The 114033-nt window shown below is 66.8% G+C and carries 118 protein-coding genes, 2 pseudogenes and 1 riboswitch (1 of these 121 only partly in view); of the genes and pseudogenes, 54 read left to right on the top strand and 66 right to left on the bottom strand.

Annotated features, from left to right (window positions below; translation table 11 throughout):
* Positions 1–947, bottom strand: the 5' portion of a protein-coding gene (locus ON40_RS46035; protein WP_040832361.1) for an MFS transporter. The gene continues 187 nt to the left of window position 1, outside the view; only the first 947 of its 1134 coding nucleotides appear in the window; its start codon is at positions 945–947; the stop codon falls past the left edge of the window.
* 539 nt (positions 948–1486) lie between these two features.
* Here ON40_RS46035 and ON40_RS46030 point away from each other — a divergent pair.
* On the top strand, positions 1487–1987 hold the full coding sequence (locus tag ON40_RS46030; protein ID WP_040832259.1) for a cupin domain-containing protein: 501 nt from the start codon (positions 1487–1489) through the stop codon (positions 1985–1987).
* A gap of 97 nt (positions 1988–2084) precedes the next feature.
* Here the strand turns inward: ON40_RS46030 and ON40_RS46025 are convergent, their stop codons facing one another.
* The 8 genes from ON40_RS46025 to ON40_RS45990 form a co-directional block, all read right to left on the bottom strand.
* On the bottom strand, positions 2085–3566 hold the full coding sequence (locus ON40_RS46025; protein ID WP_040832257.1) for an ABC transporter ATP-binding protein: 1482 nt from the start codon (positions 3564–3566) through the stop codon (positions 2085–2087).
* Positions 3559–4386 carry an ABC transporter permease gene (locus tag ON40_RS46020; protein ID WP_040832255.1) on the bottom strand — a complete coding sequence of 276 codons (828 nt, stop codon included), beginning with the start codon at positions 4384–4386 and terminating at the stop codon, positions 3559–3561. Before ON40_RS46020 ends, ON40_RS46025 begins: the two co-directional genes overlap by 8 nt.
* The gene (locus tag ON40_RS46015; protein WP_040832253.1) at positions 4383–5339 is read right to left on the bottom strand and encodes an ABC transporter permease; all 957 of its coding nucleotides are present in this window, start codon (positions 5337–5339) and stop codon (positions 4383–4385) included. Before ON40_RS46015 ends, ON40_RS46020 begins: the two co-directional genes overlap by 4 nt.
* Positions 5336–6100, bottom strand: a complete 765-nt coding sequence (locus ON40_RS46010) for a class I SAM-dependent methyltransferase (RefSeq protein WP_040832251.1) — start codon at positions 6098–6100, stop codon at positions 5336–5338. The genes ON40_RS46015 and ON40_RS46010 overlap by 4 nt, the downstream gene beginning before the upstream one ends.
* Positions 6100–7617, bottom strand: coding sequence for an ABC transporter substrate-binding protein (locus ON40_RS46005; protein ID WP_040832250.1), 1518 nt, complete (start codon positions 7615–7617; stop codon positions 6100–6102). The genes ON40_RS46010 and ON40_RS46005 overlap by 1 nt, the downstream gene beginning before the upstream one ends.
* Positions 7618–7724: 107 nt before the next feature.
* A riboswitch (cobalamin riboswitch) is annotated at positions 7725–7833 on the bottom strand.
* A gap of 97 nt (positions 7834–7930) precedes the next feature.
* Entirely contained in the window at positions 7931–9133 is a 1203-nt protein-coding gene (locus ON40_RS46000) for a lipid-transfer protein (RefSeq protein WP_040832248.1), read from the bottom strand.
* The gene (locus tag ON40_RS45995) at positions 9126–9572 is read right to left on the bottom strand and encodes a Zn-ribbon domain-containing OB-fold protein (RefSeq protein ID WP_444543732.1); all 447 of its coding nucleotides are present in this window, start codon (positions 9570–9572) and stop codon (positions 9126–9128) included. The genes ON40_RS46000 and ON40_RS45995 overlap by 8 nt, the downstream gene beginning before the upstream one ends.
* A gap of 63 nt (positions 9573–9635) precedes the next feature.
* Positions 9636–10037, bottom strand: a complete 402-nt coding sequence (locus ON40_RS45990; protein ID WP_040832244.1) for a Dabb family protein — start codon at positions 10035–10037, stop codon at positions 9636–9638.
* Between the two features lie 109 nt (positions 10038–10146).
* Between ON40_RS45990 and ON40_RS45985 the strand changes: the two genes are divergently transcribed.
* Positions 10147–10782 (top strand): TetR/AcrR family transcriptional regulator, encoded by a 636-nt coding sequence (locus ON40_RS45985; RefSeq protein WP_083896441.1) that lies wholly within the window; start codon positions 10147–10149, stop codon positions 10780–10782.
* A 360-nt stretch (positions 10783–11142) separates the two neighbouring features.
* Positions 11143–12369 (top strand): PucR family transcriptional regulator, encoded by a 1227-nt coding sequence (locus ON40_RS45980; RefSeq protein WP_040832360.1) that lies wholly within the window; start codon positions 11143–11145, stop codon positions 12367–12369.
* A 7-nt stretch (positions 12370–12376) separates the two neighbouring features.
* Here ON40_RS45980 and ON40_RS45975 read toward each other — a convergent pair whose 3' ends face one another.
* From ON40_RS45975 to ON40_RS45895, 17 genes are all read right to left on the bottom strand, one after another.
* Entirely contained in the window at positions 12377–13369 is a 993-nt protein-coding gene (locus ON40_RS45975; RefSeq protein WP_040832240.1) for an RNA polymerase subunit sigma-70, read from the bottom strand.
* A gap of 17 nt (positions 13370–13386) precedes the next feature.
* A complete protein-coding gene (locus tag ON40_RS45970; RefSeq protein WP_040832238.1) occupies positions 13387–14379 on the bottom strand; it encodes an NADPH:quinone oxidoreductase family protein in 993 nt (330 codons plus the stop codon).
* Positions 14380–14604: 225 nt separating this feature from the next.
* Complete coding sequence (locus ON40_RS45965) at positions 14605–14844, bottom strand: hypothetical protein (RefSeq protein WP_040832236.1); 240 nt, start codon at positions 14842–14844, stop codon at positions 14605–14607.
* A 70-nt stretch (positions 14845–14914) separates the two neighbouring features.
* Positions 14915–15529, bottom strand: a complete 615-nt coding sequence (locus ON40_RS45960) for a class I SAM-dependent methyltransferase (protein ID WP_040832359.1) — start codon at positions 15527–15529, stop codon at positions 14915–14917.
* A 90-nt stretch (positions 15530–15619) separates the two neighbouring features.
* Entirely contained in the window at positions 15620–16474 is an 855-nt protein-coding gene (locus ON40_RS45955) for an ABC transporter permease (protein WP_040832234.1), read from the bottom strand.
* Between the two features lie 2 nt (positions 16475–16476).
* Positions 16477–17307: an MlaE family ABC transporter permease gene (locus ON40_RS45950; protein ID WP_040832232.1), complete on the bottom strand. Its 831-nt coding sequence runs from the start codon at positions 17305–17307 to the stop codon at positions 16477–16479.
* Positions 17307–17990, bottom strand: a complete 684-nt coding sequence (locus ON40_RS45945; protein ID WP_063713241.1) for an Rv1363c family protein — start codon at positions 17988–17990, stop codon at positions 17307–17309. Before ON40_RS45945 ends, ON40_RS45950 begins: the two co-directional genes overlap by 1 nt.
* A 32-nt stretch (positions 17991–18022) precedes the next feature.
* Positions 18023–19300, bottom strand: coding sequence for an MlaD family protein (locus ON40_RS45940; protein ID WP_051194600.1), 1278 nt, complete (start codon positions 19298–19300; stop codon positions 18023–18025).
* The gene (locus tag ON40_RS45935; protein WP_063713240.1) at positions 19297–20412 is read right to left on the bottom strand and encodes an MlaD family protein; all 1116 of its coding nucleotides are present in this window, start codon (positions 20410–20412) and stop codon (positions 19297–19299) included. The genes ON40_RS45940 and ON40_RS45935 overlap by 4 nt, the downstream gene beginning before the upstream one ends.
* A complete protein-coding gene (locus ON40_RS45930) occupies positions 20409–21521 on the bottom strand; it encodes an MCE family protein (protein ID WP_040832228.1) in 1113 nt (370 codons plus the stop codon). The genes ON40_RS45935 and ON40_RS45930 overlap by 4 nt, the downstream gene beginning before the upstream one ends.
* Complete coding sequence (locus ON40_RS45925; protein ID WP_051194615.1) at positions 21518–22585, bottom strand: MCE family protein; 1068 nt, start codon at positions 22583–22585, stop codon at positions 21518–21520. The genes ON40_RS45930 and ON40_RS45925 overlap by 4 nt, the downstream gene beginning before the upstream one ends.
* Positions 22586–22590: 5 nt before the next feature.
* Positions 22591–23628 (bottom strand): MCE family protein, encoded by a 1038-nt coding sequence (locus tag ON40_RS45920; protein WP_040832225.1) that lies wholly within the window; start codon positions 23626–23628, stop codon positions 22591–22593.
* A complete protein-coding gene (locus ON40_RS45915) occupies positions 23625–24932 on the bottom strand; it encodes an MlaD family protein (protein ID WP_040832223.1) in 1308 nt (435 codons plus the stop codon). The genes ON40_RS45920 and ON40_RS45915 overlap by 4 nt, the downstream gene beginning before the upstream one ends.
* 32 nt (positions 24933–24964) lie before the next feature.
* Positions 24965–25165 carry a ferredoxin gene (locus tag ON40_RS45910; protein ID WP_040832221.1) on the bottom strand — a complete coding sequence of 67 codons (201 nt, stop codon included), beginning with the start codon at positions 25163–25165 and terminating at the stop codon, positions 24965–24967.
* A gap of 39 nt (positions 25166–25204) precedes the next feature.
* Positions 25205–25975, bottom strand: a complete 771-nt coding sequence (locus ON40_RS45905) for an SDR family NAD(P)-dependent oxidoreductase (protein ID WP_040832219.1) — start codon at positions 25973–25975, stop codon at positions 25205–25207.
* A 29-nt stretch (positions 25976–26004) separates the two neighbouring features.
* Complete coding sequence (locus ON40_RS45900; RefSeq protein WP_040832354.1) at positions 26005–27273, bottom strand: cytochrome P450; 1269 nt, start codon at positions 27271–27273, stop codon at positions 26005–26007.
* A 151-nt stretch (positions 27274–27424) separates the two neighbouring features.
* The gene (locus ON40_RS45895) at positions 27425–28036 is read right to left on the bottom strand and encodes a TetR/AcrR family transcriptional regulator (protein WP_306305419.1); all 612 of its coding nucleotides are present in this window, start codon (positions 28034–28036) and stop codon (positions 27425–27427) included.
* A gap of 273 nt (positions 28037–28309) precedes the next feature.
* Between ON40_RS45895 and ON40_RS45890 the strand changes: the two genes are divergently transcribed.
* On the top strand, positions 28310–28990 hold the full coding sequence (locus tag ON40_RS45890; protein WP_051194598.1) for a class I SAM-dependent DNA methyltransferase: 681 nt from the start codon (positions 28310–28312) through the stop codon (positions 28988–28990).
* On the opposite strand, the gene ON40_RS45885 is transcribed toward ON40_RS45890, so the two are convergent.
* A complete protein-coding gene (locus ON40_RS45885) occupies positions 28912–30483 on the bottom strand; it encodes an FAD-dependent oxidoreductase (RefSeq protein WP_083896440.1) in 1572 nt (523 codons plus the stop codon). The two genes, ON40_RS45890 and ON40_RS45885, sit on opposite strands and share 79 nt — an antisense overlap.
* Before the next feature lie 85 nt (positions 30484–30568).
* On the opposite strand from ON40_RS45885, the gene ON40_RS55360 reads away from it, so the two are divergent.
* Positions 30569–31750 (top strand): TetR/AcrR family transcriptional regulator C-terminal ligand-binding domain-containing protein, encoded by a 1182-nt coding sequence (locus ON40_RS55360; RefSeq protein ID WP_245568285.1) that lies wholly within the window; start codon positions 30569–30571, stop codon positions 31748–31750.
* A gap of 86 nt (positions 31751–31836) precedes the next feature.
* Here the strand turns inward: ON40_RS55360 and ON40_RS45870 are convergent, their stop codons facing one another.
* A complete protein-coding gene (locus ON40_RS45870) occupies positions 31837–32349 on the bottom strand; it encodes a hypothetical protein (protein WP_040832216.1) in 513 nt (170 codons plus the stop codon).
* A 417-nt stretch (positions 32350–32766) separates the two neighbouring features.
* On the opposite strand from ON40_RS45870, the gene ON40_RS45865 reads away from it, so the two are divergent.
* Together ON40_RS45865 and ON40_RS45860 are read left to right on the top strand one after the other, a co-directional pair.
* Entirely contained in the window at positions 32767–33249 is a 483-nt protein-coding gene (locus ON40_RS45865) for a nucleoside deaminase (RefSeq protein WP_051194596.1), read from the top strand.
* 43 nt (positions 33250–33292) lie between these two features.
* Complete coding sequence (locus ON40_RS45860; RefSeq protein ID WP_040832212.1) at positions 33293–34150, top strand: SCO6745 family protein; 858 nt, start codon at positions 33293–33295, stop codon at positions 34148–34150.
* 35 nt (positions 34151–34185) lie between these two features.
* Here the strand turns inward: ON40_RS45860 and ON40_RS45855 are convergent, their stop codons facing one another.
* Positions 34186–35415, bottom strand: coding sequence for an MFS transporter (locus tag ON40_RS45855; RefSeq protein WP_051194614.1), 1230 nt, complete (start codon positions 35413–35415; stop codon positions 34186–34188).
* 89 nt (positions 35416–35504) lie between these two features.
* On the opposite strand from ON40_RS45855, the gene ON40_RS45850 reads away from it, so the two are divergent.
* The 3 genes from ON40_RS45850 to ON40_RS45845 all read left to right on the top strand — a co-directional run bounded on the left by ON40_RS45850 (position 35505) and on the right by ON40_RS45845 (position 36822).
* A complete protein-coding gene (locus ON40_RS45850; RefSeq protein ID WP_040832210.1) occupies positions 35505–35984 on the top strand; it encodes a winged helix-turn-helix transcriptional regulator in 480 nt (159 codons plus the stop codon).
* 135 nt (positions 35985–36119) lie between these two features.
* A complete protein-coding gene (locus ON40_RS52990) occupies positions 36120–36266 on the top strand; it encodes a hypothetical protein (protein ID WP_157186834.1) in 147 nt (48 codons plus the stop codon).
* Positions 36267–36318: 52 nt separating this feature from the next.
* Positions 36319–36822, top strand: coding sequence for a thioesterase family protein (locus ON40_RS45845; RefSeq protein ID WP_040832208.1), 504 nt, complete (start codon positions 36319–36321; stop codon positions 36820–36822).
* Between the two features lie 125 nt (positions 36823–36947).
* Here the strand turns inward: ON40_RS45845 and ON40_RS45840 are convergent, their stop codons facing one another.
* The 4 genes from ON40_RS45840 to ON40_RS54215 form a co-directional block, all read right to left on the bottom strand.
* Positions 36948–37799 (bottom strand): sulfurtransferase, encoded by an 852-nt coding sequence (locus ON40_RS45840; protein WP_040832206.1) that lies wholly within the window; start codon positions 37797–37799, stop codon positions 36948–36950.
* Between the two features lie 48 nt (positions 37800–37847).
* Positions 37848–38183 carry a 4Fe-4S dicluster domain-containing protein gene (locus ON40_RS45835; RefSeq protein WP_040832347.1) on the bottom strand — a complete coding sequence of 112 codons (336 nt, stop codon included), beginning with the start codon at positions 38181–38183 and terminating at the stop codon, positions 37848–37850.
* Complete coding sequence (locus tag ON40_RS45830; RefSeq protein WP_040832346.1) at positions 38183–39775, bottom strand: FAD-dependent oxidoreductase; 1593 nt, start codon at positions 39773–39775, stop codon at positions 38183–38185. The genes ON40_RS45835 and ON40_RS45830 overlap by 1 nt, the downstream gene beginning before the upstream one ends.
* Before the next feature lie 374 nt (positions 39776–40149).
* Positions 40150–40341, bottom strand: coding sequence for an ArsR/SmtB family transcription factor (locus ON40_RS54215; protein ID WP_245568284.1), 192 nt, complete (start codon positions 40339–40341; stop codon positions 40150–40152).
* Between ON40_RS54215 and ON40_RS54210 the strand changes: the two genes are divergently transcribed.
* Positions 40291–40881 (top strand): alpha/beta fold hydrolase, encoded by a 591-nt coding sequence (locus ON40_RS54210; RefSeq protein WP_157186833.1) that lies wholly within the window; start codon positions 40291–40293, stop codon positions 40879–40881. The genes ON40_RS54215 and ON40_RS54210 overlap by 51 nt on opposite strands.
* A 219-nt stretch (positions 40882–41100) precedes the next feature.
* Entirely contained in the window at positions 41101–42159 is a 1059-nt protein-coding gene (locus ON40_RS45815; protein WP_040832203.1) for an LLM class flavin-dependent oxidoreductase, read from the top strand.
* A gap of 81 nt (positions 42160–42240) precedes the next feature.
* Here the strand turns inward: ON40_RS45815 and ON40_RS45810 are convergent, their stop codons facing one another.
* Positions 42241–44205, bottom strand: coding sequence for a heavy metal translocating P-type ATPase (locus ON40_RS45810; RefSeq protein ID WP_040832201.1), 1965 nt, complete (start codon positions 44203–44205; stop codon positions 42241–42243).
* A 97-nt stretch (positions 44206–44302) separates the two neighbouring features.
* Between ON40_RS45810 and ON40_RS45805 the strand changes: the two genes are divergently transcribed.
* The 5 genes and pseudogenes from ON40_RS45805 to ON40_RS55355 all read left to right on the top strand — a co-directional run.
* The gene (locus ON40_RS45805) at positions 44303–44665 is read left to right on the top strand and encodes an ArsR/SmtB family transcription factor (RefSeq protein ID WP_040832199.1); all 363 of its coding nucleotides are present in this window, start codon (positions 44303–44305) and stop codon (positions 44663–44665) included.
* Between the two features lie 214 nt (positions 44666–44879).
* Positions 44880–46385, top strand: a complete 1506-nt coding sequence (gene prpD / locus ON40_RS45800) for a 2-methylcitrate dehydratase PrpD (protein WP_040832197.1) — start codon at positions 44880–44882, stop codon at positions 46383–46385.
* Positions 46382–47296: a methylisocitrate lyase gene (gene prpB / locus ON40_RS45795; RefSeq protein ID WP_040832195.1), complete on the top strand. Its 915-nt coding sequence runs from the start codon at positions 46382–46384 to the stop codon at positions 47294–47296. The genes prpD and prpB overlap by 4 nt, the downstream gene beginning before the upstream one ends.
* Entirely contained in the window at positions 47296–47448 is a 153-nt protein-coding gene (locus tag ON40_RS52980; RefSeq protein WP_157186832.1) for a hypothetical protein, read from the top strand. The genes prpB and ON40_RS52980 overlap by 1 nt, the downstream gene beginning before the upstream one ends.
* A pseudogene (locus tag ON40_RS55355) lies at positions 47442–47561 on the top strand (citrate/2-methylcitrate synthase); the annotation flags it as partial. The gene ON40_RS52980 and the pseudogene ON40_RS55355, both read left to right, overlap by 7 nt.
* A gap of 61 nt (positions 47562–47622) precedes the next feature.
* Here ON40_RS55355 and ON40_RS45790 read toward each other — a convergent pair.
* The 4 genes and pseudogenes from ON40_RS45790 to ON40_RS45775 all read right to left on the bottom strand — a co-directional run.
* Positions 47623–48402: pseudogene (locus ON40_RS45790) on the bottom strand (metal ABC transporter permease); the annotation flags it as partial.
* A gap of 5 nt (positions 48403–48407) precedes the next feature.
* Positions 48408–49313: a metal ABC transporter permease gene (locus ON40_RS45785; protein ID WP_040832193.1), complete on the bottom strand. Its 906-nt coding sequence runs from the start codon at positions 49311–49313 to the stop codon at positions 48408–48410.
* On the bottom strand, positions 49310–50200 hold the full coding sequence (locus ON40_RS45780) for a metal ABC transporter ATP-binding protein (RefSeq protein ID WP_051194613.1): 891 nt from the start codon (positions 50198–50200) through the stop codon (positions 49310–49312). The genes ON40_RS45785 and ON40_RS45780 overlap by 4 nt, the downstream gene beginning before the upstream one ends.
* A gap of 3 nt (positions 50201–50203) precedes the next feature.
* Positions 50204–51136, bottom strand: a complete 933-nt coding sequence (locus ON40_RS45775) for a metal ABC transporter solute-binding protein, Zn/Mn family (protein ID WP_040832189.1) — start codon at positions 51134–51136, stop codon at positions 50204–50206.
* A gap of 174 nt (positions 51137–51310) precedes the next feature.
* Here ON40_RS45775 and ON40_RS45770 point away from each other — a divergent pair, with 174 nt between their 5' ends.
* Together ON40_RS45770 and ON40_RS45765 are read left to right on the top strand one after the other, a co-directional pair.
* Positions 51311–51610, top strand: a complete 300-nt coding sequence (locus ON40_RS45770) for a hypothetical protein (RefSeq protein WP_040832188.1) — start codon at positions 51311–51313, stop codon at positions 51608–51610.
* A gap of 201 nt (positions 51611–51811) precedes the next feature.
* A complete protein-coding gene (locus ON40_RS45765) occupies positions 51812–52258 on the top strand; it encodes a peroxiredoxin (RefSeq protein ID WP_040832343.1) in 447 nt (148 codons plus the stop codon).
* A gap of 71 nt (positions 52259–52329) precedes the next feature.
* Here the strand turns inward: ON40_RS45765 and ON40_RS45760 are convergent, their stop codons facing one another.
* From ON40_RS45760 to ON40_RS45745, 4 genes are all read right to left on the bottom strand, one after another.
* Positions 52330–52890 (bottom strand): DUF2165 domain-containing protein, encoded by a 561-nt coding sequence (locus ON40_RS45760; protein ID WP_051194593.1) that lies wholly within the window; start codon positions 52888–52890, stop codon positions 52330–52332.
* A 113-nt stretch (positions 52891–53003) separates the two neighbouring features.
* Positions 53004–54302 carry a cytochrome P450 family protein gene (locus ON40_RS45755; RefSeq protein WP_373282092.1) on the bottom strand — a complete coding sequence of 433 codons (1299 nt, stop codon included), beginning with the start codon at positions 54300–54302 and terminating at the stop codon, positions 53004–53006.
* A gap of 347 nt (positions 54303–54649) precedes the next feature.
* Positions 54650–55822, bottom strand: coding sequence for an aminoglycoside phosphotransferase family protein (locus ON40_RS45750; RefSeq protein ID WP_040832187.1), 1173 nt, complete (start codon positions 55820–55822; stop codon positions 54650–54652).
* A 252-nt stretch (positions 55823–56074) separates the two neighbouring features.
* A complete protein-coding gene (locus tag ON40_RS45745) occupies positions 56075–56788 on the bottom strand; it encodes a GntR family transcriptional regulator (RefSeq protein WP_051194591.1) in 714 nt (237 codons plus the stop codon).
* Positions 56789–56960: 172 nt separating this feature from the next.
* Between ON40_RS45745 and ON40_RS45740 the strand changes: the two genes are divergently transcribed.
* The 6 genes from ON40_RS45740 (at position 56961) to ON40_RS45715 (ending at position 62575) form a co-directional block, all read left to right on the top strand.
* On the top strand, positions 56961–57902 hold the full coding sequence (locus ON40_RS45740; protein ID WP_040832186.1) for a polysaccharide deacetylase family protein: 942 nt from the start codon (positions 56961–56963) through the stop codon (positions 57900–57902).
* Positions 57899–59218: an MFS transporter gene (locus ON40_RS45735; RefSeq protein WP_051194590.1), complete on the top strand. Its 1320-nt coding sequence runs from the start codon at positions 57899–57901 to the stop codon at positions 59216–59218. The genes ON40_RS45740 and ON40_RS45735 overlap by 4 nt, the downstream gene beginning before the upstream one ends.
* Entirely contained in the window at positions 59218–59646 is a 429-nt protein-coding gene (locus ON40_RS45730) for a GAF domain-containing protein (protein WP_040832185.1), read from the top strand. Before ON40_RS45735 ends, ON40_RS45730 begins: the two co-directional genes overlap by 1 nt.
* Before the next feature lie 15 nt (positions 59647–59661).
* Positions 59662–61104 carry an NCS1 family nucleobase:cation symporter-1 gene (locus tag ON40_RS45725; protein WP_040832184.1) on the top strand — a complete coding sequence of 481 codons (1443 nt, stop codon included), beginning with the start codon at positions 59662–59664 and terminating at the stop codon, positions 61102–61104.
* Positions 61097–62038, top strand: coding sequence for a polysaccharide deacetylase family protein (locus ON40_RS45720; RefSeq protein WP_051194589.1), 942 nt, complete (start codon positions 61097–61099; stop codon positions 62036–62038). Before ON40_RS45725 ends, ON40_RS45720 begins: the two co-directional genes overlap by 8 nt.
* Before the next feature lie 135 nt (positions 62039–62173).
* A complete protein-coding gene (locus tag ON40_RS45715) occupies positions 62174–62575 on the top strand; it encodes a cupin domain-containing protein (RefSeq protein ID WP_245568283.1) in 402 nt (133 codons plus the stop codon).
* A gap of 52 nt (positions 62576–62627) precedes the next feature.
* Here ON40_RS45715 and ON40_RS45710 read toward each other — a convergent pair whose 3' ends face one another.
* From ON40_RS45710 to ON40_RS52975, 4 genes are read right to left on the bottom strand one after another with little or no spacing between them, the layout of a single operon-like run.
* Positions 62628–63128, bottom strand: coding sequence for a hypothetical protein (locus tag ON40_RS45710; RefSeq protein ID WP_040832183.1), 501 nt, complete (start codon positions 63126–63128; stop codon positions 62628–62630).
* A gap of 12 nt (positions 63129–63140) precedes the next feature.
* Positions 63141–64517 (bottom strand): hypothetical protein, encoded by a 1377-nt coding sequence (locus tag ON40_RS45705; RefSeq protein WP_040832182.1) that lies wholly within the window; start codon positions 64515–64517, stop codon positions 63141–63143.
* Between the two features lie 5 nt (positions 64518–64522).
* On the bottom strand, positions 64523–64822 hold the full coding sequence (locus tag ON40_RS45700; RefSeq protein ID WP_040832180.1) for a WXG100 family type VII secretion target: 300 nt from the start codon (positions 64820–64822) through the stop codon (positions 64523–64525).
* Entirely contained in the window at positions 64819–65148 is a 330-nt protein-coding gene (locus tag ON40_RS52975; protein ID WP_040832178.1) for a WXG100 family type VII secretion target, read from the bottom strand. Before ON40_RS52975 ends, ON40_RS45700 begins: the two co-directional genes overlap by 4 nt.
* 208 nt (positions 65149–65356) lie before the next feature.
* On the opposite strand from ON40_RS52975, the gene ON40_RS45690 reads away from it, so the two are divergent.
* Positions 65357–66199, top strand: a complete 843-nt coding sequence (locus ON40_RS45690) for an SDR family NAD(P)-dependent oxidoreductase (RefSeq protein WP_040832177.1) — start codon at positions 65357–65359, stop codon at positions 66197–66199.
* Positions 66192–66659: a nuclear transport factor 2 family protein gene (locus ON40_RS45685; protein ID WP_040832175.1), complete on the top strand. Its 468-nt coding sequence runs from the start codon at positions 66192–66194 to the stop codon at positions 66657–66659. Before ON40_RS45690 ends, ON40_RS45685 begins: the two co-directional genes overlap by 8 nt.
* Before the next feature lie 192 nt (positions 66660–66851).
* On the opposite strand, the gene ON40_RS45680 is transcribed toward ON40_RS45685, so the two are convergent.
* The 3 genes from ON40_RS45680 to ON40_RS45670 all read right to left on the bottom strand — a co-directional run bounded on the left by ON40_RS45680 (position 66852) and on the right by ON40_RS45670 (position 69618).
* Positions 66852–67730 (bottom strand): TIGR03619 family F420-dependent LLM class oxidoreductase, encoded by an 879-nt coding sequence (locus ON40_RS45680; protein ID WP_245568288.1) that lies wholly within the window; start codon positions 67728–67730, stop codon positions 66852–66854.
* Positions 67731–68032: 302 nt separating this feature from the next.
* Positions 68033–68725: an SDR family NAD(P)-dependent oxidoreductase gene (locus tag ON40_RS45675; RefSeq protein ID WP_040832334.1), complete on the bottom strand. Its 693-nt coding sequence runs from the start codon at positions 68723–68725 to the stop codon at positions 68033–68035.
* A complete protein-coding gene (locus ON40_RS45670) occupies positions 68722–69618 on the bottom strand; it encodes an NAD(P)H-binding protein (RefSeq protein WP_040832173.1) in 897 nt (298 codons plus the stop codon). The genes ON40_RS45675 and ON40_RS45670 overlap by 4 nt, the downstream gene beginning before the upstream one ends.
* Positions 69619–69685: 67 nt before the next feature.
* Between ON40_RS45670 and ON40_RS45665 the strand changes: the two genes are divergently transcribed.
* Complete coding sequence (locus tag ON40_RS45665) at positions 69686–70495, top strand: LysR family transcriptional regulator (protein WP_040832172.1); 810 nt, start codon at positions 69686–69688, stop codon at positions 70493–70495.
* Positions 70496–70782: 287 nt separating this feature from the next.
* On the opposite strand, the gene ON40_RS45660 is transcribed toward ON40_RS45665, so the two are convergent.
* From ON40_RS45660 to ON40_RS45640, 5 genes are all read right to left on the bottom strand, one after another.
* Entirely contained in the window at positions 70783–71676 is an 894-nt protein-coding gene (locus ON40_RS45660) for a TIGR03621 family F420-dependent LLM class oxidoreductase (protein ID WP_051194588.1), read from the bottom strand.
* Between the two features lie 54 nt (positions 71677–71730).
* The gene (locus ON40_RS45655) at positions 71731–73635 is read right to left on the bottom strand and encodes an FUSC family protein (protein ID WP_040832171.1); all 1905 of its coding nucleotides are present in this window, start codon (positions 73633–73635) and stop codon (positions 71731–71733) included.
* Between the two features lie 58 nt (positions 73636–73693).
* The gene (locus ON40_RS53805) at positions 73694–74011 is read right to left on the bottom strand and encodes a hypothetical protein (RefSeq protein ID WP_040832170.1); all 318 of its coding nucleotides are present in this window, start codon (positions 74009–74011) and stop codon (positions 73694–73696) included.
* Between the two features lie 14 nt (positions 74012–74025).
* Positions 74026–74457 (bottom strand): GlcG/HbpS family heme-binding protein, encoded by a 432-nt coding sequence (locus ON40_RS45645; RefSeq protein WP_218008999.1) that lies wholly within the window; start codon positions 74455–74457, stop codon positions 74026–74028.
* Between the two features lie 171 nt (positions 74458–74628).
* Positions 74629–75285, bottom strand: coding sequence for a helix-turn-helix transcriptional regulator (locus ON40_RS45640; RefSeq protein WP_218008998.1), 657 nt, complete (start codon positions 75283–75285; stop codon positions 74629–74631).
* Positions 75286–75462: 177 nt separating this feature from the next.
* On the opposite strand from ON40_RS45640, the gene ON40_RS45635 reads away from it, so the two are divergent.
* The 5 genes from ON40_RS45635 to ON40_RS45615 all read left to right on the top strand — a co-directional run bounded on the left by ON40_RS45635 (position 75463) and on the right by ON40_RS45615 (position 81259).
* Entirely contained in the window at positions 75463–76569 is a 1107-nt protein-coding gene (locus tag ON40_RS45635) for a zinc-binding dehydrogenase (RefSeq protein WP_083896435.1), read from the top strand.
* 160 nt (positions 76570–76729) lie between these two features.
* The gene (locus ON40_RS45630) at positions 76730–77017 is read left to right on the top strand and encodes a hypothetical protein (RefSeq protein ID WP_040832168.1); all 288 of its coding nucleotides are present in this window, start codon (positions 76730–76732) and stop codon (positions 77015–77017) included.
* Between the two features lie 182 nt (positions 77018–77199).
* Positions 77200–78447, top strand: coding sequence for an MFS transporter (locus ON40_RS45625; RefSeq protein ID WP_040832327.1), 1248 nt, complete (start codon positions 77200–77202; stop codon positions 78445–78447).
* Positions 78444–79829: an LLM class flavin-dependent oxidoreductase gene (locus ON40_RS45620; RefSeq protein ID WP_040832167.1), complete on the top strand. Its 1386-nt coding sequence runs from the start codon at positions 78444–78446 to the stop codon at positions 79827–79829. The genes ON40_RS45625 and ON40_RS45620 overlap by 4 nt, the downstream gene beginning before the upstream one ends.
* 107 nt (positions 79830–79936) lie before the next feature.
* Positions 79937–81259 (top strand): DUF1003 domain-containing protein, encoded by a 1323-nt coding sequence (locus ON40_RS45615; RefSeq protein WP_157186830.1) that lies wholly within the window; start codon positions 79937–79939, stop codon positions 81257–81259.
* A gap of 10 nt (positions 81260–81269) precedes the next feature.
* Here ON40_RS45615 and ON40_RS45610 read toward each other — a convergent pair whose 3' ends face one another.
* Positions 81270–82244, bottom strand: coding sequence for a helix-turn-helix transcriptional regulator (locus tag ON40_RS45610; protein ID WP_040832165.1), 975 nt, complete (start codon positions 82242–82244; stop codon positions 81270–81272).
* Positions 82245–82305: 61 nt separating this feature from the next.
* Here ON40_RS45610 and ON40_RS45605 point away from each other — a divergent pair, with 61 nt between their 5' ends.
* Together ON40_RS45605 and ON40_RS45600 are read left to right on the top strand one after the other, a co-directional pair.
* A complete protein-coding gene (locus ON40_RS45605) occupies positions 82306–82881 on the top strand; it encodes a DinB family protein (RefSeq protein WP_040832164.1) in 576 nt (191 codons plus the stop codon).
* A complete protein-coding gene (locus ON40_RS45600; protein ID WP_040832163.1) occupies positions 82878–83339 on the top strand; it encodes a VOC family protein in 462 nt (153 codons plus the stop codon). Before ON40_RS45605 ends, ON40_RS45600 begins: the two co-directional genes overlap by 4 nt.
* A gap of 14 nt (positions 83340–83353) precedes the next feature.
* Here ON40_RS45600 and ON40_RS45595 read toward each other — a convergent pair whose 3' ends face one another.
* From ON40_RS45595 to ON40_RS45580, 4 genes are read right to left on the bottom strand one after another with little or no spacing between them, the layout of a single operon-like run.
* Positions 83354–84319, bottom strand: coding sequence for an ABC transporter substrate-binding protein (locus ON40_RS45595; protein ID WP_040832162.1), 966 nt, complete (start codon positions 84317–84319; stop codon positions 83354–83356).
* Between the two features lie 17 nt (positions 84320–84336).
* Entirely contained in the window at positions 84337–85128 is a 792-nt protein-coding gene (locus ON40_RS45590) for an ABC transporter ATP-binding protein (RefSeq protein ID WP_040832161.1), read from the bottom strand.
* Between the two features lies 1 nt (position 85129).
* A complete protein-coding gene (locus ON40_RS45585) occupies positions 85130–85993 on the bottom strand; it encodes an ABC transporter permease (protein WP_040832160.1) in 864 nt (287 codons plus the stop codon).
* Positions 85994–86012: 19 nt separating this feature from the next.
* Positions 86013–87344 (bottom strand): arylsulfotransferase family protein, encoded by a 1332-nt coding sequence (locus ON40_RS45580; protein WP_040832159.1) that lies wholly within the window; start codon positions 87342–87344, stop codon positions 86013–86015.
* A gap of 155 nt (positions 87345–87499) precedes the next feature.
* Between ON40_RS45580 and ON40_RS45575 the strand changes: the two genes are divergently transcribed.
* Complete coding sequence (locus tag ON40_RS45575; protein WP_245568282.1) at positions 87500–88543, top strand: LacI family DNA-binding transcriptional regulator; 1044 nt, start codon at positions 87500–87502, stop codon at positions 88541–88543.
* Positions 88544–88556: 13 nt separating this feature from the next.
* Here the strand turns inward: ON40_RS45575 and ON40_RS45570 are convergent, their stop codons facing one another.
* Together ON40_RS45570 and ON40_RS45565 are read right to left on the bottom strand one after the other, a co-directional pair.
* Positions 88557–89069, bottom strand: coding sequence for a DMT family transporter (locus ON40_RS45570; RefSeq protein WP_040832158.1), 513 nt, complete (start codon positions 89067–89069; stop codon positions 88557–88559).
* The gene (locus ON40_RS45565) at positions 89066–89578 is read right to left on the bottom strand and encodes a DMT family transporter (protein WP_169542022.1); all 513 of its coding nucleotides are present in this window, start codon (positions 89576–89578) and stop codon (positions 89066–89068) included. The genes ON40_RS45570 and ON40_RS45565 overlap by 4 nt, the downstream gene beginning before the upstream one ends.
* A gap of 397 nt (positions 89579–89975) precedes the next feature.
* Here ON40_RS45565 and ON40_RS52965 point away from each other — a divergent pair, with 397 nt between their 5' ends.
* A complete protein-coding gene (locus ON40_RS52965) occupies positions 89976–90302 on the top strand; it encodes a hypothetical protein (protein WP_157186829.1) in 327 nt (108 codons plus the stop codon).
* Positions 90303–91112: 810 nt separating this feature from the next.
* On the opposite strand, the gene ON40_RS45555 is transcribed toward ON40_RS52965, so the two are convergent.
* Positions 91113–91655, bottom strand: coding sequence for a 6-phosphogluconolactonase (locus ON40_RS45555; RefSeq protein ID WP_040832155.1), 543 nt, complete (start codon positions 91653–91655; stop codon positions 91113–91115).
* A gap of 218 nt (positions 91656–91873) precedes the next feature.
* Entirely contained in the window at positions 91874–92233 is a 360-nt protein-coding gene (locus tag ON40_RS45550) for a hypothetical protein (RefSeq protein WP_169542021.1), read from the bottom strand.
* 707 nt (positions 92234–92940) lie between these two features.
* Between ON40_RS45550 and ON40_RS45545 the strand changes: the two genes are divergently transcribed.
* The 5 genes from ON40_RS45545 to ON40_RS45525 all read left to right on the top strand — a co-directional run bounded on the left by ON40_RS45545 (position 92941) and on the right by ON40_RS45525 (position 98198).
* Complete coding sequence (locus tag ON40_RS45545) at positions 92941–93672, top strand: GAF and ANTAR domain-containing protein (RefSeq protein ID WP_040832153.1); 732 nt, start codon at positions 92941–92943, stop codon at positions 93670–93672.
* A 95-nt stretch (positions 93673–93767) separates the two neighbouring features.
* Complete coding sequence (locus ON40_RS45540) at positions 93768–94541, top strand: GAF and ANTAR domain-containing protein (protein ID WP_218008997.1); 774 nt, start codon at positions 93768–93770, stop codon at positions 94539–94541.
* A gap of 382 nt (positions 94542–94923) precedes the next feature.
* Positions 94924–95178, top strand: coding sequence for a hypothetical protein (locus ON40_RS53800; RefSeq protein ID WP_174435126.1), 255 nt, complete (start codon positions 94924–94926; stop codon positions 95176–95178).
* A 492-nt stretch (positions 95179–95670) separates the two neighbouring features.
* The gene (locus tag ON40_RS45530) at positions 95671–96936 is read left to right on the top strand and encodes a cytochrome P450 family protein (protein WP_051194586.1); all 1266 of its coding nucleotides are present in this window, start codon (positions 95671–95673) and stop codon (positions 96934–96936) included.
* A gap of 272 nt (positions 96937–97208) precedes the next feature.
* Complete coding sequence (locus ON40_RS45525; protein WP_083896432.1) at positions 97209–98198, top strand: helix-turn-helix domain-containing protein; 990 nt, start codon at positions 97209–97211, stop codon at positions 98196–98198.
* A gap of 415 nt (positions 98199–98613) precedes the next feature.
* Here the strand turns inward: ON40_RS45525 and ON40_RS45520 are convergent, their stop codons facing one another.
* Complete coding sequence (locus ON40_RS45520) at positions 98614–99096, bottom strand: SRPBCC family protein (RefSeq protein ID WP_040832150.1); 483 nt, start codon at positions 99094–99096, stop codon at positions 98614–98616.
* Between the two features lie 673 nt (positions 99097–99769).
* On the opposite strand from ON40_RS45520, the gene ON40_RS45515 reads away from it, so the two are divergent.
* The 8 genes from ON40_RS45515 (at position 99770) to ON40_RS45485 (ending at position 109433) form a co-directional block, all read left to right on the top strand.
* Positions 99770–101080, top strand: coding sequence for an ABC transporter substrate-binding protein (locus tag ON40_RS45515; protein WP_040832149.1), 1311 nt, complete (start codon positions 99770–99772; stop codon positions 101078–101080).
* 2 nt (positions 101081–101082) lie between these two features.
* Positions 101083–101928, top strand: coding sequence for a carbohydrate ABC transporter permease (locus tag ON40_RS45510; protein WP_040832148.1), 846 nt, complete (start codon positions 101083–101085; stop codon positions 101926–101928).
* Entirely contained in the window at positions 101925–102809 is an 885-nt protein-coding gene (locus ON40_RS45505; protein WP_051194585.1) for a carbohydrate ABC transporter permease, read from the top strand. Before ON40_RS45510 ends, ON40_RS45505 begins: the two co-directional genes overlap by 4 nt.
* Positions 102810–102836: 27 nt before the next feature.
* A complete protein-coding gene (locus tag ON40_RS45500; protein WP_040832147.1) occupies positions 102837–103931 on the top strand; it encodes an ABC transporter ATP-binding protein in 1095 nt (364 codons plus the stop codon).
* Between the two features lie 148 nt (positions 103932–104079).
* Positions 104080–104505: a hypothetical protein gene (locus ON40_RS53795; RefSeq protein WP_157186827.1), complete on the top strand. Its 426-nt coding sequence runs from the start codon at positions 104080–104082 to the stop codon at positions 104503–104505.
* A 339-nt stretch (positions 104506–104844) separates the two neighbouring features.
* Complete coding sequence (locus ON40_RS45495; RefSeq protein WP_157186826.1) at positions 104845–106350, top strand: WS/DGAT/MGAT family O-acyltransferase; 1506 nt, start codon at positions 104845–104847, stop codon at positions 106348–106350.
* 417 nt (positions 106351–106767) lie between these two features.
* On the top strand, positions 106768–107730 hold the full coding sequence (locus ON40_RS45490; protein ID WP_040832146.1) for a hypothetical protein: 963 nt from the start codon (positions 106768–106770) through the stop codon (positions 107728–107730).
* Positions 107731–108329: 599 nt separating this feature from the next.
* On the top strand, positions 108330–109433 hold the full coding sequence (locus tag ON40_RS45485; RefSeq protein ID WP_040832145.1) for a glutamate--cysteine ligase 2: 1104 nt from the start codon (positions 108330–108332) through the stop codon (positions 109431–109433).
* A 187-nt stretch (positions 109434–109620) separates the two neighbouring features.
* Here the strand turns inward: ON40_RS45485 and ON40_RS45480 are convergent, their stop codons facing one another.
* Entirely contained in the window at positions 109621–110211 is a 591-nt protein-coding gene (locus ON40_RS45480) for a TetR/AcrR family transcriptional regulator (RefSeq protein WP_040832144.1), read from the bottom strand.
* Between the two features lie 93 nt (positions 110212–110304).
* Here ON40_RS45480 and ON40_RS45475 point away from each other — a divergent pair, with 93 nt between their 5' ends.
* From ON40_RS45475 to ON40_RS45460, 4 genes are all read left to right on the top strand, one after another.
* On the top strand, positions 110305–110889 hold the full coding sequence (locus ON40_RS45475) for a carboxymuconolactone decarboxylase family protein (protein ID WP_051194584.1): 585 nt from the start codon (positions 110305–110307) through the stop codon (positions 110887–110889).
* A 35-nt stretch (positions 110890–110924) separates the two neighbouring features.
* Positions 110925–111512, top strand: coding sequence for a carboxymuconolactone decarboxylase family protein (locus tag ON40_RS45470; protein ID WP_040832316.1), 588 nt, complete (start codon positions 110925–110927; stop codon positions 111510–111512).
* Positions 111513–111515: 3 nt separating this feature from the next.
* Positions 111516–112418: an MBL fold metallo-hydrolase gene (locus ON40_RS45465; RefSeq protein WP_040832143.1), complete on the top strand. Its 903-nt coding sequence runs from the start codon at positions 111516–111518 to the stop codon at positions 112416–112418.
* 445 nt (positions 112419–112863) lie between these two features.
* Complete coding sequence (locus ON40_RS45460) at positions 112864–113157, top strand: hypothetical protein (protein WP_040832314.1); 294 nt, start codon at positions 112864–112866, stop codon at positions 113155–113157.
* A gap of 193 nt (positions 113158–113350) precedes the next feature.
* Here the strand turns inward: ON40_RS45460 and ON40_RS45455 are convergent.
* On the bottom strand, positions 113351–114033 hold a 683-nt coding region (locus tag ON40_RS45455; RefSeq protein WP_218008996.1), incomplete at its 5' end, for a hypothetical protein.

Genomic DNA, 114033 nt, shown 5'->3' with positions numbered 1-114033 from the left:
GCGGTGCCGGGACGGCTGGGCAGATAGTCCTGGCCTAGTTTGATGAGCACGGCGAACGGGATGTTCGAGATCAGGCCCACAACCAGAGCCAGCGGCAACGCGGCGTATTTGTCGTGGCAGGCCAGCATGAGCCACAGTGCCGGGAGCATGGCGGCATTGCCGAGTTGCACGGTGCGCACCATCCCGATCCGATCGGCGAGCCTGCCGCCCAGCAGTGTGCCCAGCACGCCGCCGCCGAGTTCCAGCGTCAGCGCTAGTCCGCCCAGCGCGCTGCTCGCGCCCAGATGCCGGATCCAGTACAGCGAGATGAAAGTGTTCAGTCCCGTCGAGATCGTCGATCGCACGACCTCGACGGCGGTCAGCCCCGCGAACAGCCCGATTCGATCCCGGCCCGCACGTTCGACCGGTCCGGTCACGGTAGCGGCATGGCGGCCGTGCTGCCGGAAGAGGATGAACCCCATCAGCACCGCGGGCGGAATGAACAACGCGGTCGCGCCGATCCCGAACGTGTCCAGGGCCGGTGTCACCAGCGCCGGTCCGACGAAGAATCCGACACTGCCCCCGGCCGCGAAATAACTCATCGCGGTGGCGCTGCCACCCGCCGCGCGCCGGGCATCGCGTCCGGCGGGCGGATGGAACATCGCGATCCCGAACCCGGCCAGCAACAGCAGGCCGAACACCAGCGGATAACTGGGCACCAGCCCCGACAGACCGGCTCCGATACCCGCCAGGCTCACCCCCACCGGCGCCATCCACCGCAGCCGCCGACGGTCCGCCAGCAATCCGATCCCCACCTGCGGCAGCGCACTGCCCAACGTCGCGGCCAGCGCCAGTCCCGATGCCTCGACATAACCGAAATGCCGCTCCAACACGAAATACGGCACGGCAGCGGGCACGAGGCCCTGATAGAAGTCGTCGACAGCATGCGCTGTCGCCCAGACTCGCATCCGCCGCCAATGCCCCACCCCGTCGCCGACATCCCGCGGCCGGATCAATTCCCGAATCGAACTCACATATCAACGATCGACAATCTGGTGCTGGCGCGCTTCCCGTAATCGGCCGATCGATATCCGAAATCCGCCATTTCACCTGGTATGACCGGAATCGTGCCCGAACTCTTTCGGCCACAAGCAATTACATTTCTACCTGCACAATCGACCCACACCGGCCCGGACAACGGCAGTGCATCCCCGGCGTCCGCGCATACAGGCCGGTACGCCTGATTATCTCCCGCATCGCAGGTCCCGAAGGCACATATCTGCGCAATAACCTCTACCGCCCTCGACACCAGCCAATCCCCTTGCACCCCAGCCTGTCTGCTGTCGTGGTCGCCGCGGACAGGCCGGTGTGCCGACGACTCGCGCACGCATTACGTCACCGGCAGCGTCATACGACCGATGCCGCCGCCACCTCACTCGATTCAGACTTCGAGTAGCGGAAACCAGCACGACGATCCGGCAACGATACTCACTGAACGGAACACTCCATGACCACCTTTCCCGCTCCGCCCGCCCCCGCACAGGACCGCCGGTTCGTTCTCGGCACGCATCTGCGCCTGACCGTGCTCACCGCGCCCGAGGAGACCGATGGCCGCCACGATCTGGCCGATGTCACCCTGCCGCCGGGCTCGAATACCCCGCTGCACAAGCACACTCGCTACGAGGAGCGGATCTGGGTCGTCCAGGGCGCGGTGACCGTGTGGGCCGGTGCCGACACCTACACGCTGGGACCGGGCGACTTCTACACCATCACGATGAACACCCCGCACGCGCTCGAAGCCGGTGCCGCGGGCGCACGGGTTCTGACCATGAGTTCCCCCGCATATTTCGTCGACCTCATCCGACGAGCCGGCACACCGCAGGCCGAGGCTACCCCGGACACCGAGTGGGACCTCGCGTTGTTCGACAGGATCACCGCCGAACAGGGGGATGTCATCCTGGGCCCGCCGGGAATGACACCCGCCGATCTGCCCGATGACGCAGCGTAGGCCGGAAATCTCGCAGGATGTTCGGGTGGCTGGGCTCTCGAACCCACCACCGCCATTTCCAGCTCGACCCCGCGACCAGGCTGATATCAGCGGTTACCTACGCCGGAGCTTCCGCGGCGAGCAGGTGGCCGAGCACCGGAGATTGCGGGTCGGCGAGCAATTCCTGCGGGGTGCCGGTCGTGACGATTCGGCCGTCGTCGACCATCGCCAGGCGGTCGGCGCGGTTCAGTTGACCGACCAGGTCGTGACCGATGAGCAGTACGGTGGTGCCGGTGTCGCGGCGGCGCTGCTCGAGGTGGTCCAGAATGCGTTGTGCCAGTGGGTGATCCAGAGCGGTGGTGATCTCGTCGCAGATCAGTACCCGGGGCCGGGCCAGCAGGGCGCGGGCGAGGGCGCCGCGTTGGAGTTGACCACCCGATAGTCCGGACGGGTAGCGGGCGGCTTGGTCCGCGGTGATCTCCAAGTCGCTCAGGGCTTCGACAGCCTCGCCGCGCGCACTGGTCCGGTCGAGTCCGCGCAGGCGTACGGCGGTGGCCGCGACCTGGTCCAGAACAGTGCGTCGAGGATCGAACGAGGCCGCGGACTCCTGCCACACGTATTGCACAGCGGCGACCTGCGCGCGAGAACGCTTGCGCAGCACCGGGATCGGCTCGCCGTCCAAGCAGATCTCACCAGTGCTCGGGCGCACCAGACCGGCGATGCAGCGCGCGATCGTCGTCTTACCCGCACCCGAGGCGCCGATGACGCCCACCAACTCCCCGCGCCGCAGCTCCAGATCAACTTCGTGGAGGGCGGCCGAATTTCGCAGTGTCACAGACACATTGCGCATCCGGAGGATCGTCTCACCGGCCGGTGGCCGCGCAGGCTGTGACGGCGCGGCCGGTGCGGCGGGCTCGTCGGTGGCCAGTCGACCGTCTCGCACGAACTCCGTCCGGTCACCGATCTGCTGTGCGGCGACCCGGTCGTGGGTGATCAGCACCACCGCCTTCCCGGACCGTCGCAGCGCCGCCAGTCCGCTCAGGAGTGCGGCCCGTGCGATCGGGTCCAGTCCCACGGTCGGCTCGTCGACCACCACGACGTCGGGTTCGCAGGCCAGCACCTGGGCCAGTGCGAGCCGGGCGCGTTCCCCGCCGGAGAACTCGTGCGGGAACCGGCGCATGATGCGTTCCGCCGTATCGGCGTGGAAGCCCGCGGCCGAGAGTGCTTGTGCGACACGCTTTCTGCGCACCTCCCGGCGATCCCGCCACCGCCCCGGCCGAACGTGATGCAGCTGCGCCAGCTCGCCCAGCGCGGCGCCGATGCGGCGGGCCGGGTTCAGGGTCGCCGCGGCATGCTGTGGCAGCAACCCGATCCGCGGCTCGGCGTCGCCGTGCCGAACCTCCCCGGACACCGTGATCCCGGGCCGCTCGATACCGGCCAGCACACAGGCGATGGTCGTCTTCCCGGCTCCCGACGGCCCGAACAGGGTGAGGATCTCCCCCGCGCGCACCTCGAGATCGATATCGTCGACAAGCACGGCGTCCCCGGCGCACACCCGCACGCCACGAAGCGAAACAAGCACCCCGCCAACCTCATCCATCTCGGCTCACCCGCCGCCGCGCATCGCGCACCGCGACCGTGCGCGGATCGGCGAGCAGATCATCACACAGCAGATTGACGCCGATCAGCAACAGCACGATCAACCCGGCGGGCAGCGCGATCGACCACGGCGCGATGGTCAGCGCGTCCTTGTTCGCCGCGACCGAGACCGCCCAGTCGGTCGAGGTGGTGTCGAATCCGAGCCCCAGGAAGTTCGCCGACGCCAGGAAGTAGACCGCCGCGGTGAACCGCACCCCGAGATCGGCGGCGATCGGCCGGATCATCTCGCGCGCAGCATAATTCGCGTACCGGTAGCGACGACTCTCGCCCTGCATCCGTAGCGCGTCCATCACCGGACCGTGCACGACCGGACGCGCGGCCATGCGCACGAAACGGGCGATCGGCGCGACCAGCGCGATGCCGATCGCCACGGCGATCGCCACGGCCGACCCACGGGTGCGCAGCGCGGCCACCATGATGATCAGCAGCGAGGGCAGGCACAGCAGGACGTCCATCGGCCGCATCAGCAACTCGTCGAGCCAGGCGCGCGGAGCCGCCGCGGCAGCCACGCCGAGCACGAATCCCACAGTGTAGGAACCGATTACGGTCAACGCTGCGACTAGCAGAAAGGTGTGCCCACCGACCAGAGCCGTGGCGAGCACGTCGCGGCCGAGCCGGTCGGTGCCCAGTGGCGACCACGACGACGGACCGAACGGCGCCTGCCGCTCACGCGGTGCGGATCCGGCGAGCGCGGGCCCGGCCACGGCGATCACCAGCGGAACAGCCACCAGCGTCAGCGCGAACCACCGCCGCGCGGTCATGCCCCGACGCCTTCGCGCGAGCGCGGAACCATCCGGCCACCCAGCAGATCGATCCCCAGGTTGACCACTATCGCGAGCACACCCGTGATCAGCACGATCGCCAGAATCACCGGATCGTCCCGATTGCCGATCGCCCCGATCAACTGTGAGGCGACCCCGGGCATGACGAACACGGCCTCCACGATCAGCACACCCGAGAGCAGTCCGTCACCGGTGCGGCCCAACTCCTGCAATGCCGGTCCGAGCGCATTCGGTGCGACGTGCCGGACCAGCAGCGATCCGCGCCCGACCCCGAGCCGCCGCGCCTGCTGCACATACGGCTGGTCCATCACGTCCACGACACCGGATCGCACCAGCCGCACCAGCGGTGCGGCCACCCGGGCGACCATCACGATCAACGGCAGCACCAGATATTCCGGCCGCGCCAGCACCGTCTGCGGATCGGCGCCCAGAAAGGTCGCGGGCAGCAGCCGCAGATCCACCGCCACAGAGGTCACCAGCAGCACCGCCAGCACGAAATCCGGTATCGAATCCAGGGCGATGCTGACCGAGGTGATCACCCGGTCGCGCACCGAACCCGGTCGCAGCCCCGCGGCGAAACCGGCCGTCACCGCGACGGGCACCAGCAGCGCCAACGCCAGCACGGCCACCAGACCGGTCATCAGGAACGGCTCCGCGATCAGACTCCCGACCTCCTGTCCGCTGGCGTAGGACACGCCGAAATCACCGGTCACCGCATGTCCGAGCCAGTGTGCAAAGCGTTGCGCCGGTGCGACATCCAGCCCCAGCAGATGCCGGGCCTCGGCGCGCTGATCCGCGCCGAGGATGTCGTTGCTGCGCACGTCCGCGGCATCACCGGGCAGTAGCAGCGACAGCACGAACACCGACACCAGCAGTACGACCACCTGCCCAACCCCGATCGCAGCGCGCCGCAGTACGAAGCGAGCGGTCACCGGATCGCGACCACGATGCGGTCGTCGCCGTACTGCCACACGGTTCCCGCCTCGGCGAATCCGGCGGCCGCGGCGAAGGCGAGATAGTCGTGCACGCTCGGCCGATCGTGCACCTTGTGCTCGAATCCACCCGCCCGCAATCGAACCAGCTCGGCGAGTTCGGGCGCCCGGTCCACCGCATCCCACCACGCGGCCCAGTCCTCGTTCGCGGCCGTCGCCGTGCGGCGCGCACGATGCGCGGTCAGCGCCTTGCCCAGTCCGTCGAGGCGGGGCGCGTGCGCACCCTCGTAGAGATGATCACCATCGAGGAACAGCCCGCCCGCCGGGAGCGCCACCGCGCAGGTTTCGATCAGCGCGCGCAGCGGCTCCCGGTTCATCCAGTGCAGTGCGGTGGTGCTCACGAACGCGTCCGGAGCCCGGTCCAGTTTCCGGGTGTCGAACCAATTCGGTTCGCGCAGATCGGCTTTCACCGTCCGGAAGCGGTCGCCACCGAGCGTGGCATCAGCCAGTCCCAGCAACAGCGGGTCCGCGTCGACGCCGACGATGCGCGCATGCGGGAACCGGTTCAGCAGCCGCGCGGACAGCGTGCCCGGTCCCACGCCGAGATCCACGATCAACGGATCGACGCGGCCGAGCAGTTCGGCGAGGACGTCACCGATCACCTCGAAACGCTGCTCACGATCGGGCATGTAGAACTCCTGCTGCCGATCCCAGCGATCGACCCAGTACTGCGCCCGCGCCGCGTCCAACTCCCCGGCCATCACGCCGTCACCTCGTCGAAGCGGGCCCACTCGTGCGAATTGGGCACCGCGGCAGGAGTATCGCGGAAACCCTCGCGGGCGGCGGTGTTCCAGTGGGTGCTGCCGAAGAAGACGAATCCGCCTCGGTCGTGGAGGATTTCGTGCATCGTGCGGTAGATCGCCGCACGCGCCGCCGCGGTCGGCGTCGCCTGGGCCTTGGCGTACAGCGCGTCGAATTCGGGATCGGACCATTTCGTGCGATTCTGCGGGGCCGCGGTCAGCAGCCGCGAGGCGAAATGGTTCGGAATCGCCAACGGGCCCGACTGGCCCATCGTGAGCTGACCGGTCTTCAACGCGTCGGCGTAATAACTGTCCTTGGACCCGATGACCACGTTCGCCCGGACACCGCATTTCGCGGCCTGATCAGCGAAAAGTCTTGCCGCTTCGACGAATCCGAAATCCACCGGCGCGGTGAACAGATCGAAGGACAGATCACGCGCACCCGCCCGGCTCAGCAGACGGCCCGCCTCGTCGGGGTCGTAGGTGTGCTGAGGCAGTTCGGCATAGTACTGATACCCCTCGCCGAAGACGTCGTTGGTGACCTCACCGTCCCCTTCGAGCGCGACCTTCACCAGTTCGTCGCGATCGACCATGCGCATCACGGCGCGGCGCACGTCCGGGTTGTCGAAGGGCGGGCGATCGGTCTTCATGGCGAAGAAATAGATGCCGCTGTTCGGCGTCGACCGAACCGAGATTCCCGCCCGGCCCCGCAGTACCCGCGCCGCGGACGGGGTCAGATTGTCGGCGTAGTCGATCTGACCGCTCTGCACCGCCGACAGACGCGCGTCCGCATCCGCGCTGACCAGCCGCAGATGGTGGATGGCGGGCGCACCGTCCCAGTACTTCTCGTTGACCCGAGCGGTGAACTGCCTACCCGCCTCGAAGGATTCGAAGACGAACGGGCCGGTACCCACCGGTTTCGAGAAGTCGGTCGCCCCGTCCTGGACGATCTTGGTGCCGTACGCCGACAACGCCAGCGGAAATTCGAACGACGATGTGCGCAGCGCGATTTCGACGGTCCGGTCGTCCACGGCCCGGCACTGCGACAGATCCACCTGCGCAAGGGTGGCCGCGGCGATGAACGGCGATTTCTGCGGCGGACCGAGCACTCGCGCCAAGGTGTACAGCACATCTCGGGAGGTGAACTTCTTCCCGTCGTGCCAGTGCGTATCGCGCAAGGCGATCCGCCATCGGGTGCCGTCGGCATTCGGCTCACTCGACGCGGCCAGACGCGGTATCGGGGCCATCGTGTGGTCGATCTCGAACAGTCCGTCGTAGACCGTCTTCATCCGCGCTTCGTCGATGAACAGCGAGGCCACACCCGGATCGATGCTCTCGGCCGCGCCGGAGCCCTGGAAGGCGGCGGTGAACGTGTCGGTGCTCGCGGCGCCGGACCTGGTCCCGCAGCCCGCAGCCAACGCTCCCGCGGCAATCGCACTGCCCAGCAGGAGATCTCGCCGACTCAATCTCGACCGCATGTCCGACTCCCATCGCGTCTGGCACTTCACGCGAGGAAAACATGCACAAGACGAACCACCTGCGGTGATTCTCTCGGCGCATCGACCATATCCACGTGATCGTGACCGTCCCGGTACTGCCGTCCGCAGGTATCTGGCTCGGCTCGGAGAGCCTCACAGTTGCGGGACAGCGCCGGATTCGCACCGGACTTCCCCACGGACATGCGACATATTACGCATACCTCCCCCGTATCCGGCCGCGACGGTGCCGTTCTCGCCGCGGACACACCGAAAACCCGGGCAGGGCCCGGGTTTTCGGTGTGTCCGCTGCGGATCAGCGCGTGGCGATGATCGCCGAACCGTGGCCGAACAGCCCCTGGTTAACCGCGATGCCCGCCCGAGCGTTCTCCACCTGACGCCCGTCGGCCTGACCACGCAACTGCCAGGTGAGCTCGCAGATCTGCGCGATCGCCTGCGCGGGAATCGCCTCGCCGAAGCTGGCCAGTCCACCACTGGGGTTCACCGGCACGCGACCGCCCAAAGTCGTTGCCCCACTGCGCAACAACTCTTCGGCGCCGCCGACCTCACACAGCCCGATGTCCTCGTACCAGTCGAGTTCCAGTGCGGTGGACAGGTCGTAGACCTCCGCGAAGGACAACTCGTCGGGCCCGAGACCGGCCTCCTCGTACGCGGCGTCCGCGATCGCCGCGCGGAATGCGCGCGGCGGCGCGTCGAACGCCACGGCGGAGTCGGTCGCGAAATCCGGCAGGTCGAGAACGGTTTTCGGGAATGTCGGCGTCACCGTCGACAAGCCTCGGATACGGACCGGATCGGTGATGCCGTGGCGACGCGCGAACTCCATCGAGGTCAGCACCAGGGCCGCGCCGCCGTCGCTGGTCGCGCAGATGTCCAGCAGCCGAAGCGGATCCGATACGACCGCCGAGGCCGCGACCTCCTCGGCCGCGACCTCCTTGCGGTAGCGGGCGTACGGGTTGTTCAGGCCGTGGCGGGCGTTCTTCACCTTGACCGCGGCGAAGTCGTCGAGCGTGGCGCCGTGCAGCGCCATCCGGCGACGGGCGTACAGCGCGAAATAGATCGGGTTGGTGGCCCCGAGCAGGTGGAAGCGCAACCAGTCCGGATCGTCGCGGCGTTCCCCGCCGACCGGCTGGAAGAAGCCCTTCGGGGCGGCATCCGCACCGACCACCAGCGCGACGTCGGTCAGTCCGGCCAGAATCTGGGCGCGTGCGTTGGCGATGGCCTGTGCACCGGAGGCGCAGGCGGCGTAGCTGCTGGAGATCCGCGCACCCGACCAGCCCAGCGCCTGCGCGAAGGTCGCGCCGGACACGAAACCCGGATAGCCGTTGCGGATGGTGTCCGCGCCCGCGATATACCCGACGTCGCGGTGGTCCACCCCGGCGTCCGCCAAGGCCGCACGCGCCGCGACCAGCCCGTACTCGACGAAATTGCGGCCCCATTTGCCCCACTGGTGCATACCCGCACCGAGGACGGCGATGTCGCGATTGTTCGTATCAGGCATCGACCGGCCTCCACATCCACACCGTGTGCTCCGCTTCCTCGTCCTCGTACAGCACGCCGAGGGTCAACTCGACCGGCATGCCGACGGCCAGGTCGTCCACGGTCAGCCCGCGCACCACCTGTCCGAGGATCACCATCTGCTCGACCTCGAGTTCCACCGCCGCGACGACGTAGGGCTCGAACGGATCGGGCGAGACGTACGGCGCGGGCGGCTTGTACCGCGCATCGGCGTACGACCAGATCCGGCCGCGCGTGGAGAACAGGTATTCGGCCAGCTCGGAGCCGTCCTTCGGACTTGCACACTGCGGATTCCGGCAGGCCAGCGTGTTCCGCGGGAAGTACGGCGTGCCACACACCCCGCACCGACTTCCCACGAGACGCACCACACCGTCGTCCGCAGTGAACCAATCTGCCACTGCAGGGCGTTGTTCTTTCTGCACACCCCGACGTTATAGGAACACGTTCTACTTTGGCGAGACCTCCCGCCCAGTGGCCACTCGAAATCAGGCGATTCGGAAGTCCGGGATGGTTTTCATCAGTTCGGCCCATTCGGGGTAGTCGGCGAGTTTGCGGTCGTGCACGGCCATGATCTTCGCGGCCAGGTCGGGGTCGAGGTCGTCGGAGACGTCGGGGCCGATGGCCAGGCGGGACAGGTGCGGGATGATGTCCGGATCGCCGGCGAGGTGGACCGGGTCGTACATGTATCGCTCGAGGGCCGCGATGTCGGCGATGCCGACGCAGTAGCCGTGGGTGTAGCCCTCCGTGGGATCGCCGAGGTGTTGGCCGACGGCCGAGAACGATACGGATGCGACGGTCGAGGTGCGCCGCATCAGGGCCAGAACCTGGGCCTTCTGCTCCTCGCTGGTCTCGTCGCGGAATCCGAAGCGCAGCATGTGAACGATCATGACGATCTCCTGTATTGAACTTGCCGGTTCACTTTTGTGAACCGATTGAGAACATAGCTGGGCTGCACCAGTCAGTTCAAGGCTTTGCACCGGCCGATAATCTGTGGGAGTGACGAAAGCTGCGGGCGCACACGGCCGGATCGATAAGCGGCAGGCCATCCTCGACGGGGCCTTCGCGGTCTTCGCGCGCCGCGGCTACAGCCAGGCGTGCGTACAGGAGATCGCCGATGAGGCGGGAGTCGCCAAACCGACGGTCTACAACCATCTCACCGACAAGGAGACCCTGTTCCGGCACGCCATCGAAACCGTTGCCGACGCGGTCGGCGCGCAATGCGTCGACGCCATCGCGCCGTTGCGCGATCCGGTTCCGGATCTGCTTGCGGCACTGAATGATTCGGCACTTCGGCTGCTGAAGATCTGTGCGGGAGACCGGTCCCGGTCCCTTCGCTCGTTGACCAGCGCGCAGATGCCGGTCTTTCCGGATCTGCTCGAGATCGTGCAGGATCGAACGTCCGGCAGGGTCACCGAGGCGATCGGTGATCGAATGGCTCATCTGATGCTCGCCGGTCGCCTGCGATCGGCCGATCCGGCCACGGCGGCCGAACAGTTCCTCGCCCTGCTCACCGGGCCGCTGCAGATCCGCTCCCGGGCGGGTACCCGCAAACTCGCTCTCGCCGAGCTGCGCACACTCGCCGACGCCGCGGTCGACACCTTCCTGCGCGCCTACGAGAATCCGCCGACCTGACCCGAGCCGATCCTGCCCCCCGAAACCGTGATGGCCGAGCCCCTCGGATAGAGGGCCCGGCCATCACCGATTCCGCCAGTACCGTGGAACGCGAACACGTTTCGAGGGCACGAACCACATAATCCATTGCCTGCGGAGACCGGCCGGGCGGCTCAATGCTCTACCGATCTCCGCGTGCGAGTTCAATTCTCGCGGACCGCGCCGCCGAACCCCATATCGACGCCGACAAACTCGATCCGCCGTATTTTGTCGGTGCCGACAAGCCCGCCTCGACGGCCCGCACACGAGAACGCTCGCCGATTGCTCAGCGCCGTCGGCAGGATCCGGGTCTCCGGTGAACGGCCCGGTAACATCGCGTGGGTGCGTCGCCGTGAACCGCATCCGGACCTTCGGGATCTGCTGGAATCAGAACGACGGCGACTCGACGAAGTCGCCACCGAACTCGTCGTGATGATCCGGGACAGCATCGAGATGTACCGGGACGAAGCGGCTGTTCCCACAGCCCTGCTGCGACGATCCGCGCGCAGCAACCTCGAGGGCATCCTGAATTTCCTCGAGTTCGGCCAGGAGGCCGATATCAGCGCCGCTCGACGCACCGGTCAGGAGCGCGCGGCGCAGGACATCGCGCTGCCGGAGGTGCTGCGGGCCTTCCGGCTCGGATTCGTCTGCTTCTGGAACTGGATGCTCACCGCCGCCCGGGAACGCGACGAGCGCGCCGTCACCGCGCTGACCGATATGGTCTCCGAACTCTGGGTGCTCAGCGACGAATTCTCCACCGCCGTGACCGAGAGCTACCGCAGGGAGAAGACCAAACAGGCAGTGGCCCTGGACCGACGCCGTTCGGCACTGGTCGCCGGGCTCATCGATGGCACCCTCGGCGACCACCAGACCCCGTGGGAGATCGCGCAACTGCTGGATATGCCCTTCGAAGGCGCGTTCCTGGTGGTCGTGGCCGAAACCCCGCCGACCGATGGCCACGCCCTGCCGCATCTGGAGGACCACCTGTCGCTGCGCGACATCCGATCCGCGTGGCGCTCGCAACCGGATCGCGAGATCGGCATCGTGCACCGCAACCGCCGCCACACCACCGAGGGCCTGCTCGAACTGATCTCCACCACCGCCACCTCCCGAGTCGGCGTGAGTCCGGAGTACACCTGCCTGGACCGGACCTCCCGAGGCGCGAGATTCGCCAGCATCGCGCTGGAGACGATGCCCGCCGGATCCACCGGGATGAAACAACTACCCGACACCCCACTGGGCGAACTCGTACTCAGCCATCCGGATACGACCCGCCGCTTCGTCCGACGCGTCCTCGGCGAGATCCTGGCATTGCCCGACGAGGACCGCAGCACCCTGCTGTCCACCGCACAAGCCTGGATCGGCGCCCACGGTTCGGCCGCTGAGGCCGGACGCATCCTCTACTGCCACGAGAACACCGTCCGCTACCGCATGCGCCGCGTGGAGGAACGCCTCGGCATCGCCCTGGACGACCCGATCAAACACGCCGAATTCGCCGCCGCCCTCGAAGCCATCCAGGTCTTCCCGGACCTGTCCACCGTCCGCCTCGAGCCCGATCAGCGAATCTGAGACCGAATCACCCGCCCCGAATCGCCGCCGGGAAGCCGAATGTCGTGACCAGGGCCGGGTCGTGGAATTTGAGCACGCGGGAAACGCCTGTGGGAGTGGCGATCAGGACGACGACGCCGTCGGGCCGGAGGGAACCGTCGGTGCAGCGGCGGTAGACGACCGCGGCGGGGTGGCCGTTGGCGGTGGTGGGGAGCATGCGCCAGTCGCCGGGGGCGCCCAGGACGTAGGTGGCGAGCATGTGGATGCAGCTGCGGCGGCCGGATTGCCAGTCGGCGAACGGGGTCGCCTCGAGGGTGGCGTCGGCACGGAGGACCTGTTCGAGCATGCGGGCATCGGAGTGTTCGAAGGCGGCGATGTAACCGTCGAGCAGGGCGCGGGCTCGTGGATCGGTTGGTTCGAGCAGAGTTTCGCGGTTCGGGTCCAGGTCGTTCAGGCGGCTGCGGGCGCGTTGGAGGCCGCTTTTCACCGCGGCGGTGGTGGTGTCGAGGATTTCGGCGGTTTCGGCGGCGGAGAACGCCAGTACCTCACGCAGGACGAGAATCGCGCGCTGTCGCGCGGGCAGGTGTTGCAAGCCCGCGATGAGCGCCAACCGGAGCGACTCGCGCGCGATCACCACCGCGGCCGGATCGTCGGCGGTGGGGGTCAGCCAAGCCTCCGGAATCGGTTCCAGCCACGAAACCTCGCCCGGCCCAAGGAGGTTCGGGGGTCGATCGACCGCGTCACACGGACCGGACAGGCCGGAGGGCAGGACATGGATCGAGCGTGGTTCCAAGGCCGTCAGGCAGACGTTGGTGGCGATCTTGTAGAGCCAGGACCGCACCGAGGAACGCCGCTCGAAACCCGCATAGGCGCGCCACGCGCGAAGGTACGTCTCCTGCACCAGATCCTCGGCGTCCTGCGCCGAACCCGCCATCCGGTAGCAGTGCGCCAACAGCTCACGCCGAAACTGCCGGGTTTCGGCGGTGAACCGGTCTCGATCCGCCTGCGGATGCGATGTCACCGGCGAAAGCCTAGTACTCAGGGCACGAGGGCGAGTTTGCCGACCGTCGCCCTGGATTCCAGTTCCGCGAGTGCCTTCGGTCCATCGGCCAGGTCGTACACCGCGGGCTCGACGGGGGTCAGCACACCGGCCGCGATCAGCGCGGACAGCTCACCCATCACCTCCCCGAAGATCGCCGGTGCGGCCTGCATCAGCACACCGATATCGAGCCCGACGACGTGGACCTGATGCCGATATACCAACTCCCGGTTGGTGATCGGGACTTCGCCGCCTGCCAGCCCGTAGACGACGACACGTCCGGTGACCAGCTCGGCCGCCGCGAGACTTTCGGCGAACATGGCCCCGCCCGCCGATTCGAGCACCAGATCGACGCCGCAACCACCGTTCAGCATTCGCACTTCGGCAGCGAGATCACCACCACGAGAGTCCAATACGTGGTCGGCCCCCAGCGCCAGAACGGACTCGTGTTTGTCCGGTGAGGCGGTCGCGATGACCGTCGCACCGTAATGCTTGGCCATCCGCACCGCGGCCTGTCCGGTGCCGCCCGCCGCCGCGTGGATCAGCACGGTCTGTCCCGCGGTGATCCTGCCGAGCGGCACGAGCGCGGCCAGCGCGGTAGGCCAGTTCACGACCAGCCCCAGCGCTTGGCGATCCGTCCAGCCGGACGGCACCGGCATCACCGCGACCGCGGGCAGAACCATGTACTCGGCGAATGCGCCCGCACCGACACCGGCGACATGGTCACCCGATCGCAGACCGCTCACTTCCTCCCCGACCGCGACGATCTCACCCGCGGCCTCGAACCCTGCGACATACGACGGCTCCGGTCCGCCGGGCGACGTCCCGTGGGCCTGCATCACATCTCGAAAGTTGACCCCCGCCGCAGCAACCCGGATCAACACCTCACCCCGACCGGGACTCGGCACCTGCGCATCGTTGATCAGCCGCATATCCTGCGGTCCGTCCGAGGAGGTCTGCTGCAGCGCACGCATGGTCGTGGGAATACTCATCGGCGATCGGCCCTTTCGTTCGACACGTGTGAGAGGGCGATCCGGCACGGGCCGTTTCCCTCTCACCATGTAGACCACCGCCATCGTCGAAAGGAATCGGCCGCGAAGACGAATCCGTTCCGAGAGCCGTCGGCAATCGCACGTCGACATCCGCAAAACAGCGACCGAGCAGCTCCGACCCGCCGCGTAGACCAGGCGAGAACGAGGTTGTCACCGAGATCGGTGCTACGACGATCCGCCGGGGATCGCGCCGACCGCTGGTAGCACCAGACTGCACGTCACGGGTGCCGCGTGGGCCGGGTCGAGTGTGTTGAGCACGTCGCGGGCCGCGACGGGGTCCGAGGCGAGGGCCAGGTGGTCGGCCAGATCCTGAGGGCACTGGTCCTGCACCGTGATGTTCGTGGAATTCGGTTCCGCCACAATGCCGCTGGTGTAGGGGATCACCAATTCGTCCAGCCTGGTCACGATCTGGGTGTAGGCGACGCCCGGGACTTTTGTGGCTCGCCACAGAATGTGCGAGCCGGTGTTCGCGCGCTCAGGCGGTCCGGGAGAACACCGCCACCAGGAAATCGGATCGCGGGGTGAACGGGCGCAGGTCCCAGGTGGACAGGAGTACGTCGGCGTGCAGGCCCACCGATTCGGCGTCGGCGAGGAATTCGTCGAAGTCGTATCCGCGGCCGCTGCCGAATCCGACGACCACTCGACCGTCCGGGGCGGTGTGGCGGGCGAATCCGGCCAGCACATCACGTCGCGTGGAAACGGCGACGAAGCCCATCACGTTGCCCGCGCACAGCACCACGTCGAATTTCGTGGCGATCCCCTGTTCGGGCAGGTCGAGCTGGGCCAGATCACCGACCAGCCAGCGCGGGCCCGGGAAGTCGAGTTCGGCGGCTTCGATCAGTACGGGGTCGACGTCGACGCCCACCACCTCGTGTCCGGCCCGATGCAGATAGCCACCCAACCGTCCGGCCCCGCAGCCGGCATCGAGCACCCGCGAACCGCGCTCCAGCATCGCATCGACCATGCGTGCCTCGCCGAAGATGTCCTGCCCCTCGGCCGCCAGATTCCGGAACCGCTCCGCGTACCGCACCGAATGCGTCGGATCGGCGGCGGTGATCTCCTCCCACTGACTCAATACGCGCGAACTCATCGGCTGCTCCTTCCACACTCTCGGCCCGTCCCGAATCGTGCGGGCACAGACGATTCTGCGCGATAGCCCCGAGGTAACTTTCACCGCTCCCTAGCCGCTGAGCCGCGCGCCCGAATCGAATCCCCAGAGTGCCAGCGTCAGAAGGAGATTCACGCAGATCATGACCGTGATACTCGCGCGCATCGCCCGACCGGCAGCCACCCCGACACCTTCCGGCCCACCGCTGGAGTAATACCCGTAATAACACTGGATGGTCGTCGTGATCACCACGAACACAACGGCTTTCACCAGCGAGTACGCGATATCGGAGCCACTGAGCACCATCCGGAAATAGTGCTCGTAGGTGCCCGGCGTCCGGCTGCCCGCGACGCCGATGGCGATCTGGACGGCGAGGAAGTTCATCGCCAGACACACCAGATACAGCGGGACGATGGCCGCCACCGCCGCCATCAGCCGGGTGGTGACCAGATACGGGATGGATCGGATGGCCAGCGTTTCCATCGCGTCGATCTCCTCGGAGATGCGCATCGCGCCGAGTTGCGCGGTGAAGCGGCATCCGGCCTGTGAGGCGAAGGCGATCGAGGCCATGATCGGGGCCAGTTCCCGGGTCGAGGCCGTCGCGGAGATCAGCCCGGTCGCCGGGCCCAGACCCAGCAGTTTCAACGCGCTGTATCCCTCGATGCCGACCAGCGCGCCCGCGCTGGCGCCGAGCACGATGATGATTCCGGCGGTCCCGCCGCCCACGATGAACGACCCGTTCCCCCAGGCCACGACCGAGACCAGGCGCAGGAATTCATTGCGATAGTGCCGCAGCACCACAGGTATCGAAAAGATGGCGCGAACGAAGAAACGCCCCATATGCCCGAAACGCATGACCAGCCGCAACGGTGCGGCACTGATCCGCACGAGACCACCGAGGCCGATCGGATAATACGGTGCCGCCATCGCTACAGCGCCTCTCGCGGAAACAGCAGAGTGTAGATCTCGGTGAAGCCCACATTCACCACCATGAGCAGCACGATCGAGGCCACGACGGCAGCGTTGACCGAATCCGCCACACCACTCGGACCGCCCTTGGTACTGAGCCCCTTCTGACACGCGACCACCGTCACGATGAGCCCGAAGACGACCGATTTCACCACCGCCAGATACATGTCCCCGATCGTGGCGAAGGAGGAGAAGGTGGCCACGAAACTGCCCGGCGTCCCGCCCTGCACGTAGACGTCGAACAGATATCCGGCGATGAATCCGACGAAGGCGCTCAATCCGGTCAGCCCCACCGCGACCACCACACCGGCCGCCACCCGCGGCACCACGAGCCGATGGATGACCTCCACGCCCATCACGGTCATGGCGTCGATCTCCTCGCGAATCGTGCGAGACCCGAGATCCGCGCAGATGGCCGACCCCACCGCCGCGGCCAGCAGCATCGCCGTCACGACCGGTGCGGCCTGCCGGATGACGGCCAGCCCGCTCGCCGCACCCGCGAGCGAACTCGCGCCGACCTGTCCGGCGATCAGCCCGAACTGGATGGACAGCGTCGCGCTGATCGGCAATGCGACCGCGATGGTCGGCACATACGAGGTTTTCACCATGAATGCGGCCTGCTGCACGAACTCCCGGAATACGAACCGCCCGGTTGCGATATCCGAGATCAGGTATTGCACCGCACGAACACCCAGAACGAATTGAGAGCCGACGGTATCGAGCGAGGCGATGGGGTGACGACGCAGATAGCCGCGTCCCCAGCCTCTGATATCCGTTGCCGTGATCGTCATCAGGCCATCTCCACCTTCGCGGCCAGCCACCGGCCTGCGACCGATCGCATCGTCATGATGATCCGGCTCCGATCCATCCGCGGATCGGGACTCACCGCGTTGGTGATCTCCTGATCGACGAACAGCATGACCACGACCTGATCTCCGGACGCGCTCTGCACGCTCGCGTCCACGACCTTGCCGACACTGCGGGCCTTGTTATCGATCAGCATCTTCTTCAGCTGGCTGCTCGACTGCGCGTACATATTCTTGAAATCCCCGGTGGCCCCGTCCAGGACGTGGGTGTAGTCGTCATCGATGTGCTGGGAATCGATACTGGTGAGCGTCACGGCATAGGTCTGCGCGGTGGACAGTGCTTGCTGGGCCGCCGAATCGACCTCGTCGCGTTGCCGTAGTTTCCAGCCGAAAATTCCGGCGAACACCGAGGACACGATCGCGATGACGATGATCAGTGCGGCGGCGGCACGCACGAACCACCTTCTCGCGCTGCGCTTTCCGAGGTCGGATACGGTCTCGTCCGATCCGGCTTCGCCGTCCTTCCGGTCGTCGTCCCCGAGTCTGTCGCCCTGTGATCGGGCGTCATCGGATCGAACGCTCTCCGGCTCGTCGTTCTCGGACTTCTCGGTGACCGTCGAATCGGGATCGGTCCCCGGGACCTCCGACTCCAACTGTGCTGTCGACATCGGTCTACTCCTGAAATACGTTGCCGAGCTGATCATTTGGGCGGTATGTACGGCTCGGGCACGCCGCCGTACGGCGTGGGAATCGACCATCTGCCCTGCGGTGTCGGGTCGGTGGTCGCGAGCGGATTCACCCCGGGCGGCGGATGAGCCGTATCGTCACCGGGCGGCTGCGGCGCATTGCGCGCGCCACGCACTACCACACTCGGATCCGGATCCGTGCAATAGGTGTACAGATACGGCTCCGGATAATTCGGCACGGTGATGGGCTTGCGGGGCAGGTTGTAATCGCACTGTTTGCGGGGGTACAGATTCACCAGCGCCCACACCGCGTTGTCGTGAAACGCCCCGGCCAGCGCGTCCACCGCCGAACCCGGACGTTGCTTCGGGAAGAAGAACTCCCGCATCGCCGGTACGTGCAGATACGACATCTGCGCGACAGTGCCGAGATTCCCGAGCAACTGCACCATCGTCGGCGAATTGTCGGCGATGATCTGATCCATCGCATGAAGAGCCCGCGGGCTTTCGGTGACCAGAGTTCGGTATCCGCCGGTCATCTTGTCCACGCCCGCGGCGGTCCGATCCAGATCGGCAGCCGTCGCGGCCAGGCCCGGAGACAGATCACGAACCGTCGACAGCACGATTTCGCTGTTACGCAACAGGCTGACCGTCTGCGGCAGAACCGAACCCAGCGTCGTGATCAGGAAGGTGCCACCCTGGATGATCGCGGCCAGCTTCTCCGGGGCCTGCGGACTGCCGCCCAGCTCCTGCACGATCGAGGCGAGTTTCGCCGGATCCAGTTGCACGACAGCGCCGTTCATATCGCCGAGCAGCTTCGCCAGCGTCACCGGCGCAGAGGTCCGGTCCACGCCGACGGTCGCGCCATCGGCCAGATACGGTCCGGTCGAGGTCCGTGGCACGAAGTCCAGATACTGCTCACCGGCGGGCGAGAGCGCGGCCACCCGGGCCGTGCTGTCGGCGGGTATCTTCGCCGAAGCGTCGATCGCGGCCACCGCCACGACGACGCCGTCGGCGATATCCACCGATTTCACCACCCCGACCCGCACCCCGCGCACGGTGACATCCCGATTCGGTTGCAGCCCACCCGATTCGGCGAACCGGACGCGAACCAGATACGTCGACCGGAACGGATCTGCCTGCAGCGACCCGAAAATCAGATAACTCGCCCCCAGCACCGTCGTCAGCACCAGTGCGATCCACGAGACGGTCAGCCGATGGCCGGAAAGGTACGACACGACCGCACCGAGCACGTCCGTCGCCCGCTGCCCTCGGATAGCCGGCGCGGCGTTCATCGTCCGGGTCCGATCACCCGATCGTGCAAGCGCTGCAACGTATATGCCAACGAGCCGACGAAGTTCGCCCAATCGGTCCCGTCCGGAATCCGGGCGTCCGGATTTCCGGGGAAGTTGGGATCGGGCACCACACCGGCCGCGATCTTCGTGACGTCGGCATCCGCGCCCGCGCCGGTGGAGGAGGCCACCTTGCCGCCGACGATCCCGATCGACGCGTTCAGGACGTTGAGATCCAGTCCCGGCTGCTCGGCCGCGGCGTTCAAACCGGCCGACAGATTGTTCATATCCGTGATGAGACTGCGTTTTCCGGTTCCGTTCACCGACGGGAATCTCTGGAGCTCCCCGGCGATGCGACTCAATCGGGCCGCGAGATCGACGATGTTCTGCGTATTGCTGCCCACGGCCTGCACCGCGGGCCCCGCGGCGGCCACCGCCGCATTCACCGTGGACTGCTGTGCGGCGATCGTATCGGTCAGCGTTCCGGTGTCGCGGATCGCCGCCTGGATCTGATCGGATCGCTGTGACAACGTCCGAACCAGCGTCGAGGTCTGGGCAATCAAGTCCGCCAGGCGATTTCCGCGACCGTCGAGATCCGCACCGAGCCCGTTGACGACCTTCGCCAGATCGCGGACCGCGCCGCCATTCACCAGCAGGGCTGCCCGGCTCAGCACGGCCTCGATCGTCGCCGCATCCGACGTGGCGGGTTCCGGGATGACCGAACCGTCGTGCAGCAGTGCCGATCCCGCCGCGGCGGGCGTGGTCAATGCCACGAATACATCGCCCATCGGTGTGGCCGAACGCAATTCAGCGGTGGTGCCGACGGGAAGTTCTACGCCCGAGCGGATTCGCAGGGAGACCACGGCGGTGAAATCGTGCGCATTCATCGCCTCCACCTCGCCGATATCCGCGCCCTGCAACTTCACCTTCGCCTTGGTCGGGAGGTTCAGCGCATTGGCGAACTCGGCGGTGATCGTGTACGTGTGTGCTCCGACCGACGGCGCCGGCAGCGGCAGCGAATCCAGTCCGGCCGAACATGCCGTCGTCGTGAGCGCACCGACCACTGCGGCCGCTGTCACGCCGCGACGCACTGTCCGCATAACCTTCGCCGTCATTTCCGCACACCCGCAATTCCGGCCAGCATCGCCGTCACTCCGAAATCCGGGCCCATATCGGACGCCTTCCCGGTGGCGCACCCCAACTGTTTCAGCTGGAGCAGATTGCACACCTGTTTCACCATCTGGCCGTCCAGAGCGATCTTGTCGACGTTCACGTGCACGCGCCCGGCGCCGGCCTGCTGATCGATCGCGTTGTACGCGTTGTCGGTGACGAGCGGGAACAGATCCAGGAACTGCCCGATATTGCGCTGATAGTCCGCCAGACTCCGCACCAGCACATTCGCACCGGTCGCGGTCCCGGACACCGTAGCGCGTTCACGCTGCATGAGATCCGCTGTCTGCGTGATGATCTGGTCGAGTTTCGCGCCCGTGTCCCCCGATCCCAGGTTCAGATCCGCGAGCATCTCGCTCATCCGGTGCACGGCGGCGGCGAATGCGCGGACCTTCCCGTCATTGTCGGCGGCGGTGGTGGTCAGTGCATTCAGATCGTTCACGATCTCGGTGATGGCGTTCCTGGTCGCCGCACCGCCGTCGTCGCCCATGCGCAACGCCCGGGACAGCTCGTCCAGGGCGGCCTTGATATCCCCGCCGTTGTGTGTGGTCACCGATGCGCCGAGATCGACCATATTCGCCAGGGGCCCATTACCTTTGCCGTCTCCCCCGAGCGAGCGGGACAGGCTGTCCGCCGTGGACAGCAGGCTGTCGAATTCGACCGGCGTGCGCGTCCGATCGAGGGACAGCACCGCTCCATCGCCCAGCACCGGGCCGGTGCGATAGGCGGGCGTGAATTCGATGTGCCGATCGGTCAGCACCGAATCCGAGACCGTCACCGCTTTCGCATCCGCAGGAATCCGGATCGCCCGATCCAGGCTCATCCTGACCTCGACGAAATCGCCTCGCTGCGTGATGCTCTCGATCTTTCCGATCCGGATGCCGAGCACCTCCACCGGATTTCCGGTGTACAGACCCGCGGCATCGGCGAATTGTGCAGCCACCGTGATGGTTCCACTGCCCAACTGGGTCAACGGCACGCTCGCCACACCGAGGATCGCGGCGACCGCGACGAGGACGGCGATCTTCACCCACCGGGGCATACCCGCGCTCATCGGCACTCCTGCGAGTACGGGGAGATGTGCACCTGCGGTGCGCGGCCCACCAGCGCGCACATGAACGAGTCGAGGAATGCGCCGGAGGAGGCGGTCGCATCCAGTTCCGGTCCGGTGCCGGTCAGATTCGCCCAGGACTGCCAGGGCACCGGCAGGACCTGCAGGATATTGCGCAGCAGATCGTCGTGCCGGCTCAGCATGGCGGTGATCTCCCGCAAATTCCCCAGCAGCGCAACGATTTCGGGCTTGTCCCGGACCGCGAGCGGGGCGAGCCGGTCCACCAGCGTGGTGGTGGCGGCGACCATGGATTCGATCGCCTGTTTGCGGGTCAGCAGTTCGCGCAGCAGATCGCCGCCCTGATCGAACAGGGCTCCCAGATCCGTTCGCTGACTGTTGATCACGCCGGTCAACTTGCTCGTGGAGGCCAGCAGCGCACCGATCTGCCCGCGTCGTTCGGCGATGACGGTCGACAGCGTTCGGACATTCTGCATCACCGACGGAATCAGTTCGGGCAGGCCGTTCAACCGGCCGGACAGATCGGTCAGCGCCTTGGCCACCTGGTCGGCGTCCACCTGACCGAAGGTCGTGGTTGCGTCAGCGAGCGCGGATTCCAGATCATACGGAACACTACTGTGCTGCATAGGAATTCGGTCAGAGTTGCCCGAACCTGCCGGGTCGAGTTCGACATATCGGTTGCCCAGCAGGGTCGTGAGTTTGATCGCGGCCGTGGTATCCGGGCCGAGGCGCACCGAGTGATGGACGCTCAACCGCACCGCCACATGACCGTCGGTCAATCGGATCGTCGTGACATGCCCGACCGGCACACCGGCGATGGTCACCCGATCCCCCGCCCCCAACTGCGCCGCCTGCGCGAAATCGACTTCCACATCCTTGTCCCCGAAATTCATCGAATTGACCGTCAGCGCGATCACGATCGCGACGATCAGCCCACCGAGCGCGAGCAGGCCGAGCGATACCCGGTTGTACTCCTCGAGCGGCTTCCCGCGCCAACGGATTGCGCAGTGCGGCAGTCTCTTCCGCAACTCGCCGAACAGTCGTGGCATCCGGCTCACCTGCACTTGGCCGTGTGCTGGACGACTCCACCCGGAGTCAGTGCGGCGAGGATCCCCGGAATCAACGGTGACATGCCCGGAGCCAGCGAGAAGGTCACATCGCAGATGTCCGCATCCGCATAACCACCCTCCTGAGTGATGCGCGCCAGCCCTTTGAGAATGAACGGAAGGTTGAACCCCATGACACCGAACTTGTATTTGTTGTCCAGAAGATGTTGCGCGAACCCGGGATTCCGCTTCAGGAAAGCATCGAGTGCGGGCTGATCGGCGTCGGCGATCCGCGCCACGCGCTCGACCGTCCCCGAGAGATGATCCACCGACCCGAGCAGTGCATCCTTGTTCCGTTGCAGCCCTTCGAATATCGCGCGGGTCTGATCGATGACGGTGCCGAGATCGCCGCTGCGAGCGGCCAGGCCGTTCACGATCGTGGTGAGGTTCGTGATCACCTGTCCCAGGACCTGATCCGGACCGGCGAAGGACTGCGCGAGTTCGGTGGTCTCGGCGACCAGCGCGGTGAGCGCTCCGTTGTCGCCCTGCAATGCGGTGATCAGAGCCTGGGTGATGTTGTCGATCGCGCTGCGGTCCAATGTCCCGAACAGCGGCTCGAATCCCTTCAGCAGCTTGGAGATGTCGAAGGACGGCTCGGTGTTCCGCACCGGGATGACCGCTCCCGCACGCAGTGCCGCCGGGGAGCCGTGCGTGCCCCGGGACAGACCGAGATACCGCTGACCGATGAGATTCTGATACGTCACCGAGACCACCGTGGTGCCGAAAAGTGTTTGATCACGCTGGATTTCGAATCCGACCCGGGCCAGATCGCCGTCCAGTTCGATCGAACCCACTCGGCCGACCCGTACACCGGCCATTCGGACGTCGTCCCCGGTACTCAACCCCGAGACATCGGTGAACATGGCCGAGTACTTCGTCGTGGCACCGCTCACCCCACGTTCGAGCGTGACGATGACGGTCCAGGACAACAGCACCGACACCACGACGAATACGACCAGCACCAGCAGAGATCGTCGGTAGCTCACCGCGCGCCTCCGCTCGGATCCGCGGCCACCGCCACAGTCGCCCCACGCGCCAACGGTCCGAACAGAATGTCGGCGGCGGCATTGGGCGTCCCGCCCAGTATGTCGGCGATCTGCTGCTGTTCCGCCGCACTGCCGACCGGACCGATATCGGTCACCGACAGATCCACGGGCCGAAATTCACCGGGTCGCAGCAGATTCGGCATCGGCCCCGGCGCAGCGGCGATCTCCGGCGCGGTCGAACAGCTGGTCCCGGCCAGAGTGCCGTAGCGGGGGCAGTCGGCCCGCGTGTACTGCCGGTTCGGGGTCAGCTGCACGATCACCTTCGCGGTCACCCGCTGGACGCGCGGATCGAAGGTCTGGTTGAATTTGCCGCTCATCCGGATGACCGAACTGCTGATCTGCGGAAAGTGGCTCGCCCCGTCGCCCAGCACATCCAGCGCGGGCGACAAGTGGGTGGTGATGGAGATCAGGCGATCGGTATTGTGCCCCAGAGTATTTCCGATCGTATCGAAGGTGTGTACCCCGCCGGTGAGCAGATCGGTCAGCTGCTCGCGCTCTCGGGCGACGGTCAGCATCGGCCCGATGGTGTGGTGCAGCGTATCGAGCAGCTCCGGCGCGGTCGCCTGCACCTCGCGCAACGACGTCGAGAGCGCGTCCAGTGTGGACGGCGCGGCCTGGACCGATACCACCTTGTTCAGCTCGACGACGATCCGGCGCAGCTGCGCACCCGCATCCGCGAGCGACGCGCCTCGCCCAGAGGTGGCCTCGGCCAGGGTCGCCAGCATTCCGACGGCGGTATCGGTCCGGTCCCGACCCACCGCGTCCAGGATCCGGCGCAGCTGATCCAGCGAGGTCTGCAACCGCACGGTCTCCTGGCTGTGATCCTGCCGAATCAGCGCGTTGCCGGTCACCGCGGGGGCGGATCCGTTGTAGAGCAACTGGATCGAGGGCACCGCGAAGACATTGCTCGGCACCACGCGAGCGGTCACCGAGCGCGGGATCTGCCCGGAGTATCGCGGATCGAGCCGGATGTGCACGTAGTTCATCCCCGGTTCGGGCGCCGGCGAGACCCCGGTCACCAGCCCGACCCGAACACCCAGGTACTTCACATCCGATTTGGCGGGCAGCCCGTCGCCGACGTCGGCCAGCACGGCGGTGATCGGCACCGTCCGGCGGAACGCACCGCGCGAGACCGCGACCATCGCCGTGGCGATCCCGGCGACGACGAGGAGAAAACAGACGCCGCTGAGCAGCAGGCGCAGCGCCGAGGGGCCCCGCCCGTCGGGCTCGAACAGGATGGACACTGCTCACTCGCTCCCGCGCCCGGAACACACTCTCATGATCGCGACCCTCCGAGCGAAATCGCCAGTGTCGGACAGGCATCCACCGCCATGCGAACCTTCGGCTCGATGTCATCGGGTGGATTCGGATCCACGACGGTGGACAGATCGTCCGCACCGACCTCGAATACGGTCGGCGCGATACTCGCGCACAGTGCGTGACCCTCGCACCGGTGCTGATCGATGTGTATCTCCATGACTTCCTCCGAATACCGGTCCGCCAATGCTCCGACCGTTCAGATGTACAGACCGCCGTTGACACCGATCAGCTGACCGGTGACGAAACCCGCACTGTCGGAACACAAGTAGGCGCATGCGGCCGCCACATCCTCGGGCGTGCCCACCCGCCGTACCGGTGTCATCGGCGCGATGACCTCCACACCGGGAAAGAATCCCGCCTGGGTGGCCTGCTGCGCCATCGGCGTATCGATGATCGAGGGCGGAATGCTGTTGACCGTAATGCCTTTCGGCGACAGCTCGGCCGCAAGCGCCTTCGTCAGGCCGATCACGCCGCCCTTGGAAGCGACGTAGTGCGCCATATTCTTGGCCCCGGATTGCGCACTGGACGAGGAGATCGTCACGATACGGCCCCAGCCTGCCGAGACCATGTCGGGAACCGCAGCCTGAATACAGGAGAACGTCCCGTTCAGATTCACCGCCAGAATGCGATTCCACTGCTCCCGGGTGATCTCCTCGAATGCCGTGTACTCCTCCACTCCGGCACTGGTGACCACGATCTGCACCGGCCCGAAATCCTTGCGCACCAAGCGAACCGCCGCCTCGACGGAGTCGGCGTCCGCGACGTCCACCTGGTAGGCGACCGCCTGCAGACCATCCGCGACCAGTTCGGCCGCCGCCTTCTGTGCGGCCTCCGCGCTCAGATCGAACAGTGCTACCCGGTGCGATTCCTGTGCAAGCCTTCGCGCAATCGCCAGACCGATGCCCGAAGCAGCACCGGTAACAATTGCCACGCGTGACGGACTTTCGCTGCCGTTCGTCTCGACCATCGGTATTCCTCGCTTGTCATCTCGCGACTTCAGTCCGCCGGCGTGAATTCGATGTGCAACGAGCTCAGGCCGCGCAGGACGTAGGTCGGCTCGTACTGGAAATTGCGCGCATCCGCCGGGCCGTGTTCGGCCTCCGAGATCCGGATGTCGCGCATCCGGTGCAGGATCCGTTCGAAGCTGACCCGAGATTCCATGCGCGCCAACGGACCTCCCGGACAGGTGTGGATGCCGCGGGCGAACGAGATGTGCTCGCGCGCATTGGGACGATCGAGCACGAATTCACCCGGATCGTCGAATCGCGACGGATCCCGGTTCGCGGCACCGGGCAGGACCATCACCATGCTGCCCGCCGGAACCTCGACACCGCCCAGCGTGGTGGCCTGGCAGGCCAGCCGGAAATCGGTCTTGACCGGCGCTTCGAGCCGCAGACACTCCTCCACGAAACTGCCGATGCGGTCGGTGTCCTCGCGCAACTCCTGCTGGATCCGCGGGTTCTCCGCGAGCACCCGCAGCCCGGCGGTCATCAGCTTGGCGGTGGTCTCCTGTCCGGCGGCGAACAGGAACGAGGCAAGATGGACCAGGTCGGCGATCTCCGGCAGCGAACCGTCCGGGAATCGCGCGGAAGCCAAGGCGGACAACACATCTGCGCCCGGATCGCGCCGACGCTCCGCGAGATAGCCGGTGAAACGTTCGGCCAGGAATTCCAGCGGATTGCCGACCATCACCTCGTCGTCGATCGCGCCCGGCGGCGTGGTGTCGGACAGCGCGCGCCGGAAATCGGTGTAGTCCTCCTCCGGTACGCCCAGCAGATTGGCGATCACCAGCATCGCGAAGGGCTGCGCGTAGTTGCGCAGGAATTCGGTCCGGCCCTGCTCGACGAACTCGTCGAGCATGCGATCGGCCTGCACCCACATGAACTCCTCGTTCTCCCGCAGCCGGCGCGGCGTGAACAAGGCTTTGAGCAGGTCACGGTGCATGGTGTGCTTCGGCTGGTCGAAGGTGACCATGTGCTCGTGCAGCGGGAACGCCTCGCGATGTTTCTCGATCAACGCGCCGATGTCACCGTCGGCGGGATCGAACGGCAGGCCCGGGAACGGCCCGGTCGGTGCGATACAGCTGGAGAAGGTCCCGTGGTTGCGATACACCTCCACGGCGGCGTCGTACCCGGTCACCGCCAGTACGCCGTGGTGCGGCTCGCGCGCCACCGGACACCGGGACCGCAGCGACTCGAAATAGGGATAGGGGTTTTCGACAATCGATTTGTCGGTGAAGAAGTCGATCTCATCGAACATGCTCACGACGGACTCCTGGTGAAGAGGCAGCATCGGCGCTCTCCGCGCCCGAATGCTAATCATGTGCTCAGCAATGCTGAGCACATGCTTAGCACACCCGGGCGAAGGCGGTCAAGGTTTCCGGCCCTGACCAGGACCGACGTGAGAGGCGCGAAAGTTACTCGTCCACAACCGTTTCCGCAGGCGGGTCACCCAGACGCGCCAGATGTTCCCGCACGAAGGACAGGGTTTCCTCGTGCGCGGTCGTCATGCCGAGCGCACCTTCCAGCGCCATCGTCCGGGACACTCCGGCCATCACGAAGGCCACCACCTCCGGGGGCCACACCTCCGGATCGATGCGGTATCGCCGCAGCACGGTCCGCACGATATCGATCTCGGCCTCGCGGAAGCGGCGCGAATAGTCGACCAGCGCTTCACGAATCACCTTGCGGTGGTTGGCCAGTGCGACGAACTCCATCGTCAGCGCCCCGCTCGAGGCCGCCTCGAGGTCGAACGCCCACAACGCGCGCAACGGATTCTCCGCCGCCAGAATCGTCGCCTGACGTTTCAGGCCCTCCTCGGCGCGCCGCTGGAACACCGCGAGGAACAGATCGTCCATGGTCCGGAAGTAGTAATAGACCAGCTGATACTTCAATCCCGCCTTACGGGCGACATTGCGCGAGCTGACCGCGGCATAGCCCTCCTCGAGCATGAGTTGCTCCGCCGCATCCAGCAGCACCGTCCGGTTCTTCGCGTCCGGCGAACCGATCCGCCGTGTCGATGCCATCATCCGACCTCCGAAATCCACGTCACCGAAATACATGATCGCGGCGCACACCCGCCGAGTTTCGGCCGGGCACCCGACAACCGCCTGTGCGGCATCGTCTCGTATCCGTCGTAGCATGCTCGGACGTGCCCGTCGGACACGCCGTCCCGGATCAGCCGCGAAACGATCGACCGGCCGCTGACGTGTGCGGTACGCACTGGCATCAACGCTGCCTCCGCAACTCCCGTGGCAGGTATCGTCTCGATGTCGGCACAGGCGAGGGTTGGGGTGCGAACCATGGAACAGCCGGATTCACCGCAGGACATCGCGGCCTTGGAGCATCGGTTGCGGCGCCGGGCCGAGCAGGCTGCCGCATTCGATCATCTTGTGCAACAGTATGATTCGGCCTTCGCACACCGGCCCGAGCAGGATCGCGCGGTGGCCCGGCTGATCGAGCGGCTCCGCCCCGGGGCGCGCGTGCTGGATGTCGGCTGCGGGACCGGGGTGCCGACCGCGCGCCAACTGGCCGATGCCGGACTCGAGGTGGTCGGGATCGATATCTCACCTGCCATGGTCGCGGCCGCCACCGTGGCGGTTCCCGAGGCGAGCATCCGCTGCTGCGATATCGTGGATCTCATCGAAACCGGCTTCGACGCCGCCGTCGCCTTCTTCTCGCTGCTGATGCTTCCCCGCTCGGAAATCCCACTGGCACTGTCGATTCTGCACGATGCCGTCGAGCCGGGCGGCTATGTTCTGCTCAGTATGGTCCAGGCCGATCTGGATGACACGCCGATCGAATTCCTCACCACCGACGTGCGCGTCAGTGGTTATCCGCGTGCGGAACTGCGCTCGGTCGTGGAACAGGCGGGCTTCACGATCGAGCAGTTCGAGGTCGTCTCCTACACCCCCGCCACACCGGAGGCGGTTCCCGAAGTCGAGCTGTACGTCTCCGCGCGTCCGTCGATCGCGGCCAGGTAGTCCGAGACCGCTTGTGCGTCACCGGAATCGGAGATCAGCCCGATATAACCATCGGGACGGATCAGCACGAGGGTACGGCCACCCGCACCGTAGGCATCCACGAGGTGGCCTTCGGTATCGGCGATCTCGCCGGGGCCGGTCGGTTCTTCGACGACGTGGAAAGTCCTGAGATCGAGCCTCGTCTCGACCTCGGACGTGCCCCCGAAGCTCAGCAACGTGAAGCGCCCGCCGCGCGTCAAGTCGAACAGCCGGTGCGGACCGTTCGCCGTGTACAGTCCGGTCGCATCGGGGGCGCGGTCACCGGCGCGGAGCGGGGCGGTCCAGTCGCGGTCGTCGCGTGCCAGAGCGGAGTCGCGATAGCCGATGGTCAGCTGCATCGTGTTCGCATCGCCGCGGGTGACCAGGCCCCTCTGCGCGATCGTCTGCTCGAGCCGCGCGTTCGACAGGGCCAGGACACCGGCGGCGACCGGTCGCCGCTCGGTCTCGTAGGAGTCCAGCAGCGCCGCCGATCCACCTCGTACGACGGCCGCGAGTTTCCAGCCGAGGTTGTGCGCGTCCTGGATACCGGTGTTCATCCCCTGACCGCCGGCGGGCGAATGGATGTGCGCCGCATCGCCTGCGAGGAACACCCGCCCCTGGCGAAATCGGTCGACGAGTCGAATATTGGCCCGCCACAATGATTTCCAGGTCGGTTCTTGCAGACGAACATCGGTACGGCCGCTGCGCCGGTTCAGGATCGCCTGCATGTTCGCCAGGTCGAGTTCGGCATCCTGGCCGGGCTCGATCATCGCCTGATACTGGAAGACGTCGGTCGAAGGCAGCGGGCAGAGGCTGACCAGCCCCTCGTCATGCCGCCACATGTGCCAAGCGTCGCGATCGAGGCCCTCGACGGCGAGATCGGCGACGATCATCCGCACCTCTTCGCGGGTCTCCCCGGCGAAGGCGATACCCGCCTGTTTGCGCACGACGCTGTGGCCACCATCACAGCCGACCAACCAGCGCGCGGTGGTCGTCTCGAGCTTTCCGTCTTGTCTGATCACCGCCGACACGGCCTCGTCCGATTGTTCGAAACCCTCCAGCGTCGTACCGAATTCGACCTCGCCGCCGAGTCCGGCCAAGCGCAGTCGCAACGCTTCCTCGATCCGCCATTCGGGCGTGAGCAGACTCGCGGGATACGGGATGTCGGGTCGATTCTCGAACGTCGTGGCATTGCTGAGCGTCACCCGGCCGTCGGGTGCGGTCGAACGAATCGGCATCGCCATCCGGCCGTTGGCCACCACGCGATCGACGATTCCGAGATCATCGAACACCTCGAGGGTGCGCGGCTGGATCCCCTTGCCACGCGAGCCCGGCCGCGGACCCGGCTCGGCCTCGATCAGGCGCAGGGAGATACCGCGACGAGCCAGCTCGCAGGCCAACGTCAGCCCGGTCGGCCCGGCCCCGACGATCAGCACCGTCGGCATATTCGGCGACTGCTTCGCTGTCTCGGTCATCGCCCGTCTCCTGATAAGAAAGGAAATACTTCTCTTACAGAGTAGGGCTCTTGTCTGGAAATGCAATCCTTTCTACTGTGGGATGATGGCCACAGAGGCGTCCGAACCGGTCCGTCGCCGCCGATACGGCGCACAGCTCGAATCCGCACTGCTCGAGGCCGGATGGGCCGAGCTGGTCGAGGTCGGGTACGCCCGTCTGACGATGGAGTCGATCGCCCTTCGCGCGCAGACCAGCGAGGCCGTGCTCTACCGGCGCTGGGCCAACAAGGACCAGCTCGTGGTCGCCGCGATCGACCATCACCGCGACGCGAACCCGATCCGGACCCCCGACACGGGCAGCGTGCGCGGCGATCTGCTCGCCGAGCTCACGACCGAAAGCGAAGCTCTCGCAGGATTTTTCGCGATTGCCGCGGCGGCCGCATTCTCCGGCCTGCTCGCCGATACCGGCCGGACTCCCGCGCAGGTCCGGGACGAGATCCTGGCCGGCCGGTCACTCCCGCCCGTTCGGACCATCTACCGCCGCGCCCACGACCGCGGCGAGGTCGATCTGGAGCGCATCCCCGCCGCGGTTCTCGCGATGCCCTTCGACCTGGTTCGACACGACATGCTCATGGAACTCGAACCGCTTCGACCCGAACGCATCCGCGCGATCGTCGACGAACTCTTCCTGCCTTTGGTGCAGAACTTCGAGGCAGGCCGGAACACGCACGTCGACCGAACGGGCCCGGAGGGTGACAGCCGACGACCCGAGACCGCCCATCGACGAACAGTTCAGCCTCAGACAGTTAACTCCTTAACTTTTAGCGAATCAGCCGCAGCAGATCCGGTGCCCACGACCGAACGCAGCCTCGAACTCTTCCGCTCGATCCTGTCGGCACAACGCAAGGCCGCCGAGACATGGATCCGCACCCGCGACCTCACCTTCGAGCAGGCCATGGTGCTCGGATATCTACAGCAGCGACCGGGCGCGATCCAGCGCGAGATCGCCCGGATGAGCCACACGACACCGGCGAACGTCTCCCTCCTGCTCAGAGGGCTCGAGCGCCGCGGACTCGTCGAGCGCCGCACCGAAGGCGGCAACGAACGCAGCAAGTGCGTCTACGCCACGTCAGCGGGTATCGAACTCATCGCCGGGCTCGACGCCGCGATGGCCGAAGTGGACGAGGCGATCTTCGCTCCACTCGACGATGCCGAGCGAATCGGCCTGCAACGCCACCTCGACAAAATCAACGCGCAACTTCCGGGGACACCCGAACCCAGAGAGTGAAGCTGGTCCGATCAGAAGCCAGCCGCCCGATCGCGCATCATGGCGGGACCGGAATCCCACGCCGCCCGGCTGCTGCCGAGGTGCGCTCAGATGAGATCCGCCGACTGCACAGGTAGATCGGTTCGAGTGCGTTCACCGTCGACGCCCGTCCCCGGCCACAGCCCGCCACACGGCAGCGGCGGTAGGTCGGGGTTCAGATCGTGATCGATGGTGACGGACGCGTCCGGATGGTCTCGCATGCGCTCGGCGAATTCCTCGGCCACCGCCTGCGGGCATTGATAGTCCAGATGGATTCCCACCGAGCCGAAGACGATGTGCACGTGCCGCCGCGAGGTGCTCAGCACGTAGCGGCCCGAATCGACCAGTATCTGCAACGCTGCCCGCCGTGCCGAACATTCGGTACCCGCGCAGGTCCGGTGTCGCTGCATGATCAGGTGGGCTTCGGCGATGGTCAGATCTTCCCGCCCGTTCGTGCAGCTGATACTCGACCCGGGAAGCGATTCGAGTGGTTCGCCGTCGGACTCGTCCTGCGCGCGTGTCGGTGCCGGTGTGGTCGCGACGTCTGTGTGATCGATCGTCGCGGTGGTCGCCCGCGGCATCACCGGGCTCCCGGAACTCTCATGGCACATATCGTTCTCTGGCAGGTGACCGGCTCTGCTGCACTCCTCGGAGTGCGGCTCCGGCAGGTATAGCGATGGACGCTACACCTGACTCCATAGAACTGTCCAGACAGGAGTCCATCGCACTCTCGGTTCATGAGCGGACCGTTTGGTTTTTCGAACCCGCTCCACAATACCTACTCGATCCCGATTCCTGACAGTTGGATCCCACACGGTGGAACACACCGGGCTCGCCGTCCCGAGCACGGCGATGCTGCTCGGTTGCCGCGCGGAGATTTCCGGCCCGCACACGCGGTCCGATGCGTAGTAGGTTCGGTCCGGATGCACGACCTGGACGGGATGTCGCCAGGAGCACGACGGCCGGCATGCCGCATGACCATCGGAAATGGAGGCACGATGAACGAACGTGAGGAACTGCTTCTGCGACAGGCGATTTCGCTTGCCGACGAGGCTTCCGATCGAGGTAATCGTCCATTCGGTGCGGTGATCGCGTCCTCCGAGGGGGCGGTGATCGGCGAGGGTCGTAACGAGGTTGCCGAGAGCGGGGTCGTCACCGCGCACGCCGAACTCGTGGCGATCGATGCCGCGACCGGGGCCGGGCGGACCGGCGGGATGGTCGGCGCGACGATCTACGCCAGCGGTGAACCGTGCCCGATGTGCAGTGCGGCGGCGGTCTGGGCCGGAATCGGCAGGATCGTATTCGCGGCGGCCGAACCGGAGTTCGCCGCCGTCATCGGCGGGTATCCGCGCTTCGGGTTGCGCTGCGCCGAGGTGGTCGGCTCCAGTGACGCGGACGTGGTCGTCTCGGGCCCGCATCTCGGCGGCGAGGCGCTCGCGCCGTTCCGGCGATACCGCGAGAGTTCCGCGGGCCGCGCATGATCCGCGACGCCCGCACGAACCCGGCGGTCGTTATGGTGGATCGATGAGCGAAACCTCGCGGCGCATGTGGGAACTGATGGAGCCGTACCACGCGGTCACCTACTTCGCGCCGGAATCCCAGCAGCTATGCGAGGCGCTGGGTGCCAAGGGTTTCTGGATGAGCTACTTCGCACTGCGGGCCGCGCCGCTGGGCCCGGTGCCGGCCGAGGTGGTCGTCGCGACGTTCTACAACTTCCATCCGCGCAAGGTCGGGCACGCCGTCCCCGCCGCCTGGGAGGCCGCCTCCCCCGCGGACTATCTGCGGGCACGTCGGGAGAGCGTCTCGCAGGTCCTGCATCGGCTTCTCGGCGACGAGATCCACGCGCCAGGCCTGGTCGAGGCCGCTGAGCTGGCTCGCACGGCCGCACTCGCCGCGCCGATCGCGGGCCGCCCGCTCGGCGCCGCGAACGCCGCACTGCACTGGCCGAGCGAGCCGCACCTGATCCTGTGGCACGCCCAGACGATTCTGCGCGAATCGCGCGGCGACGCCCACGTCGCCGCACTGCTGTCAGGCGGTTTGGATCCGTGCGAGGCCCTGGTCGTCTTCGCCGCCGACGGCAAGGTCACCGCCGAGCGTGTCCGCACCTCACGCAGTTGGACCGAAGCCGAATGGGATTCGGCCACCACCCGTCTGCGCGACCGCGGCCTGCTCGACGGCTCCGACACTCTCACCCCCGACGGCCGCGCCCTGCGCGCCTGGGTCGAGGACCGCACCGATCAAGCCTCCCAGCAGCCGTGGAACGTCCTGGGCCCCAACGGAACCGAACGTCTGGCAGAGCTGATCCACCCCCTCACCCGCACCATCGCCAACAGCAACGCCTTCGCCGAAGACAATCCGATGGGCCTACCGAAACCGGCCTGAACCGCAACGCGCCCAGGCGATTTCGGTCGATCGGCTCAGGATTCCAGATCCATCGCGTCCTCACAACCCGGACGCCGACAGGGTGGACTCGCAGCACCACGGCGAAACTTGCCGACGACCTGAACCAGCCCCCACAGAATCAGCGCGGACACGGAATAGGCTGCGCCGCACCAACAGCAGCCCACCCAGCCCCAGATTCCGTATGCCCGGGTCGTGGTGATCGCGCCGAGAGCGGACCCGAGGGAGTAGAAGGTCATATAGGCGCCGATGACGCTCCCGGCGCGAGTCGAGTGCGCACCGGTCAACAGGTGCTGGCTGCTGACATGTACGGCCTGAACGGCGAAATCGAGCAGGACGATACCGACGACGAGTAGCCACAAGTTCACCTCGGCCCGCGCGATGAGAGCCCACGAGAGGGTGAGCACCACCAGCGCCGAACCGGTGATCGCCTGTGCCCGACCGGAATCGGCCCATCGCCCCGCACGGGCGGCCCCGAGGGCTCCGGCGAGCCCGGCGAGCCCGAACAAGCCGATATCCGCGGTACCGAGGTGCCACGGCGGCGCACCGAGCGGGAGCGCGAGCCCGCTCCAGAGTGTCCCGAAGGATGCGAACAGCAGCAAGGCGATCAGCCCTCGGCTCAGCAACAGGCGATCGGTGCGCACCAGACGACCCATCGACACCATCGCGTCGACATAACGCAGGCCGCGATCTCGCCGGTCCGAACCGAACATCACGCGCACGATCACGGCCAGCGCCACACACAGCGCCGCCAGCAGCGCGTACACGACCCGCCACCCGAGCACCTCGCCCAGGAATCCCGCCAGCACGCGCGCACCGAGAATGCCGGTCACCACCCCCGAGGTGACCGCACCGATCGCCCTCCCCCGCTCACCGGGCCCGGCGATCGCGGCGACGTAGGCGACCGTCACCTGCACCACGACCGCGAAGAGTCCTGCGATCAGCAATCCCGTCATCGCGACCGCACCGTTCGGCGCGACGGACACCACCGATGCCCCGAGGGCCGTGAGCGCCAGATGCACGGTGATCAACCGTCGACGATCCGCTACGTCACCGAGCGGAACCAATACCGCCAGACCGGCGAAATACCCGAGCTGACCGGCGGCGATCAGCCAACCCGACGACCCGCGGGCCAACCCCAGACCGGTACTCGCGACCTCGAGCACCGGCTGAATCGCATAGATCGTCGAGACGGCCACCGCGCACACCAGCGCCAGGATGAATCGCTGCGGTCTCGTGATCTCCACCGCCGCCACACCTCTCAATCAGTAGCAAAATGCAACTCTTCGACGGTAGGGCATAATGGTTTCGAATTGCAACCGATCGGGAGACAGTCATGACCGCAGCGCTCGGCTCCGACCGCGAATGGACCGATCCCACCTGCCCTGTCGCGCGCACCGTGGACCTGGTGGGCGACCGGTGGAGTCTGATGATCGTGCGGGAGGCCATGGACGGGGCCGCGTCCTTCACCGAATTCCACCAGCGCCTGGGCATCGCCCGGAACATCCTCACCGACCGGCTGCGGCGGCTCGTCGAACACGGGATCCTCACCACGAGCGCAACTTCCGGCGGCAAGCGGCACACGTACGCACTCACCGAGGCCGGACAGGATCTGTTCACCGTCGTCGTGGCATTGCGTCAGTGGGGAGAACGGCATGCCTTCACCGACGACGAACCCCGCTCGACACTAGTCGACGACGAAGGTGGCCCGCTCGCCGACCTGCGACCCGAAAATGTTGCGGGCAAGGCCGTTACGGCTCTGACCAGCCAGGTCCGTAAGGTACGTGCGGACTCGACCGCGCGAGAGGACGTGTAATCGGCTGCACGACAGTCGATCCGTGCGGAACTGCCGCTGTCCTGCCGTCGCCCCTACGCCGCCACTGGCTTATTCCCCTGTGGCACAATCGAAGCCGAGCTTCCTAGGCTGAGGAAGAGTTCCAGGGAGTCGACGGTGAAGCAGCGGTTTCTCTTTCTTGTGATGGCGATCATCGTCTGCGCCTCGGTGTTCGACTACGGGAAAAGCGCGGGACACTACGGGCTCGTGGTCGTAGGGGGGTTGTTCGTCTTGTTCTTGTTGGTGGACAAGGTCATCAGCTGATCAGCGTCCCCCGGTGTCGGCCCGGTCGACACCCCTCGGCGAACATGGAGTCATGGCAACTGTGTTCCCGACCTTCGAACAGGTCCTGTCGATACCGGATCCGACCGAGGCGACCGTGACCTCGGACCTGATCGACATGAACGGTCACATGAACGTCGTGCACTACCTGTACCAGGGGTCGGTCGGCGCGGACGCGGTGATGAAACGGATCGGGGTCGATACGTCCTACCGATCGCGACGGCAGATGACCATGTTCACCGCCGAACACCATCTGGTCTACCTCAGTGAACTGCGCGAAGGCGACAAGTTCTCGGTGCACACGCGCATCCTCGGGCGCACGGACAAGGCCGTGCACCTGATGACGTTCCTGGTCGACCGCGGCCGGGAGCGTCTGTCGAACACCCTCGAGATCATGCTGCTGCACGTCGACCTCACCGCACGCCGGGCCGTCGCGATTCCCGAGGACATCGCCGCGGGACTGGACGACTACATCGCACGATCCGCCGCCCTGGACTGGCCCGCGCCCACCTGCGGGGCCATCGCCCTGCGCCGGTGAACATCGGCCTGCGCGACCCATAGGCGCGGTCAACAGGTATCTGCGCCGCGTGCTGGTCGGGTGCGGCGGCGATCGCGGCCGCGCCGACAACCGACCCGCGGCGCCCCTCGCAACCTCCGCCCGAATCAGGGTGTCGGAGCGGCGATTCGATCGGCCGCGGCCGCGGCATGTGACCAGGAGCCGGGGATCAGGGCCGCGTTGACGCCCAGGACGGTCAATGCCGCGATGCCGACGGCCGCCATCACACCGGATCCGCAGCAGACTCCGACGACAGGAGCCTGGTAGACATCGGCTCTCGCGAAGAGTTCTTCGAGTTCGCTCACCGGACGCAGGAATCCGTGCGCATCCAGCAGCGCGCGGCCCGGGATGTGCCGGGCTCCCGGGATCGGGTGCCGGATCGGTTCGAAGGGGCGGTCGTACCTGCCGCGGGCGTCGATCACGACACCGGCGGCGGGGACGGCGGCGATCTCGGTGAGGGTGGGCAGTTCGCCTCGGTGGAGGTCGTCGTGGGTCAGGTCGATATCGCCCGGGTCCGGATGTTCGGGACCGGTGACTATCCCGTGTCCCGCGGCGGTCCAGGCCGTCAGGCCGCCGTCCAGGATGCGCACCTCGGTCGCGCCCGCCGCACGCAGAATCCACCATGCCCGTGCCGACCCGGCACGATTCCAGTTGTCGTACACGATGATCGGCACACCGTTGCGTACGCCCCATCCTCGCGCGGCCGTCTGTACCGAGCGCCCGGACGGCAGCGGATACGGCCCCTGCCCGCGCACCGAACGATCGGCCAGTTGGTTCTCCAGATCGACGTACACCGCGCCCTCGATATGACCGAACGCATGGTCCACACGCCCGTCGGGCCGATCGGGCCGCCACCGGACATCCAGGATCGTCAGCGGCTGCCCGAGCTCCATCCGGCTGTGCAACTCCTCGGCCGAGATCAGGGTGTCCGACCGGAAAATATCTGCACGATAAGTCATTTCACATTCCCTCCGACCCTCGTACACCGAGATCCGGCCGCTGGGCCGTCATCGGTTCAGCCGTGGCGGCGGGCTCGCGGGCAGTGCCGGTCCGATCGCGGTCAGGCTGCCGGGGCGACGCCCTCGGCCCCAGCCGATCTCGCGACGGTAGTGCCCGAGATGCTCGGCCGGGATCGCTCGATCGGGCGGCAGCGGAGTCGATTCGGGATCCACGTACAGCGCGTCCGCGGGGCAGTACGCCTCGCACATGAAGCAGGTCTGGCAGTCGGATTGCCTTGCGATGACGGGGATTCCGCCGGGGCCCGGATCGAAGACATCGGTGGGGCAGACCTGGATGCAGACATCGCAGGAGATGCAGGCGTCGGCCTGGACGAGTTCGATCATCATGCCACCGCCGCGACAGCGGGATGCGGCCGATCACTTCCGGTCCACACCGTGTCGAGTCCGCCGCTGACGATGTGATGGTGTTGCGTCGGATCCTGATTCGGGAAATCCGAGCGTCTGCTCATACCGCGAGATTCGGTGCGTGCCAGAGCCGATCGGTACATCAGTCGTCCCACCGCGGTGATCGCGGCCGCGCGCCGGGCACGAACCCGCTCGGGTCCGTCCGTGCCGACCAGCGCCTCGGCGGCATGCCGCCACACCTCGTCCAGCGCGTGAGCCGCGTGCTCGATCCGTGCACCCTCCCGCAGATAGTTCTTCTCCAGCGGCAGCAGTTCGGCCTGGGCGGCCGCCAGGATGTCCGCCGCGCTGACCTTGCCGGATCCGCTGGGCCGCAACCCTGTTCGTCCCGCGCCGCGCAGATTGCCGGGCCCGAGCGAACGGCTGCGCAACGCATGTCCGGCCGCACCACGACCCGCCCAGGTGCCCGAGGACATCGCCCACGCCGCATTGTGACTGCCGCCGCCGGTGAAACCACCGCAGATCCGCTCCCGGGTGGCCGCATCACCGGCGGCATAGAGGCCGGGAACGGTTGTGGCGCAGGCATCGTCGATCACATCGATACCGCCGGTGCCGCGGACGGTGCCTTCCGCGAGCAGGTCCACCTCGAACCGCTGGGTGAACGGATCGATGCCGCGGCGGTCGAACTGGAGGAAGAAATTGGGCTGCCCCAGGCGCATCCGGGCACGCACTGTCTCGTCGGCGCGATCAAGTTGCGCGAAAACCCGTTCGTGCAAAAGGGTTTGCGCGATCACCGACCGCCCGCGAGCCGATCCCGCACCGTCGAGCACTCGCCCGTCCTCGTGAAAGAATGTGGCGTACCCGTAGTAGGCAGTCTTGGTGATCGTTGATCCCTTCACCGCGATCCCGTACGCGTTGGAGAACTCCATCCCCGAGAAACGCGCCCCGACCTCGGCCGCCATCAGCGCACCGTCACCGGTGTCCACGTTGGTGCCCAACGCCCGGGACAGGAAGGCGCATCCACCGGTCGCGAGAACGACCGCGCCGGCGTGGATCCGATAGTCCCGATCCGCCCGCAGCAGATGTCCGGCCGCACCGCGCACCACACCGGCATCGTCCACGAGCAATTCCAATGCCGGGGCGTGATCGATGATCCGAATCCCTCTCCGTCGCACCCATATTCGCATGCGCCGCATGTACTCCGGACCTTGCAGCCCGGTGCGGATCTCCCGTCCGGTCGCCGGATCCACCGGGAACGGATAGCGCCCCTCACGCGCCAGCCGATCCATGTTCTCGTAGGTCTGGTCGAGCACCCGATCCATCCAATGGTGTTCGGCCAGATATCCGCCCAGCTCCTCGCGGCTCGCCTTCGCCGCCGCACGCGCCGCCGGATCCGGTGCGACGTACCACACGCCGGTACCGGCCGGTGCGGTCGCGCCGCTGGTTCCGCAGTAGCCCTTGTCCACCAGCACCACTTCCGCACCGGTCTCCCGGGCCGACAACGCCGCCCAGCACGCCGCCGGTCCCCCGCCGATCACCAGGACGTCGGTGTGGATTCTCTCCGGGTCGCTCATCTCGTTCACTCCTTCGATGTGCCTCGGCCGGGGCCGATTCAGAAATGTCCGGCCGGGCCGAGATCCGCCGCAACCAGGACTATTCGGGGCCCGACGGGGTGAGCCGTCACCGAATGAGGCCCACGACGGGCCGAACCGTCCGGTCCGGCGCCCTGGATGCCGGTTCGACCGTGACGCACCGCGAGACCGTCTCTCGGCGTCGTACTCGGCCCGCACTTCGACTGCGGGACAACCGAGATTCATGATCGACGCCGACCGGCATCCAGGAAATCCTTACGATCACAGCGATTCTGTGTGATCACCGGCTCCCGGTAGTCACCCCACAACCAACGGGTCAGCTGTGGTGCGAGAGAGCTTCGGCCCGGTCCGTACTCCTATGCGCTGCGACTCGCGGCGATGATGCTGCTCAAGACGCCGGGATACCGGCTCTCCAACTCCTCGTCACGGAGTTCGTGGCGGCGGCGACTGCCCTCCGGGCTGACCCGCACGAGTCCCGCCTCGCGCAGCACCTTCAGATGGTGCGACAGCGCGGATATCGCGTCCTCGCACCCGATCTCGGCGGGCACGGGCTCAGTCCGCGGGACGGGTACAGCCGTGAGCAGTGGGCCGACGACCTGCTCGAAGCCGCTCCGGAAAACGTCGATCTCGCGATCGGACACTCGCTGGGCGGTGTCCTGCTGGCCATGATCGTCGAATATCTGCGGCCCCGTCGGGCGATCTACGAGGACCCCGCCTGGTACCCGGCCGATGCCGGATTCGGCGCAGCCCAACCGGCGATCAGGGCGATGAAGGACTGGGATGCCGATCACCTCCGGACCCTGTCCCCGCACTGGAGCGAGGCGAACGTGCAGGCCGAACTCGACGCACTCGCCGCGTGGGATCCCGACACCACGCGCATGCGATATCTCGAAACCGCCTACCTGCCAACCTTTCCCGTGGTTCCCTCGCTCATTCTGCTGGCCGATCCGAGTGCACTGATTACGCCCCCGCTCGCCGAGCGGTATCGCGCGGCGGGTTTCGATACCCGCACCGTGCCCGGCACCGGGCACAGCATCCACACCGACGACTTCGAGGGCTTCCTGGCCGCGCTCGAAGGTTGGGTCTGATTCCGGCGAGACTCTCGAATCGACCGGAATTTATCTCTGTCGCAGTCGAATCCGAGCAGTTCACAGCATATTTCGGAGGATCGGTGCGCGGAACGGATCCGGATCGGCCGCTCGTGTGCGGGTCATACTTTCGGTGTTCGCCCCGCCGAACAGATCCGCACCGATCGTGGTCTGCGGCGTGACCCGCCGCAGAGTACGACCACCGAACAGGACCGCCCGATGAGCGCCGAATTCCTCTGGTACATCCCCAATCAGTCGGCGCCGGGTCACCGTGGGGAACCCGTCACCGCCGACCACAACAGCCTCGACATCCTCGCCGCCCAGGCACAGGCGCTGGAACAGTACGGCTGGCAGGGCGCGTTGGTCGGCACCGGCTGGGGGCGGCCGGACACGCTCACCGTCGCGACCGCCCTGACCGCGCGCACCCGGACGTTCGAACCGCTCGTCGCGGCCCGGCCCGGTTACTGGCGGCCCGCGCATTTCGCCTCTGCCACAGCGACTCTCGATCAGCTCTCCGGCGGCCGGGTCCGGATCAACATCGTCTCCGGATCCGACGACGCGGCGGCCTACGGGGAGACCGAACCGGAGCAGGCCGACCGCTACGCTCGCACCGAGGAGTTCATCCGGCTGGTCCGCCGATTGTGGACCGAGCAGAACGTCACCCATCACGGAAAGCATTACCGCGTCGAGGATTCCACCGTGCTGCCCCGAGTTCCCACGCGGGAAGGCAGACCACATCCCACTCTCTATTTCGGTGGCGCGTCACCCGCCGCCGAACGAGTCGCCGCGAGCGTCGCGGACGTGCAGCTGTTCTGGGGCGAACCCCTCGCCGACATCCGCGACCGCATCGAACGCCTCCAGCAGTTGAGCGACCGTCAAGGCCGCGAACTACCGCCGTTGCAATTCGGCCTGCGGGTCACCACTGTCGTGCGCGATACCACCGAGCAAGCCTGGGCCGATGCCCGCGCCCGGGTGGCGGACATGGCGAAACACTCTGCCGCGGAGTTGGATTCGCAACGCAAGACCGCCGTCGGCCAACAGCGCCTCTACGACCTCGCGACGCGCGGCGAGGTGCTCGACGACAATCTCTACACCGCACCCGGCCGGGTCGGCGGCGGTGGCGCGGGAACCACCTGGCTGGTCGGCTCCCCCGACGACGTCGCCAAATCCCTTCGCCGATACCAGGATCTGGGCATCACCCACTTCGTCCTGTCCGACACCCCGTACCTGCGCGAGCTCCAGCGTCAGGGTGAGCAACTACTCCCCCTGTTGCGCTGAACCATTCACGAGACCAGTGGCTGCGCGATCGAGCGCAACACCGCACCGACCGGCAGCAGAGCCCGATCACCGCGCCTGCCGTCACGGCCGGCCGGTGCGGACCGCCCGTCTCCAGGCGGCATCCCGCAGTAGCCGCAGACCGTTCAGACCGACGATGACGGTGGAGCCTTCGTGTCCCGCCACACCGAGCGGCAGGGGCAGTGTGCCGAGGAGGTCCCACAGAACCAGAATGCTGATGAAGGTGGCGGCGATGATCAGGTTCGCGACCACGACGCGACGCGCTCGCCGGGACAGGGCGATGACGGCGGGGACGGTGGTGAGGTCGTCGCGGACCACGACGGCGTCCGCGGTCTGCAAGGTGAGATCCGATCCCGCACCGCCCATGGCGATGCCGGAGTGCGCTGCGGCGAGCGCGGGGGCGTCGTTGATTCCGTCGCCGACCATGGCGACCTTCGCCCCGTCGGCCTGCAGTGCGCGTATAGCCTCGACCTTGCCTTCGGGAAGCAGGTCCGCGCGAACGTCGGGGATGCCGACCTGTTCTGCGAGGCGTGCAGCGGTGGCGGCGTTGTCACCGGTCAACAGTACCGGGGCGCCCCCGGTCACCCGCGCGGCCGCATCGACCGCGATCTCGGCCTCGGCGCGTAGCCGATCACTGAGGGCGAGTACGCCGATCGGACGGGTATCGGAGGTCACCACCACTGCGGTGTAGCCGCGGGCCTGGATATCGGACACCGTCGTGGCGAGATCGTCTCGCCCATGGGTGAGTGCGGCGATCGATCCGACGCCGACACGTTGTCCGCTCACCCCCGCCGAAACGCCCTTACCGGGGTGGGCGGTGAATTCGTCCACTACGGGCAGGTCGAGTCCTCGGGTGCGGGCGGCACGGACGACGGCGGCGGCGAGCGGGTGTTCGCTGGGATGCTCGACCGCGGCGGCCAGGCGCAGAATCTCGTCATCGGTGAAAGCCGTGTCCACACTGTGGATTTCGGCCAATTCGGGGGTTCCCCGGGTGAGGGTGCCGGTCTTGTCGAACACCACCCGGTCGACGCTGCCGAGTTGTTCCATGACCACCGCGGATTTGGCCAGCACGCCGTGGCGACCCGCGTTGGCGATCGCCGCCAGCAGCGGCGGCATGGTCGCCAGCACCACCGCGCACGGGGAGGCGACGATCATGAACGTCATCGCCCGCAACAGGGCCCGTTGCACGGAATCCCCTGCCAGCAGCGGGATCACGAATACCGCGATCGTCACCGCCACCATGCCGAGCGAATACCGCTGCTCGACTTTTTCGATGAACAACTGGGTGTGCGCCTTGGTCGCGGCGGCCTGCTCGACCAGGGTGGCGATCCGCGCGACCACCGAATCCTGTGCGCGCCGGTCCACCCGGATGCGCAATGTGCCTGTGCCGTTGAGGGTTCCGGCGAACACTTCGTCACCGGTGGTCTTGTCCACCGGCAGCGGCTCGCCGGTGATGGTGGCCTGATCGACCTCGCTACCACCGCCGATCACGGTGGCATCCGCGGCGATGCGTTCACCCGGGCGCACCAGCACCACATCGCTCACCTCCAGGTCGGCCACCGCCACCGTCTCGTCCGCACCGTCGGCGCCGACGCGGGTTGCGGTCTCCGGCGCCAGATCCAGCAGTCCTCGCACCGAATCCTCGGTGCGCGCGGTCGCCAGGGCTTCCAGGGCGCCGGAGGTGGCGAAGATGACGATCAGCAGCGCACCGTCGGCGATCTGCCCGATTCCGGCCGCGCCGATCGCGGCGACCACCATCAGCAGATCCACATCCAGGGTTTTCTCGCGCAGGGCTTGCAGCCCCGCCAGACCCGGTTCCCACCCGCCCGCGACGTAGCAGATCAGGTAGAGCCCCCACCACGACCAGGAAGGCGCACCGGCCAGCTGCGCTGCCAGTCCCAGCAGAAACAGGACCAATGCCGCTGCGGCCCAACGCATCTCCGGCAACGCGAACAGTCTCGTGCGGTGCCCCGGCACCCGCACGGCCGCCGGGGCCGCGGGATGTGGGGCAAGGATCGGGACTGCCACGGATCACCTCCAGGAACGGGTACTGCCGACCGAGCCCACAATAACAGAAAGTATGAAGATGTCTTCATGTCTCACCCTCAGGGTAAACTGCCTCGGCATGGGACACGGAGTCGAGGGACGCGACCGGCCCGTGACGCGTCTGGACCCCGATGCCGCCGCCCACGTGGCCAATACGCTGCAAGCTCTCGCCACACCGAGCAGGCTGCTGATCCTCACTCAGCTACGCCAGGGCCCCCTGGCGGTCACCGAACTCGCCGATGCGGTCGGCATGGAGCAGTCCGCGGTCTCCCACCAGCTCCGCCTGCTGCGCAACCTCGGTCTGGTCGTGGGCACCCGCGCCGGACGCAGCATCATCTACAGCCTCTACGACAACCACGTCGCCCAGCTTCTCGACGAAGCGGTCTACCACAGCGAACATCTCCGTCTCGGGCTCAGTGACCGGCCCGAGACGGCCGGCTGAACACCTCACCTCGTCCGCACTTCCCACTCGGCGTCGAGCGCGCCGGGCTCCGGCGACGCACTGCTCGTGTCCGGGCGGTCCGATCTCCGCAACATTGGCGGATTCGCAGAACGGATTCCGCAAAAATAAGCATTTGCGTGGTACTTCGGGGCGGTGATCTTGCTGTGTAGCGTGCGAAACGCACCGGTTGTACAGACCCTGGGAGGCCCCGACCGTGAAGAATCATCTCGTTCGCACTCATCGTTCGGCGGAGAATTTCCCGCGTACGGAGCATCTCGCGTGGCGGATCGCCGAGGTTGCCGCGGATCCGGTGGAGGTCGGTCCGGAGACCGAGGAGATGATCGTCAACCGGATCATCGACAACGCGGCCGTCGCCGCGGCCTCGCTGACCCGGCGTCCGGTCGCCAACGCGCGTGCTCAGGCGCTGGCGCATCCGTACCGGCCGGGTTCGACGGTGTTCGGCGTCGAGGGTCGGTATTCGCCGGAGTGGGCGGCGTGGGCCAACGGAGTCGCGGTGCGCGAGTTGGACTTTCACGATACGTTCCTGGCCGCGGAGTACTCGCATCCCGGCGACAACATCCCGCCGATCCTGGCCGTGGCCCAGCATGCCGGACGCTCGGGACGCGACCTGATTCGCGGTCTGGCAACGGGTTACGAGATCCAGGTGGACCTGGTGCGTGCGATCTGCTTGCACGAGCACAAGATCGACCATGTCGCGCATCTGGGCCCCTCGGCCGCGGCGGGTATCGGCACGCTACTGGGTCTGGACACCGAGACGATCTATCAGGCCATCGGCCAAGCGCTGCACACCACGACCGCTACCCGCCAGTCCCGTAAGGGTGAGATCTCCAGTTGGAAGGCGTACGCACCGGCGTTCGCGGGGAAGATGGCCATGGAAGCGGTCGACCGCGCGATGCGCGGTGAGGGTGCGCCCGCCCCGATCTGGGAGGGCGAGGACGGCGTGATCGCCTGGCTGCTGGACGGCCCGACCGCGGAGTATTCGGTGCCACTGCCGGGTCCCGGCGAGCCCAAGCGCGGCATCCTGGACACCTACACCAAGGAGCATTCGGCCGAATACCAGAGCCAGGCCCCGATCGACCTGGCCCGGCGCATGCGTCACCGGATCGGCGACCTGGACCAGATCGCCACGATCGTGCTGCACACCAGCCATCACACCCACTACGTGATCGGCACCGGCTCGGGCGATCCGCAGAAGTTCGACCCGAAAGCCTCGCGCGAGACCCTGGATCACTCGGTGATGTACATCTTCGCGGTCGCGCTGCAGGACGGGACCTGGCATCACGAACGCTCGTACGCACCCGAGCGCGCGCAGCGCCCGGACACGATTGCGTTGTGGCGCAAGATCTCCACCGCCGAGGATCCGGAGTGGACCCGCCGCTACCACTCGACCGACCCGAACGAGAAGGCGTTCGGCGCCCGCGCCGAGATCACGCTGAAAAGCGGTGAGGTGATCGTGGACGAGTTGGCTGTCGCCGACGCCCACCCGCTCGGTGCGCGACCGTTCGCGCGCGAGCAATACATGGCCAAGTTCCGCACCCTGGCCGAGGGCGTCATCACGCCCGCCGAGCAGGACCGCTTCCTCGAGGTCGTCCAACGCGCGGGCGAGCTGTCCGCCGCCGAGCTGCCACAGCTCACCTGCACCGCCTCGGCCGATGCGCTCGCCCGCGCACCCCACGCACCGAAAGGACTGTTCCGATGACCGGACTCCTCGCCGCCGACACCTCCGCCGCCGACAAGCGCGCCGCCTTCCGCGCGGGTCTGTCCTCGGGGCGGATCCAGCGGCTACCCGGCGCGTTCAATCCGTTGGTGGCCAAGCTGATTCAGGAAATCGGCTTCGAAGGCGTATATGTCTCGGGTGCGGTGGTCTCGGCCGATCTGGCGCTGCCCGACATCGGGTTGACCACCCTGACCGAAGTGGCCGGGCCCGGTCAGCAGATCGCACGCGTCACCGATCTGCCCGTCCTGATCGACGCCGACACCGGATTCGGTGAACCGATGAGCGCCGCGCGCACCGTGACCGTCCTGGAGGACGCCGGAATCGCGGGCTGCCACCTCGAGGACCAGGTCAACCCCAAACGCTGCGGCCATCTCGACGGTAAGGCGGTGGTGCCCACCGAGGACATGGTGCGCCGGTTACGAGCCGCGATCTCCGCGCGACGCGACCCCAACTTCGTGATCTGCGCACGCACCGACGCCGCCGGAATCGAGGGCATCGATGCGGCGATCGAGCGCGCGAAGGCATACGCCGAGGCCGGTGCCGACCTCATCTTCACCGAAGCGCTCACCACCCCAGCCGATTTCGAGAAATTCCGGGCCGCGGTCTCGACGCCGCTGCTGGCCAATATGACCGAATTCGGTAAGTCCGAGCTGATCCCGGCGCAGACCCTGGACAGGATCGGCTACAACGCCGTCATCTACCCCGTGTCCACGCTGCGACTCGCCATGCACGCCGCCGAGGCAGGATTGCGCGAAATCTACGAGCAGGGAACACAATCCGGCCTCCTGGACCGCATGCAGCACCGCAGCAGGCTCTACGAACTCCTGCAATACGAGCGCTACAACGAATTCGACTCCGACATCTTCAATTTCGCTCTCGGAAGGAATCAGTGATGAGCCCAGCATCACTCGGTGAGGCGGCCAGGGGCGATGGCCGGGCGACGAGCGCGCCGATACCGACCATCGCCAAGAGACTCGCCGGCGTCGTCGTCGACACCACCGCCATCTCCAAGGTGGTGCCGGAAACCAATTCACTGACTTCGTGATGAGTCGCATCACCGGCTGGACCGCGCACATCATCGAGCAGGGCGAATCCAATGCCCTGATCCGGCCGTTGAGCGAATACGTCGGCGTGCCACAACGTTCCGTCGTCGCGTGACGAATCGGCTTCGAGCCACACGGCTCGGTGGACGCTGGTGCGGCCGACCGAGTACAGCGGCGAGATAGCAGCCGGTGGCCACCGCCATGATGGTGAAGCTGGCCGGGGCGGCGGGCAGCAGGTACGAGGCGGTGATACCCGCCCAGACGGCGAACACCGCCAGACCCGCCGACAGGTAGAACGCCCGCCACGGCCGGTTGGTGAGCCGGACCGCCGCGGCCGCCGGGGCCGCCAACAACCCCAGGACCACGACCGCGCCGACCAGCGGGGTGGCCTCGGCGACGCCCAGACCGATCAGCGCGAGGAATACCGCACCGAGCAGGCGCACCGGCACGCCTGCGGCCCGCGCGACGGCCGGATCGATCGTGGCGAACAGCAGAGGTCGCGAAATCCCCAGCAGCAGAACGATACCCGCGACGGCGATGAGCACGGCCGTGCGTGCGGCGGCGGAGTCGATGCCGAAAATGCTGCCGAACAGGACATTCACATTCGCATTGCCGTTGCTGCCACCGCTGCGGTGCGTGGTGTAGAAGGTCAGGAACAGCACGCCCAGCCCGAGTATCCAGGAGAAGAACGAGCCGATCGCCACGTCGTCCGAGCCGCCGCGCGCGCCACCGATCCCCAGAGCGAACCCGGCAATCACGCTGGCGACGAAAAGCCCTGCGTGCAAGTTGATTCCGACGGCGAGCGCCGCCATCGCACCGGTGTAGGCGACGTGCCCCAGCGCATCTCCGGCGAAGACCTCGCCGCGTTGCATCAGGAAATATCCGGCCGCACCGCACAGCAGCGCCACCGCGGTGCCCGCAATCAGGGCGTGCACGATGAACGGGTGCGCGAACATGCTCGTCATGCCATCACCTCGACAGCGTTGCGGTCGGGCCGGGCAACGCGACGTCCGCGCCGGTCCAGCAACGTACGAGTCGCAAGGCCCACCAGGTAGACCCCGAAAGCGAAACTGGCGACCCAGAATCCGATCGGATACGGCGAGAAGTACGCGAAACCCATACCGACCCAGGTGACAGCCATCGCGATCGCGATCGAGGCCGCGACGCCCAGCCCCGGATGACTGGTCAGCTGATGCGCCGCAGCGGCGGGGGCCACGAGTAGCGCGAACACCAGCAGACTGCCGGTGACCTGACTCGTGCCCGCCGCCGCGACACCGAGCAGCAGCATGAACAGCACCGTCACCGATCGCACCGGAACTCCGTGCGCGGCAGCGCTTCCGGGATCGATCGAGGCCCACAGCAGGGGCCGACCGAGGACGACGAGCAACACGAGGCAGGGAACAGCCGCAGCCAGCAGGACATTCACCTGATCCGCGCTCACTCCGGCGATGGTCCCGAACAGCAGATTCGTCAGCCCCGACAGAAAACCCTTGTAGAGACTGACGAACAGCATGCCGGCGGCAAGGGCGAACGCCTGCACGATGCCGATCACCGCCGACTGCTCCGTCGAGCCGCGGCCGCGGACCGCCGCGGGCAGCGCCCCGATGATCAGAGCCGCACCGATACAGGCGACGAAATACCCACTGCCCGACGATATTCCGAGCCATGTGGCTGCCGCGGCACCGGGGAAGCCGACCACCGCGAGGGTGTGTCCGGCGAAGCTCTCCCGTCGCAGCACCATCACCCAGCCCACCGCACCCGCCACCACCGCGACGATCGTGCCCGCCCGTAAAGCGTTGACCATGAACGGATATGCGGTCATCTGACGCAGATCATCCACCAGATTCCAGGTCGCGACCGGATTCACACCGCACCCCGCCCCGCACTCGGCCTATGGTGCATCGCCGGCGCGTCGGGCTGGCCGACCACGACCAGGCGCCCGGCGCTGTCACGCAACACCTCGATCGGGATGCCGTACAACGCCGAGAGCCGCTCCCCCGTGATCACCTCCTCGGGACTTCCGCTCACCACCGTCCCCCGCGCGAGGTACACGAGTCGATCCAGGTACGGCAGAATGGGATTCACGTCGTGCGCGACCATCAGCACCGCGATGTTCTCCCGTCGACAGATGTCCCGGATCAGCGCACTGATCCCGGCCTGACTCGGCACGTCGAGGCTGTCCAGCGGCTCGTCGAGCAGCAGCAGGCTCGGACGACGCACCAGCGCCTGCGCGATCAGCAGCCGCTGCTGCTCGCCGCCGGAGCACTGCCCGATCGGGCGGTGCGCGTAGGGGCTCGCCCCGACCATCTCGACGACCTGTCGCAGCCGTTCTCGTTCGTCCCGGAAACGTTGTGGCGCGAACGCTCTGGACAACCACGGAATCGGCGTACCCCAGCGGGCCCCGTCCAGCCCCAGCCGCACGACATCGATGCCGCGCACGCGCACACCGGCATCGAAGGCGCGTCGCTGGGGCAGATAACCGATTCCGGCATTGCGGCGTCCCGGCGAACCGCCGAGCACCTCCACGGCTCCCTCGACCGGCGTCAGTCCCAGAATCGCGTTGAGCAGCGTGGACTTCCCCGCACCGTTCGGGCCGAGCACGGCGACGAACTGTCCCGCCCGCACATCCAGCGAGACCTGCGACCAGATCCGCTTGCCGCCCACCACCGCCGCAGTCCCCCTCATACGGACCACGGCGGTGGCGGGCGCCGCCGCATCGTCCTGCGATGCGGCCTTCGCCTCGGAACGAGTCATCACTTATTTGCCGGTGGCGGTGTGCAGCGCATCGGCCAGCGACTGCAACTGACCGGACTGCCAGTCCTGGAACGTCGCACCGGCCGGGGCGAGCGTCTCGGTGACGGTGGTGACCGGAATGCCCTGCCGCTTGGCGGCATCGACCTGCGCCTGCACATCGGGTGTGCTGTTCTGGCTGTTGAAGACGTAGACCTTCAGCGCCTTCGTGGCGATCTGCTGATCAATGGTCGCCTTGTCCGCCGGGGCGGGATCGGCGCCCTCGCTGATGGCCTTCAGGAACTCCTGCGGGGTGATCAGGTTCAGCCCCAGCGCATCGGACAGCGGCGAGAAGATCGATTCACTCGCGCCGACCGGTGTTCCGGCGTACTTGGTCTTGATCTCGGAGACCAGGCCCTTGTACTTCGCCAGCGTCGTGTTCTCGAAGGTCTTCTTGCGATCCTCGAAATACGCCGCGTCGGCGGGATCGGCTTTCGCGTAGTCGGCGGTGATGACGTCCACGATCCTGCTCACCGCGTCGGGCGAATACCACTGGTGCGGATTGCCGTCGTCGGGCACGCCGAGCTGCTTGCCGACGTTCAGCTCCGTACGCCCCGCACCCGGATTCGCGGCCAGCAGTTTCTCGGCCCAGGCGTCGTAGCCGACACCGTTCTCGATGAACACCTTGGCTTCCGCGACGGTCCGCGCATCCGCCGGGGAGGGCTCGTAATCGTGCGGATCGGTATCAGGACTGGTGATGATGCTGGTCAGATGGACCTTCTCGCCACCGAGCTGCGCGGCGATGCTGCCCCACGCATTGATCGTCGCGACCACCTCGAGCTTGCCGGACGACGTACCGGATTCGGACGTGTTCGATGTGCCGCAGGCCGTGGCGACCGCGACCAGCGCGGTACCGCACACCGCTGCCGCCACACGTTTGCTGTAACTCAGACCAACCATCGCGCAACCCTCATCAGAATATGAAACTGAAAACCATTGTCATCAAGTTAGCAGTCCGTCCGCCGGTTATCCAGCCGGACAGCACAGCTACTCCACCCCGGAAACGCATGAATGCGCACATGATGATGTGATGATCGAACAGAGAGCACGGTAAGCACACGAAGGAGGACGACAATGACCAGCACGACGCATGCTCCGCACACCGACCACGAGCACACGCACGGTGAAGGTTGCGGACATGTAGCTGTCCCGCACGGCGACCATATCGACTACGTCCACGACGGCCACCTGCACCGCGCGCACGGCGACCACTACGACGAATGCGAACCGTCCGGCCACAACCCGCACGACGAGCACGCCCACAAGCATGGCGAGGGCTGCGGCCACGTCGCGGTCCCGCACGGTGACCACGTCGACTACATTCACGACGGCCACCGCCACGCCGCCCACGACGGCCACTACGACGAGCACTGAGCCGCACCAGCGGACCGGCCCGAACACCCGCCTTCTCCGGAATCGCCCGAGCCGTCGTCCGACGCCGGAGATTTCGGCCGGGGCGGGCTCGCGAAGATCACCCGCGCCACCGTGGTGCATGATTCAAGTGCACGCCCCGCCCGGCCGGTCGGCGCCGGCCGCACCGCGGACCGACAACTGAACTGCTCAGGAGAACCGATGTTGCAAGTAGGCGACACCGCGCCCGATTTCGAACTTTCCGATCAGCACGGTGAGACCGTGCGCCTGGCCACGGTCCTGGAGAAGGGGCCGGTCGTGTTGTTCTTCTATCCGGCCGCGCTCAGCCCGGGATGCACACGCGAGGCATGCCATTTCCGCGATATCGTCAGCGAATTCGCCGATCGCGGTGCGACGATCCTGGGCATCAGCGCCGACGACGTGGCCAAGCAGAAGCGCTTCGACGACGCACACAAACTGGGCTATCCACTCCTGGCGGACAACGGCGGGGCCGTCGCCCGCGAGTTCGGGATCAAGCGCCTGATTCCCGGATTGCCCGCCAAGCGCGCAACCTTCGTCATCGGCCCCGACAAGAAGATCCTGGCCGCGGTGCACAGTGAGATCAATATGAATGTGCACGCCGACAAAGCCCTTGCCGCCCTGGCGAAGTAGCTCGCACACCCGATGAACGCGCGGATCGCCGTGCCGCCGGTGCGGCACGGCGATCCGCGCGCCGGATTCCGCTAGTCGCCGGATTCCATTGAGCTGGAAAATATTTCGCGACGCTCGGGCAGATGCACCAGAATCAGGCCGACAGCGGCGATGAGAAAGTTCTGCAGGGCGGCCGAGGACGCGTCGACCTGCTTGTTCGCCCACATCCGGAACCACTCGCCCGCGATGGTCAGGAATCCGCCGACGAACAGCAGCGTCACCATGATCCACCCCAGGCTCGCCAGCTTCGCCGAGATCACCACAGCGCCCCGCCGTCCGCGGCCCAGTCCCCACCACCCGTTCGCCGCGGCGGCCAGCAGCACGAAGGCGATCAGGTACTCCCACACCACGATCAGGATGTAGGCGATCAGCGCGACGGTGCCGTTGGTCATCGACCGCCAGTCGGTTCCCGGATTGTGGATGGTGCGGCGCATGGCGAACACCTCGGCCACCCCACGCCGATTGGTATCGGTATCGGTGCAGTTGGTCACCGCGACGATGAGGTAGTACACCCCGGTGATCGTCGCCAGCACCACCACTGCCATCTCACGACTACTCGTCACATCCAGAAATCGCTTGCCGGGCAGGCTCATTCGTTCACCCTCGAATCGCTAGCAGAACTTGCGGACGCGACATCGTAGCCGTGCGGCGGCAGTGTCACCGTTGCTGACAACACGCCCGTCCCCGCGCCGGGACGACCGGCGGATCAGGGCTGCAGGATGTGCTCGTTGCGCACGTTCAAGGGAGCGGTGGCCGGGAACGTGACCGGGAGCGCGGTGAGAGCGCGATGGAAGGGGCCGGGGCGCCAGCTGGGCTCGCCCTGGGTGGTGTCGAAGCGGATCTCGGGCAGGGCGTCCAGGAGTTGGTCGATCGCGTCCTGGGCGATCAGGTAGGCCAGGGACTGTGCCGGGCAGGCATGCGGGCCGATGCCCCAGGCCAGATGGGAGCGGTTCCCGGTGAGATCGGTGGAGCGGATGGCCGGATCGTTGTTGCAAGCGGCCATGCTGATCACGACCGGTTGATGCGCCGGTAGCCAGACGTCCTCGATCAGGATCGGCTGACGGGGATAGGTGACCAGCAGATTCGCCAGCGGCGGGTCGTTGAACAGCACCTCGTCCAGCGCATCGCGCGAGGACAGATTCCCGCCCAGCACACTGCCGCCGAAACGGTCGTCGGCCAGCACCAGCAGCAGGCTGTTGACGATGAAGTTCAGCTCGAACTCGATCCCCGTCCCGTACACCTGCGAAACATGGTGTGAGACTTCCACATCGTCCAGACCCGACGGGTGCTGCTGCAACATCGAGGTGATGTCGTTACCCGGGGTGGATCGCTTGAGCGTCACCAGACTCATCAGCGCCTGGCCGAGCATCTGACTGCCCTTCTCCGCGTCCACGCCCTCGAGCATGGCCGCGGTACCGGCGGCGACCTGCTGGCCGATCTCCGGCGGGCAGCCCAGCATCGCGTTGACCACCTCGAACACCAGGGGGTACACGTACTGGCTGATCAACTCCGCGTGGCCGTCCTGGCAGAAGCCGTTGATCAGCGGGATCGCGATCTCCTCGACGATGTCGTGCATCGCGTACAGGTCCACCGCCTGCACACTGGCGGTGATGGCGCGCCGGTACCGCTCGAATTCCGCTCCGGCGCAACGACTCGCCATCGGACGCCACTCCAGCAGCGGCAGGATCGGGCAGTCCTGCGGCACCGTCTGCTGCCAGGTGCGCGGATCGGCGGGAAAGTGCTCGGGATCGTTCAGGATCCGCACCGCGGCGCGATAACCGATCACCAGCGTCGCCGGAACGCCCGGGGCCAGTTCGACCGGGGCCAGTGAACCGTACTGCCGGCGCATCTCGGCGTAGGCGGTGTGCGGGTCGTCGGCGAATTCCGGGATGTGCAGCGGCACTCGGGGACCGTCGGTGTCGATCGGCGAACTGTGGGTGAGCGAATCGTGGGCGACAGGGCACGATCCGGCGCGCACCTGGGACTGCGGCGTACTCAAGGACAACTCCAGACTGTTCGGATTACACATTTGCTGCAGTACTGCACCGTGTCGAATCGCTGCTGCGGCGATCAACGTCGAACGTTCCTCGGCAACGACCGGTCGATGGTACAACCGGGTCCGCAACTGCGCGCAAAAGCATGAAAACCGGCCTGCCGGAATCTTTTTGCGGGTTGTCGTGTCATATCGGCAAGTGCGCAGGTACCGACGCTGCGCGGCGTGCTCGCCCCACCCGCGCCACTGTCTCCAATGTGACTTATGGCCGATATGTGCAGGGACACAGGAGCTTTACGACGACGGCATCGGCGGCACCCCGGGTCGAGGATGCCGCCGATGCCGTCGCGGAAGACGAATCAGACGCCGAGCGCGTCCAGGGAATCGTGGTCGTCGATCGCGGTGGTGATGCGTTTCAGCAACGTCAGGCAGGTCTCGTTCGACTGCATCCTCGGCTGATACGCCGCCCGCCCGATCGTGAAAGCCCAAGCGGCATAAGCGAACATCGACTGCTGCCGGTACAGCAGCCAGGCATCCTCGAACGAGGGCGCGACGCCTCCGGCACTGGCCAGTTCCTCCAGATACGCCTGCAGCAGTTCACGATCCCATGCCCGGCGATCCTCGGGCTCGCAGCCGGAGTTGACGGTGTAGGCGAAATCGTGCGCCCAGCCGCCGCGCATCACCACCTGCCAGTCCACGTATCCCATCCGGCCCTCCCGGGTCAGGTATGTCTGCCCGATGTGCGGATCGCCGTGCAGCAGGGTCGCGGGCACATCCTCCGTCGCGATCGCGATGGCGCGCTCGACACCGGCCCACAGCCGATCCGCCTGTCCGTGCAGGGTTTCGGGGACGACCTCCTGCGCCCGGCCCAGGCCGACCTCGCAGCGCTTGCGCATATCGATCGCGGCCAGGTAGGCGTCGAGCATGTAGGCCGGGGTGTTGAGCACCTCGATCGCCGGACTCTCCCAGAACGTCCCGTGCAGGCGAGCGAGATTGCGCACCAGATCCTCGATCTGATCGCGGGCGATCGGCGCGGTCGGCTCGCTGAACACCGCACCGCGGGTGGCGGCGATATCCTCCATCAGCGCGATCGAGCGCCAGGACGCCGGATCCGACGCACCCCAGTAGCCGATCGGCGCCTCCATGTCCACGCGCGGCCGGAAGTCCTTGAAGAATCGGGTCTCACCGTCGATCATCTTGCCGCCGCCGAGCAGAATGCGCTGGCTGAACGCCGTCGTGGTCTTCGCGAACAGCTCCCGCGGCAGCCCAGCTTCGATTCCGGCATCGTTGTACTCCACCCGGATCGCCACGCGGGTGGAGGTTCCGCGACTGCCGTTCGAGGTGCCGAAGGACAGCACCTGCGCGCCGGGGACGTCGCGGCACAGCACCGCGGTCAGCCATTCGGCGGTGACGGTCTCACCCGAGACCGGAACATCCTGGAGCGCGCGAGCTTTCGGCCGCGTGATCGCCTCGCTCGCCATGTGTGCACCGACCGTGGCCGATCGCCCGAGCAACCAGAGTTTGTGGTTCATGCGCTTGCCTCGATTCCGAACTACGACAACACTGACGCACGCCGCCGACCCGCCGGCCGGCGCTCGCAGACAGTACCCCATGAGTCCGGAATACATTGCCCGACAATGATCTTGCTGCGCAATTTCCGCAGATTCGAGGAAGCTTCCCACTGACGGCAACGTTCGCAGGGTGAATTCGACGGTCGAGCAGGACGCGAATCATTCTGCCGTACAGGAAAACTCGCGCCGCAAGCTCCGCGGACGCCCCCCCGCTCAGCCGGGCAGGTGTGCGAGGATCTCCTGTCCGGTGGCACGCATATGACTCGCGGCGAGTTCGCCCGCACGCACGCTGTCGCCGGTCGCGACGGCTTCGGTGATGGCGACGTGCTCGTCGAAGATCCGATGACCGTCGTCGCTGTGCCGCAACAGGCATTGCACCCGCCCGCGCAGCGGGCCCAGCGCGCCGTCCAGGACCTCGTTGCCCGCCAGCCGTGAAATCTCCTCGTGCAGCGACATGTTCACCCCGTCCGCGACCGGACGACCGCCACCGGTCAGCCCGGCGCGACCGATCTCGAGCAGTTCCCGCAACCGCCGTGCGCCCGCCGGGGTGATCGACTGCGCCGCCTGGCGCGCGGCCAGCGCCTCGAGCGTTTCGCAGACGTCGAACAGATGCGCCACCGACACCGAGTCCAGGGTGCGCACCCGGACCTGCCGGCCGTGCACCGTCACATACCCCTCCGACTCCAGCATGCGCACGGCCTCCCGGATCGGCACCCGCGAGATCCCCAGCGCCACAGCGACGTCCTGTTCGTACAGCCGCATTCCGGGCGAGAGCAGGCCCTCCATGATCCATTCCCGCAGCACGTCACGCACCCGGGCGCGCAGCGGCGGCGCACCCGGACCGCATCGGTGCAGTGCGCTGCGCAGACCGGGCGGCACCTCCGGAAGCGGCGCGTGGCCGGGAACGACTGCCGCGGAAAACTCCATAGGCCATTGTTAACACCGGAATGCTAATTGTTCGCGCCATTCATGTTTCGGTCGTGTTTCCGGCTTCGTATACGTGCCGAAGTATACGTCGCAATTCATTGACTTCGACTGTTCGCAATTCCCAGAATATCGGCATCGAACTACGCGGAACCGATAGCGGAGGAACAGTTTCATGAGTCCCGACTCACCCGCCGGATCCGGTCCAGACCGCGATTTCACCGGCTACGGACGGCAGGGAGCGCCGGTGCGCTGGCCCGGCGACGCCCGGGTCGCGATATGCCTGATCGTCAATTACGAATCCGGTGCGGAACGCTCGTACTGGGCCGGCGACGCCCGTAACGAACCGCCCCAGGAATTCGGCTATCCCCCGCCGCCGATACGCGATCTGGGCAATGAATCCATCTTCGAATACGGCAGCCGGACCGGCGTGTGGCGGTTGCAGCGCATTCTCGATCGATATCGGCTGCCGGTCACCTTCCACGGCTGCGCCCGCGCCTTCGAACTGGTTCCCGAGGTCGGGGCCTATATCGCCGAGGCCGGACACGAGGTGTGCGCGCACGGGTGGCGCTGGGAGGAGGTGAGCCGACTGCCGCGCGAGGTCGAACGCGAGCACATCGCCCTGGCGGTGGCCTCGATCCAGCAGACCTGCGGGCAGCGCCCGGTCGGCTGGTACAGCAAATGCCCGCCCTCGCTGAGCACCCGAGAATTACTCGTCGAGGAGGGCGGATTCCTTTACGACAGCGATTCTTTCGCTGACGACGTACCGTATTTCACCCGCGTCGGCGACAAGCGTCATCTGGTGATTCCGTACACTTTCGTCACCAATGATTCGCTGTTCCATCCCGGACAGGCGTATTCGTCCCCGGCGGATTTCCTGGACAGTTGTCGACGCACGTTCGACATGCTCCGGGACGAGGGCGAACACCGCCCGCAGATGATGTCGGTCGGGCTGCATCCGCGCCTGGCCGGGCAGCCGGGGCGAGCGCACGCCCTGCGGACCTTCCTGGAGCACTGCCTGGAGCGCGGCGAAGTCTGGTTCGCCCGCAAGGCCGATATCGCGCACTGGTGGTACGAGCACGCCGCCGAATTCGAACGAGCCGGGGAGGCAGCGTGATTCGCACATCCACACGAAACGACGAGGCGCTGTTCGCGCCGCTGAGCAGCCGCCGGGTGGCCTACACGACCGTGGTGGCATTCCTGGCCTGGACGCTGGCGGTCTACGACCAGATCACCTTCGGCAATCTGCTGCCGGTGATCGGTGACGACTTCTCCTGGTCGTCGAGTACGAGATCCTATGTGGCCACGGCGGTTTCGGCGGGCTCGGTCCTGATCGCGCTCACCGTGGGACCGGTGATCGACCGGCTCGGCCGCCGCCCCGCACTGTTGATCACGACCTCCGGGGCGGCGATCAGCTCGGGCCTGGCCGCGCTGGCGATCGGGCCGATCAGCCTGGTGCTCACACGCGCGCTGTCCGGCTTCGGCGCGGCCGAGCAGTCGGTCAACGCCGCATACCTCAACGAGATCTACGGATCCCGGCGCAAGGGCCTGATGTACGCCATGGTGCAGGCGGGCTGGCCGGTCGGGGTGATGCTGTCCGCCGGGCTGGCCGCGGTGCTCGAACCGGTCGTAGGCTGGCGCGGCGTATTCGCGGTGGCGACGTTCCCGCTGCTGGTGATTCTGTTGCTGCGCACCGGATTACGCGAGTCGCCGCACTTCCTGAAGGTCCGGCGGCTGCGCGAATTACAGTCCGCCGGAGCGAGTTCCGAGGCCGGGACGCTCGCGCGTGGTTGGGGAATCGAACAGCCCGGCGCGGGGCGGGTCACCTATGCCCAACTGCTGCGGGGTCGGCTGCTGCGGCCGACGCTCGTGCTGTGCCTGGCGTTCTTCGTCAAGCTGATCGCCGACTCACAGCTGACCGTGCTGGCCACGACGGTGCTGCGGGATGTCAAAGGCGTGTCGATCACCAACGCGCTGTGGATGGTGGTCGTCGCGAATCTCGTTGCGATCGCGGGATATCTGGCGCTCGGACACCTCGGCGACCGGATCGGACGGCGGGAGACGATCATCCTCGCGCAGTGCGCCGCCGCCGCGTGCACCGCCTGGCTGATCTTCGCGGCACACGGTGCGGCGAGTGTGGTGATCGGCTACTCCGCCACGCTGTTCTTCGCTCAGGGCGCGGCCGCACCGCTGTTCACCTATCTCGGCGAGGTGTTTCCCACGCGGGTGCGCGGCAGTGGCGCGGCCCTGGTCGGCGCGGTCGGACCGCTCGGCGGGATCGTCGGGCCACTGCTGTACGGCGGATTGCAGGACGTCGGATGGACCGCCACGGCCGCGGCCGGATCCGGGGTCGTGGCCTGCGCCGTCGCTGCCGCGCTGATGTTCGGTTCGCCGCGGGTGCGTCCCGGCGCGAACCTCGAGGCGGGTGCGTGATGGCCCCGGACCATGCGGCCGACTGCCGCCGACTGCTCTCGGACGTCGATGCCTCCCGCGTCACCGTCCGGCTGGTCGACGCGACCGGATTTCCCGAACTCGTCACCGAGGAATGCGCAGCGGGCGTGCCGTCGATGCGCACCTCGACCCGGATCAATCCCGCGGACTTCCCCACCTATCGCCATCTGGTCGAGACCGGTGAACTGCTGATCCAGTCCGACACCCGAACACATCCGATCCGCCCGCCGCAATCGCTCATCGACGAATTGCGGGTCTACGCACAGATATTGGCGCCGATCAGGCACGGCGGACGGATCGTCGGCACCCTCTCGGTCCACTTCCAGGACCGGCCCCGGCAATTCTCCGCATCCGACATCGCGACCGTGTGCAGCTGCCGCGAGCGCATCGAAGCCACTCTGGCCGACTGATTTCCAGGAGTTCTCATGTCCACCTCACCACCGGTCAGTTCCCGGTTGCACAATCCGGATCTGGCGCCCGCGACCACCCGGGATTGGAACGGGTACAGCGTGTTCGCGCTCTGGATGTCGGTGCTGCACAACGTCGGCGCATACACCTTCGCCATCGGCTTCTTCTTCCGCGGCCTGAACACCTGGACGGTCCTGGCCGCGATGGCGGTGGCCCTGGTCATCGTCTACGTGCTGATGAATCTCAGCGGCACGATCGGGCAGCGCACCGGCGTACCGTATCCGGTCGTGGCGCGCATCTCGTTCGGCGTCTTCGGCGCGAATCTGCCCGCGCTGATCCGCGGGGTGCTGGCCGTGTTCTGGTACGGGGTGCAGACCTATCTGGGCTCGGTGGCGGTCTCGGCGCTGGCACTGCGGCTGCTGCCGGGGCTGGCGTCCTGGCAGACGCACCGGCTGCTGGGTCTGTCGGCGCTGGGCTGGTGCTGCTTCCTGGGGCTGTGGGTGGTGCAGCTACTGGTCGTGCGACACGGTATGGAAGCCGTTCGCCGATACCAGAATTGGGCCGGACCGGCGGTGTATCTGGTGATGTTCGTGCTGCTGGCCTGGGTGCTGATCCGCACCGGCGGTGCACCGGGTGTCGAGGTCTCCCCCGATCGGGTGCACGGCGGATCGGCGGTCCTGCAGTTCGCGTCGATCGTCGGGCTGATCGTGGCGTTCTTCGGCACCTTCCTGCTCAACATCAGCGATTTCACCCGCTCCAGTCCGTCACAACGGTCCATGCGCCGGGCGAATCTGTGGGGGCTGCCGGTGAACTTCCTGGTGTTCGCGGTGACGGTCGCCGTGGTCACCACCGGCAGCGCGAAACTGTTCGGGCATCCGGTGACCGATCCCATCGAACTGGTGCAGCGCATCGACAACACTCCCGTCCTGATCTTCGCCACGATCGTGTTCACCATCGCCACGATCGGGGTCAACGTCGCCGCCAACGTCGTCTCCCCGGCCTTCGACTTCTCCAATATCGCGCCCCGGTACATCACCTTCGAACGCGGCGGCATGCTCGCGGCGATCGGCTCGATCCTGGTGTGCCCGTGGGCGTTGTACTCGAGTCCGGTGGTCGTGGACTATTTCATCGGCGGGCTGGGCGCGTTGCTCGGACCGCTGTTCGGGGTGATCCTCACCGACTTCCATCTGGTGCGCCGGGGCCGCGTCGACGTGCCCGCCCTGTATGTCGAGGGCAGCGGGCCCTACTGGTATCGGCGCGGGGTGAATCCGCGGGCGATGCTGTCGGCCGCAGCCGGGTCCGTGATCGCGATACCGGTCGCACTGATCCCGGCTTGGCATGCGGCAGCGCCGTTCTCGTGGGCGTTGGGCGCGGCCGTCGCCGCGGTGAGCTATCTCGCCCTGCGGCGCGGCGACATCGCCGACCCGATCGACTCCGGACAGGAGCCCGCCCATGTCTGAACCGAAAGATCTGGTCCCCGCTGCCGGGCCGCGGCGTGACTTCGTCGGCTACGGTCCGGTGCCACCCCGGGTGGTGTGGCCCGACGGCGCGCGGGTGGCGGTGAGCCTGGTGATCAACTACGAGGCCGGGGCCGAGTACAGCTTCGCCGCGGGCGACGGACGCCGGGAGGCGGTGGGCGAGTTCGGTGTGGCGATCAACCCGACGCGTCCGGGCATCCGGGATCTGTGTGTGGAATCGGCCTTCGAATACGAAAGCCGTTCCGGCAGCTGGCGATTGGCCAGGATATTGGACGAGTACGGCCTGCCCGCCACCGTCAACTGCTGTGGTCGCGCACTGACGAAGAATCCCGCGTTCGGCGAGTACATCCGGGCGCGCGGGCACGAGCCGATGGCGCACGGCTGGCGGTGGGAGGAGCCGTGGCGGCTGTCCGAACAGCAGGAACGCGAGGATATCGCCCGCGCGGTCGCCACCATCGAAACACTGTGCGGGACAAGGCCGGTCGGCTGGCATTCCCGCTGCACCCCGTCGGTCCACACGCGCGAACTGGTCGCGGCCGAGGGCGGATTCCTCTACGACTCCGACGCCTACAACGACGATCTGCCCTATTTCACCGATACGGCCGCGGGGCGGCATCTGGTCGTGCCGTATTCGCTGACGTTCAACGACATGCGCTTCGCCTTCCCCGGCTATGCCGACCCGACCTCCTTCACGCGCTACCTCACCATGGGTTTCGACGATCTGTGGGAGGAGGGCGCGACGCATCCCCGGATGATGACGATCGGCCTGCACGGCCGCTGGGCCGGAATGCCCGGACGAGCCCGCGCGGTGCGCGATTTCCTCGATCACGTACTCGGGCGCGGGGAGGTGTGGTTCGCGCGACGTGCCGATATCGCCCGGTGGTGGCTGGCTCACCACACCGAGTTCGAACGATGAGCCGACCCGGGTGATCGCTCACCTCGCAGTTCGAGAATTCTGCTCCCATAAACGGAAATAATATTATACTTTCAGTGAGAGTTCTGTTCTACCCATGATCGGGAGACGGACCGCACCCACGGAAGGGAGCCGACCATGCCGCATGCACGTCCCGAGGAGCTGCCGCCCGGCGGGGGCGGGCGCTGGCCGCGCAGCGCCCAGGGATTCCGCTCGGAACGCTGGGGCGATATGGAGGTCGGATTCACCCGTTCGGCCGGAGCGCGCGACTGCACCGAGCTCTACCGCGCCGGCGGCATGCCCGGCGGCGTCTGCCCCTGCCCGCACTACGGCTACATCTTCTCCGGAACCATCCGCGCCACCTATCCGGGCACCGGCAACCCCGACGAGACCGCCACCGCGGGCGAGGCGTACTTCTTCCCCGCAGGCCACGTCCTGATCTACGAGGAGGCCACCGAAGCGCTCGAGATCAACCCGGCCTTCGCCCTGGGCCAGTGCATGGACGCCATCGAACGAGCCGCCGCCCGCGGCGCGAAGTAACTCCCGAGCGCCGGCCGGGCTCGGCCCCGGATGCCCTGTCCGGCAGGCCGATTCAGCTGTCGTACCGATCCGCCAGTAGCGGCAGGTGCCGCGAGGCGTTGGCGGTACTCGCCGCGTAGGCGCGGAAAGCGGCCCTGGCCGCGGGAATCGACTCCCCGAGCGCCGACTCCACGAAGTCGGGGCTGCCGCCGATCAGCACGAATTCGTCGACGGACAGCAGCGCCGCGACCGACCGGTCCGCGGTGGTGAGCAGCACGTCGAACGGGGCCAGGTCCCACCGCCAGTCGGCGACCTCGCCCAGGTCCGCGAGTACCGCCTGCTGCGGCTCGTCCGCACCGAGATCCTCGGTGCTCAGGCAGACCAGTTCACTGTGACCGGCGGCCCGGAACGCGTCCAGCAACCGGACCCCGGCTTCGTTGTCCGACAGATCGGGGATCTCGGCCGCGGGCACGACGACGCGCCCCGCGTCGATCCAAGCCGGGCTGAAAGCCTGACCCGACTGCAGCAGCGCCGCCCGGATATCAACGGCCGCATCGGCATTGAGATATTTCATCGGCGTCCTCGGTCACGGGTTGAAACGATATTTGGCGTCGGGCTGACCCTTCTGCTGGATCGAGATGGTGTCTCGACCGTCGGAGGAGCCGCGCAATGATACATCGCTGCCGTCCGGCAACCGGACGACCTTGGTGCCGTTCGGATACGTCTTGACCTCGTGTCCCTCGGCGATCTCATCGAACTCCCGCTGCGCCTCGGTGCGCCCGCCCGCCTTGGATCGGATCACCGAATCCTTGTCCTTCTCGAGCGTCGCGTCCTTGTTCAGGATGTCCTGCGCGCCCGTGCGGTCGTTCACCTTCGGCGTGGCATCCGAGGAATCATCGCTCGACTCGGCGCTGTCACCGGACACCGTCATCACCGAGATCGCGGCGATGGCCGCCAGGCCGGTGACGCTCAGCGCCGTGACACCGGCGAAGGCGGCCGCCGCCCCTTCCAGGACGGCGGCGACGAACCCCGAGATCGCGGTCGAAATCGCTTCTCCGACAGCGGCGATCGCCGATGCCCCCGCGGCGGTGCCCGCGCCGACTTCGGCCTCGTCGCCACCGGCCAGGCCGAGCCCGGCGGTGAAGATCGTCGTGATCACCACGACCACCACCACAGCAGCGGCGATTCCGGCGAGTTCCACCAGCAAGCCGTTGGTCTGCGAGGAGATATCTCCGCGCAGAGCATCCAGCTTCTGGTGATGGTCGGTCACCAACGGGGTCAGATCCGTTGCGGCACTGTGCAGATCGCCCGCCCCCTTGGCCAGGGTGGTGAAGTGATCGGCGAAGTGGTCGAGATCGGGCGCTTTCAGATCGGTGGTGAGCGTCGTGGAAATCTTCCCGAGCGTGCTGGAGGCATTCTGCACGGTCTGATTACCGGTGAAACTCTTCCAGGCATCCGCGGCGGTCTTCAGCAGGGTGGTGTCGCCGTTGGGCACCGGATGGGAGATATGGTCCAGCAAGCCGGGGATATCGGTCGTTATGCCTGCGCCCGGGTGGCCCAGCACCGAATCGGGGATCAGGACCGGATTCTCCGCACCGTAGAGCGGACTGCTCACCTGCGGCTGCACCGGCGGCGGATTGTTCGACGTGTCGCCCCGGACATCGACGGTATTGAAGTATTCACTGGACGCGTAGTTGTAGGCCGCGTACGACAGCAGATCGCCCATGTTCTGCACGGCATTGGCGAATGTCGTTGCCATCGTGACGAAATCGCTGACGTGTTTGTCGTAGGCGCCCGCCCACGTCTTGACCTGAGCGTAGTCACCGGCCATCCCGCTCGAATCGAACAGGACCTGATAGAAGGGATCGAAGGCGGTGCCGAAATCCTTCGCCAGGTTGTAGCACTCGGTCGCCGCCGCGGTGTAGACCGTCGGATCGACCTTCAGCGAGGGGTCCGGCGCCATCGCGATCAGCCTCGCGCCATCCGGACGTTCACGTTCACCGCGTCGCCGTACCGCCCGTGCGCCCGATCAGCGGCCGCACTGGCATCGGTGACGCCCTGCACGAATTCCTGTGCCTCGCCGATCCATTTCGCGTGTGCCGCGACATAGGCGTCGGCAGCCGAACTGTCCCAGTGCTGTGCGCGCAGCACCTTCGCCTGCCGATCGATCTCGTCGAATGTATCGGTCAGAAATCCGGACAATCCGCGCATCCGGGAGATGATCCGATCGAGATGTCCCAGATCCACCGCGAAACCTTCGGTGCTCACGAATTCACCTCCGCGATGCGAGCCGCGGATCCGTCGTCGCCGTCCCGATATTCGCGGCTCCCGCCGCCGAGCTTGCTCGCCAGTTCGGTCAGGGTGTCGAAGATCTGATTGCCGCCGTCGCGGCATTCGGCCCAACCGCGGGCGAATCCGTCGGCGGCCGGACCGCTCCAGCCGGCCGCCATCAGGTCGGTGATTTCGCGATCCATCGAATCCAGTGCGTTGCGCAGGGTTCCCGCTTGGTCGTGGGCGTAGCCGCCCATCTTCGCAACCTCGTCGGGAACTACCGCGATCGGGCGCTCCGAAGCACTTCCCCCGTGTCCTACCATACCTTCCACGGTATGCCCAGCAGGATCCTCCGTCGAGCCGTTTAAATCAGGGGCACAACGGATTTCGGCCACCGAGCCGTGCCATTCGTCCGGTTTGCCCTTCCTGTGAGTCGGTCCGGCCGCGCGGCTACGCGAGGCGAGCGCGTCGAGGTCTCGGTCACCGGAACGGGGGCTGTCGGGTGCGGTTCGCCGCGCGATACTGGCGCTCATGACCGATGACGCAGTTGTGCCACCCGAACCCGACCTGTCGAAATACGGTCCATGGGCGGTGATCGCCGGTGGGTCCGAGGGGGTTGGGGCCGAATTCGCGCGGCGGCTCGCGCACGGTGGCATCAATGTCGTGCTGGTCGCGCGCAAGCCGGGGCCGCTGACCGAGGTCGCCGAGTCCTGTCGAGCGCTCGGAGTCGAAGTGCGCACGCTCGCAGTCGATCTCGTCGACGGCGGGGTGGAGGCGATCATCGAGGCCACCGCGGATCTCGAAGTCGGTCTGCTGGTCTGCAATGCCGGGGCCAATACGCACAGCATGGAATTCCTGGACGGAGATCCGCGCGAGTTCCAGCGCGTGATCGATCTGAACCTCACCGCGACGCTGGCACTGGTGCGGCATTACGGACGTCTCATGCGGGACCGGCAGCGTGGCGGAATTCTGCTGGTCGGATCCCTGTCGGAGTATGCGGGTTCGATTCGGCACACCATCTACGGCGGGGTCAAGGCGTTCGTGCGGATCTTCGGCGAGGGGCTGTGGCTCGAGCTGCGCGATTACGGCGTGGATGTGCTGACGCTGGTGCTCGGCGTCACCCGCACACCGGCGATGGAGCGCGTCGGGCTGAACTTCGACGCCCCGGGCATGGTCGTGTCCGAGCCCGCGGACGTCGCGGGAGAAGGGCTGGCGCATCTGGCGCACGGCCCGGTGCACGTGGTCACCGGTAACGAGAAGTCCGTCGCGTGGCGCACCGGCCCGGACCGGACGAAGATCGTGCTGACCACGCACAAGGCCATGACCAGCCTGATGAACGGCGAGCAGTCCGCCGATGCGGCCCGCCATGGATGACACACTGGCCCGCCTCGAACAACGCCTCCAGCGCGTCGAGGACGAACTCGCGGTACTGCGTCTGCTGACCTCCTACGGACCGCTCGCCGACGCCGGAAGCACCGACGCCGCCGAACTCTGGGCCGAGGACGGCGAATACGACGTCGACGGCTGGCGTATGCGCGGTCGCGACGAGGTGCGCGCGATGCTCCGATCCGATGCGCATAAGCGGATCATCGGCACCGGCAGCGCGCACTTCTTCGGCCCGCCCAGTATCAGCATCGACGGCGACGAGGCCGTCGCGGTCTGTGAATCGATCCTGGTGCGGCACAACGACGACGGGCCCTACATCTGGCGCGCCGGAGCGCATCGCATCCGGCTGCGGCGGACCCCCGATGGCTGGCGCATCGTGCACCGGATCAGCCGCCAACTGGACGGTAGTGCGGTGACCCGGCAGGTTCTCACCGGCTCGGACGACTGAAGGATCGATCCGCCGAATCGCCCGCGTTCACTGCGGCGCACCGCATTTCGATGCTCCGGATCAAATTCGGTTGCGGCACACCGTATCGCTCTGCGGCGCACTACATTTTGTAGTGGTGCATTGCATTGCGTTGCGGCGCAGAATTTTCAGCTTCGGTGCAGCGCATCTCGCCACCACGCATTTCAGTGTGCGCTAGGCGGGCGTGAAGCATTCGAGCCGGGACAGCGCATCCAGTTGCTCGAGATATTCCGTCAGCGAGCGATGCCGCAGGCGAGGCTGCACGATGGTGGCTCCGGCCGCACCGAGCTCGCCGATCACCTCTTCGGCCCGCTGCGGCGAGGAACTCGGATCGAGCTCCTGGGCGGTGCCCGCCACCACATCGAATTCCGTTGCCGCTGGCTCGCATTCGCGCAATCTGTCACGCAGTTGAGCGGCGGTGACGGCCGCGGGAATCCAGCCGTCGCCGAACCGGGTGGCCCGCCTCAGCGCGGCATCGCTGACACCGCCCACCCAGATCGGCATCCGGTCCTGCATCGCGTACGGATCGACCACCAGATCGGCGAACTGGAAATATTTCCCCTCGAACTCGGGCATCCGCTGCCCGAGAGCGGCGCGCAATGCCGCGATCGACTCGTCCGCACGCCGCCCCCGATCGGTGAACGACGCGCCCAACAGCTCGAATTCCTCCCGCGCCGTGCCCACTCCGACACCCAGCACCACGCGCCCGCCGCTGATGCGATCCAGAGTTCCGTATCGTTTGGCCAGGGCCAGCGGGTGATGGTATCCGAGCACGATCACACTGGTGCACAAGCGAATCCGCGTCGTCCGGGCGGCAACATACGACAACGTTGCCAACGGATCCCAATACCGTGTTCCGCGTCCGCCTTTCAGCATCGTCGACGCGGAACGCTCACCCAGCGCGACATGCTCACTGCAGGTGAGATGATCGAACCCCAGCCGATCACCCACCTCGGCGATGCGTGCGATCTCCTCGATCCCGGCCGTCTGCTCCCACGCGGCCGAACGCCCCGGAATATCCAGCACCACCGGAGTACTGATCCCCATCCGCACCGTCACACCGTCTCCCGTCCGATCACCCGCCGTGGACCGCGCAGGGCACCCACTTGCGCTCGCGCAGGTATTCCGCGCGGCACACGCTACCGCCGTAGGCGCGTGCCGTGACCAGGCCGTCCGGTCAGCGGGACCACGGAGCGACAAGACCGGCGCCGCCCTGCACCCTGTCGAGAGCGACCGCCCACGACCCCCATGGCCGCCGATTCGAGACAGCACCACCACGAACCATGGCCACGCGCCGAACCCATTCCCGATGCGTCTGCGCTAACCCTTGTGGCACAGCAGCATTCGCCGAGCACCTACCACGGCACGGCTTCGTCCCGATAGTTCACGAACCGTAATCCACCCTCGCCCCGGTGACGTTCCAGAGTGTCGGCCACGCCCGGGATGGACTCGTCGATGGTCAACGGGGCGTTTGGGCCGCCGAGCTCGGTCCGCACATGGCCGGGGCACACCAGCAGCAGGGTGTGTGCCGCGTCGGCATAGCGGACGGCGTAACTGCGCATCAGCTGGTTCAACGCGGATTTACTGGCCCGGTAGACGTCCTGGCCGCCGTTGGTGTTCAGGGCGATGCTGCCCTGGCGCGAGGACATGACGCCGATGGTGCCGCTCGGTGCGACCAGTGCGCGCAAGGATTCGACCACGCGCATCGGGCTCAGCGCGTTGGTGAGCATCACCTCGACGAACATCTCCTCGGGCACCTCTCCGATCGGGATGTTCCCCCGCGTCACTGCGGCATTGACGAAAAGCAGGTCGAGAGTGCAACCGGCCAGACGTCTGCGTAGTGCCGAAATCTGTTGCGGCTCGGTAATATCCAGCGTCTCGACGGTGACCCGCCCGCCGGATGCCTCGGCCAGCTCGTGCAGTCCCGTGCGCTGCTCGCCCCGGACCGTGCCGATGACGTTCCAGCCTCGCCGCGCGTACTCCGCGGCCAGCGCCAGGCCCAGACTGCGTGACGCGCCGACGACGAGCGCCGTGCGGTCCTCGCTCATGCCCGTACCGCCGGCGCCAGCACCGAATCGCACCATTCCCGGAAGCTGGTCGGGGTCGTATTCTCCGGAGTCCGGGGGACGCCCTCGTTGAGGCCGTCGTTCACCGCGCGCATCATGTCGAGGTAGCCCTGCACGATCGGCTCCGGGAGCCCATGTCCGGTCAGCGAGTCCCGGAGCTGTTCGAAGCCCTGCCGTTCGTAGCGGATCGGGCGGCCCAGCACCTCGGACATGGTGTGCGCCATATCATTCGGCGACAGGTCCGCCGGGCCGAGCACCGGGACCTCCCCCGTTCCCGTCCAGGAGCGATCGAGCAGCAGGCGCGCGCCGACCGCGCCGATATCGCGGGTGGCGACGGTGGGCAGTCGGTGGTCCGGGTCGACGGTGTCGGTGAACACGCCCTGATCCCGGATCGAATTCACCTGCCGCAGCAGGTTGTCCATGAAGGCGGGGTTCGCCAGCGCGCGATGCGCCACGCCGGTGCCCGCGATCAGGTCGCCCATGGCCAGCGACGCGGTCACGTGCCCGGCCCGGCCCGCAACGGCGGTGCCGCGCCCGAGCGCCGAGACGGTGACGACGTGTCCGACTCCGTGCGCCACGAACGCCTCGGCGGCGGGCCGGGTGAACCCGGTGTACATGGCCTCGAGACTCGGCGCCGGCGAATTCGAGGGAACCAGCCAGAACACCGCATCCGCACCGGCGAAGGCACGGTCCAGCACCTCGCGATCACCGTGCGAACCGGTGACGACCTCGACCCGATCACGGATCTCCTCGGGCAGTCTCCCCGGATCGCGCACGATCACACGAACTTTCTCGCCGCTCGTATCTTGCTGGGCGACAATGATTTCCAGAACTCGGCCACCGATTTTTCCGGTGGGAGTGGTGATGACGATCATGCTTCGAGTCTCGGCATCCCGCGCGAGGAGGTCCAATACCCTTGCCGACAATTGATACCCTGAGGGCATGGATTTCGATCTGCGCAAGCTCCGCTATTTCGTCGCGGTGGCCGAGCAGCGGCACTTCGGCCGAGCGGCCGAGCGGCTGTACATCGCCCAACCGGTGCTCAGTCGCCAGATCAGGGCGTTCGAACAGGAACTCTCGTGCACCCTGCTCGAACGCACCACCCGCAGTGTCGCGCTGACCCCGGCCGGTGAGCAGCTCTACCAGGAGGCGCAGGGGCTGCTCGCGGCCGTCGACGCCGCGGTGCGGCGGGTGCACGACATCGACCGCGGCGTGCAGCGGCTCGTGGTGGCCTTCTCGCCCGGACTCCATGTGTCCGAGGCGATTCGGGCGTTCACCGCGCGTCATCCGGACGTCGAGACCGACCTGATCCCGGTGCGCTGGTGGGAGCCCGACACGCCACTGCGAGACGGCCGCGCCCAGGTCGGCTATCTGCGACGACCGTTCGACGATTCGGGATTGCGCACCATACCCATCGGTCACGAATCCCGCGTCGCCTGTATGCCCGCGACGCACCCGCTCGCTGCGCACGGCGAACTCACCCGCACGGATCTCGACGGCGAACACATGCTCGACGCCACGACGCGCCGTACCGCCTCGCTGGAGCAGAAGTTCGAGCTCATCGCCGCCGGACACGGCATCGCCATCGTCCCGTCGAGCGTCGCGCAGGCCTACTCGCGCGCCGACCTGGTACACCGACCGCTCACCGATGTCCCGCCCGTCCAGACATGTCTGGTCGCTCCCGCGGACCGCCATGAGAAACCGGTCCGCGAATTCATCGACATCGCCACCGCGACGCTCCGGGCGAGCTGACCAGCCGCAACCCGAATCTGTCACCGGTCCGTATTACTGTGGCGGCGTGGGGTTCAGCGATTGCGGACCGGGTGATGTCGTCTATTTCCCGGCGGGGCCGTTCATCGGCATCTGCGGTGTCGTGCACGAGGTGGACGCGCACCGCGCGACACTTCGCCTCGAATTCGGCGAGGGTCTCGCACACCGCGAGGGCGGGGTGCTGCGGGAGCGGCGGCACCGTATGACGGTCGGTTTCGACGAGGTCGAACTCGTCCAGCCGCTCCCCTGCCGACGATTCGGCGTGCGGCTCAGCGCAGTTCGGCGATCACCTCGGCCAGGCCGCTCATCCGGGTCTCGGACACCGAATAGTGCGTGATGGAGTACTCGTCGCGGTAGTGCCGCAGCGTGTCGGCGATATCGCGGGCGGTGCCGTGCAGGACGCCGGGCAGATAGCGGTACTGCTCCTCGGTCAGACCCGGATTGAACCTGCGCACCATGCCCAGATCGGACTCGTGGCCCTGCACCTCGATCGCCTGGACGGTCAGGCCCAGTTCGAGATCGGCGAAACGTTCCCCGGCGGCCTCGCGAACGAACTCCACGCGCCGGGCGAGCGCGGCGACTCCCGCTGCGTCGGAATCGATGTCCGAGCCGACGGGCACCCCGGCCATGGCGACCGTATCGGCGTACTCGGCGGCCACTCGGATCAACCGGTCACCGGCACCGGCCACGAGCACCGGAATCTGGTGCGGCAGCGGCGGCTGATGATCGTTCGCGAACAGCTTGCGGATCTCGATGAGGGACTCGGCCAGGTTCTCGATCCGCTGCCGCCCGCCCGGGAAAGGCAGTCCGGCGACCTCGAATTCGGGCTTGGCGAAATCCGGTCCGGCCCCGATTCCGAAGTCGAACCGTCCGTCGGTGAGCAGGCCCATACTCGCCATGTCCCGGGCCAGCAGGGCGGGGCGGTAGAAGCCGGAGTTGAGCACCATCGTGCCGACCCGCACGCGGCTGGTCGCCTCGGCCATGGTGATCAGCGCCGGGAACGGGGAGACCATGCCGAGATGGTCGGCGACCTGGACCACGTCGAAGCCCAGATCTTCGGCCTGGCGTGCCCGGTCCTGCCACTGACTGCGCGGGCCGGTGGAGGTTATTCCGACCGCGAAACGAAAAGGCCGCGGTGTCAGGTCATTTCGATTATCGTCCACGTCTGCCCACCGTAGTCGCGTGCGAGGGCGAGGGCATCCGATTACTTCCAGGGGTCAGTGTTCGCCGGACAACGCGTACCGCACGCCGCGAACCGCATCGCTCAGCGGACGGCTCTGCTCGTCGGGCGGCTCGGGCACCTCCGGGATGGGCCGACCGGTCCGGATGTCCTCGGCCATCGCATGCACGGTCTCGGCCAATCCCGCGGCAGCCGGTGCCGGCGCACCGTGTGCGGTGCGCGCGACCGTGGCGGTGGCGACATCCAGTGCTCGTTCCGCGGCGATGACCGCGGGCCACCAGGCCAGCATGCGACGACTCACCGCCGCGGGTTCGGCGATCGCGCGCTGGAACGAGGTGCGCAGATCCCCGAGGCGGTCGTAGGCCGCGCGGCGCAGCTGCGGCAGATTCGCCTCCTCGGAACCGAAAGCGCCGCCGAAGTATTCGGCGATCGCGTCGAGCGCGTCGGCAAGCCGGGGCCGCACCGGCGCCTGCCAGCTTCCGGGCCACGGCAGATATCCCAGGATCAACACGATCGCGCAGCCGACGACCGCGTCGAGCAGCCGGATCTCGGCCAATTTCCAGCCGATGTGCGCGGGCAGATCGATGAACAGGATCACCAGCGGCGTCTGGAACGTCGAGAACAGTCCCCAGTTCCGGCGTTTGCCGTACGGCATCGCGAAGGCCAGCAGTGCGATCGGAATCAGCAGCCACGGCCCGTCCGAGGCGATGGCCAGCAGCGCGGCGCCGATCACCGCGCCGACGATGGTGCCCAGCCCACGTTGCAGCGCACGCGCGAACACCGACCCGAAGTCGGGCTTGAGCACCACTGCCACGGTCAACATCACCCAGTACGACCGTTGCAGCGAGAACAACTCGCTCACCACGCCCGCCACCGCCATGCACACCGACAGCCGCAGCGCGAACAAACGCAACAGGCGACCGGTCCGCATCTGCGCCAGCACCGCGCGCACCGGCCGCCGTGGTCGCGCACCGGTCGAGGACTGCACCTGTTCGCTCAGGTAGTCGCCGTCGACCAGTTCCATCGCACCGGCCAGCGCCGAACGCAGCGCACGGCGCGCCGGGGTCGCCGCACTCTGCGCGTCGGGCATCGGCGTGGCGGTGTGCGGCTCACCGAGAACCGCCGCGGCGATCTGCTCGGCATACCGCGCCGATTTCGGGGCCGCGTCGATACTCTCCAGGTCCAGTGCCACGCCCGCATCGCGCACCACACTCGACTGATTCAGCAGCGCAACGAGTCTGGTGCGTTCACGCTGGGAACCCGGCGACCATGAGCGCGCGGCGAGGATGGCTTCGTAGGCGGTGCGTCGTGCCTGGCCGAACCTCGCGGCAGTGTCCGCGTTCGGGGTGCGCAGGAAATCCGCCAGTGCGCGATAGGTCGCGGCGACGCCTTCGCGTTCGGGGAGCGTCGGATGCATCGGCCAGATCAGCAGGACCAGCAGAATCGTCCAGCAGGCTCCGGCGACGAACATCGCGGCATTGCGCCACGGCGCTCCGGCCAGCGGCATCCCGGTCGCCACCACCGAGGTGACCAGCAGGTTCAGCCCGGCGACCGAACCGGTACCGCCCACCCCGCTCAACAGCGCGGCCACCAGCGACAATGCCGTGATGCCCAGCACCGTCCACCAGCCCAGCCCGCGGATGTAGCCGCCCGCGAGAAATCCGGCCGCACCGGCCACCGCCACCACCGCGAACCGCAGCGACCGCGCCCGATACGAGCCGCCCTGATCGGCCGCCACCGCGGTGAGCGCGCCCATCGCGGGCAACGTCCCGTCGATCAGCCGCCCCGCGGCGACCGCGACCGCCAACGGCGTCACCACCGCGATCAGGCACAACGTCATCCGGCCCCAGGGCGGCGTCGCGGGCGCCGGCCGCACCACCTCGACCAGCCAGCCGGGCGCGAGGTCCGCGATCGCCCGACGCGAGGCCCATTGCCTGCCCATACCTGCATCCTCGCCCTCGGGAACCGGAAACCGCACAGCATCGCAACGATAACCAACTTCACCCCGGTTTCCGGCGAGAACGACGCGCATCCCAGCAACCGACCAGCACAACGATTCGGTCGGACTCCGGGTGGCCACCGGCGCCGTGGAAGAGGACGAGTTCGGGCCCCTGGCCGCGCAGGAACTGCGGAATCCGATCGATCTGGCGACCATGCGGCCGTCCGGCTACGACGCGGTCTTCTACCCGGGTGGGCACGGTCCGATGCGGGATCTGGCGGCGAACGCCGATTCCGCGCGCGTACTCACCGAGACGCCGCAACCTGTACACCGGACAGAATCCGGCCTCATCGCAGCCGCTCGCGGACGAAATACTCACCGCCCTGGGATGATTCAGCGCTGGCGGTCCTCCTGCCAGCGTTGCACCGCCGTCTGCACGGCCTCTTCGTCCTCGACGGCGTGGGCGCCGGACGCGCCCGCGGCGCCCAGCACGACGTCGCCGTCGGTGATCAGGACCCCGCCCGCCCACGGGACGAAGTCGCCGCCGTAGAGGTGCTGGATACTGTCGACGATGCTGCCGGGCAGGTCGATCCGGCCGGAGGACCGCAGCGCCTGCAACGCGGTTCGCGCCTTGGCCACCGCGATCCGGCTGGTCATGGGCATGCCGCCGTCACCGCGCCGCAGGACGACCACCTCACCGGTGACATCCAGGACGGCGACCGCGAGCGGCGGGAAACCCCGCTCCGCGCCGACCGCCAGCGCGGTGTTCACCAGATGGTCGGCCTCGGCCAGCGTGAGCCCGGGAAGGCGTGGAGTATTCGACACGACGCAAAAGTACACCGGCGGTCTGCCGGGCCGTCCCTACCTGCGGTGCAGGGCAACGATATTCGCCTCCGGCGGCTCCGCCTCACCGATCGGGTACTCGCCCCTCCCGCGGATCGTGGACCGAGGCGGAGGTCGCCGCACGCGACATGGGCAACGGCGCAAGCCGCCCGATCACTCGGTGGTCCCTCCGGTTCGGTAGCGGCCCGGGGTGGTACCGACGACGCCGGTGAAGGCCGCGATGAAGCCGCTGGGGTTGGCCCATCCGCACGCGTGGGCCACATAGGTGATGTCGTGGCCGTCGGCGAGCAGGACCAGGGCGTGATGAATGCGCACCTGGGTCCGCCACTCGTAGAAGGTCATGCCGAGCTCGTTGCGGAACAGGCGGCTGAGCGTCCGGGCTCCGGCACCGACCGCGCGGCCGAGTTCGGCCAATGACGAGTTGTCCGAGGGGGTTTCGTACAGCAGTCGCGCGACGGCACGCAATCTGTCGTCCAGCGGTTCGGGCAGTTGCAGCGGTTGTTCGCGGGCCTCGCGCAGTTCGTCGACCAGGACTCGATGCAGCCGGGTGCGAGCGGCACGATCGTACTCGCGAGGACCGGTCAGACTCAGCACGACCTCACGAGCCAGACCGGACGCGGTGAAGACGACGGGTCGTTCGGGCAGGATCCGCGCCAGCGACGGCGACAGGAACACGATCCGCATGTCGGTGTCCCCGTGCGCCCGGTGCCGATGCGTGAATCCGGCTGGGGTCCAGGCGATCCGGTTGGCCGGAACGATCGACGTGCCACGTTCGGTGCGCACCGACAGCACGCCGCGGGCCGCGTACACCAGGTGTCCGCGACGATGGGAATGCAGCGAGCTCGTCGCCCCGGTCGGCCACAGATGCACCCCGCCGGAGGGCCACAACCGCGATGTGGCACCCGTTGAGGAAGGCTGGCGGGCTACGGGCACAACCTGGCATTCTATCGGTGGGCAGCCACACCGTCACTGCACGACAGTGGGCCTATGCACGACAACCTTCGAACGAACGCCACTCACCCGGAGCCCGGGAACAGAACCACGATGCGGGCGGCGGTCTGCGTCGGCGCGGGAGGCCCGGACGTACTCGAGATCCACGACCTGCCGATTCCGACGATCCGTCCGGGCTGGACCCTGGTCCGAGTGCGCGGCGCGGGCTTGAACCGGTCCGAACTCAGAACCCGCCAGGGCCACTCCCCCAGCGTCACCTTCCCGCGAGTGCTGGGCATCGAATGCGTGGGCACCGTGGCGGTCTCGACCGATCCGGCGCTGCCCGAGGGGACCACCGTCGCGGCGGTGATGGGCGAGATGGGACGCGAATTCGACGGTGGCTACGCACAATACGCGTTGCTGCCCGATGCGCTGCTGATGCCGGTCGACACCACACTGCCCTGGAACGTCCTGGCTGCCCTGCCCGAGACCTACCTCACCGCACAGGGTGCACTCGACGCGGCCGGGCTCACGCCGGGCGCCAGCAGCCGGTTGCTGATCCGCATCCGCGGCGGAACCTCCTCGGTCGGGCTGGCCGCGGTGTCGATCGCCGCCGGTTACGGCGCCCGGATCGCGGCCACGACCCGGCGACGCGACCGAATCGACGCACTCGTCGCGGCGGGCGTCCAGCACGTCCTGGTCGATGAGGGCGCATCGCTCGCCGACGCCGTGCACACCGTCTGGCCCGACGGCCCCGATCACGTACTGGATCTGGTGGGAGCCGCCACCGCGGTGGACTCGCTACGACTGGTACGCCGCGGCGGGACGGTCTGCGTCGCAGGCTCCTTGAGCGGCTGGACGCTCCACGACTTCGAACCGATCGCGATGATCCCGTCCGGCACCAAGCTCACTACCTTTCACAGCAACGACTTTCGAGGCCGTGCGGGCAGAGACGTTCTGCAACGGATCATCCACCAAGTGGAGTCGGGGCTCTATCGCCCCACCGTGGACCGTGTCGTGGGTCTCGACGAGCTCTCCGCGACCCACCGATACATGGAGGACAACGCGGCCGTCGGCAAAGTAGTGCTGCTGCCCTGGCCCGCGGATCGGCTACGGAGAGAGTCCGCGCACATGATAGGTGCCGGTGCGGCCGAGCGGCACTGAACATCCGCTGCCGAACCACCCACCGCTGCGGCCCTTGTGCTGCCACTACCAGCGTTGCAGGGCAACGACGTTCGATCAGGTGGCATTCAATCACGCTCTGCCACTAAGATTCTCACGACAGTTATCGGGCAAGCTCCACGATTGCGAAAAGAGCCTCGTCATGATTCTCGTGGCCCTTCACCTTCACGAAGCCGTTCTCGCGCAGGTCGGCAACCCCACCCCCGAGACACCGCCCGCGGCGGACAAATTGATGAAGCTCGTGCGGTACTTCACCTGGTTCGTCATCATGTCCGGGATCCTCGCAATCGTCTACGCCGGAGGCCATTTCGCCTGGGAGAAGTGGACCGGCGGCGGCTCCCAGTCACCGAAGATGGTGGCGGGAGCCATGATCGGCGGACTGGTCGCGACCAGCGCGGGAACGATCATGAACGCCGTCATCGGGACGTAGCCGCAGCCCGATCGCCGTCCGGTCGCGACGGCGGTGAACGACAACGCCACCGCGGTTCGGATCACGCCGATGGCAAACCTTACGCACCTCGTCGGAGCGGCCTAGCCTGCCCGACTGTGGTTACTCTCGACCGGACACCGAGCGGTACCGGCGTCCGGGCCCGCACGGTCGCCGTGGGCAGCATGATCGGCACCACCATCGAGTGGTACGACTTCTACCTGTACGCCACCGCGTCCGCGCTGGTGTTCAAACCGCTGTTCTTCCCGAACGTCTCGTCCACGGCGGGCACGCTGGCCTCGTTCGCCACGTACGCGGCCGGATTCGGGGCCCGGCCGATCGGCGCGGTCGTCTCCGGACATCTCGGGGATCGACTGGGCCGCAAGACCGTCCTGGTCGGCGCGTTACTGCTGATGGGAGTTGCCACCGCCGCGATCGGCGTACTGCCGACCTATGCGCAGGCGGGTGTGGCCGCCCCGGCGCTGCTGGCGGCGTTGCGGCTGATCCAAGGTCTGGCCGTCGGCGCGGAATGGGGTGGCGCGGCGCTGCTTTCGGTCGAGCACGCCCCGCCCGGTCGGCGCGGGCTGTTCGGCAGTTTCACCCAACTCGGTTCACCGGCCGGAATGCTGCTGGCGACCGGCGTTTTCGCCGGGACCCGGATCGGCCTGGGATCGCGGGCGTTCCTCGATTACGGCTGGCGAATCCCGTTCCTGCTCAGCATCATCCTGGTGGTGATCGGTCTGCTGGTGCGATTGCGCCTCACCGACGCAGAGGTGTTCGAACGCCTGCGCCGCGACGGCGCGCAGGCCAGACTCCCGGTCATCGAGGTGTTGCGCACCCAACCACGAAATGTGCTGCTCACCACGGGACTTCGACTGTCCCAGATCGCCTTGTTCGTCCTGCTGACCACCTACTCGCTGACCTACCTGGACACCGTCTTCGGCAAGGGCAGTCAGGTCGGTCTGATCGCGGTGCTGATCTCCTCTGCGCTGGGTTTCCTGAGCACCCCCGGGTGGGCGCTGCTGTCGGATCGGGTGGGCCGTCGTCCGCTGTATCTGTTCGGCGCGGGAGCGGGGGTTTTCGCGCTGGCATTGTTCTTCGTGGCCGCCGCGACCGGTTCGGCGATCGCCGTGGTACTGGCGATCGTGGTGGGAGTCAACATCGTTCACGATTCCATGTACGGTCCACAGGCCGCGTGGTTCGCCGAACTGTTCGACGTCCGGGTGCGCTACAGCGGCGCATCACTGGGATATCAGATCGGCGCGGTGCTCTCGGGCGGATTCGCGCCGCTCATCGCGGCCGCACTGCTGTCCATCGGCGGCGGCCGGCCGTGGCTGATCGTGGTGTATTTCGCTGTGCTGGCGGCGATCACGTTCGTCTCGGCGCACGTCGCGCGGGACACCTACCGCGATGATCTCGGGGAGCACGTATGAGTCGGATCCATCTCAACGCCTTCGACATGGCCTGTGTCGGACATCAATCGGCGGGCCTGTGGCGGCACCCCGACGATCAGGGCCACCGCTATCGCGAACTGGACTATTGGACCGAACTGGCCCGCACCCTGGAGGACGGCGGTTTCGACGCGCTGTTCCTGGCCGACATCCTGGGCGTGTACGACGTCTACGGCGGCTCCCGGGACGCGGCGATCACCGATGCGGCGCAGTTCCCGGTCAACGATCCGAGCCTGGCGATCTCGGCCATGGCCGCGGTGACGCGCACGCTGGGCTTCGGCGTCACCCTCTCGCTGACCTACGAGCAGCCGTACGCACTCGCGCGCAGACTCTCGACGCTGGACCATCTCACCGGCGGCCGGGTCGCCTGGAATATCGTGACCTCCTATCTGGACAGCGCCGCACGCAATCTCGGGCTCGGCACGCAGATTCCACACGATCAGCGTTACGAGATCGCCGAGGAGTATCTCGAGGTCTGCTACAAGCTGTGGGAGGGGTCGTGGGAATCCGATGCGGTCGTGCGCGATCGCGAGCGCGGGGTGTTCGTCGATCCGGCTAAGGTGCACGACATCGACCACAGCGGACGGTATTTCACCGTGCCGGGCCCGTTCCTGTGTGAGCCGTCCGCGCAGCGCACGCCCGTGCTGTTCCAGGCGGGAGCCTCGCCGCGCGGTGTGCGGTTCGCCGCCGCACATGCCGAGGCGGTGTTCGTCTCGGGTCCGACCCCGCAGGTCGTGCGCGGACCGGTGCGCGCATTGCGTGCCGCCGCAGCCGAATTCGGCCGCGATCCACGTTCGATCAAGGTCTTCACCATGGTCACCCCGATCGTCGCCGAGACGCACGAGCGGGCCGTGGCGAAACTCGCCGAGTACCGGAAACTGGTGAGCACGAGCGGCGCGTTCGCCCTGTTCGGCGGCTGGACCGGGGTGGATCTGGCCGGACTCGATCCCGACGAACCGTTGCGCTACACCGATACCGACGCCAACCGGTCCGCACTCGCGTCCTTCACCACCGCCGACCCGGACCGCACCTGGACCCCGCGCCTGCTCGCCGAGGAGATCGGGTTGGGCGGTCGCGGGCCGCTCCTGGTCGGCGACCCGGGAGAGGTCGCCGACGAGCTGGAACGCTGGATCGCCGAGGCCGACGTGGACGGCTTCAACATCGCGTACGTCACCACTCCGGGCACCTTCGCCGATTTCGGCCGTCTCGTGGTCCCCGAACTGCGCCGCCGCGGCCGAGTCCCCGACCACCCCGAACTCGGCACTCTGCGCGAACGACTCGGCGGCGCGGGATCGCATCTCGCAGCGGACCATCCGGGCGCGACCTACCGCCACATTCGCGCCACGTCACCGACATCCGCCTGATCCGCGATATCGACTCGCGATCGCCGAGCAGTTCGACCCCCTCCCGCTGCGGGGATATACCGTTGTCGCATAGCCGATCCGGTTTCGCATCCGAGGAGACTGAACTGTTGAACAGCGCCGAACCAATGCCCGACCAGCAGCGATCCCCCGTGCTGATGGCCGACGAACGGATCGGCGTGAACGATGCCGTGGCGGCCGCGGTGACCCGTTCGGTGGGCTCGATGCCCACCTTGTACCTGGTGCTGGTGGCGTTCACCGTGTACGCCGCGCTGGCGACCTGGTGGCCGCCGCTGCATCGGGCGGATCCGTATCCGTTCCCGTTCCTGCTGTTCCTGAACAATGTCGCGCAACTCGTGCTGTGCCTGGTCATCCTGGTGGGCCAGCGCGTCCTGAGCGCCGCGGCGGACCGCCGCTCGGTGCAGACCTACGAGAACACGGAGATGGTGTTCCAGCAGGTCGTGGATCTGCAGGCGCATCTGGACCGGCAGGATCGGGAGTTGAGCCGCGGGCTGAGCCTGCTCGAGTCGAGTCCGCATCCGTGGATCGAACAGCACCGGGTGCAGGATCCGCCGCAGGCCGCCGATCAGGCGGTCACCTTCAACGACCGGATCGCGGCGTGGCTGACCACCCGGCTGGGCAGCGTATGGGCGTTCTACCTGGCGGCCGGAACGCAGATTCTGTGGATCGTGCTGGCGCAGACCGGGGTTCAGCGGTTCGATCGATATCCGTTCCTGTTCATGACGTTTCTGTCCTCGCTGGCTCAGCTGGTGTTCATGATCGTGATCATGGTCGGCCAGGATGTGCTGGGACGCACCGGAGATCGCCGCTCGGAGCAGACCTTCCTGGACGCCCAGGCGGTATTGCACGAATGCCGCCGGATGAAGCAGCGGTTCATCGCGCAGGACCGGGTGATCGACAGTCTCACCGGATATGTCACCGGTCAGGTCACCGAGCGGCTGGCGCAGGCGATGCACGATACGAGCGAACGCGTGGCACATCAGGCCCGGGTGCACGAGGCCATGACCACCGGTCGGGTCCCGGCCGAGGCCGATGTGCTGCGCCCGTGGGCGGAGCTGGCCGACCGCAAGCGTGCGGCGAGCCGGTTGCAGGCCCGCCGCATCGGCGAGAACCTCGCCTCGATCGGCTGTTTCATGGTGCCCGCCTTCGATCGCGAGCTGGCGGCACAACTCGACGACGCCGAGGTGCGCAGACTGGCCGAACTCGAATACGGCCACTGGATGCAGGATCGGATCACCGCGCGGTTCACGAATCTGTCCGAATGGCACGACCGGGACGATGCGCTGCCGCTGCCCTGGGACGAATTGCCCGACGCCGCACAGCTTCAGCATCTGCGCGCGGCCCGGCGTATTCCGATCGTGGTGGAGCAGGCGGGTTTTCAGGTGTTGCGCGCCGCGCCTGCCGCGGGATGACCGGCACTACTCAGGATTCGGCCGCACCGGCGGCCACGAGCCGGTCCGCGAGGACGCGGCAGCGCTGTGCGAGTTCGGGCGGGTCGAGCACGGTGAACTCGTGCCCGAGCAGCAGAACGTGCAGCAGGACAAGGTCCAGATCGTCCGCGCCGCTGAGGATTTCGCAGCTCCCGTCCTCGCGCGGGCGCACGACCGCGGCCTGTCCGGGGATCTGCGTGCGCACCGTGTCGGCCGGTGCCCGCACGAGCAGGTGGGCCCGGTGCGGATACGCCCGCACCGCGACCCCCTCCTGCACGTACGACGCCGCGGGCGGCATCTCGCGCGGCCGGAAACGCCACGTCCGCGCGGCGACCTCGGTCATCCGGTCCACCCGGAAGCTGCGCCAGTCGTCCCGGTCGAGGTCGTAGGCCAGCAGATACCAGCGCTGGTCGGAGGCGACCAGGCGATAGGGTTCGACGCGCCGCCGATCCGGCGGGGTGGAGGACGGGTAGCCGAATCCCGCCTCGACCTCGTCCCGGCACGCGCGGGCCAGGGTCATCAGCACCCGCGGATCGACCGGCGCGCGGCCTCCGCCGAAGGATTCCACCGCACCGGCCAGTGCGGCCACCTCGTGCCGCAGGCGGGTGGGCAGCACCCGGTCGAGTTTGGCCAGCGCCCGCAGTCCCGCGTCGCCGTTGCCGGTGATCGCGCCGCCCGCACCGACGAGCAGGGCGACCGCGGTGGCGATGGCCTCCTCGTCGTCGAGCAGCAGCGGCGGCAGGTCCGGGCCGGGGCCCAGGCGGTAGCCGCCGCCGATACCGTGCCCGGAATGGACGGTGTAGCCGAGTGTGCGCAGCCGTTCGACGTCGCGCCGCACCGTGCGCGAAGTGACCCCGAGCCGGTCGGCCAGTTCCGGACCGGTCCAGATCTGACGCTGCTGCAACAGCCCGAGCAGGGTCAGCACCCGTTCGGTGGTACCTCGCCCGTCATCATCGACCGTATCCATATCCTCAGACTGCCAAAGGCTGCGGACCGTTCCTGTCCGCAGGTCGTGTCAGGGTGTGCCCATGACCACAGACCGACTCGATTGGAACCGTGTACTGCGCGAGCAGTGTGAATACCACTGGGAGAACCAGGTGCGCCCGCGCCTGGCCGGGCTGACCGACCAGGAGTACTTCTGGTCGCCGGTGCCCGATCCGTGGAACGTTCATCCGCGCGGCCACTCCAACGCCGCCATCCAGGGCGGCTCGGGAGAGTTCACCATCGATTTCGCCTACCCCGAACCTGATCCGGTGCCGTTCACCACGATCGCCTGGCGGCTGGGCCATGTCATCGTCGGCGTCCTGGCCATGCGCAACGCGGCGCATTTCGGCACGCCCGCAACCGATTACAACACCTGGGACTACGCCGGCGACGCGGCCACCGCGCTCGAACAGCTCGAAACCCAACTCGGTATCTGGCTGACCGGGGTGCGCGGCCTCGACGAGGACGCCTTGCGGACCCCGGTCGGCGAGAAGGAGCCCTTCCCGAAAGAACCGATGGCCACCCTGGTCCTGCACATCCACCGGGAGTTCATCCACCACATGGCCGAGGTCTGCCTACTGCGCGACCTCTACCTGCACACCGAGGGCGCGACCCGATGAGCCGCGAGATCCAGATCACCGTCGACGCGCACAACCCGCGCGCACTGTCCGGCTTCTGGCGCGAGGCGCTGGGCTACATCCACCCGGGCCCGCCCGGGGTCACCCTGGCCGCCGGAGCCGACCCGCTCGCCGCCTGGGACGAGTTCCTCGCGGGCCTGGGCATCCCCGAGGACCAGCGCAACACCAGATCCGCCCTCGAGGATCCCGACGGCCGCGGCCCACGCATGTTCTTCCAGCAGGTGCCCGAGGACAAGATCACCAAGAACCGCCTGCACCTGGACCTGCGCGCCGCCCCCGGCCTGCGGGGCCCGGACCGTATGACGGCCCTGGAAGCCGAATGCGACCGCCTCGTCGCACTCGGCGCCACCCGGCTACAACGCCACGATCCCGCTCCCCCGATGTCCGCAGGACACATCGTCATGGCCGACCCGGAGGGCAACGAGTTCTGCCTGGATTGACAGCCCCCGGTTGACTATCCGGCCTTCGGCAGGAAGTCGCGGTCGAGGAAGGTCGCGTAGTCCGGGAGGGTGACCGAGCGATCGACCGCCCCCTGCGACTTCGCCCAGTTCGCCTGGGCGGCAAGGGCTCCGGGGAGGTCTGCGGGGAGCTGGATGGTGTAGTCGAACTCCGGGAGGATGCGAGTGAGCAGGTCCACCGGGAGTTGAGTGGCAGCGGCGACGGCCGAGATCGCCGGGGCGGCGCGGGCGGTGAGTTGGGCGCTCGCATCGTTCAGGGCGGCGAGGAAGGCGGACAGTGCGGCGGACTTGCCGGATACCGCCGTGTCGGTGGCCAGGTAGAGGCTGTGCTGATCGTAGGTTCCACCGGCGAGTTCGACCGCGTCGCCGCCGAGGGCCTGTTCGACCTGGGCCTGGTACGGCTGGAAGATGGCGATCGCATCGACGTTGCGCTGCGTCGCGGCGGTCACCGCCGCCGGTGGCGCGACCTGGACGAGTTTCGCGTCGATATTACTGTGCGACAACGCATTCGAGGCGAAGTAGGCCGCACTGGTACCCAGTGGGGTGCCGATCGATTTCCCGGACAAGTCGTTCACGGAGGTGATTCCGGCGCTGCGGCGGGCGAGGATCCGCGAACCCTGCCACCGCGATCCGTCCCCGACGATGCGCAGGGTCGGTGTGCGGGTCAGCGCCGCGGCGGTGGGCACATCGGCGGCGGTGGTGACGTCGACCTGGTGGGCGGCCAGTGCCTGCAACGCCTCCACGCCGGTGGCGAAGTCGACCACCTTCACCTTCACCCCGCGCTTGCTGAAGTATCCGCTCTGCTCGGCGACGGGTATCTGCGCCCACGAGGGATCCACGACGAAGCCGACCGTGAGGGTCGTGGGATCGGAATCACCGGTTCCGGTGCAGGCGACCAGGGATCCGAGCAGGGTCAGGAGTGCGGCGACCACGGTGATCGGCCGGCGGGTACGCGATGTCATGTTCTTGCCTTCGTGATTCAGCGTGATGTCGAAGTTATTGTGGGAGAGATGCTTTCGTGATCTCGATCGATCCCGAGTTCGTGGTGCAGCGTGCGGCGCAGCTCGCTGTATCCGGGTTGGTCGGCGAGCGTGTCCGCGGGGCGGGGCCGATCGAGCGGGTTGGTGATCCGGTTCGTGATGCGCCCGGCGTGCAGCACGCTGATCGTGTCGGACAACCGGATCGCCTCGTCCACGTCGTGCGTGACGAAGACGATCGTGCGCCGCAGCCGGGTCCACAGATCGATCAGCAGATCCTGCATATTGAGCCGGGTCAGGGCATCGAGCGCGGCGAACGGCTCGTCCATCAGCATGATGTCGGGTTCACCGGCCAGCATCCGGGCCAGGCCCACCCGCTGGCGCATGCCGCCGGAGAGTTGATTGGGCCGTTTCCCGGCGATGTCGGCGGGCAGGCCCACCAGTTCGAGCAGTTCCTCGATTCGTCCGCGACGCTGCCCGGCGGGGAATCGCCTTGCCCGCAACGCGAATTCGATATTGCCCGCGATGCTCATCCACGGGAACAACACGTCCCGCTGGAAGGCGACGCCCCGGCGCGGATCGGGCGCCAGCACCGGCTCGCCGTCGTCGGTGACCGTGCCCGAGGTGGGCGCGATGAGCCCGGCGAGGCAGTGCAGCAGTGTCGATTTCCCGCTCCCGGACGCGCCGACGAGTACGGTGAACGCGCCGTCGGGTACGGCCAGATCGATACCCCGGAGGGTCGGGTGCGGATTTCCCGGGAACTGCAGGACCAGATCCTGTGTCGCGATAGCCATTTCAGCGAACCTCCTTGGCCCAGCGCAGCACGGGCGCGGTGATCGCGACGATCACCAGATCGCAGAGCGCGCCGAGGATTCCGAGCACGATCAGGCAGAAGATCAGCCGATCCGCCTGGGAATACAGCTGCGCCTGATAGATCCGATAGCCGATTCCGGCGGTGGTTCCGGTCATCTCGGCCACCACGATCAGCACGAAAGCCATTGCCGCGCCGACTCTTACCCCAGCGACCACATCGGGTATCGCCTCGGGGATCACGATCCGGGTGAGCGTCTGCCGGCGCCCCGCGCCCAGGCATCGCGCGGCCTGCAGATAGTCCGGCGGGGTACCGGCGAATCCGGAGTGACTGTTCATCCAGACCGGCACGAACACACCGAGCGCGATGACCAGGATCTTGCTGTTCTCACCGAGTCCGAACCACAGGATCGCCAGCGGGACCAGCCCGATCGTGGGCACCGGCGACAGCAGCCGCAGCACCGGTTGCAGCAACCGACGGCCCGCGCCGGTGTTCGCGGTGAGGATCGCCGCTCCGATCCCGACGAGGCCGCCGACCACCAGACCGAGCATCGCCCGGCCCAGGCTGGCCCCCAGATCGGGGAGCAGAAGCCCATCGGTATACAGCCCGTGCCCCGCGCGGATGATCTGCGGCACGGCCGGAAACAGTTGGCGCGGAAAGACTCCGGTGGCGGCCACCACGGACCACAGCAGCGCCGCCAATACGATTCCGGCGATCGTTCCCCCGGCCACGCGCCAGCGGCGGCCGAGTAGTCCCGGCAGTTTCCGCCACCCCCGCGCCCGGTCGGGCGCGAAGTTCGCCGTCGCCGGGTCCGCATGCCCGGCCCTGATGTGCAGGCTCGATGTCATCTGGTCCGAACTCTCTCTGCTATGCACTCGAATGCGCGGTGGTGCGCAGATCGACTGCGACGGGCGCGGTTTCGGGCGCGCCGAGCGGCACCCAGTCGAAAGGCACGGCCTGGGCGCGGTAGACCATGGGCGTCGAGGTGAGACGATCCACGCCCGGCACCCGCGGCTCGCCCACCTCGGGTTCACCACCCACGCCGAGTCCCTCGTAGGGCGAGACGTACTCCCACACCACGCGTCCTTCGGGAGTGACCTGGAAGATCCGGCCCTGCATCCCCTCGGTGATCAGCGTGTTGCCGTTGGGCAGGCGCTGGGCGTTGCCGACGAAGGAGCTGAAGAACGTCCACGACGGCAGCCCGGAGTCCTCGGCGGTGTACTGCCAAACGATCTGCTCGGTGACCGGATCGATCTCCAGCACCCGCGATCCGGCGTAGATGCCCAGTGGCGCAGGCGGATACCCGGCTCCGCCCTGATTGTCGAACACGAGGATGTTGCCCGCGCCGGGCAGTCCGTCGGCGATCAGATGCGGATTGTGCTGTCCGGAGATCTGATCGAGCGCACGCGGAACCTTGTGCGCGTTGATGCGCTGGTGTTGCGCGCCCGGTGCCGCGTCGAAGTACGGACCTACCTGCCAGACGATCGATGTGGTCACCTTGTCGATCAGCGCGATGATATTCGCCTTGCGGGAGCTGATCAGGATGTTGTCCGGATGGAACACGCTGTTCGGATCGGCGCGATGCCAGCGGTTGGGGCCGAGGGTCTTGGCGCTGTTGATCTCCAGATAGCCCCACGGATCGTCCGGATCGCGAGCGACGGTCTCGCGCAACGTGTCCCAGCCCGACTCGGAGAATCCCAGTTCGGCCAGGTGGTCGCCCACGCGCCATTCCCACACGATCGCACCGTCCGGATCGACCTCGTAGAGCCCTTGGTCGCCGACCGGATGCGGCCCCAGCGCGGGCACCACGCGCGGAATGGTCACCAGCAGCAGCCGGTTCCCGTTGGGCAGTAGTTCCCAGTCGTGGTTCTGCCGCGCCGCGCCGCCCGGGGCCTGGGTACCCCATTCCCAGACCCGCTCACCGGACCAGTTCAGCTGTCCCACAGTGCCGTTCGCGTAGATGCCGCCGCGCGGATCGCCGCTGAACGACAGCCGCAGCCCGACCTCGCCGAGCCGCCCGCCCGCCAGCGCCGGATCGATGATGCGCGGCGGCACGCCCGCGAAGGGCCACTCGTGCCGGACCGCGCCGCTGGTATCGATCAGGCGGGTGATCGAATCGGCGCCGGTGAACAGGATGTAACTGTCATGAGCCGAGTCCGGGTCGTGATAGGTGACGCCGGTGAGTCGTACGAAGGCCATGCAGTTCACTCCATCAGTCGGTTGTTAAGCGTCCGGATCACGGATGTTACGAATCTAATCGATTTGCGCAGCACGTTATATGCGCTGAGACTGTAAGAATCAGAACGATTTCAAGCATGGCCCGATGCGACGCGGGCGAGGACATTGGAGCGGATGTGACTGCCAGACGTGCGACCCTCGCCGATGTGGCCCAGCGGGCGGGCACCTCCACGGCGGTGGTCAGCTATGTACTCAACGACGGCCCGCGACCGGTGTCGGACCGCTTGCGCGCCAAGGTCCTTCGCGCGCTCGACGAGCTGGACTACCGCCCCGACCACGCTGCGCGGGCGCTGCGCCGGGTTCGCCGCTGGCGGCATCTCGGGCTGCTGGTGCCCGACGTGCGTCTGCCGCTGTTCGGCACCCTGGTCGGCCAGATCGAGATCCAGGCCCGCGAACGCGACCACCTCACCCTCCTCGGCAACACCGGATACGACCCGGAACGGGAGATCGAATTCGCCGGAGCCTTCGCCGATTCCGGTATCGACGGACTCGTCGTGGTCGGCGGCGCGAACGGCAGGGCCACCGCCGAGCTGTGCCGCCAGTCGCGCATCCCGATCGTGTGGGTGCACAACAACCGCGACCACGTCGAGTCACAGGTGGTCGGGGCCGATCATGTCGACTCGGGCAGGTTGGCCACCGCACATCTGGTGGAGGTGCACCATCGCGAGAACATCGCATTCGTGGGCGGTTTCACCGCTGCGGAGGTCGAGCACGGTGACCGCGAGACCGTCGCACAGCGGTACGCCGGATACGTCTCGGTCGTCGGCGAGAGTGCCGCACGGCGCCTTCCCACCGATCTCACCCCGGCGGGCGCCTACCGCGCGGTGAGCCGTCATCTCGCCGCCGGACCTCCGCTCGATGCCCTGGTCGTGGGCACCTACGGCCAGGCCGCGGCGACCGTGCGCGCGGTGACGGACGCGGGTCTGCGTATCCCGCAGGACATCTCGCTGGTCGGTTACGACGCCGACCCCGCGAACACATACACCCAGCTCACCCTGACCAGCGTCCAGCAACCCATCGCCACCATCGCCCGCGCGGCCCTCTCGCGCGTGCTGGACACCGCCGCACGCGCCGCCGACACCCCACTCCCGCCGATCGAGATCGAGCTCGCCATCGGCGAAAGCTGCGGATGCGCGGTCCCGGACACCGGACGCTCGTGAACCTCAGCCAGGTTCAGTACTTGGCCATGAGATATGACCCGGCGACGATCATCGCGCACGCGGCCACCCGCTGCGGATTGATCCGCCGACGCGGAAACCCCATCACACCGAAGTGATCCATCGCCGTGGCCAGGAACATCTGCCCGGCGATGATCACGGCATTGAACGTGCTGACCCCGACGCTGGAAGCGACGGTAATCATCGCGAAGATCGCCGCGCCACCGGTGAGCCCGCCCAACGGCGCCCACCTGGGCATCGCCGCCAGATCCGCCCGCGTCGGCCAGCGCCGCGACGCACGCGAGGAGAACAGCAGTGACACAACGAGTATCAGGCCCACACCCGTGAGCGCGACGGCGTACGAGATCACCCCACACAGCCAGACATTCTTCAGCGCCAGCTTCATCGAGTTCTGGCAGCCCGCCTCGACCGAGCGCAGCGCGCCGCCGATCAGCATGAACGCGAAGACCAGCGCCATCATCGAGCGCGGCAGCGCGGGGCGGGCGGCAACCGGGGCGGTGGTGGTCATCGGGAAACCCTTTCGCTCACAGGGGAGGTGACCGAGTCGGCCGGTGCGGAGTCCTTGGCCATGAGATAGACCGCCGCGCAGATCAGCCCGGCGGCGACCAGGCGAGGCGGGGTGGCGTGCCGGACGGCGAACCCCATGAGCCCCAGGTCGTCCATGACCAGCGCGACGAGCATCTCGCTCACGATCACCACCGCGTTGAACGTCGCGACGCCGACATACCGCGCCACGGTGATCATGCCGATCACCGCCACCCCGCCGACCAGGCCCCCGAACGGCGCCCACCACGGCAGATGTCGTAGGTCGGCGATGGTGGGCCAGGGCGTTTTCGACACCAGCACCGAGATCAGCAGGAAGATCGAGAATCCGGTCAGCGCAACGGCATACGAGATGACCGCGCACAGCCAGATATCGCGCACATACAGCTTCTGCGTGTTCTGGCAGCCCACCTCGACGGACCGCAGTCCGCCGGCGACCAGGATGAACAGGAATACGAATCCAAGGGTGAACACGGCCACGAGCAGACGACCTTCGGACTAGAGCAGTCATGGATGCCACGCCCCGCCGAGGCCCGTACATACAACGGCTCCGACCGAACACCCATCCGGGGCGTGACGCGTTCAATGTACCGTCAAACAACGGCACTATCAATAGCGATACATGCAATGGGGGCTGCTGCACTGGAGATTTCAGCAGACCCGGGCTGGCCTGCACATCTTCCAGGTGCAACCATCCGGACCTCACACGTGAGCTTTGGAGGCGGACAACGAGTTCCGGCGCCAACCTCACGGCCCGACGCCGTCAGCAACGGCATAGGTTCCCGGCACGTCGCTGACCGAGGGAACTCGGACCACGGAACTCGCCAGGGCGACTGCCTACGCACCACCGCAGGTCGCGACGACACGCCCCTTGGTGTTGGGCCTGCTACTGACGATTCCCGCCGTCATCGTGCTCATCGGCGGCATCAGTGACCTGATCACGCAGCCTGGAGTGCAAAATCCGACCATCACAGCGACTCTCGGCGAGGCCATCGTCCGAATGATCTTCGTACTCGTAGCGGCTATTCCAGCAGGTGTGGCGTTCCTCATCGCCGCAATCCGCATGCGCCACAACGGCCCGATCACCCACGGCCTCAGCGCGGCGTACAACCCCGGCCTACTGACAGTTACGACCGGTTGTCGGCCGAGCGGAGTTCGACGCAGCATTCCCACGCTGTGGGCGCGAGAATCGCTGTAACGCTGTCGGTTTCGAGTCCGGTGAGTATTCCGCACAGGTAGGCGTGGTTGATTCCGCAGACCAGGTCCGGGGCGTTGGTGGCCAGCGGGTGGAACGGGCAGTTACACAGACGCAGGCAGTCGGCGGCTTCACGGCTGGGGTCGAATCCTTGCTCGGCGAGCGTGGTCTGCAGCAGGCGAGTGTGGCGGGCACCCCCGGGGCGAGTTCGATCGGCGCCAGCGCACCGAACCGGTCCCGCATCTCGCGATAGATCCGATGGGGGTCGGTGGCGAATTCCTTGGTGTACAAGGGTATTCGGGCCCGCTCACCATCCGTCGGCGAGCCGTGTGGGACCGGGCCGCCAGGGGCCTGTGCTGAGGTGGTCATGTAGATACTCCGGAGGAACGAGGAACCGATGAAGACTGCCGGACCGGGGCGGCTGGGCCCTGCTATCCGGCGGGTGACAGGGTGAGCGTCCGGCCGTCGGCGAGGTTCGTACCCGTGTGCAGCGTCGTGGACTCATCGCGGGTCAGCACACCGTCATCACCGATGCTGAAACGGTGAATGACCTCCTCCCCCGCCCGCGCCGGGTCCATCCCCAGGGCCCACAATGCCTTACCGCTCGGCTACATCACCGACGCCTCGGAATACACACCCACATTCGGGTCGAAATCCACCTTGGGCAACGGCCGCAGACTGCCGTCCGGTTGAATGGCATAAAGCTGATGAACGAGGAGCCCATCGTCGGCACATACAGAAAACGCCCATCCGGAGTGACACTCGGGACGTGTGGAAGCACGCCCGTCGGATAGGGCGACTCCGCCAGCTCGGTCAACGTCCCGTCCTCCGCTCGGTCGAACGCCTGCACGGTCGCAATCCATCGGTGAAAGCGCCCAGCGACATCGTCGGACCGTTGGCAACCGGAGCGCCGTCGGTACCGAGCCGCACCGGCACCACCGCACCGTTCACCCCACCGACCAGCACATAGCCGTAGCGACTGTTGGGCGCGAACGTGATATCGACCGGGATATCGGGCAGCGCGAGCGGTGCCCCCGTCGCAGTCAACGCGCCACCCGAACCGATCGAGTAGGCAATCAACCGCGGGTTTCGCATCGGCGCGACATACAAGAACCGGCCATCCGGCGTCGCCGCCTGCGGCCAATCCGGCACGCCCGTCGGCGCCCGGCCCGCGATCGGAGTCGGCTGCCCGATGTCGGACGCGTTGAAGCCCACCACCCCGTCACTGAGCATCCCATGCGCATAGATGTGGTAACCGGAGCCCGAGGCCGTGGGGGCCGCTTGCGCGGGCTGCGCCGCCACGGTGAAGCCGGGGAGAACGGTGGCAGCACCCAGCCGGCGCGCCTGCGAGCCCACGAACCACCTGTCGTCGTCGAGTCAGATGTCATGCGAGGGAGCCTAAGTCGGCCCGCACGGGTCGAATGTCCATGAATTGGACACCGATGACCGGGTCTCGGACATGTCGCAGCCATTTCCGCACCTGATGTCGGCAACGCGCCGGCCGTGTGGCGATGGCTCGCCACCGCTCGGCCTTGTCGAAGGCTCGTTCGACCACGGTGCGGCGGACGATGCCGTCATGTATCGCAGAAGCCCTCCAGACTGTCGGTCACGGTGCAAGCGGCAGATTCGTATTTCCTGATCAGCGCGGGCCTTGCGGCATCACCCGCGAACACAGCCAACCCACCCGCGACAGAGTGCGTCGAGGTGACTCGGGTGCCCATACCCTGCACGAGTTGGCCCAGCTCCGCGAGGTCGGTGAGCCACAAATGCAGAACCCTGCCGACCGGCAGACGCGCGACCTCGGCGGAAGCATGGACGAGCACGGACTGTCCGCGGTGAGTAACCAGTACGGCCCACCGATCGGCGGCGATATGAACCTCGCATCCGAGGGCAAAGTAGAAATCCAGTGCGATGCCGACGTCCGGCGTTCGCAAATACAGAAACCCGGCGGACACGGGATCGGCTTCGATCGTTCCGCCACTGGACTTTTCGGCGGTTCCGGGCCGCCCGTTCGCGTTCGGAAGGCTGCCGACGAGCGAGTCGACGCGCGGCGCTTGCTCGAGGTGGCCGGGCCGACCTCCGGCCCCCGAGGCACCCATGCGTTGAGATCGATTGGTAGTCACGGTGTTTCGCCCCCGTCGGGCGGGGCGGGATAGTGAACATCGTGCCCGCTCGGGGTTCGATATCGAAGGGCAGGTGGACACGACGCCGATCCGGCGGGTCCGCGACGGAGATAGGCCACGACTGACTCCTGAGTGTACGTTCCCGCTCATGCGTTTCACGGATGAGCGGATCGACTGCCAGGGTCAGGGGCAGCGCACGGGGTTGAAGCGAGTGGGCACTCATCGCTCAACCGGAACCAATGCCGATGGGTGCTTTTGTCATTGAACCACCTGTCGCCGGATTTCGACACCTCAGCGGAGAAGTCCCCTGGCGCAGGGGTGTTGCCACCGCCCACGACTACACATGGGAACGCGGCCATCAGCACACGGGAAACTTGTAGGCTGAACTTCGAACGTGTGTGACCTTGTGTGCGTGGGCTTCGCATCTGCTACGCACGGCGAACCTCGGCAGGTGGTGACCGGTGGACCGCGGATGCCGCATCGCCATCGGCTGGTGTGACGATGCGCGGTGGCCGTGAATGGTGAGTGAGCCCGACCGGACGAACGCCTCCCTGGCCCGGATCCGGGCCGCGGTGCTCCGTGCACTGGGCGAAGGCGAGGGCGAATCGGACACGCTGGCGCGGGTATGCCAGACGAGTGTGGAATTGCTGCCCGTCGACGGCGCCTCGATCTCGGTGATGACCGGCAGGAAAAATCGCGAAACGCTGTATGCCAGTGACGAGGTCGTCTCGCGGATCGAAGCCTTGCAATTCAGCCTCGGCGAAGGCCCCTGTTACGAGGCGTTCGACACCGGACGACCGGTCCTGGTTCCCGACCTGGCGAACGATCCGGCCACCACGTGGCCGGTGTTCGCGGGCGAAATGATCACCGAACCGGTCGGGGCGATATTCGCCTTCCCGCTTGCCAGAGGCGCCATCAGCATCGGTGCGCTCAATCTCTACCGCCACCACCCGGGCTGGCTCTCACCCACCGAGCTGGCCACTGCCCTGCAAGTCGTCGACATCGCGGCAATCGCCTTGTTGGGCGTGCATCTCGATGAATCCAACGCCGAGAAATGGCTGGAATTACCCGGAGACCGCGCGCAGATCCATCAGGCCACAGGCATGCTGATCGCCGCCTTCGGTATCCCCGCCGAACACGCCTTGGCGCGGCTGCGCGCCTACGCCTTCGCCGGCGGTCACCTCGTCGATGACGTCGCCCGCGATCTCGTGACCCGCAAACTCACCCCCGCCGACATACAGAACTCATGACAACAGCACCACCGCCACACCAGCCGCCGAACTGTGGATCGATTTTCGAGCTACCCTGCGACTCCGGGAGAAAGAGACAACAAACCATGGCAGACATGTCGCCATCCGATCTCGAACGAGAGACGCTGCTACTGAGCACATTCGTCCAGATGGCAGACACATTGGTCGACGACTACGACGTCGCCGACGTGCTCCACGAGCTCACCGCTGCCTGTGTCCGGCTCCTCGACGCCGCCGCTGCCGGGCTGATGCTGTCGGACCAACGTGGAGGCCTGCAAGTATTGGCGTCCTCGACCGAACAGACCCGCCTACTGGAGCTGTTCCAGATCCAGACCGACGAAGGCCCCTGCCTGGACTGCGTGCGTACCGGCCGGCCGGTCCTCGTCGACGACCTCGCCGCCGCCGGTTCGCGCTGGCCACGATTCGTCCCGCAAGCGCTGAATGAAGGTTTCGCCGCCGTCCATGCGATCCCGATGCAACTGCGCCGCAACACCATCGGCGCACTGAACCTGTTCAGCCGAATCCCCGGCGCTATGCCTCAGCAAGACGTGCTGGTCGCGCGCGCGCTCGCCGACACCGCCACCATCGGCATACTGCAGGAACGTGCGATCCGCCGCGGCGAGGTCCTGACCGAACAACTGGAAACCGCACTCAACAACCGCATCACCATCGAACAAGCCAAAGGCGTCCTCGCCCATGCCGGCAGCCTGGATATGGCGCAGGCATTCAACGCGCTGCGCTCGTACGGGCGCAGCCACAGCACCCGCCTGTCCGAGATCGCTCACCAGCTCGTCAGTGGCGCCCTGCACCCGGACGCCATCCTCACCGAACCCCACAGCACCATTCACCGGCCAGGTGGGACTGTCTGAGATCTTGTCGGGCAGGGAGGTTATCACCGAGGCCGAGGTGCGGCGTTCGGACTCGTGCCGACCCTGCTCATTCGGCGGCGGCAGTCACCATTGCGGTGCGGCACCGGACAGCTATTCGGTTTTCTAGAATTGTCGTTTCGAAGAATGCGAATTGACCTGCCCTGCAAGCGATGTCACCATGCAGTGAGTATTCGTCGCGATCGGCGCGGAACCTACGGTCTGCGGCCGCTGCACATGGTGCGCGAAAGGTTTACAGAACCTGTGCAATCTCGGCGCATTCCTTGCCACCGGTGCACGTTTCGACGATCCGACCTTCTTTCGACTGTCGATGAATGGCAGGCCTGTGGGACAGCTCGCCGGATTGGGCACCTTCTGTGAACACGTGACGGTGTCTACCGCAACGCCTACTCCACCTTCTGCCGGCGACCGATGGTCCGGCGATCCGAATGTCGACGAACTCGTCACCACCCCACAGGCCATTCCCGCCGATCGTTTGCACGTCACGCTGAATCTCGCACTGGGCGGCCTGGCTCTCATCGACGAATGGTTCGAGCCCGGCAGCGATCTCGGTGTCGACGAGTTCGCAGATCAGGTGTCGCAGCCCCTGATCACGATGCTCGTCGCCGATCCCGGCTAGCGCGATTCGCGGCGTCAGCCGTGATTCCCGAGTTCGTCGCAGCCGCTCGGGCCGTTCGCGCCACGTGTGAAGGTCGCGGCCCCGGTCGGCGTCGCGCAGATCGTCGCGCCGAGCACCGATCCGAGGGCACGGCACCGATTCGGGGTCCCGGTGCTGCTGAGCTACTTCCTGTTTCGCTCCACGTTTCCGAATAGCCCTCCGCTCCAATGCTTCCGAATAGCTCTGGTATCAGCCCGGCGCATCCGTGCGACGATCACACGGAAGCCGCTCGGGCACGCAGATGTTTACTAGACAGTAACCACGGCTAGTCTGTGCGCGGGGCCTCCTGTTTCACCCGATCGAAACTGCTCGACCTCTCACCGATGCACACCTGACCGATTACTCGTTCCGGACTGCATCGGGCGCAAGTCAGAACGTTCGTCGAAAGGACTGAGGGACAGTGCATCACATGGATTCGAGCTCGGCCACCGTTTCGCCGGTCGGCGGTCGCCGGTGACAGCCGAGATGGAAATCCTCGAACTGACCGACGACTTCTACCAGAATCCGCATGCGACCTATCGGGCGCTGCGCGAGCGCGGTCCCCTCCATCGAATTCGATTGGACGGTGTGGTCGGCTGGTTGATCGTCGATCATGAGGTGGCGAAGCAAGCCTTCGCTGAGCCCAGCATCAGCAAGCGCATCGGGTCACCCGAGGGGCAGGCCGTGCTGGCCAAAAACGGTGCGGCCGAGATGTTCAACACCGCCATCAGCGACAATATGTTGTTCGCCGATCCGCCACAGCACACCCGACTGCGCCGGCTCGTGGCGAAGGCGTTCGCCGGTCCCGCCATCCGCGATCTCCAACCGAGAATCACCTCGATCGCCGACACCCTGCTCGACGACATCGGCGCGCGAACGACCGTCGACCTCATCGATAGCTACGCGTTCCGGCTGCCGATCGCGGTGATCTGCGAGCTGCTCGGGGTGCCGGACGACGACAAGGGAGACTTTCGCTCTTGGACCGCCGTCGTCGTCAGCGACTCGGCCACGAACGAGGAACGCGCCATCGCCGGGGTGAACTTCTTCACCTGCCTGACGAAGTTGATCGCCGAACGCACCGACGACCCCGGCGACGACCTGCTCTCCCAACTGATCATCGCCAAAGACCGCGAAGATCGCCTGGACGAGCAGGAACTAGTCGCCATGCTGCTCCTACTGCTGATAGCGGGGCACGAGACCACCGTCAACCTGATCGGCAACTCGATACTCGAGATATTGCGCGAGCCCGGAATGGCCGAGCGGTTGCGCGCGGACCCCGAGGCCATACCCGCCTACGTCGAAGAGATCCTGCGCTGCCAGGGATCGTTGCACATGGCCACGGCTCGCTACACCACCGCCCCGATCACGTTGGGCGATCAGGACATCGACGCGGACGAATTCATCCTGATCTCCCTCGCCGCCGCCAACCGCGACCCCGCCCGGTTCGACGAGCCGGACCGCATCGACCTCGAACGCCCCGGGAGCCGGCACATCGCCTTCGGGCACGGCATCCATCACTGTCTCGGTGCAGCCCTGGCCCGCATGGAGGCCACCACCGCGATCTCGAGGCTGCTGGCAAAGTTCCCGAAGATGTCGCTCGACGGGGAATTCGGTGATCCGACTTGGCGAAAGAGCCTACTGATTCACGGCTTGACCAGCCTGCCGGTCCGCCTGGCCGCACGCACTGATTCGCAGACGGTGTCCTTCGCTGATGCGGCCCGCTTCTCCTCGAGGGCCTGACTGTAGCCGTCAACACGACGAGTGGTACGACGCGGCGATTCCTGTCCGGACTCGGTTCCCGCTGTGTACCACTCATCTGTGCAGGGGGTCGAGGCAGTAATCGCGGAAGAGGTGCGCTTGCGCTACAACCGGGCACGCGATCTGCTCGACGCCGCTACCCGCGATTCATACATCGTGCCTGATGCGTAGATCCATCGCAGAGAAATCCGAAACCGGAGGGTGGGAAGAAATTCTCCCAGGCACGCGACCCGGTCACCGCATACCGTGGAGCTATGACCGATAGAGCGCCCCACCTGCGAGAACTGGGCAGCTTTCTGAAAGCCCGGCGCGGCGAGCTCACCCCCGCCGACGTCGGGTTGCCTGTGCGCGGCAGCTCCACCCGCCGCGTCAGGGGTCTGCGCCGCGAAGAGGTCGCGGACCTGGTCGCCATCAGCCAGGACTATTACACCCGCGTCGAGCAGGGGCGCCTCGCGCCGGCGGAGCAGGTCCTGGAAGCTCTCGTGCACGCGCTGCGGCTGAACGACGATCAGCGCGCGTACGTGGAGAGCCTGGCTCGGCGGGTCGACCATCGCAGCGCCCCCAAGCGTCGCCAGCCGATCGTCCGGCCGCAGATCCAGCGTCTGCTCGACCAGCTCACCGATACTCCCGCCCTGGTCTTCGGCCGCTATCTCGATATCCTCGCGTGGAACCATCTCGCCGCGTCGCTACTCACAGACTTCTCGCAAATGCCTGCGCGGCAACGCAATTACGTGCGAATGATATTCACCGACCCCGCCATGCGAACCCTCTACGCGGATTGGGAGGGAGTGGCCAAGACATGTGTCGCGATCCTGCGCATGGACGCGGCGAGCAACCCCACCGATCCGGTGCTGACGGCTCTGGTGGGTGAGCTGTCGATCGCCGATCCGCAGTTCCGGCAGTGGTGGGCAGCGCGTCATGTCGCCCGGCAGGAATTCGGCACCAAAACGCTCATCCATCCGGACGTCGGTGAACTGACCCTGGACTGGGACACCTTCCGATACACGGGCGATCCGGATCAGCAGTTGGTGCTGTGGTCCGCCCGGCCCGGAACCACCTCACACGAGAAGTTGCGCATTCTCACCTCGTGGAGCGCCGACTGCGGCTACCCCGCATCGGCCTCCCTGATCAGCCGTCAGCGCCCCGACGGCAGTACCGACCACGAGATCATCGCCACCTGCGGACTGCCGTGCGGATGGCGAGTTCCCGTTCCCATGACCAGGATGACCGGACCGGACATCTGACATCCCGCGGACCGCAGCAGTGCGGGGCCGCCGAGAAGAGCCGGCCCGTGCTCACCGGTGCGACCGGGTCGGCGGCCGATCCGCCATCGGCCCCAATGCTGTAACTGCGCAGCGCGACCATCGGTTCGCGAGAGCTGCCGGCCAGATCCTAAATATCAGGGCCGCGATATCCGGCCACCACCTCGCAGCAGCGGTGCCCCGACGAAAGCGACGGCGGCCCTTGGCGGCTGGCGCACGCATGAGGCCCAGAGCGAGGCCGAACAGCCGCCCACTCTCCACGAACGCTTCCCCCATCAGAAACCGAGTGGCGAGACTGAGACGTAGGGCCACAGCTTGTCCGGTCCCGCAGCGGCGCTGTTGCGTCTGCCCACGCCGTGGTCGACGGGTCTGCCGGCCACGTGGCCGGGCTGGATCGTCACCCAGCAGTCGGTCGATCGGCTGCTTCGAGATAGGACGCCAGGTTGGCCAACGAGGACGCGATCCCGGCCTCGTGGGCCGCTTGGTCGATGCCCGGTGGCACGTCGGTGGCGGTGACGGTGACCTCGGTCCCCTCAACCGTGTCGGTGATGTGCCAGGTCATCGTCATGGTGCCGGAGTACGAGGGATCCTCGGATTCGAACACCGCCCTGTGCACCACGCGCTCGGGTGGCATCAGCTCGGCGAATCCGACGTCGACGACATCGGTCGCATCGGAAGTCTTGCCGGGGCTGTTGACCGGATCGAGGTAGGTCAGGATCATCCGGAATCCGCCGCCGGGTCGGGGATCCCACCGCTGGATCCGCCCCCGCATACCGTCGGGTGGCAGCCATGCCTCGAGGGATTCGCGGTCCACCAGAGCGCCGTAGACGATCTCCGGTGGTGCCGCGATCAGGCGGCTGGCGCGGTCGGTCCTGCTCATGGCCCGAGTCTAGACACGGTCCGCCGAGTCGAGCGTAAATCTCACAGTTCATCGGAACTCGACCGGCACGCCCGTCGGGCTTCTGTCCGCTGGACGCTTGTGTTGCGTGAATATTGTTGCTGCGCTGGATAATTGCTTGTACTGCGTCCGACAGGTTCCACGGATGCGCTCCGTGCGGCAGCTTGTACTCGGTACCTGGCCAGAGTGGGCTACAGACGGTGACGACCCGACAGGAGACGCATGCTCAGCAGTTCACGTACTACGTACCCAAGGCGATTCGCTGCCTCCGATCCGACCTGAGCGAGGACTGCGAGCGCGACGAGCGCGAGATGACCCGCATCGGTGTCCAGCTCGGCTACGCAGTCGATGAGGCGCTCGTCGTCATCGACCCGTCCCGGGAGGGGCCGTTCACAACCATTTGGCTCCGATACCCGGGCGTGCCGGTGCCGGGGCATCCAGTCGGAGCATCTACCGCACAACGGTCCCCCACTGCGCGCGACAGACGCCGCCGCACTGAACGACCTGCCCGCCACACAGGGGCCGCATCGGAACGAACCGCGATGTAACGAGCATGTTCCTTCCTGTCGGTTCCTTTGACAATCGCCCTTACGCCACTCAAGTTCCACCCTGGCAACGTGCTGTAGGTCACTGTTAGTGCTGCAAGGGGCAAGGGATGCCACCACTGGGAACGACGCGCAGATCCCTGCTGCACGCGGCGGGGATCTGCGCGGCGGCGCTCACCGCAGCGGCATGTACCGGCTTCGCCACCACCGGCGGTGGCGCAATGATCCTGCTGTCCACCCAGTTTCGGCCCGCGGACGAGGCCGAACGCTTCCGGGCCCTGCTGGGCCGGACCGCACCCGGCGTCAGCTACGTGACCGTCGAGGAGGGCCCGTTCTCGACGCAGGTGCGCAGCCAGGTGGGGGCGGGTTCGACGAAGATCGGGCTGCTCGCCGGTCTGCACGGCGACCTGGCCCCGCTGGCCCCGAAATACCTGCAGGACTTGACCGGCCTGCTCATCGATCTCGGAAACCGCGGCTGGTCAACGGATTACCTGCAGCTCGCGAAGTCCGGCACCGACCGCACCTGGTACATCCCCTGGGCCACCGCGAGTTACGTGCTCGCCGCACATGCCGACGCGCTGGAGCATCTGCCCTCCGGCGCCGATGCCGCGGCGCTGACCTACGACCAATTTCTCGACTGGGCCGTCGCGGCCCGCCGCGCCAACGGCAATCGCCCGATGCTGGGCCTGCCCGCGGGCCCGAAAGGGCTGCTGCACAGGTTCACTCAGGGCTATCTGCTGCCGTCGTTCACCGGCGGTCAGATCACCACGTTTCGTTCCGCCGAGGCCGTGACCGCCTGGGAGTACTTCCGCGAGCTGTGGCCCAACTGCGTCCCGGCGAGCACGACCTACGACTTCATGCAGGAGCCGCTCGAGAGCGGCGAGGTGCGAATGGCCTGGGATCACGTGGTGCGCTTGGTGCGCGCGCCCGAACGCGATCCCCAGAATTGGCGGATGATGCCCGCGCCCCGCGGCAAACACGGACTGGGCTACATGCCCGTGCTGGCCGGGCTGGCAATTCCCAAGGGCTGCCCGGATTTCGAGCTGGCACAGCGCACCATCACCGCATTCACCCAGCCGGACAGGCAGATTGCGCTGCTGCGCTCCAATGGTTTCTTCCCCGCCGTCAGCGCGGCGATCCCGCAAGATCTGCCCCCGGCGATCGGACTCGAGGCCGATGCGGTGCAACGCCAGCAGCAGGCGCCGGGCGCGATCGTCTCGCTGCCGCCGGTGGGGCTTGGCCAGCGTGAGGGTGAGGTGAGCAAGGTGTTCCAAGACAGTTTTCGCTCGATCGTGCTGGGTGGGGCCGATATTCGATCGACGCTGGATCAGCAGGCGCGAGTGTTGCAAGGCATCCTCGACGACCTGAAGGTGCCGTGCTGGGCCCCCGACCCGGCCGCCGAACTGTGCCGGGTGGAGTAGCCATGACCGCACGACTGCGCTCCCCGTGGATGCTGCTGCTGCCCTCGCTGGTGCTGATGGCGGCGCTGTTCGGCTGGCCGCTGGTACAGGGCGTGCTGGCCGCCTTCGGAAACGGTCACGGGTTCACGCTGGACAACTGGCATCGCCTGTTCGGTGATCCGTACTTCCTGAAAGCGCTGCGCAATACGTTGCTGCTGCTCGTTATCGTCGTCCCGATCCAGCTGGTGCTCGCCGTCGGGATGGCGCTGCTGCTGCAGGCCCGGCCCGGATTCGCGGGCGGGCACTTCTATCTCTGGTGCCTGCCACTGGCGATCTCGGAGCTGGCCGCGGGCCTGGTGTGGCTGTCGATCTTCGGCAATCGCGGCTACCTGAATTCGCTGCTGGTATGGCTCGGGCTGTCCCACGACGGGGTGCAGTGGCTGAGCTACCAGCACACCGGCACTATGCTGTTGGCCATCGTGCTCGCCGAGATCTGGCGCGCCACTTCGCTGGTGTTCGTCATCGTGGTCGCCGGAGTGCAGCTGATTCCGCGCGATTACGACGAGGCCGCACAGGTTTTCGGTGCGGGTCTCTGGCAGCGGCTGCGGCACGTCACGCTGCCGCTGCTCGGACCGAGCCTGCAGGCGGCGCTGATCCTGCGAACCATCCTGGCGCTGCAGGCCTTCGCGGTCGCGCAGGCCTTGACCGGACGCGATTTCCCGCTGCTGGTCGGCGAGACCTATCAGTGGTACTCGAATCTGCAGAATCCCGCGGTGGCGAGCTGCGTTTCCCTTGTCGTGCTGGTCATTTCGCTCGGCACCGCGGTGTTGTATCTGCGGACCGTGCGGCAGCCGGAGGGCGCGCGATGAGCGAGGTGATCCCGAACGCCGTTGCCGCCGAGTCGCAAACCGTCCTCCCGCCGGTCGACCGGGCACCGCTGCGCAGGCGGCGGTGGCGGGCCGTAGGTGTCCAGCTGGGATGCATCGCGGTGACGGTGTTCATGGCGTTGCCGATCGTGCTCATCGGGCTTTCGGCGGTGTCCTCGCGCGAGACTCTCGACAAGTTTCCGAAACCGTTGATCCCCGATCACTTTTCGGGCGAAACACTGTCGTCGTTCTTCCGGGCGACAGGAACGGTGCCCGCCTTCGGCAATTCGGTGCTGGTCGGGCTCTACACGGTGTTCTGGTCGCTGGTCATCGGCGCGCCCGCGGGATATGCGCTGGCGCGCTACGCGTTCCGCGGTAAGGACACCTATCAGGTGTTCATCCTGCTGGTCCGCGCGTTGCCGATCGTTGTGCTGTCGGTGCCGCTGGCGACGATCTTCCTACACGCCCACGTCTACGACACCGTGCTGGCGGTGACGCTCGTGCACACCACACTGGCCCTGCCGACCACCGTGCTCATCACCGCGAGCATCTTCGTCGCGGTGCCGGCCGATCTGGAGGAGGCCGCGCAGGTCTTCGGCTGCACGCGCTGGCAGGCCGCCCGCAAAGTGGTGGTGCCGCTGGCGCTTCCGGGGCTGGCGGCCTCGTCGATCTTCACCTTCGTGCTGTCCTGGAACGAGATCCTGGGAGCGACGATCGTGACGCTGGGCCACCGCACGCTGCCGGCACAGGTACTCACCTCACTGTCGGAGGCGTCGGCGCCGTACCGCTTCGCGGGCGGGTTCGCGCTGATCATCCCGGCGCTGTTGTTCATCCTGGTGATGCGCCGCTACCTGGTGAATATGTGGGGGACGACGCTTCGATGAAAGACCTTCCGACGACAGGGATCTGCGATGGCTGAAGTGGTCCTGCGCGACCTGGTGAAGACCTATCCCGACGGCACGGCCCGCGCCACCGACGACATATCACTCGCGATCGCCGACGGCGAATTCGTGGTGCTGCTCGGGCCTTCCGGCTGCGGCAAGACGACATTGCTGCGGATGATCGCCGGACTGGAGGTGCCGGACTCGGGGCAGATCGTGATCGGCGGCCGGGACGTCACCTATCTCGAACCGCGACGGCGCAACCTGTCGATGGTGTTCCAGTCCTATGCGGTGTTCCCCAACAAAAAGGTCTCCGACAACATCGGTTTCGGGCTGCGCATGCGCGGGGTATCAGGCGACGAGGTGCGGCGCAAGGTCGCATGGGCTGCCGAACTGCTGCAGCTCACACCGTATCTCGATCGCTATCCGGCGAAGCTGTCCGGGGGGCAGCGCCAGCGGGTCGCGGTGGCCCGCGCGATCGTGATGGACGCCGACGTCCTGCTCATGGACGAGCCGTTGTCGAATCTGGATGCCCTGCTGCGCATGTCGTTTCGCGCCGAGTTGAAGAAGCTGGTCGCCGAGCTCGGTACCACGACGATCTATGTCACACACGACCAGGTGGAGGCGCTGTCGCTGGGCGATCGGGTGGCGGTTATGCGCGCGGGCGTGGTGGTTCAGTGCGGCGCACCCACCGACGTATACGACGATCCCGCAACGGAATTCGTCGGCGGATTCCTCGGCGGCCCGCCCATGAACTTCCTCACCGGGACGATCGCGGCCGGCGAGTCCGGCCCCCGCCTGGACCTGGGAGGCCAATCACTGCCCGCACCCGCCGCCCTGTCCACCTTCGCGGGGAAGGCGATCAGGCTCGGCATCCGCCCCGAGTCCATCGTCGTGAACGGCGAGCACCCCGGCCACGCGGTAGACGCGGAACTCCAGGTTTTCGAACCCCTCGGCTCCGCCACCCTGCTCACCACCACCATCGCCGGACAGACGGTGAAAGTCCAAGCGCCACCGGGCTTCCGCGCCGAACCCGGCACTTCGCTGTCGCTCCACCTCCCCAGGCGATCCTATCGCTGGTACGACCCGGAAACCGGCCTGCTGCTGCCGACCGATCGCGAATAGCGCGCCCCTGTAGCTCGGTCTCCAGGAGCCATTGCGCCCTGCCCGCGAGGCCCACACCTTCTTCCTCGTCGTTGGTGAAGCAGGTGAGGCGGTAGCCCGTGAACGGGGATTCGCCGTGAATTCTGGTGGACAGGATCGCCGCGGGGGCGTGGCAGACGATGCCGAGCGGCTTGCCGGAGGCGAGTTGCGTGGTGAGGATGCGGCCCGCGTCCGCATCGACGCACGGATCCTGCATCGGGCCGTGACCGCCGGGCAGGTAAACCATGCCGTAGTCCTCGAGACGGACAACGGACAGTTGCAGCGGCGTGCGCATCGTCTCGGCGGATCGGATGATGGTCTCCAAATCGAGTGCTCCCTGTTCACCTCCGGTCATGGACGGGCGAGGCTCATGTCGACCGTTCTCGATCCGCTCACCGAGGAGGACGAGGTTCGCCAACGGGCCGGTATCGGAGCGCCGGGATCGAACGACATCCTCGGACTTCTCGAGCAACTCGTCCCAGGTGCCGTTGATCGCGTTGCCCGCCAACGTGTTTCGCGCGGCGTTTCCAGACGCCCTCCTCCTCTTTGTTGGTGAAACACGTTGCCTGGTAGCCCTTGAATGGCGGCTCCCCCGCGGATTCTGGACTCACCCACGCCACGACCGTTCTGGACAGCGTCCCGCGTTGGTTGTTTGCACACACTTAACGAGCTGTAACTCTCGGCCCAGCCCACGAACCCGCTATCGAAACTAGACTCGCATCGACGGTCTCGGACGTCGAGACCGTTCTTCCGTTCGAGCAACGATGCGCGAACGCTGTATCGGGCCCCGCTCCGCGATGCGCGGTGTCACACAAGATATCCGGGATCAATGCGGTGCGATTACCCCGGCCTCGGCGGATCCCTTCCCGGAACCGACACGATCGGGAGGAAACTCATGGGAAGCTCGAACAGCACGGTTCTCGACGGTCGCGGCACAACAGTGCGCATCGAGACGCCGGGTGAAGCGCTGGGCACAGGCCGAGCAGGCGCGATACCGCCCCCTTCGGCAACGACTATTCCGAACGCGGCAACCCCCGGAAAGCCACGGCAGCTGAGCGCACTGGACCTGCACCTGCTGGACAGCGAATCGGTCTCGACGCCACTGCATATCGGCGCGCTCATGCTCCTCGACTCCGCCGATGCACCGCACGGCCCGATGGATATCATGTCGCTGCGTCGATTGTTCGCCGCTCGGCTGCACCTGGTGGCACCGCTACGGTGCCGAGTGCGCACCGTCCCGCTCGGTCTCGACCAGCCGTACTGGGAAGACTGTGTGACCGTAGATCTGGGCTACCACGTTCGCGAGGTGCTGCTGCGCGACGGCGCGACCGATGCGGACCTTGCCGACTATGTCGCACGGCGCCACGCCCAACCGCTCGACCGATCTCGTCCACTGTGGGAATGCCACCTCATCTCCGGACTCACCGATGGACGCCAAGCCGTCTACACGAAGGTGCACCACGCCGTGATCGACGGTGTGTCGGCGGCAGAGGTCATGGCGGCAGTCCTCGACATCGCCGAAACACCCACCGCCACACCGCTACCCGATTCGGGCATGCGCCGCGACCGGACCCCTTCCGCCATCGAGATGCTCGCGCGCAGCGTCCCGAATGCGGTTACCCGGCAATCGATGCGCGCACACGCCATGCTCGAGGCGGGACCGACGCTGCTGCGTGCCCGCGACGATCTCCGCCACAAGCACCCCGACGTGCCGTTCAACGGCCCGACCACCGCTGCTCGCAGCGTCGCGTACACCTCGCTGCCGCTGGACACGGTCAAGTCCATCAAGAAATCGGTCGACGGCACCGTCAACGACGTGGTGATGGCACTGTGCACCTCGGCCCTACGCAGCTGGATGCTCGACCGCGCCATCCCCACCGACCGGCCGCTACTGGCCGCGGTGCCGGTATCCGTGCGAACTCCAGAGCAGTTCGGCTGCGCGGGAAACCAGTTCTCCATCATGCTTTCGCAACTACCGATCACCGAAACGGACCCGCACCATCGACTCGAACTCATGCACAGCGAACTGCTCGCGGCAAAGGATCGGTTCCGTACGCAGCCACCGAACCTGCTCCACCAGATCACCTCACTGCTGACACCGGTAGGACACGGCATGCCCACCCGCGCCCTGCTCCGGGCCACGGCAGCCGCCCTACCCCTGGCCAATCTGATCGTGTCGAACGTTCCGGGACCGCAGATACCTTTGTACCTCAACGGAATCCGCGTCCTGGCCAGCTACCCCGTATCACTGCTCACCGAGCTGTCGGGCAGCCTCAACATCACCGTCATGTCCTACAACGGACATCTCGATTTCGGCATCGTCGCCTGCCCCGACGCCGTTCCCGACACCTGGGACATCGCCCGGCACCTCGAACATGCGCTGACCGAGCTGCATCCCTGACTCGGCTCCTGGCCCCGCCCGACTGCTCGCGGCCAGCCGACCCCGCACGTGCGTCGATCGGGACCGAAAACCAGCCACGCCCCGCCACCATGTGCTGGCGGCTCGCGAAAGCACGTGAAAAGAAGATCCCCGCACCCGGGGTATTCACCGGGAAGCCAAACCCCCACCCGCACAACGACTTGACCGGCAGCGCATTTCGCTCCGATCAGCGACTGACCGGCCGAAACGCAGGTCAACCCCGTCCCACGTTCGATATGCGGCACCCACGGCTCGACAAGTATTTCGGTGTGCATTCGACCTCGGTGCATACCGGTGGAGTTGTGCCCTGTTGGAGCTGGTTACCCGACGGTAAACTCAGCGAACATCAGACTTTGCGCCGCCCGATGTCGTCACCAACGCCGAAGGGACGAGATACGCATGAGTACACCCGACACCACGACTTTGTCGGCGCAGTTGCGCGCCGCCCTGGCTTTGACCAACACCGAAATCAAGATCGCCGACACCCGAATCGCACAGGCCCGCACCGAGACCGCCCGCCACGTGCTGGCCGACAACGCCGAGGATGCCCGCGACCGCGCTCGCGCCATCGAGGCAGCCATCCGTGAGCTGGGTGACGTCCCGGAGCTGGTCGCCCCCTTCGTCGGACGGGGCGCCGCGGCGGTCAAGGCCGTGGTCGACCAAGCCCAGCCATTCGACGAAGCCCTGCTCGGTGACCTGTCCCTCGAACACCAACTCCTGGACCGCGCCCGCTACATCAAGGCCCTCGCGACCACCACCGGGCAGCCGCAGGTCGTGGCATTGGCGCGGCGGTTGATCACCGCGCATACCGAGACCGTGGACTGGCTGACCACCGTGCTGACCGAGGACGCCCTCGGCGGACCAGCCGCGCTGCGCCACACCCGTCTGCAAACAGGCACCGGGACGCTGGTGAAGCTGGTCAACCTTCCCGTCAGCTGGTCCGCCCGCGGCCTGGACCGCGTGCTGGACACCGTCCGCGCCACGCCACCCGCGCTGGGTGAGTGGCTCGCCCAGGGCGTGCACGCCGGCGATGTCGCGGTCAAAACCCTCTCCGCCTCTCGCGATGCCGCGCTCGCCACCGCCGAACAGGTCGCCCGCGATGAAGGCGCCGACACCGCGGCCGGCGCCTTGCATTCCATCCGCACCGCCACCAGCACCCCCGAACCGGAAGAGTTGCCCATCGCCGCCTACGACGAGTTGACCGTCGCCGACATCACCGACGCGATCAAGGAACTCACCGAACCAGCCGACATCCGAGCGGTCCTGATCTACGAGCAAGCCAACAAGGACCGCCACGGTGTCGCGGCAGCCGTGCAATCCCGGCTCACCGCGATCGCCCACGAAGTCGCAGGTCTCAGCTGACCATTCGCCCCGATGGCGACCGGCCCGAATGATCCTGGGATCCTCGGGTGTCAGGGCCGATCGGCCGGAGGCGATGCCGGTGATGTCGGCATCGCGGTGTGAGGCAGAATTCGGCCTGTCGCAGCAAACCGAGATCTGGCATCGTCGCTACCCACCGGCCACCGTCCTTCAAGCTTTGGACACCGACTGCGGTCACCCAGTGCCCGCGCACGACATGCCGACATTCACCGGTTTGGACATCCTTTTGCACGCCCGCGGCTGGAGTTTCATTCGGGAATGTTCCGGCCCGAAACTACTCACCTTCAGATACCCGCCCTCCGAAACCGGCGTCGACTATCCGGCCGTCCAACGAATCCGACCGCGCGTCGCCCGGGATTGCGCGTGCTCTCCGCGGACAGGTTGTCGCGCGCGTCCAGCAACCAGAACGGCGCCGTCACCACGGAACGCCCCGCATGCAGGCCGAACAGGCGGCACATGGTGCCGAAAATACGCTGTGGAATGCAGTCGTTACCGCAGGAAGCCGACGGATTCGCCAACCGAAGCGTCAATGCTGACTGACAACTCCTGGAACCGCCCTATCGGCGAGTAATCTCATGGCTATGGACGTCGCCTCCGTGACCGTCGGTGTTGAGGAAGAGTTCCTCCTGGCGGATCCGGAAACCGGCGCACCTGTCGCCAAAAACATCGAGGTAGCACAGACGGCGGCAACAGCCGGCATCCACTTGAAACCAGAGCTCACGCGATGTCAAGTGGAGACGAACACCAGCGTGCACTCCACCACGGCAGGCATGATTCGCGAATTGCGTGAGTTGCGGCGAGATGTCGCCGGATGCGCGGAAAAGAACGGCGTCCGCCTGCTCGCAGTGGCGATTCCCCCGACAGTGCCGCACAGGTTCCCGGTCACCGACACGCCACGGTTTCAACGAATCGCCGACGGTTTCGGCATGCTCGCCCATGAACAGGGGCTGTGCGGCTGTCATGTCCACGTCGGGGTTCCGGATCGAGAAATCGCGATCCAGGTCGGCAATTTCCTGCGCCCCTGGCTGCCGTTGTTCTTGGCGCTGACCGCGAATTCCGCGATCTACCGCAGCGCCGAAACCGGCTTCGCGAGTTGGCGCAATATTCTGTGGCGGCGTTGGCCCAGTGCCGGACCGCCACCCTATTTCACCTCGGCCGACGAATACGACGCCACGGTCGCGACGATGGTGGCCAGCGGCTGCATCCTCGACGAGACAATGGTGTATTGGGACGTCCGCCCCTCACTGACCTTCCCCACCGTGGAGATCCGCGTCAGCGACATACCCGCCACCGTCGAGGAGACCGCGCTGCTCGCGACCCTGGTACGGGCTGCGGTAATGACAGCGCGAACGTCCTTGGCCCAGGGCCGCACAGCCCCGCCGATCCCCGCGCAGACGCTGCTCGCCGCCTACTGGAAGGCCGCACGCACCGGCATCGACGGCGACGGCATGGACCCGGCGAACGGCCGCATGATGCCTGTCCGCGAACTACTCGACAAGCTCGTGAATTCCCTCGACTTCGCCCTGGAGGAGTTGGGCGACCATACGTTCGTCACCGACACCATCGCGACGGTATTCGCCCGCGGAAACGGCGCACGACGCCAGATCAACGCCTTCCGCGCACATCGAGACGTCCGCGACGTCGTCACCGAACTGACCAACGCAACCTTGCAAGATTGCCAGTAGCGGGATCATGTCCTGCGCGGTCCGAACTACCAGCAGTTGCCGGATGCGTACTCACCGCGCGAACAGAAGGTGGAACACCTTGGCGGACAGAGGGTCTCGCCGACTGCGGGCACATGCCGATTTGCGTGCATCGACGTCTGCGCCGTCGCCCTGGTTCTGTTCGAGCGTCGATGTGATCAGGTCCGGCTCAATTCGGGAATAGCGCCCGGACGGCGGCGGGGAACTCGACCACCGCGCCAGGGCCGGCCACGGCCAGGTTGAGCAGGAAGCCCGGCAGGATCGACAAAATCGCCCTGGCGACAACGTCTGCGGGCACCCCGGTCCAGGTCCCAGCCTGTTGGCGCTCGCGGACCAATACGGCCATGTCCTGCGTCATGGCGACCATCGCCGCCTCCAGTCGTTCGGCCAACGCCCGATTGTGCCGGGACTCGGACCAGACCATCAGGGCCATGGCGGCGAGCTGCCTGTCGCGGTTCCGCTCGACTACCGCCTCCAGCAGCTCGGCCATCACCTGACCGACCCCACGCTCGCCATTGCCGGCAATCAGCGCGGTGCGGAGCACCTCGGCGACATCGTCGAGGTTCTGCTCGGCCACGCCGACGATCATGTCTTCCTTCTTGGGGAAGTACCGGTAGATGGCGCCCGCTGACTTGCCCGCTTCGGCTAACACGTCCTGCATGGTCGTGCGGTGGAAGCCGTTCTGGAGGAAGCATTTGCGCGCCGCCGCCAGAATCTCGGCGCGCCGATCGTCCTTGTACTGCTGGCTCACCCGCGGCATGGGCTGCCTTCCTCTCCCGTTGACACCTGACAAGCGCGAGCCTACCGTAAAAGAAAGCGGCTGTCCGTCCGCTTTTGAGAAGGGAGAAGATTCATGCGACTGCCGCCTGCTCGCCCGGCCGACCTCACGGCCGAGCAGCAACACCTTTACCGGGCCATGGACGCGATGGTCGAGGGCGACGAGTACGCGGGCTTCACGGTCCGCGAGGCCGACGGCACGTTCGTCGGCCCCTGGGGCGTGATGCTCCACTTCCCGGAGCTGGCGGAGCCCCTCGGGGGTTTTATCGACCTGGTCCAAAAGCTGCCCGGCCTGTCCGAACGTGCGCGGCAGGTGGTCATCCTCACCATCGGGGCGCGTTTCAACGTCGCGTACGAGATGTACGCCCACGCCGGGCTGGCTGCGCGGGCCGGGTTGCGGCCAGATCAGGTGGCGGTGCTGTGCGCGGGGGGCCGCCCTGCCGACCTCGCCGAGGACGAATCGCTCGCGGCCGCAGTCGCGACCGCCCTGACCGGCGCGGGCCCCGTACCCGGGCCGTTGTACGACACCGTCGTCGCGAGGTTGGGCCAGCAAGTCCTCGACGCGATCGTGTTCGTGACCATCCACTACCTCGCGCTCGGCGCCCTGCTCAACGCCTACGACGTCAGCGTGCCCGCCGAAAGCTCGACCGAGCGGAAATAGCCCAACATCGCCCTTTGAACCGAATGGAGAATCACATGTTCGACGGCTCCCCCGATCCCGCCGACTTCGGCACGTTCGGTCGCTACGTGGAAACACCTGCCGACGAAATGTCGCCGGAAATGCGCGACGCGTACGAGTACACGCGGCAGCTACGCGGCGTGGTTCCCGGTCCTCACAAGATCTGGCTCGCCAACCCGGCACTGGCCAAGGCGATCGTGCCGACCGGGGCGTATTTCCAGAAGGATTCGTCGCTGTCGAAGGCGGAGATCGAGATCGTCACGAACGTCGTCACGGGCCGCTGGCTCGCCGCGTACGCCAATTACGAGCACGAGAAAATCGGCGCGCTGCTGGGCGGTCTGGAGCCGCAGCAGGTCGAGGCCCTCATCGCCGGCCTACCGACTTCCTTCGACGACCCGCGGCGGCAGATCGTGTACGAGCTCGCATCGACACTGGTGCAGCCGCGCGTGGTGCCCGTCGGCATGTACCGCCGGGCCGTGGCCACCATCGGCGCAGCGGGCATCGTCGATGTCACCGTGCTGATGGGCTGGTTCACCGGTGTTTCGCTCACCCTTGCCGCGTTCGACGTCCCGTCGAACGCGACCGGCCTGAAAGAGCAGGAGTAGTTCATGAAGCAGCTTCCCGAGCCCTCGCCACTGCCCGAGTCGATCCCGATCCCGAAGGCCGACCCACCGGCCGAGATGGACCTCGTCGCGGTGCCGACCGGCGTGAACCACCGAACCGCCGCATACGCGTACGCAGGCGGGTCGGTCTTCGACAGGCGCGATTTCTACATCGGAGCGGCGCTCATCGAACACCCGCGGGGTGATCTCCTGGTCGACTCCGGTTTCGGGCGCGACATCGCGAAGCAGATGGCCACGATGCCCCGCCTGTTCCGGAAGCTGACCAAATATGACGTCTGGAAGCCCGCGGTCGCGCAGCTGGAAGCGGCCGGCTACGACTTCAGCCGACTGTCCGGGATTCTACTGACCCACGCGCACTGGGATCACATGAGCGGCATCCCCGATTTCCCCGACCTGCCGGTTCTGATCTCCCGGCGCGACCGAGCCGCCTTCTACAGCCGAGAAATGTTCGGCAACTTCCGCGGATTCTTCCAGGAATTCCCGTTCAACTGGCAGGATCTGAGCTTCGCGGGCGGACCTTACCTCGGCTTCCCCCGGCACCACGATGTGTACGGCGACGGCTCGATCGTCTGCGTACAGGCTCCCGGACACACGCCGGGCAGCATCATCGTCTTCGTGACACTGCCCAATCAGGTGCGCTACGCCTTGGTCGGAGATCTGGTGTGGCAACGTGAAGGACTCACCCGCCGCGTGCAGCGCCCATTCCCGATCAGGCGACTGGGCGACTTCGACGCCGAGGGGAACAGGCAAAACATTCTCCGCATGATTTCGATCATGCAGCGCATCCCCGACCTGATCGTTGTACCGGCCCACGATCAGCGCGCGTTCGCCGAGATGAGCCAACTGCCGAACGTCACCACCAAGGGCCTGATCCTTTCCACGGAATGACCTAACTCGGCCAGGCCGAGATGCCGGGCCAGCATCGCCTCACACTCCAGGCACCGATACGCGCGGTGGCCTGTCACCGCGTCGGCATAGCTCGCCGGGACCGGTCACCTGACAACCGCGGCGGCCCGCTGTGTAGGCCCTCGTCTGTCCGAGCGGGCTGCTCGCGTCCCATGGCAGGGACATACCCACCAGGGGTCGGCTCTGTCGCCCGAGCGCTATCGCGTTTCACAAACTGCAAGAATCTGCCCGTCGTTCGACGCGCCGGGAAGGCGTCGGATCGGGCGCGCCTGCCCGTAGATGTGGTGTGTCTGCCGCGTGGCGGGTCACAAATGCGATTGAATGACAGTGAACGACGAGTTCTACCTGCATGCTCCCGCCGGTTCTGAGTGCCATCCTGGCGGGCGGTCACGCCAGCATCACCTCAGCATCCGAGAGGACAACGAACGTGAGCACGGTTCTCGCCGCACATGAGATGTACACCACGGTGCTTGCCCAGATCGGCAACCCCACCCCGGAGACCCCGCCGGTGGCGGACAAGCTGCTCAAGATGGTCCATTACTTCACCTGGTTCACTCTGCTCTCCGGCGTCAGCGCCGTCACCTACGGCGGCGGCAGGTTCGCCTGGGAGAAGTGGAACGGCGGCAGCCTCGAGTCGCCGAAGATGGTGGCGGGCGCGATGATCGGCGGCGCCACCGTCACCAGCGCCGGAACCATCATGAACTCCGTCATCGGCAGCTGAGCCGATCCGCTCGTGCCCGGGTGATCGAGCACGAGCGGGGTCTACGCGCCGCCGCCCGGGTGCCGCCTCGGCCACGCGCGCTCAGCCGATGATGTCGCTCGGATGAAGGTCCCGGTTCCTGGGGACCTTCATCCGAGTATGTGATCAAGCTGTACGTCAGCATGCAAGATGGGCGGCCCGCCGGCGGGGCCTGTCAGCCGGGTTTCCGCGCTACGAGCCGGACCAGCACGACAATGCCGGTGACCAGCAGGATAAGGCCGATGGCCAGCGTCGTCAGTACCACGGGAAATGGGTTGGTGCGCTGGCCGATGTGTAGTTGCGGGTTGGGCGATGCGGATACTCCGCCGGTCGCGGAGACCGTGTATCTGCCAGGGCGCTCGATGACGGCGGTGCCGACCCGGATATGGGTGACGCCGTTGTCGCTCAACGCGGCGCCCATCCGCCCGTCCACCCTCGGGCCCGGCCCGCCGTCAGCCGGGGTGATGACCATGCGCAGGATCGGGATGGCCACGGTCTGATTGGACAGATCCATCGTGAAGGTCAGATCCACCCGCCCGGCGGGCAGGTCGACGAGGGTCTCACCAGGCAAATCGAAACCGCCGTAACAGGATTCGCCAGAGTTGAGCGTCGCGCCCCAATACACCAAACCGCTGACTGCAGTCCCGATGCCGAGGAGGATAACGAGGAAAGCGAGGGTTCGGCGGCTGGCCTTTGATCGATCGCGAATCATCGGGTTCTGTTCCCCTGCAAGTGATTTCGAGCTGATGACGTGACCGATCAGCCGGTGGGCCCCCGAGCCCCGAATTGGTGGAGGGCAGCGACGTTGAACACGGGGTATCGGATCAGCATGGTTGCTCGGGCCGACGGGTGTCCGGT

The sequence above is a fragment of the Nocardia jiangxiensis NBRC 101359 genome (genome assembly GCF_000308615.1).
Taxonomy (GTDB): domain Bacteria; phylum Actinomycetota; class Actinomycetes; order Mycobacteriales; family Mycobacteriaceae; genus Nocardia; species Nocardia jiangxiensis.
The sequence above is the reverse complement of the archived record's forward strand: the minus strand, read 5'-3'. Positions and strand labels throughout refer to the sequence as shown.

Bases quoted from the DNA above. Each gene is read 5' to 3' on its own strand.
- ON40_RS46030 (WP_040832259.1), top strand. From the start codon at position 1,487: ATGACCACCTTTCCCGCTCCGCCCGCCCCCGCACAGGACCGCCGGTTC.
- ON40_RS46025 (WP_040832257.1), bottom strand. From the start codon at position 3,566: ATGGATGAGGTTGGCGGGGTGCTTGTTTCGCTTCGTGGCGTGCGGGTG.
- ON40_RS46020 (WP_040832255.1), bottom strand. From the start codon at position 4,386: ATGACCGCGCGGCGGTGGTTCGCGCTGACGCTGGTGGCTGTTCCGCTG.
- ON40_RS46010 (WP_040832251.1), bottom strand. From the start codon at position 6,100: ATGGCCGGGGAGTTGGACGCGGCGCGGGCGCAGTACTGGGTCGATCGC.
- ON40_RS46005 (WP_040832250.1), bottom strand. From the start codon at position 7,617: ATGCGGTCGAGATTGAGTCGGCGAGATCTCCTGCTGGGCAGTGCGATT.
- ON40_RS46000 (WP_040832248.1), bottom strand. From the start codon at position 9,133: ATGCCTGATACGAACAATCGCGACATCGCCGTCCTCGGTGCGGGTATG.
- ON40_RS45990 (WP_040832244.1), bottom strand. From the start codon at position 10,037: ATGATCGTTCACATGCTGCGCTTCGGATTCCGCGACGAGACCAGCGAG.
- ON40_RS45970 (WP_040832238.1), bottom strand. From the start codon at position 14,379: ATGAGTATTCCCACGACCATGCGTGCGCTGCAGCAGACCTCCTCGGAC.
- ON40_RS45960 (WP_040832359.1), bottom strand. From the start codon at position 15,529: ATGAGTTCGCGCGTATTGAGTCAGTGGGAGGAGATCACCGCCGCCGAT.
- ON40_RS45955 (WP_040832234.1), bottom strand. From the start codon at position 16,474: ATGGCGGCACCGTATTATCCGATCGGCCTCGGTGGTCTCGTGCGGATC.
- ON40_RS45950 (WP_040832232.1), bottom strand. From the start codon at position 17,307: ATGACGATCACGGCAACGGATATCAGAGGCTGGGGACGCGGCTATCTG.
- ON40_RS45945 (WP_063713241.1), bottom strand. From the start codon at position 17,990: ATGTCGACAGCACAGTTGGAGTCGGAGGTCCCGGGGACCGATCCCGAT.
- ON40_RS45940 (WP_051194600.1), bottom strand. From the start codon at position 19,300: ATGAACGCCGCGCCGGCTATCCGAGGGCAGCGGGCGACGGACGTGCTC.
- ON40_RS45935 (WP_063713240.1), bottom strand. From the start codon at position 20,412: ATGACGGCGAAGGTTATGCGGACAGTGCGTCGCGGCGTGACAGCGGCC.
- ON40_RS45930 (WP_040832228.1), bottom strand. From the start codon at position 21,521: ATGAGCGCGGGTATGCCCCGGTGGGTGAAGATCGCCGTCCTCGTCGCG.
- ON40_RS45925 (WP_051194615.1), bottom strand. From the start codon at position 22,585: ATGCCACGACTGTTCGGCGAGTTGCGGAAGAGACTGCCGCACTGCGCA.
- ON40_RS45910 (WP_040832221.1), bottom strand. From the start codon at position 25,165: ATGGAGATACACATCGATCAGCACCGGTGCGAGGGTCACGCACTGTGC.
- ON40_RS45905 (WP_040832219.1), bottom strand. From the start codon at position 25,975: ATGGTCGAGACGAACGGCAGCGAAAGTCCGTCACGCGTGGCAATTGTT.
- ON40_RS45895 (WP_306305419.1), bottom strand. From the start codon at position 28,036: ATGATGGCATCGACACGGCGGATCGGTTCGCCGGACGCGAAGAACCGG.
- ON40_RS45890 (WP_051194598.1), top strand. From the start codon at position 28,310: ATGGAACAGCCGGATTCACCGCAGGACATCGCGGCCTTGGAGCATCGG.
- ON40_RS45885 (WP_083896440.1), bottom strand. From the start codon at position 30,483: ATGACCGAGACAGCGAAGCAGTCGCCGAATATGCCGACGGTGCTGATC.
- ON40_RS55360 (WP_245568285.1), top strand. From the start codon at position 30,569: ATGGCCACAGAGGCGTCCGAACCGGTCCGTCGCCGCCGATACGGCGCA.
- ON40_RS45870 (WP_040832216.1), bottom strand. From the start codon at position 32,349: ATGCCGCGGGCGACCACCGCGACGATCGATCACACAGACGTCGCGACC.
- ON40_RS45865 (WP_051194596.1), top strand. From the start codon at position 32,767: ATGAACGAACGTGAGGAACTGCTTCTGCGACAGGCGATTTCGCTTGCC.
- ON40_RS45860 (WP_040832212.1), top strand. From the start codon at position 33,293: ATGAGCGAAACCTCGCGGCGCATGTGGGAACTGATGGAGCCGTACCAC.
- ON40_RS45850 (WP_040832210.1), top strand. From the start codon at position 35,505: ATGACCGCAGCGCTCGGCTCCGACCGCGAATGGACCGATCCCACCTGC.
- ON40_RS45845 (WP_040832208.1), top strand. From the start codon at position 36,319: ATGGCAACTGTGTTCCCGACCTTCGAACAGGTCCTGTCGATACCGGAT.
- ON40_RS45840 (WP_040832206.1), bottom strand. From the start codon at position 37,799: ATGACTTATCGTGCAGATATTTTCCGGTCGGACACCCTGATCTCGGCC.
- ON40_RS45835 (WP_040832347.1), bottom strand. From the start codon at position 38,183: ATGATCGAACTCGTCCAGGCCGACGCCTGCATCTCCTGCGATGTCTGC.
- ON40_RS45830 (WP_040832346.1), bottom strand. From the start codon at position 39,775: ATGAGCGACCCGGAGAGAATCCACACCGACGTCCTGGTGATCGGCGGG.
- ON40_RS54210 (WP_157186833.1), top strand. From the start codon at position 40,291: ATGGTGCGACAGCGCGGATATCGCGTCCTCGCACCCGATCTCGGCGGG.
- ON40_RS45815 (WP_040832203.1), top strand. From the start codon at position 41,101: ATGAGCGCCGAATTCCTCTGGTACATCCCCAATCAGTCGGCGCCGGGT.
- ON40_RS45805 (WP_040832199.1), top strand. From the start codon at position 44,303: ATGGGACACGGAGTCGAGGGACGCGACCGGCCCGTGACGCGTCTGGAC.
- prpB (WP_040832195.1), top strand. From the start codon at position 46,382: ATGACCGGACTCCTCGCCGCCGACACCTCCGCCGCCGACAAGCGCGCC.
- ON40_RS52980 (WP_157186832.1), top strand. From the start codon at position 47,296: ATGAGCCCAGCATCACTCGGTGAGGCGGCCAGGGGCGATGGCCGGGCG.
- ON40_RS45780 (WP_051194613.1), bottom strand. From the start codon at position 50,200: ATGACTCGTTCCGAGGCGAAGGCCGCATCGCAGGACGATGCGGCGGCG.
- ON40_RS45775 (WP_040832189.1), bottom strand. From the start codon at position 51,136: ATGGTTGGTCTGAGTTACAGCAAACGTGTGGCGGCAGCGGTGTGCGGT.
- ON40_RS45770 (WP_040832188.1), top strand. From the start codon at position 51,311: ATGACCAGCACGACGCATGCTCCGCACACCGACCACGAGCACACGCAC.
- ON40_RS45760 (WP_051194593.1), bottom strand. From the start codon at position 52,890: ATGAGCCTGCCCGGCAAGCGATTTCTGGATGTGACGAGTAGTCGTGAG.
- ON40_RS45750 (WP_040832187.1), bottom strand. From the start codon at position 55,822: ATGAACCACAAACTCTGGTTGCTCGGGCGATCGGCCACGGTCGGTGCA.
- ON40_RS45745 (WP_051194591.1), bottom strand. From the start codon at position 56,788: ATGGAGTTTTCCGCGGCAGTCGTTCCCGGCCACGCGCCGCTTCCGGAG.
- ON40_RS45740 (WP_040832186.1), top strand. From the start codon at position 56,961: ATGAGTCCCGACTCACCCGCCGGATCCGGTCCAGACCGCGATTTCACC.
- ON40_RS45730 (WP_040832185.1), top strand. From the start codon at position 59,218: ATGGCCCCGGACCATGCGGCCGACTGCCGCCGACTGCTCTCGGACGTC.
- ON40_RS45725 (WP_040832184.1), top strand. From the start codon at position 59,662: ATGTCCACCTCACCACCGGTCAGTTCCCGGTTGCACAATCCGGATCTG.
- ON40_RS45720 (WP_051194589.1), top strand. From the start codon at position 61,097: ATGTCTGAACCGAAAGATCTGGTCCCCGCTGCCGGGCCGCGGCGTGAC.
- ON40_RS45715 (WP_245568283.1), top strand. From the start codon at position 62,174: ATGCCGCATGCACGTCCCGAGGAGCTGCCGCCCGGCGGGGGCGGGCGC.
- ON40_RS45710 (WP_040832183.1), bottom strand. From the start codon at position 63,128: ATGAAATATCTCAATGCCGATGCGGCCGTTGATATCCGGGCGGCGCTG.
- ON40_RS45705 (WP_040832182.1), bottom strand. From the start codon at position 64,517: ATGGCGCCGGACCCCTCGCTGAAGGTCGATCCGACGGTCTACACCGCG.
- ON40_RS52975 (WP_040832178.1), bottom strand. From the start codon at position 65,148: ATGGTAGGACACGGGGGAAGTGCTTCGGAGCGCCCGATCGCGGTAGTT.
- ON40_RS45690 (WP_040832177.1), top strand. From the start codon at position 65,357: ATGACCGATGACGCAGTTGTGCCACCCGAACCCGACCTGTCGAAATAC.
- ON40_RS45685 (WP_040832175.1), top strand. From the start codon at position 66,192: ATGGATGACACACTGGCCCGCCTCGAACAACGCCTCCAGCGCGTCGAG.
- ON40_RS45675 (WP_040832334.1), bottom strand. From the start codon at position 68,725: ATGAGCGAGGACCGCACGGCGCTCGTCGTCGGCGCGTCACGCAGTCTG.
- ON40_RS45670 (WP_040832173.1), bottom strand. From the start codon at position 69,618: ATGATCGTCATCACCACTCCCACCGGAAAAATCGGTGGCCGAGTTCTG.
- ON40_RS45665 (WP_040832172.1), top strand. From the start codon at position 69,686: ATGGATTTCGATCTGCGCAAGCTCCGCTATTTCGTCGCGGTGGCCGAG.
- ON40_RS45655 (WP_040832171.1), bottom strand. From the start codon at position 73,635: ATGGGCAGGCAATGGGCCTCGCGTCGGGCGATCGCGGACCTCGCGCCC.
- ON40_RS45635 (WP_083896435.1), top strand. From the start codon at position 75,463: ATGCACGACAACCTTCGAACGAACGCCACTCACCCGGAGCCCGGGAAC.
- ON40_RS45630 (WP_040832168.1), top strand. From the start codon at position 76,730: ATGATTCTCGTGGCCCTTCACCTTCACGAAGCCGTTCTCGCGCAGGTC.
- ON40_RS45625 (WP_040832327.1), top strand. From the start codon at position 77,200: ATGATCGGCACCACCATCGAGTGGTACGACTTCTACCTGTACGCCACC.
- ON40_RS45620 (WP_040832167.1), top strand. From the start codon at position 78,444: ATGAGTCGGATCCATCTCAACGCCTTCGACATGGCCTGTGTCGGACAT.
- ON40_RS45610 (WP_040832165.1), bottom strand. From the start codon at position 82,244: ATGGATACGGTCGATGATGACGGGCGAGGTACCACCGAACGGGTGCTG.
- ON40_RS45605 (WP_040832164.1), top strand. From the start codon at position 82,306: ATGACCACAGACCGACTCGATTGGAACCGTGTACTGCGCGAGCAGTGT.
- ON40_RS45600 (WP_040832163.1), top strand. From the start codon at position 82,878: ATGAGCCGCGAGATCCAGATCACCGTCGACGCGCACAACCCGCGCGCA.
- ON40_RS45595 (WP_040832162.1), bottom strand. From the start codon at position 84,319: ATGACATCGCGTACCCGCCGGCCGATCACCGTGGTCGCCGCACTCCTG.
- ON40_RS45590 (WP_040832161.1), bottom strand. From the start codon at position 85,128: ATGGCTATCGCGACACAGGATCTGGTCCTGCAGTTCCCGGGAAATCCG.
- ON40_RS45585 (WP_040832160.1), bottom strand. From the start codon at position 85,993: ATGACATCGAGCCTGCACATCAGGGCCGGGCATGCGGACCCGGCGACG.
- ON40_RS45580 (WP_040832159.1), bottom strand. From the start codon at position 87,344: ATGGCCTTCGTACGACTCACCGGCGTCACCTATCACGACCCGGACTCG.
- ON40_RS45570 (WP_040832158.1), bottom strand. From the start codon at position 89,069: ATGACCACCACCGCCCCGGTTGCCGCCCGCCCCGCGCTGCCGCGCTCG.
- ON40_RS45545 (WP_040832153.1), top strand. From the start codon at position 92,941: ATGGTGAGTGAGCCCGACCGGACGAACGCCTCCCTGGCCCGGATCCGG.
- ON40_RS45540 (WP_218008997.1), top strand. From the start codon at position 93,768: ATGTCGCCATCCGATCTCGAACGAGAGACGCTGCTACTGAGCACATTC.
- ON40_RS45525 (WP_083896432.1), top strand. From the start codon at position 97,209: ATGACCGATAGAGCGCCCCACCTGCGAGAACTGGGCAGCTTTCTGAAA.
- ON40_RS45520 (WP_040832150.1), bottom strand. From the start codon at position 99,096: ATGAGCAGGACCGACCGCGCCAGCCGCCTGATCGCGGCACCACCGGAG.
- ON40_RS45515 (WP_040832149.1), top strand. From the start codon at position 99,770: ATGCCACCACTGGGAACGACGCGCAGATCCCTGCTGCACGCGGCGGGG.
- ON40_RS45510 (WP_040832148.1), top strand. From the start codon at position 101,083: ATGACCGCACGACTGCGCTCCCCGTGGATGCTGCTGCTGCCCTCGCTG.
- ON40_RS45505 (WP_051194585.1), top strand. From the start codon at position 101,925: ATGAGCGAGGTGATCCCGAACGCCGTTGCCGCCGAGTCGCAAACCGTC.
- ON40_RS45500 (WP_040832147.1), top strand. From the start codon at position 102,837: ATGGCTGAAGTGGTCCTGCGCGACCTGGTGAAGACCTATCCCGACGGC.
- ON40_RS45495 (WP_157186826.1), top strand. From the start codon at position 104,845: ATGGGAAGCTCGAACAGCACGGTTCTCGACGGTCGCGGCACAACAGTG.
- ON40_RS45490 (WP_040832146.1), top strand. From the start codon at position 106,768: ATGAGTACACCCGACACCACGACTTTGTCGGCGCAGTTGCGCGCCGCC.
- ON40_RS45485 (WP_040832145.1), top strand. From the start codon at position 108,330: ATGGACGTCGCCTCCGTGACCGTCGGTGTTGAGGAAGAGTTCCTCCTG.
- ON40_RS45480 (WP_040832144.1), bottom strand. From the start codon at position 110,211: ATGCCGCGGGTGAGCCAGCAGTACAAGGACGATCGGCGCGCCGAGATT.
- ON40_RS45475 (WP_051194584.1), top strand. From the start codon at position 110,305: ATGCGACTGCCGCCTGCTCGCCCGGCCGACCTCACGGCCGAGCAGCAA.
- ON40_RS45470 (WP_040832316.1), top strand. From the start codon at position 110,925: ATGTTCGACGGCTCCCCCGATCCCGCCGACTTCGGCACGTTCGGTCGC.
- ON40_RS45465 (WP_040832143.1), top strand. From the start codon at position 111,516: ATGAAGCAGCTTCCCGAGCCCTCGCCACTGCCCGAGTCGATCCCGATC.